Annotated in this window: 107 protein-coding genes (1 of these 107 running past the window's edge); 57 read left to right on the plus strand and 50 right to left on the minus strand. The window is 62.5% G+C overall.

Annotated features, from left to right (window positions below):
* Positions 1-343, minus strand: the 5' end (the start) of a protein-coding gene (locus K349_RS0102180) for an ABC transporter substrate-binding protein (protein WP_245587989.1). The gene continues 650 nt to the left of window position 1, outside the view; only the first 343 of its 993 coding nucleotides appear in the window; it begins with the start codon at positions 341-343; its stop codon lies beyond the left edge, outside the window.
* 629 nt (positions 344-972) lie between these two features.
* Here K349_RS0102180 and K349_RS0102185 point away from each other — a divergent pair.
* From K349_RS0102185 to K349_RS0102295, 22 genes are all read left to right on the plus strand, one after another.
* Positions 973-1,341 (plus strand): hypothetical protein, encoded by a 369-nt coding sequence (locus tag K349_RS0102185; RefSeq protein WP_026368251.1) that lies wholly within the window; start codon positions 973-975, stop codon positions 1,339-1,341.
* 437 nt (positions 1,342-1,778) lie between these two features.
* On the plus strand, positions 1,779-2,126 hold the full coding sequence (locus K349_RS0102190) for a BMC domain-containing protein (protein ID WP_034264519.1): 348 nt from the start codon (positions 1,779-1,781) through the stop codon (positions 2,124-2,126).
* A 57-nt stretch (positions 2,127-2,183) separates the two neighbouring features.
* Positions 2,184-2,624, plus strand: a complete 441-nt coding sequence (locus tag K349_RS0102195) for a EutP/PduV family microcompartment system protein (protein WP_034264169.1) — start codon at positions 2,184-2,186, stop codon at positions 2,622-2,624.
* Complete coding sequence (locus K349_RS0102200; RefSeq protein WP_026368254.1) at positions 2,621-2,899, plus strand: BMC domain-containing protein; 279 nt, start codon at positions 2,621-2,623, stop codon at positions 2,897-2,899. Before K349_RS0102195 ends, K349_RS0102200 begins: the two co-directional genes overlap by 4 nt.
* 18 nt (positions 2,900-2,917) lie before the next feature.
* Entirely contained in the window at positions 2,918-3,709 is a 792-nt protein-coding gene (pduB, locus tag K349_RS0102205) for a propanediol utilization microcompartment protein PduB (RefSeq protein ID WP_026368255.1), read from the plus strand.
* A gap of 33 nt (positions 3,710-3,742) precedes the next feature.
* A complete protein-coding gene (locus K349_RS0102210) occupies positions 3,743-5,416 on the plus strand; it encodes a propanediol/glycerol family dehydratase large subunit (protein ID WP_026368256.1) in 1,674 nt (557 codons plus the stop codon).
* Between the two features lie 21 nt (positions 5,417-5,437).
* A complete protein-coding gene (locus K349_RS0102215; RefSeq protein WP_026368257.1) occupies positions 5,438-6,091 on the plus strand; it encodes a propanediol/glycerol family dehydratase medium subunit in 654 nt (217 codons plus the stop codon).
* Between the two features lie 11 nt (positions 6,092-6,102).
* On the plus strand, positions 6,103-6,621 hold the full coding sequence (locus K349_RS0102220; protein WP_026368258.1) for a diol dehydratase small subunit: 519 nt from the start codon (positions 6,103-6,105) through the stop codon (positions 6,619-6,621).
* Between the two features lie 23 nt (positions 6,622-6,644).
* Positions 6,645-8,471 (plus strand): diol dehydratase reactivase subunit alpha, encoded by a 1,827-nt coding sequence (locus tag K349_RS0102225; protein WP_026368259.1) that lies wholly within the window; start codon positions 6,645-6,647, stop codon positions 8,469-8,471.
* 4 nt (positions 8,472-8,475) lie between these two features.
* Positions 8,476-9,093, plus strand: coding sequence for a glycerol dehydratase reactivase beta/small subunit family protein (locus K349_RS17690; RefSeq protein ID WP_026368260.1), 618 nt, complete (start codon positions 8,476-8,478; stop codon positions 9,091-9,093).
* Between the two features lie 43 nt (positions 9,094-9,136).
* A complete protein-coding gene (locus K349_RS19825) occupies positions 9,137-9,847 on the plus strand; it encodes a BMC domain-containing protein (protein ID WP_026368261.1) in 711 nt (236 codons plus the stop codon).
* Between the two features lie 129 nt (positions 9,848-9,976).
* On the plus strand, positions 9,977-10,291 hold the full coding sequence (locus K349_RS0102240; RefSeq protein WP_026368262.1) for a BMC domain-containing protein: 315 nt from the start codon (positions 9,977-9,979) through the stop codon (positions 10,289-10,291).
* 9 nt (positions 10,292-10,300) lie between these two features.
* On the plus strand, positions 10,301-10,969 hold the full coding sequence (locus K349_RS0102245) for a PduL/EutD family phosphate acyltransferase (protein ID WP_084460137.1): 669 nt from the start codon (positions 10,301-10,303) through the stop codon (positions 10,967-10,969).
* The gene (gene eutJ / locus K349_RS16125) at positions 10,960-12,066 is read left to right on the plus strand and encodes an ethanolamine utilization protein EutJ (protein WP_026368264.1); all 1,107 of its coding nucleotides are present in this window, start codon (positions 10,960-10,962) and stop codon (positions 12,064-12,066) included. The genes K349_RS0102245 and eutJ overlap by 10 nt, the downstream gene beginning before the upstream one ends.
* The gene (locus K349_RS0102255; RefSeq protein ID WP_026368265.1) at positions 12,056-12,793 is read left to right on the plus strand and encodes a hypothetical protein; all 738 of its coding nucleotides are present in this window, start codon (positions 12,056-12,058) and stop codon (positions 12,791-12,793) included. Before eutJ ends, K349_RS0102255 begins: the two co-directional genes overlap by 11 nt.
* Before the next feature lie 4 nt (positions 12,794-12,797).
* The gene (locus K349_RS0102260; protein WP_026368266.1) at positions 12,798-13,118 is read left to right on the plus strand and encodes a microcompartment protein; all 321 of its coding nucleotides are present in this window, start codon (positions 12,798-12,800) and stop codon (positions 13,116-13,118) included.
* The gene (locus K349_RS0102265) at positions 13,115-13,414 is read left to right on the plus strand and encodes a EutN/CcmL family microcompartment protein (RefSeq protein ID WP_026368267.1); all 300 of its coding nucleotides are present in this window, start codon (positions 13,115-13,117) and stop codon (positions 13,412-13,414) included. The genes K349_RS0102260 and K349_RS0102265 overlap by 4 nt, the downstream gene beginning before the upstream one ends.
* Position 13,415: 1 nt before the next feature.
* Complete coding sequence (locus K349_RS0102270; protein ID WP_026368268.1) at positions 13,416-14,372, plus strand: cob(I)yrinic acid a,c-diamide adenosyltransferase; 957 nt, start codon at positions 13,416-13,418, stop codon at positions 14,370-14,372.
* Positions 14,373-14,400: 28 nt separating this feature from the next.
* On the plus strand, positions 14,401-15,807 hold the full coding sequence (locus K349_RS0102275; RefSeq protein WP_338022288.1) for an aldehyde dehydrogenase family protein: 1,407 nt from the start codon (positions 14,401-14,403) through the stop codon (positions 15,805-15,807).
* 15 nt (positions 15,808-15,822) lie between these two features.
* Positions 15,823-17,151 (plus strand): 4Fe-4S dicluster domain-containing protein, encoded by a 1,329-nt coding sequence (locus K349_RS0102280; RefSeq protein ID WP_026368270.1) that lies wholly within the window; start codon positions 15,823-15,825, stop codon positions 17,149-17,151.
* A gap of 98 nt (positions 17,152-17,249) precedes the next feature.
* Complete coding sequence (locus K349_RS0102285; protein WP_026368271.1) at positions 17,250-17,798, plus strand: BMC domain-containing protein; 549 nt, start codon at positions 17,250-17,252, stop codon at positions 17,796-17,798.
* Between the two features lie 157 nt (positions 17,799-17,955).
* Complete coding sequence (locus tag K349_RS0102295) at positions 17,956-19,071, plus strand: glycerol dehydrogenase (RefSeq protein WP_026368272.1); 1,116 nt, start codon at positions 17,956-17,958, stop codon at positions 19,069-19,071.
* Between the two features lie 151 nt (positions 19,072-19,222).
* Here the strand turns inward: K349_RS0102295 and K349_RS0102300 are convergent, their stop codons facing one another.
* A complete protein-coding gene (locus K349_RS0102300; RefSeq protein ID WP_026368273.1) occupies positions 19,223-20,131 on the minus strand; it encodes a LysR family transcriptional regulator in 909 nt (302 codons plus the stop codon).
* 246 nt (positions 20,132-20,377) lie between these two features.
* Complete coding sequence (locus K349_RS0102305; RefSeq protein ID WP_420834450.1) at positions 20,378-21,538, minus strand: IS256 family transposase; 1,161 nt, start codon at positions 21,536-21,538, stop codon at positions 20,378-20,380.
* Between the two features lie 177 nt (positions 21,539-21,715).
* Here K349_RS0102305 and K349_RS0102310 point away from each other — a divergent pair, with 177 nt between their 5' ends.
* Both K349_RS0102310 and K349_RS0102315 read left to right on the plus strand, forming a co-directional pair.
* Positions 21,716-23,077 carry a YfcC family protein gene (locus K349_RS0102310; protein ID WP_034264173.1) on the plus strand — a complete coding sequence of 454 codons (1,362 nt, stop codon included), beginning with the start codon at positions 21,716-21,718 and terminating at the stop codon, positions 23,075-23,077.
* 207 nt (positions 23,078-23,284) lie between these two features.
* Complete coding sequence (locus tag K349_RS0102315; RefSeq protein WP_211240314.1) at positions 23,285-24,466, plus strand: amidohydrolase; 1,182 nt, start codon at positions 23,285-23,287, stop codon at positions 24,464-24,466.
* Between the two features lie 231 nt (positions 24,467-24,697).
* Here the strand turns inward: K349_RS0102315 and K349_RS19275 are convergent, their stop codons facing one another.
* Complete coding sequence (locus tag K349_RS19275; RefSeq protein WP_026368276.1) at positions 24,698-24,949, minus strand: (2Fe-2S)-binding protein; 252 nt, start codon at positions 24,947-24,949, stop codon at positions 24,698-24,700.
* Between the two features lie 139 nt (positions 24,950-25,088).
* On the minus strand, positions 25,089-25,370 hold the full coding sequence (locus tag K349_RS19280; protein WP_026368277.1) for a hypothetical protein: 282 nt from the start codon (positions 25,368-25,370) through the stop codon (positions 25,089-25,091).
* A gap of 666 nt (positions 25,371-26,036) precedes the next feature.
* On the opposite strand from K349_RS19280, the gene K349_RS0102345 reads away from it, so the two are divergent.
* The gene (locus K349_RS0102345) at positions 26,037-26,249 is read left to right on the plus strand and encodes a hypothetical protein (RefSeq protein ID WP_026368279.1); all 213 of its coding nucleotides are present in this window, start codon (positions 26,037-26,039) and stop codon (positions 26,247-26,249) included.
* Positions 26,250-26,386: 137 nt separating this feature from the next.
* Here the strand turns inward: K349_RS0102345 and K349_RS0102350 are convergent, their stop codons facing one another.
* From K349_RS0102350 to K349_RS17700, 4 genes are all read right to left on the minus strand, one after another.
* Positions 26,387-27,550 (minus strand): permease, encoded by a 1,164-nt coding sequence (locus K349_RS0102350; RefSeq protein ID WP_026368280.1) that lies wholly within the window; start codon positions 27,548-27,550, stop codon positions 26,387-26,389.
* Positions 27,551-27,757: 207 nt separating this feature from the next.
* On the minus strand, positions 27,758-27,997 hold the full coding sequence (locus K349_RS0102360; protein WP_026368282.1) for a thioredoxin family protein: 240 nt from the start codon (positions 27,995-27,997) through the stop codon (positions 27,758-27,760).
* Positions 27,998-28,610: 613 nt separating this feature from the next.
* The gene (locus tag K349_RS0102370) at positions 28,611-28,862 is read right to left on the minus strand and encodes a hypothetical protein (RefSeq protein WP_026368284.1); all 252 of its coding nucleotides are present in this window, start codon (positions 28,860-28,862) and stop codon (positions 28,611-28,613) included.
* Between the two features lie 131 nt (positions 28,863-28,993).
* Positions 28,994-31,825 (minus strand): EAL domain-containing protein, encoded by a 2,832-nt coding sequence (locus K349_RS17700; protein ID WP_169731288.1) that lies wholly within the window; start codon positions 31,823-31,825, stop codon positions 28,994-28,996.
* 539 nt (positions 31,826-32,364) lie between these two features.
* Here K349_RS17700 and K349_RS17705 point away from each other — a divergent pair.
* The 6 genes from K349_RS17705 (at position 32,365) to K349_RS0102405 (ending at position 38,656) form a co-directional block, all read left to right on the plus strand.
* On the plus strand, positions 32,365-34,422 hold the full coding sequence (locus K349_RS17705) for a methyl-accepting chemotaxis protein (RefSeq protein WP_169731289.1): 2,058 nt from the start codon (positions 32,365-32,367) through the stop codon (positions 34,420-34,422).
* Positions 34,423-34,692: 270 nt separating this feature from the next.
* Positions 34,693-35,550 carry a DUF4198 domain-containing protein gene (locus tag K349_RS0102385; RefSeq protein WP_026368287.1) on the plus strand — a complete coding sequence of 286 codons (858 nt, stop codon included), beginning with the start codon at positions 34,693-34,695 and terminating at the stop codon, positions 35,548-35,550.
* A gap of 66 nt (positions 35,551-35,616) precedes the next feature.
* Entirely contained in the window at positions 35,617-36,207 is a 591-nt protein-coding gene (gene cbiM, locus K349_RS0102390; protein WP_026368288.1) for a cobalt transporter CbiM, read from the plus strand.
* A gap of 39 nt (positions 36,208-36,246) precedes the next feature.
* Entirely contained in the window at positions 36,247-37,029 is a 783-nt protein-coding gene (locus tag K349_RS19285; protein WP_169731290.1) for a hypothetical protein, read from the plus strand.
* A 98-nt stretch (positions 37,030-37,127) separates the two neighbouring features.
* A complete protein-coding gene (cbiQ, locus tag K349_RS19290) occupies positions 37,128-37,904 on the plus strand; it encodes a cobalt ECF transporter T component CbiQ (protein ID WP_169731291.1) in 777 nt (258 codons plus the stop codon).
* Complete coding sequence (locus K349_RS0102405) at positions 37,901-38,656, plus strand: energy-coupling factor ABC transporter ATP-binding protein (protein ID WP_026368291.1); 756 nt, start codon at positions 37,901-37,903, stop codon at positions 38,654-38,656. Before cbiQ ends, K349_RS0102405 begins: the two co-directional genes overlap by 4 nt.
* 292 nt (positions 38,657-38,948) lie before the next feature.
* On the opposite strand, the gene K349_RS18465 is transcribed toward K349_RS0102405, so the two are convergent.
* Positions 38,949-39,131, minus strand: a complete 183-nt coding sequence (locus tag K349_RS18465) for a diguanylate cyclase (protein ID WP_157367251.1) — start codon at positions 39,129-39,131, stop codon at positions 38,949-38,951.
* 200 nt (positions 39,132-39,331) lie between these two features.
* On the opposite strand from K349_RS18465, the gene K349_RS0102415 reads away from it, so the two are divergent.
* Positions 39,332-41,827: a heavy metal translocating P-type ATPase gene (locus tag K349_RS0102415; RefSeq protein WP_026368292.1), complete on the plus strand. Its 2,496-nt coding sequence runs from the start codon at positions 39,332-39,334 to the stop codon at positions 41,825-41,827.
* Positions 41,828-42,098: 271 nt separating this feature from the next.
* Entirely contained in the window at positions 42,099-43,931 is a 1,833-nt protein-coding gene (locus K349_RS0102420; RefSeq protein WP_169731292.1) for an urease accessory protein UreH domain-containing protein, read from the plus strand.
* Positions 43,932-44,257: 326 nt separating this feature from the next.
* Here K349_RS0102420 and K349_RS0102430 read toward each other — a convergent pair whose 3' ends face one another.
* The 4 genes from K349_RS0102430 to K349_RS0102450 all read right to left on the minus strand — a co-directional run bounded on the left by K349_RS0102430 (position 44,258) and on the right by K349_RS0102450 (position 50,635).
* Positions 44,258-45,244 (minus strand): formimidoylglutamase, encoded by a 987-nt coding sequence (locus K349_RS0102430; RefSeq protein WP_026368295.1) that lies wholly within the window; start codon positions 45,242-45,244, stop codon positions 44,258-44,260.
* Positions 45,245-45,329: 85 nt separating this feature from the next.
* On the minus strand, positions 45,330-47,363 hold the full coding sequence (locus K349_RS0102435) for a urocanate hydratase (RefSeq protein ID WP_026368296.1): 2,034 nt from the start codon (positions 47,361-47,363) through the stop codon (positions 45,330-45,332).
* 214 nt (positions 47,364-47,577) lie between these two features.
* Complete coding sequence (locus K349_RS0102445; protein WP_157367252.1) at positions 47,578-48,342, minus strand: IclR family transcriptional regulator; 765 nt, start codon at positions 48,340-48,342, stop codon at positions 47,578-47,580.
* A 325-nt stretch (positions 48,343-48,667) separates the two neighbouring features.
* Positions 48,668-50,635, minus strand: a complete 1,968-nt coding sequence (locus tag K349_RS0102450; protein ID WP_034264549.1) for a bifunctional metallophosphatase/5'-nucleotidase — start codon at positions 50,633-50,635, stop codon at positions 48,668-48,670.
* 268 nt (positions 50,636-50,903) lie between these two features.
* Here K349_RS0102450 and K349_RS0102455 point away from each other — a divergent pair, with 268 nt between their 5' ends.
* From K349_RS0102455 to K349_RS0102465, 3 genes are all read left to right on the plus strand, one after another.
* A complete protein-coding gene (locus K349_RS0102455) occupies positions 50,904-52,049 on the plus strand; it encodes an aldo/keto reductase (protein ID WP_026368300.1) in 1,146 nt (381 codons plus the stop codon).
* Positions 52,050-52,411: 362 nt separating this feature from the next.
* Entirely contained in the window at positions 52,412-52,678 is a 267-nt protein-coding gene (locus K349_RS16145) for an AbrB/MazE/SpoVT family DNA-binding domain-containing protein (RefSeq protein ID WP_026368301.1), read from the plus strand.
* Positions 52,679-52,684: 6 nt separating this feature from the next.
* Positions 52,685-53,041, plus strand: a complete 357-nt coding sequence (locus tag K349_RS0102465; RefSeq protein ID WP_211240316.1) for a type II toxin-antitoxin system PemK/MazF family toxin — start codon at positions 52,685-52,687, stop codon at positions 53,039-53,041.
* A 52-nt stretch (positions 53,042-53,093) separates the two neighbouring features.
* Here the strand turns inward: K349_RS0102465 and K349_RS0102470 are convergent, their stop codons facing one another.
* The 7 genes from K349_RS0102470 to K349_RS16155 all read right to left on the minus strand — a co-directional run bounded on the left by K349_RS0102470 (position 53,094) and on the right by K349_RS16155 (position 60,068).
* Entirely contained in the window at positions 53,094-54,704 is a 1,611-nt protein-coding gene (locus K349_RS0102470) for a peptide chain release factor 3 (RefSeq protein ID WP_026368303.1), read from the minus strand.
* A gap of 1,072 nt (positions 54,705-55,776) precedes the next feature.
* Positions 55,777-55,944, minus strand: coding sequence for a hypothetical protein (locus K349_RS19015; RefSeq protein WP_157367254.1), 168 nt, complete (start codon positions 55,942-55,944; stop codon positions 55,777-55,779).
* Between the two features lie 13 nt (positions 55,945-55,957).
* Entirely contained in the window at positions 55,958-56,554 is a 597-nt protein-coding gene (locus tag K349_RS0102490; protein ID WP_211240317.1) for a peroxidase-related enzyme, read from the minus strand.
* Between the two features lie 136 nt (positions 56,555-56,690).
* Entirely contained in the window at positions 56,691-57,287 is a 597-nt protein-coding gene (locus K349_RS0102495) for a cyclase family protein (protein WP_026368307.1), read from the minus strand.
* A gap of 356 nt (positions 57,288-57,643) precedes the next feature.
* Positions 57,644-58,516 carry an XdhC family protein gene (locus tag K349_RS0102505; RefSeq protein WP_026368308.1) on the minus strand — a complete coding sequence of 291 codons (873 nt, stop codon included), beginning with the start codon at positions 58,514-58,516 and terminating at the stop codon, positions 57,644-57,646.
* A 237-nt stretch (positions 58,517-58,753) separates the two neighbouring features.
* Positions 58,754-59,569: a formate dehydrogenase accessory sulfurtransferase FdhD gene (fdhD, locus tag K349_RS17715; RefSeq protein WP_026368309.1), complete on the minus strand. Its 816-nt coding sequence runs from the start codon at positions 59,567-59,569 to the stop codon at positions 58,754-58,756.
* Positions 59,562-60,068 carry an RrF2 family transcriptional regulator gene (locus K349_RS16155; RefSeq protein ID WP_169731293.1) on the minus strand — a complete coding sequence of 169 codons (507 nt, stop codon included), beginning with the start codon at positions 60,066-60,068 and terminating at the stop codon, positions 59,562-59,564. Before K349_RS16155 ends, fdhD begins: the two co-directional genes overlap by 8 nt.
* 393 nt (positions 60,069-60,461) lie before the next feature.
* Between K349_RS16155 and larE the strand changes: the two genes are divergently transcribed.
* The 3 genes from larE to K349_RS0102530 all read left to right on the plus strand — a co-directional run bounded on the left by larE (position 60,462) and on the right by K349_RS0102530 (position 63,512).
* On the plus strand, positions 60,462-61,352 hold the full coding sequence (gene larE, locus K349_RS0102520) for an ATP-dependent sacrificial sulfur transferase LarE (protein WP_026368311.1): 891 nt from the start codon (positions 60,462-60,464) through the stop codon (positions 61,350-61,352).
* Between the two features lie 140 nt (positions 61,353-61,492).
* Positions 61,493-62,332, plus strand: a complete 840-nt coding sequence (locus K349_RS0102525) for a HesA/MoeB/ThiF family protein (protein ID WP_034264179.1) — start codon at positions 61,493-61,495, stop codon at positions 62,330-62,332.
* Positions 62,333-62,351: 19 nt separating this feature from the next.
* Positions 62,352-63,512, plus strand: a complete 1,161-nt coding sequence (locus tag K349_RS0102530) for an NAD(P)/FAD-dependent oxidoreductase (protein ID WP_026368313.1) — start codon at positions 62,352-62,354, stop codon at positions 63,510-63,512.
* A 73-nt stretch (positions 63,513-63,585) separates the two neighbouring features.
* Here K349_RS0102530 and K349_RS17720 read toward each other — a convergent pair whose 3' ends face one another.
* The 3 genes from K349_RS17720 to K349_RS0102550 form a co-directional block, all read right to left on the minus strand.
* Positions 63,586-64,806: an HD-GYP domain-containing protein gene (locus K349_RS17720; RefSeq protein ID WP_157367256.1), complete on the minus strand. Its 1,221-nt coding sequence runs from the start codon at positions 64,804-64,806 to the stop codon at positions 63,586-63,588.
* Between the two features lie 435 nt (positions 64,807-65,241).
* Positions 65,242-65,970, minus strand: coding sequence for a response regulator (locus tag K349_RS0102545; RefSeq protein WP_026368315.1), 729 nt, complete (start codon positions 65,968-65,970; stop codon positions 65,242-65,244).
* The gene (locus K349_RS0102550) at positions 65,967-67,532 is read right to left on the minus strand and encodes a DUF4118 domain-containing protein (RefSeq protein WP_157367257.1); all 1,566 of its coding nucleotides are present in this window, start codon (positions 67,530-67,532) and stop codon (positions 65,967-65,969) included. The genes K349_RS0102545 and K349_RS0102550 overlap by 4 nt, the downstream gene beginning before the upstream one ends.
* Before the next feature lie 104 nt (positions 67,533-67,636).
* Here K349_RS0102550 and K349_RS0102555 point away from each other — a divergent pair, with 104 nt between their 5' ends.
* The 3 genes from K349_RS0102555 (at position 67,637) to K349_RS0102565 (ending at position 69,374) form a co-directional block, all read left to right on the plus strand.
* Entirely contained in the window at positions 67,637-68,071 is a 435-nt protein-coding gene (locus tag K349_RS0102555) for a hypothetical protein (RefSeq protein WP_026368317.1), read from the plus strand.
* Positions 68,071-68,301, plus strand: a complete 231-nt coding sequence (locus tag K349_RS0102560) for a protein-tyrosine phosphatase family protein (protein ID WP_157367258.1) — start codon at positions 68,071-68,073, stop codon at positions 68,299-68,301. Before K349_RS0102555 ends, K349_RS0102560 begins: the two co-directional genes overlap by 1 nt.
* A 149-nt stretch (positions 68,302-68,450) precedes the next feature.
* Positions 68,451-69,374, plus strand: coding sequence for a sensor domain-containing diguanylate cyclase (locus K349_RS0102565; RefSeq protein ID WP_051464174.1), 924 nt, complete (start codon positions 68,451-68,453; stop codon positions 69,372-69,374).
* A gap of 22 nt (positions 69,375-69,396) precedes the next feature.
* Here the strand turns inward: K349_RS0102565 and K349_RS16165 are convergent, their stop codons facing one another.
* The 3 genes from K349_RS16165 to K349_RS0102580 are packed head-to-tail and all read right to left on the minus strand — an operon-like array spanning position 69,397 to position 72,703.
* A complete protein-coding gene (locus tag K349_RS16165) occupies positions 69,397-71,295 on the minus strand; it encodes a SpoIIE family protein phosphatase (RefSeq protein WP_051464175.1) in 1,899 nt (632 codons plus the stop codon).
* Positions 71,285-72,346, minus strand: a complete 1,062-nt coding sequence (locus K349_RS0102575) for an ABC transporter substrate-binding protein (protein WP_026368320.1) — start codon at positions 72,344-72,346, stop codon at positions 71,285-71,287. The genes K349_RS16165 and K349_RS0102575 overlap by 11 nt, the downstream gene beginning before the upstream one ends.
* A gap of 18 nt (positions 72,347-72,364) precedes the next feature.
* Positions 72,365-72,703: an STAS domain-containing protein gene (locus tag K349_RS0102580; RefSeq protein WP_026368321.1), complete on the minus strand. Its 339-nt coding sequence runs from the start codon at positions 72,701-72,703 to the stop codon at positions 72,365-72,367.
* Between the two features lie 519 nt (positions 72,704-73,222).
* On the opposite strand from K349_RS0102580, the gene K349_RS0102585 reads away from it, so the two are divergent.
* From K349_RS0102585 to K349_RS0102595, 3 genes are all read left to right on the plus strand, one after another.
* On the plus strand, positions 73,223-74,296 hold the full coding sequence (locus K349_RS0102585; protein WP_026368322.1) for a DctP family TRAP transporter solute-binding subunit: 1,074 nt from the start codon (positions 73,223-73,225) through the stop codon (positions 74,294-74,296).
* Between the two features lie 176 nt (positions 74,297-74,472).
* Positions 74,473-74,943 (plus strand): TRAP transporter small permease, encoded by a 471-nt coding sequence (locus K349_RS0102590; protein WP_026368323.1) that lies wholly within the window; start codon positions 74,473-74,475, stop codon positions 74,941-74,943.
* A gap of 15 nt (positions 74,944-74,958) precedes the next feature.
* Positions 74,959-76,266: a TRAP transporter large permease gene (locus tag K349_RS0102595; RefSeq protein ID WP_026368324.1), complete on the plus strand. Its 1,308-nt coding sequence runs from the start codon at positions 74,959-74,961 to the stop codon at positions 76,264-76,266.
* A 131-nt stretch (positions 76,267-76,397) separates the two neighbouring features.
* Here the strand turns inward: K349_RS0102595 and K349_RS0102600 are convergent, their stop codons facing one another.
* Complete coding sequence (locus K349_RS0102600; RefSeq protein WP_026368325.1) at positions 76,398-76,718, minus strand: YerC/YecD family TrpR-related protein; 321 nt, start codon at positions 76,716-76,718, stop codon at positions 76,398-76,400.
* 456 nt (positions 76,719-77,174) lie between these two features.
* A complete protein-coding gene (locus K349_RS0102610; protein ID WP_026368326.1) occupies positions 77,175-79,256 on the minus strand; it encodes a methyl-accepting chemotaxis protein in 2,082 nt (693 codons plus the stop codon).
* 398 nt (positions 79,257-79,654) lie between these two features.
* On the opposite strand from K349_RS0102610, the gene K349_RS17725 reads away from it, so the two are divergent.
* Entirely contained in the window at positions 79,655-81,946 is a 2,292-nt protein-coding gene (locus tag K349_RS17725; protein WP_169731294.1) for a histidine kinase dimerization/phosphoacceptor domain -containing protein, read from the plus strand.
* Between the two features lie 7 nt (positions 81,947-81,953).
* On the opposite strand, the gene K349_RS0102620 is transcribed toward K349_RS17725, so the two are convergent.
* Positions 81,954-83,126, minus strand: a complete 1,173-nt coding sequence (locus K349_RS0102620) for a cation:proton antiporter (protein WP_026368328.1) — start codon at positions 83,124-83,126, stop codon at positions 81,954-81,956.
* 710 nt (positions 83,127-83,836) lie between these two features.
* On the opposite strand from K349_RS0102620, the gene K349_RS0102630 reads away from it, so the two are divergent.
* From K349_RS0102630 to mdoH, 3 genes are read left to right on the plus strand one after another with little or no spacing between them, the layout of a single operon-like run.
* Positions 83,837-85,354 carry an OpgD/OpgG family glucan biosynthesis protein gene (locus K349_RS0102630; protein WP_034264587.1) on the plus strand — a complete coding sequence of 506 codons (1,518 nt, stop codon included), beginning with the start codon at positions 83,837-83,839 and terminating at the stop codon, positions 85,352-85,354.
* Positions 85,355-85,371: 17 nt separating this feature from the next.
* Positions 85,372-85,890: a hypothetical protein gene (locus K349_RS0102635; protein ID WP_026368331.1), complete on the plus strand. Its 519-nt coding sequence runs from the start codon at positions 85,372-85,374 to the stop codon at positions 85,888-85,890.
* Positions 85,877-88,000, plus strand: coding sequence for a glucans biosynthesis glucosyltransferase MdoH (mdoH, locus tag K349_RS0102640; protein WP_026368332.1), 2,124 nt, complete (start codon positions 85,877-85,879; stop codon positions 87,998-88,000). The genes K349_RS0102635 and mdoH overlap by 14 nt, the downstream gene beginning before the upstream one ends.
* On the opposite strand, the gene K349_RS0102645 is transcribed toward mdoH, so the two are convergent.
* The 4 genes from K349_RS0102645 to K349_RS0102665 form a co-directional block, all read right to left on the minus strand.
* Complete coding sequence (locus tag K349_RS0102645) at positions 87,978-88,358, minus strand: RidA family protein (RefSeq protein ID WP_026368333.1); 381 nt, start codon at positions 88,356-88,358, stop codon at positions 87,978-87,980. The two genes, mdoH and K349_RS0102645, sit on opposite strands and share 23 nt — an antisense overlap.
* A gap of 218 nt (positions 88,359-88,576) precedes the next feature.
* Positions 88,577-89,851, minus strand: a complete 1,275-nt coding sequence (gene larAH6, locus K349_RS0102650; protein ID WP_026368334.1) for a nickel-dependent malate racemase, LarAH6 family — start codon at positions 89,849-89,851, stop codon at positions 88,577-88,579.
* 63 nt (positions 89,852-89,914) lie between these two features.
* On the minus strand, positions 89,915-90,508 hold the full coding sequence (locus tag K349_RS0102660; protein ID WP_026368335.1) for a manganese efflux pump MntP: 594 nt from the start codon (positions 90,506-90,508) through the stop codon (positions 89,915-89,917).
* Positions 90,509-90,512: 4 nt separating this feature from the next.
* Positions 90,513-91,634, minus strand: coding sequence for a sodium ion-translocating decarboxylase subunit beta (locus K349_RS0102665; RefSeq protein WP_026368336.1), 1,122 nt, complete (start codon positions 91,632-91,634; stop codon positions 90,513-90,515).
* 599 nt (positions 91,635-92,233) lie between these two features.
* Between K349_RS0102665 and K349_RS0102670 the strand changes: the two genes are divergently transcribed.
* From K349_RS0102670 to K349_RS0102685, 3 genes are all read left to right on the plus strand, one after another.
* Positions 92,234-92,629 (plus strand): ATP-binding protein, encoded by a 396-nt coding sequence (locus K349_RS0102670; RefSeq protein WP_026368337.1) that lies wholly within the window; start codon positions 92,234-92,236, stop codon positions 92,627-92,629.
* Between the two features lie 156 nt (positions 92,630-92,785).
* Complete coding sequence (locus K349_RS0102675) at positions 92,786-93,817, plus strand: homoserine dehydrogenase (RefSeq protein ID WP_026368338.1); 1,032 nt, start codon at positions 92,786-92,788, stop codon at positions 93,815-93,817.
* A gap of 276 nt (positions 93,818-94,093) precedes the next feature.
* Positions 94,094-94,489, plus strand: a complete 396-nt coding sequence (locus tag K349_RS0102685; RefSeq protein ID WP_026368339.1) for a class II SORL domain-containing protein — start codon at positions 94,094-94,096, stop codon at positions 94,487-94,489.
* A 122-nt stretch (positions 94,490-94,611) separates the two neighbouring features.
* Here the strand turns inward: K349_RS0102685 and K349_RS0102690 are convergent, their stop codons facing one another.
* On the minus strand, positions 94,612-95,667 hold the full coding sequence (locus tag K349_RS0102690) for a potassium channel family protein (RefSeq protein WP_026368340.1): 1,056 nt from the start codon (positions 95,665-95,667) through the stop codon (positions 94,612-94,614).
* Positions 95,668-95,760: 93 nt separating this feature from the next.
* Between K349_RS0102690 and K349_RS19945 the strand changes: the two genes are divergently transcribed.
* Genes K349_RS19945 through K349_RS0102700 form a run of 3 tightly spaced genes read left to right on the plus strand, consistent with a single transcriptional unit; the run spans position 95,761 to position 97,441 of the window.
* Positions 95,761-96,066, plus strand: coding sequence for an endonuclease/exonuclease/phosphatase family protein (locus tag K349_RS19945; RefSeq protein WP_338022289.1), 306 nt, complete (start codon positions 95,761-95,763; stop codon positions 96,064-96,066).
* Entirely contained in the window at positions 96,063-96,581 is a 519-nt protein-coding gene (locus K349_RS19950) for an exodeoxyribonuclease III (protein WP_338022290.1), read from the plus strand. The genes K349_RS19945 and K349_RS19950 overlap by 4 nt, the downstream gene beginning before the upstream one ends.
* Positions 96,578-97,441, plus strand: a complete 864-nt coding sequence (locus tag K349_RS0102700) for a GHMP family kinase ATP-binding protein (protein ID WP_026368341.1) — start codon at positions 96,578-96,580, stop codon at positions 97,439-97,441. Before K349_RS19950 ends, K349_RS0102700 begins: the two co-directional genes overlap by 4 nt.
* Positions 97,442-97,456: 15 nt before the next feature.
* On the opposite strand, the gene K349_RS0102705 is transcribed toward K349_RS0102700, so the two are convergent.
* Positions 97,457-97,912: an arsenate reductase ArsC gene (locus K349_RS0102705; RefSeq protein ID WP_026368342.1), complete on the minus strand. Its 456-nt coding sequence runs from the start codon at positions 97,910-97,912 to the stop codon at positions 97,457-97,459.
* A 42-nt stretch (positions 97,913-97,954) separates the two neighbouring features.
* Here K349_RS0102705 and K349_RS19020 point away from each other — a divergent pair, with 42 nt between their 5' ends.
* A complete protein-coding gene (locus tag K349_RS19020; protein ID WP_157367259.1) occupies positions 97,955-98,287 on the plus strand; it encodes a hypothetical protein in 333 nt (110 codons plus the stop codon).
* A 159-nt stretch (positions 98,288-98,446) separates the two neighbouring features.
* On the opposite strand, the gene K349_RS0102710 is transcribed toward K349_RS19020, so the two are convergent.
* The 6 genes from K349_RS0102710 to K349_RS16185 form a co-directional block, all read right to left on the minus strand.
* Positions 98,447-99,163: a transglycosylase SLT domain-containing protein gene (locus tag K349_RS0102710; RefSeq protein ID WP_245588011.1), complete on the minus strand. Its 717-nt coding sequence runs from the start codon at positions 99,161-99,163 to the stop codon at positions 98,447-98,449.
* Positions 99,164-99,507: 344 nt separating this feature from the next.
* Positions 99,508-99,927 carry a response regulator gene (locus K349_RS0102720; RefSeq protein ID WP_026368344.1) on the minus strand — a complete coding sequence of 140 codons (420 nt, stop codon included), beginning with the start codon at positions 99,925-99,927 and terminating at the stop codon, positions 99,508-99,510.
* Positions 99,924-101,444 (minus strand): sensor histidine kinase, encoded by a 1,521-nt coding sequence (locus K349_RS0102725; RefSeq protein ID WP_169731295.1) that lies wholly within the window; start codon positions 101,442-101,444, stop codon positions 99,924-99,926. Before K349_RS0102725 ends, K349_RS0102720 begins: the two co-directional genes overlap by 4 nt.
* Before the next feature lie 22 nt (positions 101,445-101,466).
* Positions 101,467-101,868 carry a response regulator gene (locus K349_RS0102730; RefSeq protein ID WP_026368346.1) on the minus strand — a complete coding sequence of 134 codons (402 nt, stop codon included), beginning with the start codon at positions 101,866-101,868 and terminating at the stop codon, positions 101,467-101,469.
* Positions 101,865-103,100 (minus strand): PAS domain-containing sensor histidine kinase, encoded by a 1,236-nt coding sequence (locus K349_RS16180; RefSeq protein WP_051464176.1) that lies wholly within the window; start codon positions 103,098-103,100, stop codon positions 101,865-101,867. Before K349_RS16180 ends, K349_RS0102730 begins: the two co-directional genes overlap by 4 nt.
* Before the next feature lie 50 nt (positions 103,101-103,150).
* A complete protein-coding gene (locus tag K349_RS16185) occupies positions 103,151-103,915 on the minus strand; it encodes a transporter substrate-binding domain-containing protein (protein ID WP_169731296.1) in 765 nt (254 codons plus the stop codon).
* Between the two features lie 592 nt (positions 103,916-104,507).
* Between K349_RS16185 and K349_RS0102745 the strand changes: the two genes are divergently transcribed.
* Complete coding sequence (locus tag K349_RS0102745) at positions 104,508-105,947, plus strand: pyridoxal phosphate-dependent decarboxylase family protein (RefSeq protein ID WP_026368347.1); 1,440 nt, start codon at positions 104,508-104,510, stop codon at positions 105,945-105,947.
* Positions 105,948-106,097: 150 nt separating this feature from the next.
* Here the strand turns inward: K349_RS0102745 and thiC are convergent, their stop codons facing one another.
* From thiC to K349_RS0102790, 8 genes are all read right to left on the minus strand, one after another.
* The gene (gene thiC, locus K349_RS0102750) at positions 106,098-107,414 is read right to left on the minus strand and encodes a phosphomethylpyrimidine synthase ThiC (RefSeq protein WP_211240318.1); all 1,317 of its coding nucleotides are present in this window, start codon (positions 107,412-107,414) and stop codon (positions 106,098-106,100) included.
* Positions 107,415-107,745: 331 nt separating this feature from the next.
* Positions 107,746-109,530: a HAMP domain-containing histidine kinase gene (locus K349_RS19025; RefSeq protein ID WP_026368349.1), complete on the minus strand. Its 1,785-nt coding sequence runs from the start codon at positions 109,528-109,530 to the stop codon at positions 107,746-107,748.
* On the minus strand, positions 109,527-110,234 hold the full coding sequence (locus K349_RS0102760) for a response regulator transcription factor (RefSeq protein WP_026368350.1): 708 nt from the start codon (positions 110,232-110,234) through the stop codon (positions 109,527-109,529). The genes K349_RS19025 and K349_RS0102760 overlap by 4 nt, the downstream gene beginning before the upstream one ends.
* 3 nt (positions 110,235-110,237) lie before the next feature.
* Entirely contained in the window at positions 110,238-110,930 is a 693-nt protein-coding gene (gene phoU, locus K349_RS0102765) for a phosphate signaling complex protein PhoU (RefSeq protein ID WP_026368351.1), read from the minus strand.
* A gap of 74 nt (positions 110,931-111,004) precedes the next feature.
* A complete protein-coding gene (pstB, locus tag K349_RS0102770) occupies positions 111,005-111,769 on the minus strand; it encodes a phosphate ABC transporter ATP-binding protein PstB (RefSeq protein WP_034264600.1) in 765 nt (254 codons plus the stop codon).
* A gap of 23 nt (positions 111,770-111,792) precedes the next feature.
* Complete coding sequence (gene pstA / locus K349_RS0102775) at positions 111,793-112,725, minus strand: phosphate ABC transporter permease PstA (protein WP_026368353.1); 933 nt, start codon at positions 112,723-112,725, stop codon at positions 111,793-111,795.
* The gene (gene pstC / locus K349_RS0102780) at positions 112,713-113,600 is read right to left on the minus strand and encodes a phosphate ABC transporter permease subunit PstC (RefSeq protein WP_034264188.1); all 888 of its coding nucleotides are present in this window, start codon (positions 113,598-113,600) and stop codon (positions 112,713-112,715) included. The genes pstA and pstC overlap by 13 nt, the downstream gene beginning before the upstream one ends.
* Before the next feature lie 251 nt (positions 113,601-113,851).
* Complete coding sequence (locus tag K349_RS0102790; protein ID WP_026368355.1) at positions 113,852-114,664, minus strand: PstS family phosphate ABC transporter substrate-binding protein; 813 nt, start codon at positions 114,662-114,664, stop codon at positions 113,852-113,854.
* Between the last annotated feature and the right edge of the window lie 79 nt (positions 114,665-114,743).

Here is a 114,743-nt window from a genome sequence, read left to right on the forward strand (position 1 = left end):
TCGGTACGTACCACCCCTGGGGAGCATCCGGAAAAGTGGACCCCAGATCCACCACAGTCTTTCTGGTCTGAGCCTTTTCCCACCATTCCACCACGTTGTCCACCCATCCTTCCATGGAGAGATGGGCGTCTCCGCGCTCGATGGCCATCAGCCCCGGCATGGACTCGGCAAAGACGTATTCCGGCGCGTAGCCGAATCCATGTTCCAGGATGAAACCGGCGATGCGGTTGTGCACCTGCACACTGTCCCAGCTGAAATCGACGAAAATCACCGATTCCGCCGCAGCGACGGGAGCGACGGCCAAAACCGCCGCAAAGAGAAACCACAGCACTGTCTTCTTCACGCACGTCACACTCCTTTTCCTGGTGCGAATACCGTCCTCCGAGGAGACGCGACACGTCTCCGGAGGCGGAAACTGCCCGGATGGGGAACGGCTCGTGTTTTTTCCGAAAAATAGGGGTCTTTTTTCCTTTCGCGAAGGCGATCGGGCCACATATGTCCGCAAAAAAACCGACGATACCGGAACGAGGCGAACGGCCTGGAGACAGCGACGTTGTGCTGTTTTTTAAGAACAGCTCCAGAGGAAATGAAACAAAAATCCAAAATGAGGCACAGAACGATTATGACGTGTACAAAGTCTCGCTTCTTCAGATATTAAGAATAGACGATGAAGAACTGTTCTGTCAAGATCAATGCATACAATTAAAGCGTCTCCACTTCTTCATTCACCCTTTCCAACTCCCTTCAACACCTCGCAACACCCGTGTTGCAAACACCTCCGCAACAGGGACAAACACGACGGAGGCCGCCGCCGCATCGACCCTTCCGGAGGCGAATCCGGTTCTCGGAACGCGAGATCACTCTCGGGGTCCATCTCGTCATTTTTCCGAAAATGCGTCGCGAACAGATCGCGTTCGGCCCGAAAAAAGCGTGGTATCATTGTCGCCGACATACGGTCGGGAGGGAGACGGCATGGCCTGGATCAAACGCGGCTCCATCATGGTGGACGTACAGAACGTGGAACGCCTCGACAAGGTGCTCAAGGACGGCAGCGTCGTTGCCCGCATCGTGGGGTGGATCAACGAGGGGGTCGTTCAGATTCCTCTCCTCAACACCTTCTGGTTCTATGATTTTCTGCGGAGAGTGAACAAGGAGTGGCTCCTCAAGCGCCACCCCGACATGGTGATCTTCGAGGGAACACCCGAGGAGGCGGACCTTCTCTACGACCGCCTCCGGCATTGGCTTTCCGCCCCCTCCTACCAGATCTTCGACGTGGATTACGAGATCGGCCTCCACGTAACCAGGGAGATTCCGAACATCGTCTCCGTGCGCAACGGCTGAGGCGACTCCACACACCGCCGAGAAAGACCGCCTCCCCGGCGGATGGCGCAAGAGCCCCACGAACAGGACGTGCCGCAAAAAAACGAAAATACTTCCCCCCTTCGGAGCGCGACGACGGCATGCGCTCCATCTTTGTCGTTTCCGTTTTTCCGGTTTCCGAACACCACGACGACGCGCCCCGGAATGCGTTGTTCCACACCCGCGGACACGTCCCACTTCCCCCCTTCGGAGCAAAAAAACGAAATCCGCCAATCATGACTCACTCTTTTCACTTTTGCTTCGTCTTTTCGCATCGGCAATCCGCTCAAAAAGACCGACCATGAGGTGGATGCGCCTTCCCCCTCGATTGGATAGAAAAGAGAGGCACCAGTATCCGGAGGGAACTCCGGAACGACTCGCAATCTTCAGCGGTGGAGAGCGCGAAGGGTGAGGGGGACATGTCCGTGACGGAGACGAAGCAGCGCATCGTCCAGGAGTACGTGCCCGGAAAACAGATCACGCTGGCCCACATCATCCGGAATCCAAGACGGGATTTCTGCGAGCGCCTTGGCGTGGATCAGCCCGGTGCGGTGGGCATCATGACCATTACGCCGGGAGAGGGCGCCATCATCGCCGGCGATGCCGCCACAAAAGCCGCCAACATTCATGTGGAGTTCGTGGATCGTTTCACCGGATGTCTCATGTTCACCGGAGAAGTGACCGCGGTGGAGACCGCTCTCAAGGGAGCCGTTATGACGCTGGAATCGGTGCTTGGATTCGTCCCCGCGCCGATCACCAGAACATAACGGCTTTTTTCGTGCGCCGTGTCCCAGGGAGAAAAACGCGGAGAACCGCGGCGCATCATGGTCGTCGGCCCCAGCGGCGCGGGAAAGACGACGCTTTTGACCGCTCTCGGCCTGATGGAACAGAAGCACGGCGGCAAGACCGAGATGGTCTCCTACACGTCCCGGTCCATTGATACGCCCGGGGAGATGCTCGAGAATCCGCGCTATTATTCCGTCCTTCTGATGAATGCCCCCAAGGCGGCGTTGGTGCTTTTCGTAGCGGACCCGACGGGAAACGTGCGGTTTCCTTCCAGGATGGCCCAGGCGTTCCGGGCTCCGGTCCTGGGAGTGGTGACGAAAGTGGACGTGAGCACTCCCGAGGAACGGGAGAGAGCGAAGGAACGCCTGCGAAGCGCGGGAGCGAGGGAGGTGGTCGACTGCTCGCCAGTGACCGGAGAGGGAATGGATCGCCTGAAGTCTTCCATTGAACGCATGTCTAGGGAGGTGTTCCGTGCATGAACGGAGAAGCGCTGGGATTGATTGAAACACGAGGACTTGTGGGAGCCATCGAGGCCGCCGACGCCATGGTGAAGGCCGCCAATGTGCACCTCATCGGCTACGAGAAGATCGGATCGGGCTACGTGACCGTTATGGTTCGGGGCGATGTGGGCGCCGTCAAGGCCGCAGTGGATGCGGGCGCGGCGGCGGCCAAGCGCGTGGGTGAGATCGTTTCCATTCACGTCATCCCCAGGCCGCATGCGGACACGGAAAAGATCCTGCCCAAAATCGGGTAGCCCGAGGAGGTGTAGACAATGGCAGAACAGGACGTCATGAAGAAGGTCATGGACGAAGTCATGAAGCGCCTCGCTCCCGAGATCCCCAAGGAGGCGCCTGCGAACGACGCCGTCTGCGTGCCCGCCGCGGTCACCGAGTTCATCGGGACCGGCATGGGGCACACCCTCGGGCTCGTCATCGCCAACGTGGAGCCCCGCCTCCACGAAAAGATGGGCATCGACAAGAAGTATCGCTCCATCGGGATCATCTCCGACCGCGTCGGTGCAGGCCCCCAGCTCATGGCCGCCGACGAGGCCGTGAAGGCCACCAACACGGAGATCGTCTCCGTGGAACTGCCCCGTGACACCGAGGGCGGCTGCGGCCACGGCTGCCTCATCGTCTTCGGCGCCGAGGATGTCTCCGACGCCCGTCGCGCCGTCGAAGTGACCCTGGGCAACCTGGACACCTATTTCGGCGACGTGTGGGCCAACGACGTGGGATACCTGGAACTGCAGTACACCGCCCGGGCGAGCTACTGCCTCAACAAGGCCCTGGGTGCTCCTCTGGGCAAGGCCTTCGGGCTCATCCTCGGCGCTCCCGCCGGTATCGGCGTGGTCATCTCCGACACCGCCCTGAAGGCAGCCGAGATCGATCCCTTCGCCTACTGTTCCCCCAGCAAGGGCACGAGCCTCACGAACGAAGCGTTCATCATGGTCACGGGTGATTCCGGTGCGGTGCGGCAGTCCATCATCTCCGCCCGCGAAGTGGGAGTCAAGCTCCTTCACTCCCTCGGAACCAAGCCCAAGTCCCTCACCGTTCCGTACATCTAGGCTGAGGACGAATCCAACGAGGGGGTGACGCGGGTGGCTCAGCAGAAAAGAAGTAAACGTTTCGAAGTGCTTGAGAATCGTCCCGTCCACAAGGACGGATTCATCGGCGAATGGATCGATGTGGGACTCATCGCAATGGGGAGCCCCAACGATCCCAAGCCGTCCATCAAGGTCCAGAACGGCAAGGTCGTCGAGATGGACGGAAAGACCCGGGCGAACTTCGACATGATCGAACAGTTCGTCGCGGATTACGCCATTGATGCGTCCGTGGCCGAGGAGGCCATGTCCAAGAGCTGCCTCGAACTGGCAAGAATGCTCGTGGACATCAACGTGCCGCGCGACGAGGTGCGCCGGCTCTTCGGCGCCCTGACCCCGGCGAAGCTCGCGGGCGTCATGGCGGAGATGAACATCGTGGAGATCATGATGGCCATGCAGAAGATGCGCTGCCGTCAGACTCCCGCCAACCAGGCTCACGTGACGAGTGCGAAGGACCATCCCGTGCTTCTCGCCGCGGACGCCGCGGAAGCCGCTCTTCGGGGCTTCGTCGAGATCGAGACCACCGTCGGCGTGGTTCGCTACGCGCCCTTCAACGCACTGGCACTCCTCATCGGAGGCCAGGTGGGACGCCCCGGAACCCTTTCTCAGGACGCCCTGGAAGAGGCTTTCGAGCTTCAGATCGGTATGCGGGGTCTCACCGCCTATGCGGAAACCGTGTCGGTCTACGGAACGGAGAGCGTCTTCGTGGACGGAGACGACACACCCTGGTCCAAGTCCTTCCTCGCCTCCGCCTACGCGAGCCGCGGCTTGAAGATGCGGTTCACCAGCGGTACGGGAAGCGAAGTGCAGATGGGCGCCGCCGAGGGGCGGAGCATGCTCTATCTCGAAGCGCGGTGCGTCATGATCACCAAGGGCGCCGGCGTCCAGGGACTCCAGAACGGCTCCATCTCCTGCATCGGCGTTCCCGGCGCAGTTCCCTCGGGCATCCGGGCCATCGCCGCGGAAAACCTCATCACCATGGCGCTCGACCTGGAAGTCGCCTCCGGCAACGACCAGACCTTCTCCCACTCCGATCTGCGCCGTGTGGCTCGTACCATTCCCCAGTTCTTCCCGGGCACGGACCTCATCTTCTCCGGCTACTCCGCCGTGCCCAACTACGACAACATGTTCGCAGGCTCCAACTGGGACATCGAGGACGTGGACGATTACCTCGCCCTGCAGCGCGACTTCCGCGTGGACGGCGGCCTGAAGCCCGTCTCGGAGGATGAGGTCATCGCCGCCCGCAACAAGGCCGCCCGGGCCATGCAGGCCGTCTTCGAGGAATTCGGCTTCCCGCCCATCACCGACGAGGAAGTCGAACTCGCCACCTACGCCAACGGCAGCAAGGACGTGGGAACCCGCAACGTTCCTGAGGATCTGAAGGCCGCCGAACGCCTCATGAAGGAAGGGATCACCGGCATCGACGTCGCCAAGGCCCTCGCCAAGAGAGGTTTCCGGGACATCGCCGCCTCTCTCGTCATGATGATGAAACAGCGTGTCTCCGGCGACTACCTCCAGACTTCCGCATGGATCGCCTCGGACGGCACCGTCTACAGCGCCGTAAACGATCCGAACACCTACCAGGGCCCCGGCACGGGATACCAAATGTCCGAGGAACGCTGGAACGAGATCAAGGCCATTCCTTGGGCCGTCAATCCCGAGGACATCTAGGGAGAAGGGGGGAACTCATCCATGCAGCTCAGCCAGGAACTGATCCAGAAGGTCATCGCTGAAGTGCTCGCCGAGGTCATGAACGGCGCCCCTGCTCCGTCCTCCGCTCCCGAGGCCGAAGTTTCCGGAATCGTGTTCGCCGAGAAGGGCAAGGCCGCACGGGGAACCGATCCGAGAGAAGTCGTCGTAGCCGTGACACCCGCCTTCGGAACGACGTTCACGAAGACCATCGTCGACGTACCGCACGCGGAAGTCCTCCGCCAGATCTTTGCGGGCATCGAGGAAGAGGGACTTCGGGTGCGGGTCATCCGCGTCTACCACACCGTCGACGTGGCCTTCATGGCGCACCAGGCGGCGAAGCTCTCCGGTTCGGGCATCGGCATCGGCGTCCTCTCCAGAGGAACGTCGATCATCCACCAGAAAGACCTGAACCCGCTTTCGAACCTGGAACTCTTCCCGCAGTCGCCGCTTCTCGATCCGCTCACCTTCCGAGCCATCGGCAAGAATGCGGCCAAGTACGCCAAGGGTGAACAGCCCACGCCGGTGCCGACGAAGAACGATCCCATGGCGCGTCCGCGCTATCAGGGGCTCGCGGCGCTTCTGCACAACAAGGAGGCCCGCTTCATCGACCGAAACAAGGCCCCCATGGAGCTCTCGGTCACGTTCGAAGGGTAGGAGGTGGCGATATGGCTCAGATGAACGAACAGCTCGTGGCGGAGGTCGTCCGCCAGGTACTGCAGAACATGAACGGCAAGGCCGCGCCGGCCCCGAAGGGCGGCAAACTCACCGCCGCCGACTATCCCCTTTCTTCCAAGCGGCCCGAAATCCTGAAGAGCCCCAAGGGAACGCCTTTCAACGAACTTACCCTTGAGGCCGTGGAGAACGGCAAGGCCACCTTCGAGGATTTCCGCATCACTCCCGAAGCACTGGAAATGCAGGCTCAGATCGCCGAATCCGCGGGAAGACGCCAGATCGCCCAGAACCTGCGCCGCGCCGCGGAACTGACCAAGGTTCCCGACGAGCGGATTCTGGAGATCTATAACCTTCTCCGGCCGCACCGCTCCACGAAGGAAGAACTCGAGGGCATCGCGGAGGAACTGGAGACCAAGTACGGCGCCAAGGTTTGCGCCGCCTTCGTCCGGGAATCCGCGGAAGTCTACGCCCGCCGCAAGCTCCTCCGGGGCGATCTGCCCTCCTCCGACTGACAACAGGGAAGGGGCTCGCTTCCGTGCCGCTCATTGCCGGTATCGACATCGGAAACGCCACAACGGAAGTCGCCCTTGCCAGGGTGGAAGGAAGGGATGTCTCCTTCCTTTCCTCCGCCCTGGCGCCCACTTCGGGCATCAAGGGAACGCTGCAGAACGTGGCCGGATTGCGGCGAGCCCTCGGTCTCGCGTTGGAGCGTGCGGGATTCGCACGGGACGACTTTCGCAAGGTCGACCGAATCCGTCTCAACAAGGCCGCACCCGTCATCGGGGACGTGGCCATGGAGACCGTGACGGAGACGATCATCACCGAATCCACCATGATCGGCCACAACCCCTCCACGCCGGGCGGTGTCGGCGTGGGCGTGGGGGTCACCACCGCCTTTGAACGCCTCAAAGAGGTTCATTCCGGTGACGTGGTGGTCCCCGTCATTCCCGCTTCGGTGGATTACGAACACGCCGCCGCAGGAGTAGCGGACGCCATGAACCGCGGCGTCAACGTGGCCGCCATCATTTGCCAGGCCGACGACGGCGTTCTCATCGCCAACCGGCTTCCCCGTCCCGTTCCCATCGTGGACGAGGTAAGTTCGGTGGACCGCGTGCCTCTGGGCATGCGCTGCTGCGTCGAGGTGGCTCCTCCGGGACGAGTGGTGGAACTGCTCGCCAACCCCTACGACATCGCCACGATTTTCGACCTCTCCCCGGAGGAGACGCGCCAGATCGTTCCCGTGGCCCGCGCCCTCGTGGGAAACCGCTCCGCCGTGGTGATCAGAACCCCCCTCGGAGAAGTGAGGGAGCGCCGCATTCCCGCGGGGGAACTCTACATTATCGGTCCCTCGGGGAAACGCATCGTCAACGTCGAGGAGGGCGCCGAGGCCATCATGAACATGGTGAAGGCCTGCCAGCCCGTGGAAAACATCTTCGGTCAGCCCGGAACAAACGTGGGAGGCATGATGGAACGGGTCCGCAAGACCATGTCCAATCTCACGGACATTCCCCTGAGCGACATCTACATCCGGGATCTTCTCGCCGTGGACACCCTCGTTCCCCAGAAGGTCGTGGGGGGCGTGGCGGGAGAATTCTCCCTGGAATCCGGCGTCGCCCTGGCGGTGATGGTGAAGACCGAGGAACTGCCCATGCAGAAACTCGCCAAGGCCATTGAGGCCGATCTCGGCGTCACCGTGGAGATCGGCGGCGTCGAGGCCGATATGGCCATCCGGGGTGCCCTCACCACGCCGGGGACAAAATGTCCCGTGGCGATTCTCGATCTCGGCGCGGGAAGCAGCGACGCATCCTTCATGCGTCAGGACGGGACGGTGGAACTCATCCATCTCGCCGGAGCCGGGAACATGGTGAACACCATCATCATGAGCGAACTGGGCATCGACGACTTCGACCTGGCGGAATCCATCAAGCGCTATCCCCTCTGCAAGGTGGAGAGCGTCTTTCACATCCGCCAGGAGGACGGAACGGTGCGTTTCTTCGACAAACCGCTGGATCCCGAGGTGTTCGGCCGGGTGGCGCTCATCCACGAGAACGACATGCTCCAGCCCATTCGTCTGAACGTCACGCTCGAACAGGTCCGCAACATCCGCCGTAAGGCGAAACAGGAAGTCTTCGTCACCAACGCGGTGCGCGCCCTGGAACAGGTGGCGCCCGCCCACAACGTGCGGCTCATCGACTACGTGGTTCTCGTCGGCGGCTCCGCCGTGGACTTCGAGGTCCCCACCATGATCACCGAACGGCTCTCTCGGTGGGGCGTCGTGGCGGGAAAGGGCAACATCCGCGGCAAGGAAGGCCCGAGAAACGCCGTGGCCACGGGGCTCGTGCTCTCCGCGACGGGGGCATAGAATCATGGCATCCTGGTGCGGACACATCGGCGAAAGCCCTAGTGAACGCCCCGCGGTGGTGCTTCTCTTCTCCCCTTCGCTCGACCCCGACATTGCCATCATGGTCGGAGCGGGCAGCGAAGAGGAGGGCGTTCCTCTCGTGTGGGATACCATGAAAGGAACAGCGGAGGTTATTTCCAGACAAGCCGCTCTCCGCTCCCGCCTCGAAGTCGGGGTGGGCATCACCTCCGACGCATGCGCGATCACGCTGGTGAAACACACACAAGGACCGTACATCCTCCGGCAGGGTCCGGGCTCCTTCGGCGCTTCGGAGAAAAAGGCCTTGAAAAAAACACTCCGCTGGCTGGGAGGCGCGGCGGCTTGCCTCGCGAAAGGGCAGCCTCTTCCGGACGAACGAAAGGAAGAGAGCCTTCCACATTCCGCGGAGACAGAGACCCGAAAAACGACAGCGACAATCGAACGGGAAAAACCGCCCCAGGGCAATCCTTTTCCACAGGACCTCCTCCGCCGGAATGCTGCCGGCGACGACGCCGGACAACGGGAAACATCCGCTCCCTCCGAGGACGAGATGGTCCGGCGCTTGGTCGCACTGGTGCTCGAGACCCTGAACAAGGCACCCTAGAGGTCTTCGTCCGCAGGAGGCAGGAGAGGAGGAGTGAGCAGGCATGAGTGAACTGCACATACGAACAGCCCTCGGCTTCATTGAGGTCGTCGGTCTCGCTGCCGCGGTGGCGGCTGCCGACGCGGCTCTCAAGGCGGCGAACGTAAGTCTTGTGGGGCGCGAGATCTCCAAAGGATACGGCTATGTGACGGTGAAGATCGCCGGCGACGTGGGCGCCGTGAAAGCCGCTCTCGCCGCGGCGAAGGCCGTGTCGGAAAAGGTGAGCAAGGTCTGGTCCGTGGACGTGATCCCTCGTCCCGCCTCCGCCATCGGTCCCGTGCTCACCTTCAACAGGGAAACCCAGGGCGCCTCCGAGTGGGTTGCGGCACACGGCCCCCGGGAGACGTTCTCCACCGCGCCGGAGAAAGAAGAAAAAAAAAGCCCTTTCGTTCCCCCGTCTCCGTCCGAAGAACGGCCCTCCGTCGCAGAGACCGAAGAGGCCGTTCCGGCTCCACAGGGAGACGGGAAAGGACTTCCGGAACGGACGTCGATCGTGGAGCCGGAACAGCAACCTTCCGCCCCTTCGGAGACGCCGGAGGAAGGCGCGGGTGGGGACGGACAGGACGACGCGCGCGAGGAACCGGACTCTTCCGCTCTCCCACATGGGGAAGACACGGTTGAGATTTCCGAGGCACCGGTAAAATCCCCCCAGCCCGAGAGCACGCGGGAGACGGCGCGGCGGAGCAAGAAACGAGAGAGCAAACGCAACCGATAGAAATTGCCCTCTTCAGGGCACTCCTTTCTCGTGAACAATGCGCAGCAAGAAAGACAGGGACATCCATCGGCCTCTTCGAAGTGCGTCGGAAGAGGCGACAACGCGGTAAACACCTAAGGAGGCGCGAAAATGACCCAGGAAGCGCTCGGAATGATCGAAACACGCGGACTGGTGGGCTCCGTGGAGGCAGCGGACGCCATGGTCAAGGCGGCCAACGTGACCCTCGTGGGACAGCGGCTCACCGGTGGCGGACTGGTCACCGTCATGGTCCGCGGTGATGTGGGCGCCGTGAAGGCCGCCGTGGACGCCGGGACCGCCGCGGCATCCCGCGTCGGCGAAGTGGTCTCCACCCACGTGATCGCCCGTCCCCACGGGGAGATCGAGGGAATTCTCCCCTCCCCCGAGGGAACGCAGACCGAACAGATCGAAATCTGCAAGGATTAGGACGCCATCATGGAGCTGGAACGATCCCTCGTCGAACGCGTGACCCGGAAGGTCATCGAAGCCCTTGACGGGAATCCGGCAACGTCCCTTGAGACGGCGTCCTCCTGTCCGGGGTATGTCGTGGCGGGCGTGAGCAATCGTCATGTCCACCTCTCGCCGGAGCACGTGGAGATTCTTTTCGGAAAGGGATACCGGCTCACCGTTCTGCGGGACCTCCGCCAACCAGGACAGTACGCCTGCAAGGAGACGCTCCACGTGGTCACCTGGGGAGGCGTTCTCGAAAACGTACGCATTCTCGGCCCCGAGAGGAAGAGCAGTCAATTCGAACTCTCCCTCTCGGATGCCAGAAAACTCCGCATCGACCCGCCTCTCGCCAAAAGCGGGAGCAAGGCCGCGTGTCCTTCGGTTCTGCTCGTCGGCCCCAGGGGAAGCGTGGTACTCGACTCGGGCATCGGTCTCGCCTGGAGACATGTCCATCTTTCCCTGCCGGAAGCACAGGTCTTGGGTCTGAAGGACGGCGATGAAACAGACGTGGAAGTAGAAGGCGAACGGGGCATCGTGTTCCGAAAGGTTTGGGTTCGGGTGCACGAGAGCTTCCTGAGCGAGTTTCACGTGGACGTGGACGAGGCCAATGCCTGCGGCCTCAAGACAGGGGATCTGGTGCGGCTATGTCTGTGAACCGATCCGTCGGCGGCTTCATCTCTTCTTCCGTCATCGCCCGCCCCGGCGAGGATCTCGAGCGAATGCTCCCCTCCTTCGGAGACGGCAGGCGCGTCGCCCCCTCTCCGGAACCGGCAGGAAGGGGTCTGATTTTTTGCGGCCGCTCCGGCGGAAACGAAAATCCTTCCGCCGCAACAGGCAGCGCACAGGTCGCCGAGGCGGAGGCGGTGTTTGGAACCTGCCCGGAGACTGTACCCCTCCCCTACGACGAACAGTTTGTGAAACACCTGCTGGCACCCCTCGACGAGGCACTGTTCCGGGAAGAACCCCTGACATCCTGGAACAAACTGTATCTCGGCTTCGATCTGGGCACGACAAACCTGGTCCTTGTGGCCCTCAACGAGGAGGGACAGCCCGTCTCGGCGGTCCTCGAATCCTCCCGCTCGTCCATCCGCGACGGCGTGGTGGTGGATTACATGGCGGCCATGACGGGCATGCGCTCCTGCCTCGAACGTCTTCAGCACCGACTTGGCAGGGCCGTCACCGGCATCGGTGCCGCGGCCTATCCTCCGGGAATCTCGGAGCGGACCGCGAAGGTCTGCGCCAACATCGTGGAATCCCTCGGCTTCGACTGCAAGGGGCTTTACGAGGAGCCCACCGCCGCGGCTGCCGCGTTGGGGACTTCCGAGGGGGCCATCGTCGATATCGGCGGCGGCACCACGGGCATCTCGGTCCTTCGGGAGGGCAAAGTGGTCTACACCGCAGACGAGCCCACCGGGGGCACGCACATGACGCTGGTCCTGTCCGGCGCGCTGGGGCTCGACTTCGACGCCGCGGAGACGCTCAAGCGGAACAAGACCGAACAGATCCGCCTCGTGCCCATGCTCAAGCCCGTCCTCGAAAAAATGGCCACCATCGTGCGCCATCATCTCGATGTGAGCGGCTTCTACGGAAAGGTACCCGTTCTTCTCGTGGGGGGAGGCGCGGCCTTTCCCGGCGCGGAGGCCATCATGGAGCGCATCATCGAGCAGCCGGTGACGCTGGCACCACATCCGCTGCTGGTGACCCCCGCGGGGATCGCCAGAAACCTCTGGAGGGAACAGCATGGCCGTTGACGTGGACACCCTCGTCGAACTGGTGCTGCAACGACTCCTCCGTCCTCGGGTGGGACTTCTCTGGTGGAACGAAACCCTTCCGTCCGCCCGGATGCCCGAGGAGGAGATCACCTGGATCCACTATCTGGGGACGAAATGCCTTCCCAGAGAGTCGGTCCGTCCCTGCATCACTCTGGCGATGCTCGACGCCCCGGAGGAAGAGGCGAAGACGCTCACGCTCCTCGCCATTCCAAGATGCCGCCCGAGCCTGCTTCAGGAACTGATCACGGGCATTCCCGCGTCACCCGAGGCGCGCCTTGTTGCAGGGTGTCTCGCCCAGGGGATTTCCGTCGTGGCCGACACGAACCACCTCGCCTCGTGGCACTCCTGGAAGGGAGCCTTGGGAGCGCGGCTCCGCAACGCCTTCGACGAACTGGAATCCCTCGGCATGACCCTGATCGGACGGGAGACTCAAGCCGCTTCTCCGGATGACTTCCGTGGAGCACCGGCAAATGCGCTTTCACAAACGGCAGCAACAGCGGTGACGGTGGAAACGAGGGCCTCCGTCGGCCCGGACGACCTTCTCCGGCAGCGAAAGGACGGTCCCTTCTGGATCACCTGGAAAGAACTCGCCGGACACGTGGAAGGCAAAACCTTCCTGACACTTCCTCCGGGAGCGCGACTCACCGCGGAAGCGGCGGATCGCCTGTCGGCCCTTCGTATCGCAGTGTACAGGGAGGAGGCATAATCCCATGGTCATGACCTATCAACTCATCCTCTCCCCTTCCGAGACAACGAAAAAAATGCTTTTGCGCCGCATGGGTTTTCGAGAGGAAGAGGGCAAAGAACTGCTGCGGAACGGCTCTTCCCCTTGGGGTGCCGTCCTCCTGGTTCAGGGAGGAGTGGCGGAAATATTTGCCGCCGTCGATCTGGGCACGAAAGCGGCCCCGGTGACGGCGCGGGAAGTCTGGGGAAACTGTCCGCAGCACATCAACACAGTGGCTTTCATCGGAGCGGTGGCGGACATCCGCACCTGTCTCCAGGCTTTGCAGAGCGGGGGGTTGGTGAAATGAAACTCGGGAAGATCGTCGGATCCGTCGTTGCAACCCGCAAGGACGACCGCCTCGTGGGGCACAAGCTCCTCGTGGTACAGCTTCTCATGCCCGGAAGAGAAGGATACCGCCCCGGCAAGGACGAGGGCGGCTTTTCCGTCGCCGTCGATCTCGTAGGATCCGGAACGGGAGATACGGTGCTTCTCTGCACGGGCAGCTCCGCCCGAACCGCCTCTGGGGATCCCGCGTCCCCCATCGACATGGCCGTCGTGGGCATCGTGGACACGGTGGACGTGGACCATCGAGAGGTGCTCTGACATGGGCCGGGTCACGACACGAACCGGAGACGGCGGCACGACTCGCCTCTGGGACGGAACTCCCGTTCCCAAAGACGACCCGAGAATCCGTTTGAACGGCGCCCTGGACGAGACGACCTCCGCCCTCGGCCTCGCGAGAGGACTGGCTCCACTGTCCCTGAAAGAAGATTTGGAACGCCTCCAGCGTGAAATTTCCGGCCTCATGGCCTATGTGGCGCGGGGCAAAAAGGACGCGGCCGTTCCCGACGCGGCAGGGCTGGAATCGTGGATCGAGCGCCTTCTCGCGGCCTATCCCGTTCCCGACGAATTTCTCTTTCCCGGGGACACTGCCGTGGGTGGAGCGCTCCATCTGGCGCGCGCGCTCTCCAGACGGGCGGAGCGGGATGCCCTTCCTCTCGCCAGAGAGGGCATTCTCGCACCCGATGCCATGCGTTACCTCAACCGGCTTTCGGACATGCTCTTCGTTCTTGCCGTGGCGGCGGACAGGGAGGCAATGGTGGAACGAATCACGAAAAACGTGCTGAAGACGGTTTCCCGGGAAAACGGCTCCCGCAGCTCCCTCTCCCGGGAAAATGCCAAGCGGCTTCTCGCCGCCATGGAACTCGCGGCGGAACAGATGGGAGTCCCCATGGTCCTCGCCGTCTGCGACGGTGCGGGAGACCCCGTGGCCTTTCTCCGCATGGACGGAGCGCTTCCCGTCAGCCTTACCCTGGCTCCGAAAAAAGCTCGCACAGCGGTACGACTCCGCATGACCACCGCCCAGTTGACCTCTCTCGTGCAACCCGGCGCGATGCTCTACGGCCTCACGGGTGATCCGGACATCGTCGCCTTCGGTGGAGGAATCCCACTCCGCCGGGGAGACGAGGTCTGCGGCGGCGTGGGCGTCTCCGGAGGTTCGGTCGAACAGGACATTGCCATCGCCGAGGCGGCTCTTGCCGCCTGGAATGAGAACGAATGACAACGGGGAAGACCCGGAGGTGATTTCCGTGGAAGACAAGGAACGACTCATGCAGGAAGTGATTCGCCAGGTCCTCGCCCGTCTCGGAACGGAAGAAGCGAACGGCGAAGGCGCCTCGCAGTTCGGCTTCGACAGCGTCGATGCCGCCGTGGCAGCCTGTGAGAAGGCCCAAAAGAGTTGGCAGTGGGATTTCTCTCTTGAGCAACGCATTCGCATCGTGAACGGTCTTCGGGAGGACCTTCTCCAGGAGGACTCCCTTGAGGAAGTCTCCCGTCTGGCACTTGAAGAAACCGGCATGGGGCGCCTGGACGACAAAATTCTCAAGAAACGTCTCGCCGTGGAAAAAACCCCGGGACCCGAATACTTCACCACCCGGGCTATCTCCGGCGACCATGGGCTTGTGCTGGAGGAGCTCTCTCCCTTCGGGGTCATCGCCTCCATCACCCCCTCCACGAACCCCGTGGCATCGGTGTACAACAACACCATCTGCATGATCGCCGGCGGCAACGGCGTGGTCTTCGCTCCCCATCCCGGAGCGGTGAAATGCTCGCTCCGGGCGGTTGAACTCGTGACACGGTCCCTGGCGAAGCGAGGAGCCCCGGAGGGTCTCGTGGTCACACTCACCCAGCCCAGCATGGAGAACCTCAAAGCCCTCATGACGCACCGGACCGTGCGCCTCGTCGCCGCCACGGGCGGCCCCGGCGTGGTGAAGGCCGCTCTTTCGTCGGGCAAACCCGCCATCGGCGCCGGCCCGGGGAACCCCCCCGTTGTGGTGGACGAGACGGCGGACATCCGCAAGGCCGCGCGAGATGTCATCCTCGGGTGCTCCTTCGACAACAATCTTCCCTGCATCGCCGAAAAGGAACTCTTCGTGGTGAACTGCGTCGCGGACGAACTCAAAAAACACATGCTTGACCAGGGCGCCTTCGAAGTCAAGGAGCCGGACCTCGTGAAGCGGCTTCAGGAACTCGTTCTCAATCCGGATCACTCGGTGAACCGTTCCATGGTGGGCAAATCAGCCCCCTACTATCTCGAGAAACTGGGCATCAAGGTGGGTGCGAACGTGCGCGTCGTTCTCGTGGAGACCACCGAGGACCACCCCTTCGTGCAGGAGGAACTGCTCATGCCGATTCTTCCTCTGGTCCGGGTGGCGGACTTCGACGAAGCCCTCTGCGCCTCCCTCCGGGCGGAGCATGGATTCCGTCACTCCGCGGCGATCCACAGCACCAACATCACCCATATGAGCCGCATGGCCCGGGCCATGGAAACCACCATCTTCACGAAAAACGCTCCCTCCTTCGCCTCCATCGGCGTCGGCGGTGACTGCCCCACGGCGTTCACCATCGCCACCACCACCGGCCAGGGTCCCACGACGCCGCTCTCCTTCTGCCGGACCCGGCGTTGTGTCCTCGCCGGAGCATTCCGCATCATCTAGGAGGCGACATTCATCATGGAAGCGGAGCGGCTCGTGCAGCAGGTCTACGAGGCGGGGGTCGTCGGCGCCGGTGGCGCCGGTTTTCCCACCCACGTGAAACTCAAGGCGAAGGGCATCGACACCTACCTCATCAACGGCGCCGAATGCGAACCGCTGCTCACGGTGGACCAGCATCTCATGTGTGAAGAGGCACCCCGCCTCGTCGCGGCGGGGCTTGCCGTGGCGGCGGCCCTCGGAGGAGCACGGCTCGTCTTCGGCCTGAAGAAGAAGTACGCTCCCCAGATCGCGGCCCTTCGGGCCTGCGGTGCCGAGGTCGTCGAAGTGGGCAACTCCTATCCGGCTGGAGACGAGGTCATCCTGATCCACGAGATCCTGGGACGGCACGTCCCCGAGGCGGGACTCCCTCTCCAGGTGGGGGTTGTGGTGAACAATCCGGAGACGCTCTACAACATCGCCGGAGCCATGGACGGCCTTCCCGTGACCCATACCTTCGTCACCGTAGGCGGTGCCGTGCCGCGTCCCGGCGTGTGGCGGGTACCGATCGGCGCTCCCGCATCGCTTCTTCTCGACGCCGCGGGAGGCTCCATCGTGAAGGATCCGGTCTTCATCGAGGGCGGCCCCATGACGGGGAAGTACCGTTTCGACACGAATTTCAACGTCACGAAGACCACCAAGGGCCTTCTCGTGGTACCCCGCACCTCCGCCCTCGTCCATTACGAGACAATGCCCGTGGAGCAGATGCTCAAACAGGCGAAGGTGGCCTGCTGCAGCTGTGTCCAGTGTACTGTCACCTGCTCCCGGAACCTCGTCGGGCACGGTCTCGAACCCCATCGGATCATGCGGGCCATCGCCTTCGCGTCCCAGGCACTTCCGGAGATCGTGAAACAGGCGTTCCTCTGTTCGGAGTGCAACCTCTGCAGCGGTCTCGTGGCCTGCCCCATGGGGCTTTCGCCTCGGCGGGTCAACCAGGTTCTCAAAGGAAGCCTCCGGGCCCAGGGCATCAAACCGGACTTTCCGAAACGGGACATCACGCCTCATCCCCAGCGGGCATTCCGACTCGTTCCCAGCAAGCGGCTGGTACAGCGCCTGGGACTGGCCTCCTACGACAGGGAAACTCCCTACATGGGGGATCTTCCTGTGGGGAACACACCCCTTGCCATCCCCACCAAGCAGCACACGGGCGTTCCAGCCGTACCCTGCGTTACTCCGGGAGAGGCCGTTCAAGAGGGACAGATCCTCGGCGCGCCTCCCGAGGGAGCTCTCGGCGCGACCATCCACGCCTCGCTTTCCGGAACGGTCCTTGCGGTGTCGCCCGAGGCCGTGACGATTCAGCCTGAGCGCTGACCTCGGCACGAGCGGCATTCCCTTCGCTGCAACGCAGCTCGGAAAGGGCAAAGCGCAAGACACCCTGACAAGCTTCTCGGGAAAGGACGGAAGAGACCATGGAAAAAGCCGTTGCCATCGTAGAACTGCTCAGCGTGGCCCGGGGCGTGGCGACCGCGGATGCCATGCTCAAGGGAGGTGACATCTCCCTCTATTCGGCGTGCAGCATCTGCCCGGGCAAATATCTCATCGTCGTGGGAGGCCAGGTGGGCGCCGTCAAGACCGCCCTGGCCCGCGGGCTCGAAGCGGGAGGCGAAGCGGTGAGCGACAGCATGCTCCTGCCCAACGCCCATCCGGACATTTTTCCCGCGCTGTCGAGCGCCACGGAGGTGAAGGAGATCGCCTCCCTGGGAGTCGTGGAGACCATGAGCGCCCCCGTTGCGGTCGAGGCCGCCGATGCCGCGGCAAAGGCCGCCCAGGTGAAACTCCTGGAGATCCGCCTGGGACGCGGTATGGGCGCCAAGGCGTTCTTCAGCTTCACCGGAGACGTCTCGGAGGTGCGTACCTCCGCAAAGGCCGCGGAGCGGGTCGCCGCCGAAAAGGGACTCCTTGTGGACGTGGTGGTCATCGCCAAGCCCCACAGGGACCTGCCACCCTTCGTCGTGTAGGAAACAGGCGAGAAACGGAGGCAGACTGCCTCTTTGGTACAACGATCAGGAGCATCGAGTGCGGAAGTGACTGTGGCTTTCCGTTCCGGGAAGGAAATCCGAACGGACGGGAACCTTGGGGAAATCACCGGGTACGAAACAGAAGGAGTGTGAAAACATGTCCAGCAAAATGAAGATCATGATCGCACCGGGCAGATACGTTCAGGGATCGGGCGCCGTGAAGAGCGCCGGAGAGCACGTGAAGCTCCTCGGCAAAAAGGCCCTCATTTTGGGTGGCAAAAGAGGCATGGGCGCCGTGAAGGCGGACCTCGAGGCGAGCCTCAAGGCCAACGGCATCGCCTTCGTCGAGGAAGCCTTCGGCGGCGAGTGCTCCCGCCAGGAAATCGAGCGCATGAAGGGCATCGCCAAGGAACAGAAGGCCGACGTCATCATCGGCACCGGCGGAGGCAAGACACTCGACACGGCCAAGGCCGTGGCCTACGAGCTGCACCTCCCCGTGGCCATCATTCCCACCATCGCCGCCACGGACGCCCCCTGCAGCGCTCTCTCGGTGATCTACACCCCCGAAGGGGTCTTCGAGAGCTATCTCGTTCTGCCCCAAAACCCCAACCTCGTCGTCATGGACACGGACGTGGTTGCCCACGCCCCGGCGCGCCTCCTCGTCTCCGGCATGGGTGACGCTCTCGCCACCTGGTTCGAGGCGAAGAGCTGCTACGTCACCAAGGCGGGCAACATGCCCGGCGGGGCCGCCACCGAGGCGGCGATGAAACTCGCCCGACTCTGCTACGACCTTCTCATCGAGTACGGCCTGGAGGCGAAGATCGCCTGCGACGCGCACGCGGTCACGCCCGCTCTGGAGCGTATCGTGGAGGCCAACACCCTTCTTTCCGGACTCGGCTTCGAGAGCGGCGGCCTTGCCGCGTCCCACGCCATCCACAACGGCCTTACCGTTCTCGAGGAAACTCACCACTACTACCACGGCGAGAAAGTCGCCTTCGGAACCCTGACGCAGCTCGTCCTCGAGGACGCGGATCGGGAACAGCTCCAGGAAGTTCTCGATTTCTGCTGCGACGTGGGACTTCCCATCACACTGGGTCAGCTCGGCGTGAAGGAGGTCACTGCCGCAAAACTTCGCCCCGTGGCGGAAGCGGCCTGCGCCCCCGGAGAAACCATCCACAACACGCCATTCAAGGTAGATGCCGACCTGGTTCTCCAGGCCATTCTGGGAGCCGACGCCCTCGGGCGGGCCTATCTGGGGGGAAGCGCCGAGTAACCGACCCGGAAAAGGCCGGGTCGCGACAACATCTCTGGAGAAGAGCTCCGACACCTCTTCTCCCTCCTCTCTCCGCAGCACGAAGGGGGCTCTTTCAAAGCGCCCCCTTCGTGCTGCGGCCCAATCCCCGAGGAGACTGCTCCACTACACATCACATTCCTTTTCGAATGATGTCGATGGCATCTCCCACAAAACTCGGCATGTACCTCTCTTCCTTGTGGATCGCCACAAACTCTATCGTGAAGGGAGTTTCTCCCACCAGAAAATAACAGGGTTCCGGCGCAAAGGAGAAATGTCTCGCGTAGGTGTCCTTGACAAAAGAGACGCCAATGCCGAGCGCCGACATCCGGGTGGAGGTCTCGATATTTTGAATCTCGATGATCCGAGACGGAGTGATCTTCATGCTGCGCAGCAGCCAATCGCTGAATATCCGTTGACTTTGCCATGGACCTTGCAAGATGAACGTCTCATCACCGAACCGCCGTAGATCGATCCAGTTCCGGCCGTACACGGGAAGCCATTTTCCACTGCCTGCAAGAGCGTGGTTCGGGGAGACCGCCAACAGAAGAAACTCCTCCGTGATTTTGATGCACGTGAAACCCGGCAGTTCCCGGATTTTGTCGCACAACACCAAATCCAGTTCATCCTCGTGGAGCATTTTCTCCAGCTTTTCCATCACACCCTCGGCGAAAGAGATCTCCACCTCGGGATATTTTTCGCCGAATTCCTTATAAAACTCAGGGATGATGTAGGGCGACCTACGCATCTGCATACCGATGCGCAAGCGCCCGCGACGGTCGTTCTTCAGGCCGGAAAGGTTCTCGTCGAACTCCGACTTGAGGAAAAACATTCTTCTCGCCGCACGGAGATAGAGTTCCCCTGCGTAGGTAGGCATCAATCCCTTCGAAGACCTCTCGAACAATTTCACCCCGAGCGCTTCTTCCACACTACGCACAAACGAACTGAGAGCCGGTTGTGAAACATGAAGCTTTTCAGCCGCCCTGGTGATGCTTTTACATTCCGCAACGGTGAGGATATACATCTGCTCCTTCAGGTTCATGACGTTCTCCCCGAGCCATAGGTTTATCCTATGCGTTCCATCGTTTTTTAGTATTTTACAGCATTTTATGCACCTCGTATCCTTACGGCGTCCGCAGAACATTCCGTAGGAACAGCGGCACATTTCATCGAGGAGGAGTCATTCATGTCAGATATGGAAGCAGCGGCAGCAAAAAAGTTCAAAGTAGTTGTGTGCGTCAAGTTGTGCAAAAAGGTTTTCATGGTGTTTGGCGGCCGTCTGCGGCGATTAGCCACACTTTTCCAAAAGTGCCTTTTTGTGTTCAATCAACAGGTCCATGTTGAGGTAGCGACTGGACTCCAGCCACGCCTCGTGGGTTTCGACGCACAGTGCCCGTATCAGGCGCTGACATGCATCGGTGTTTGGGAAGATACGGACGACCCGGGTCCTTCTCTTGATCTCTTCGTTGAGCCGTTCCAGCATGTTGGTTGACTTCAGATGCTTGTGATGTGCTCTGGGAAGCCGGTAGAAGGTCAGCGTCTCCTCTATGTTTTCCTCGACCCAGTCAACAAGCTTCGGATATTTCCTCTGCCATTTGGTGATCCAGGACGTCAGATCCCGGTGGGCCTCCATAATGTCCCGGCGGTCGTAGATCCAGCGGAGTTCCTGGAGACAATCGTCATCGGCCTTACGGGGCAGATGATCCAGAGCATTCCGCAGAAAATGGACGTAGCAACGCTGCCAAGATGCCTCGAGCAGGGTCTCTCCGATGGCCGAACGAAGTCCTGCGTGGTCGTCGGATACCACGAATTCGACACCGCGCAAACCCCGTAGCTTGAGCCCGAGAAGAAACTCTTTCCAACTGCTTGCCGTTTCACGGGGAGCCAATTCCACCGCCAAGATCTGCCGCTGCCCCTCCCGGTTGATTCCGATGGCGATCTGTACCGCCTGGGAACGGATAACTCCGTTCTCGCGAACTTTCTCGTAGCGAGCATCCAGAATCAAATACGGGTACTCTTCGTCAAGGGGACGGTTCGCAAAACGAGACAGGGCTTCATCGAGACCTTTGTTGATGGCGCTGATGCTGCTCGCGGAAAAACGATGTCCGCACAATTCCTCGGTGATCGCCGTCACTTTGCGCGTGGACACGCCCTGCACATACATTTCCGCCAGAGCCGCCACCAATGCCTTCTCACTGCGCTGATAACGCTCGAACAGTGCCGTGGAGAATTCTCCGTTGCGGTCTCTGGGAATCCGCAGTTCCAGCTTGCCGATTCGCGTGACCAGACTTCGGGTATAGTAGCCTGACCGATAACCCGTACGTTCTGTGTTGCGCTCATGTCGTTCGGCTCCAAGGAGTTCCGTCATTTCCCCGTCAAGGATTTCTTGCAGCACTTCCTTCATCAGGGTCTTCAGGGCATCCGTTTCGTTCCCGAAAAGGGCTTTCATTCCAGCGAAACGACTGCTATGCTTCTTTCCGGTCATGGTGTATCGCCTCCTAAGGGCTCGGGTTGCTTGTGCGCTGCAGACAACCTACATACACCATGACCTTCTTTTTTTGAATCCCCCTCCGCAAGCACTTTTTGCACACTCTTTAGAGCATAATCGTTCAAAGTCCCGCATACACTGGTTATCATCATCCTGTTCATTCTTTTCGCGGTATTTCTCACGTGGGTGATTCCGGCAGGCGAATTCGACAGAGTCACCAATGCGGCGGGAATCAAAGTCATCGATCCCGCAAGTTTCCGAATAATTCAAAGCAAGCCGGTGAGCCTTTTTCGCATACCAGACTTTATCGTGGACGGTTTCGCAAAGAGTGCCAGCCTGTTTTTTCTGCTGCTCTTCACTGGCGGCGCCTTCGACGTGGTCGTCAGCAGCGGCGCCCTCCAATCCTGCGTCGCCAAGGTGGCGAAAAGATATGCTTCCAAAGAAAGCATCTTCATTCCGATCCTGACACTGCTCTTCGCACTCATCGCAACCACCCAGGGCGTGAACACCTTCATCGGCTTCGCACCCGTCACGGTCCTCATCGCAAGAGCGATGGGTTTCGATTCCATCGTCGGCGCCGCAGTCATTCTCCTCGGCGGAGCCGTGGGGTTTTCCACGGGCACCCTGAATCCGAGCACCACCATCGTCGCTCAGGAAATAGTCGGTCTTCCGCTCTATTCGGGAATCGGGTATCGTTGGATCTGTTTCTTCGTGTTCCTTCTCGTCACAAACCTCTACCTGATCCGGTATGCGAAAAAGATCCGGCTCCATCCCGAACTGAGTCCCATGTACGATCTCGACGTGGCCGACACCTCGGTTTTGGACAATGATCTCGATTCCTTCGGCGATGTGACACTCCGAAAAAACCTCGTGCTGGCGAGCCTTGTGGCAGCTCTCGGAGTCATCGTGTACGGCGGAGTCAAGCTCAGTTGGGGACTCAATGAAAGCAGCGCCGCCTTCATCTGGTTGGGGATCATCGCCGGAGTATGCGCCGGATTCTCCCCCAGCAAGATCGCTTCGTGTTTCGTCGCCGGAGCGAAACGCATGGTCGCCGCCGCACTCATCATCGGTCTGGCACGCGCCGTCTCCGGGGTGCTCTCCGCCGGACTCGTTCTCGACACGGTCGTCAACGGCCTTGGGCGCGCCCTGCTGGTGGTTCCCACATTCCTTCAGGCCATAAGCATGTACATCGCAAACCTCGTGGTGAATATCTTCATCACTTCCGGCAGCGGCCAGGCGGCGGTCATCATGCCCATCTTCGCTCCAATCGCCGACATGGTGGGCATCACCAGGCAAACGGCGATTCTGACGTTCAACTTCGGTGACGGCTTCTGCAACTACATTCTGCCGACCTCGACGGCGCTCATGGGCATTCTCGGTGCGACGAACATCCCCTACGACAGGTGGATGCGTTTCATGTGGCGACTCTTTCTCATCTGGGTCCTTCTGGGCTCCGTACTCTCCCTGATCGCTCAGATCATCAACCTTGGGCCGGCATGATCACCACCGACGGAGACGCAACGGCAAGGACACGCCGAGGCTTTTCACCGCCACAGCCGTCACAGTCGTTTGGATTCTCACTTTTGCAAGGTATCAATCCTGTTTCCGGCACACCTCGCTCTTCAGAGGTCATGCTTTAGACACGACACCGGACAACACCGCAACGTAAAATATTTTTCAAAAAGCAAGAGAATGGAGTTGTTTTTCGTGCAGAGGAAAGAACGTCTTTTCGCGCTCCTGGATGAGAAAAGGGAAATTCTGACCGCCATGGCCGACTCTCTCTTCGACAATCCGGAGACGGCCTTCGAGGAGCATAAAGCCGTCGATCTGCTCACAAGCTCTCTCGAAAAAAGCGGTTTTGCCGTCGAAAAAGGTGTCGGCTCCCTTCCCACCGCTTTTCGCGCCGTGTATGAAAACGGATCCGGCGGGCCATCCATCGGATTGCTCTGCGAGTACGACGCATTGCCCGGAATGGGACATGGGTGCGCCCATCACATTCAGGGTCCGGCCATCGTCGGCGCCGCGGAGAGCATCAAGGCGGTGATGGGCGACGGTGAACTGCCCTTTCGCCTGGTCGTGTACGGAACCCCCGGCGAAGAAGGAGGGGGCGGAAAGATACACATGCTTGAAAACGGCTGTTTTCGGGATATCGATCTTGCACTGATGACCCACGGCGGTCCCGCCACACAGACGGACGTGAAAAGTCTCGCCCTGGCCACTCTCACGGTGACGTTCCACGGAAAAAGCGCACACGCCGCATTGAAGCCGGAGGAGGGGCGCAGCGCTCTCGACGGACTTCTTCTCTGTTTTCAGGGGGTGGAATTTTTTCGGGAACACGTTCCGGAGGACACGCGGATGCACTACACGATCCTCGACGCGGGCGGCCCTGCCAATGTCGTTCCCGCGCGGGCGCAGGGGGAATTCATCTTTCGGTCGTACAGCTCCGCCCGTCTCGACGCGATTCTGGAACGCTTCGACGACATCGCCAGAGGAGCGGCCCTCATGAGCGGGACCACCGTCACCCTCCAGAGAATGAAACGGCTCGAGAGCAAGATCCCGGTTCTCGCACTCAACGAACTCCTGATGCACAACGCGGAACTCGTCGATGCTCCGACGCGGCGCCCTCCCCGGGAAAAGACCGGCTCCACCGACTTCGGCAACGTCACCTCCGTGCTTCCCGGAGCGGTCATTCGCGTCGCTTTCGTTCCCGAAGGAACGCCGTCTCACTCACAGGAGTTTCTCCGCGCCGGAAAAAGCGAAAAAGCCCACGCAGCCGTTCTTTTCGCCGCGAAGATCCTTGCCGGAACATGCTGTGATCTCCTGGAAAATCCGGAACTGATACAAAAAATCGCCGCTGATTTCACGGCGGCGAAGAAAGAGGCGCACTGACGCTTCGGACAGGCGCCGGCGGCACCTCGTTTCGCCACCGGACTGTGTGTCGGGTTGTACAAAAAATTGTCATGGTGTCCGGCAACCACCAGGAACGGTTATGGCACACACCGTCGGGGAACGAGAGCGCGCAAAGACGAAGGGGGCGCTTTGAAAGCGCCCCCTTCGTGCTCTTCGCGTTGTTTTCCTCCCGGCAAAAAGCGGCGCACCGCCGCCTTTTCAGCAGTTGCCTCAGCCGCAGCCGCTCCGCATGACCCGGAGGGCTGTCAGATACACGTCAAGAATTCCTTGAAGGTTCTCCGCGCAACACTCTCCGCAGGCCCCCGTCGCGGCGGCGACGTCCGCCACCGTCTCGGCGCCCTGAGCGATGGCGCGCACCACGTCACGCTTGGTCGTTCCCGTCGCCGCGCACACCACGGTCTGCTGCGACGCTTTTTCCCAATCCATATGCTCTTCCCCCTCATCGTCTCGATTGTGTTCCATGTGTTTTATTTCCTTGCGCTGCATCCTTTCTGCGTCACACCCCGATGCGAGGCGCCCTTCTTTGTTCACCACCGAAGAAGCGTCACGCCGAAAATATCCCGCAGAGACAGGAACAGCCCGAGCAGCACAAGAACGGTCTCTAAAGAAAATGCATCTTTCCCGCGCCAAGTTTTTGGAAAAAAGCCTGCTCCACCGCCTCTTTGGCGTACTCCTCGAGGAGCGTGCACGAAACGCACCGGGCGGCACCATGGAAGTAAGAGTAGACCATGATGGTCGTTCCTTTCGCGCCCCTTCCGGACGCCTTCACCGTCTCCGTCTTTCCCGCTTCCGTCGTCCCGGACTGCCGCGCTCCTCCGAGCCCCCACCAGGCCAGGCTTGCCGCGAGAAAGAGCACCAAAACTCTCGTGATCCACCGCCGCATTTGTCGTGTTCATGAATGTCGAATTCCTCCGTCGTATTGCGGTAACACTCCAGGCAACCTCTGCATAACGCCACACCGGCCTCGACTCGCGTCGCGCTCTGTGAGGCCTTCGCAAAACCAACGTGGCCTTATGCAAAGGGAATCTCTGAAAAGGCTGCGTCAGCCCCGCAGGGCGCCTCGCAGAGCCTGATGCGACCCGAGTCAAGGGAAAGCGAAAGGCCTTTATTCAGAGCTTCCAAAGGTTTCTTGGGTTTGCGTTTCTCGGAAGTCAGTTTTTTGCCGCCAGAGGTCACCCTGCCTCCAGCAAAAACGGCGCCGGCGTGTTTCATCTTCCGGAGCCATCCTTTCTAGACAATAAGCGGGATTATGTGGTAATCTTAGCACATAAAAAGCACTTCCTCTTTCGGTATTTATGCCGAGAACCCCCGGTGCTTTTCCGTTTTTTCCGACGCTTCGGAGAAATCGACGCCCTTCCTTTTCCGGAAGTGCCCGTCAAAATCCACTTCCGAAACGATCCGAAAGAAACAGCCGTCGCTCCCGGAAACGAAAGGCAGGTGGTCGTCCATGAAACGCCTCCGCATCACCTCCGAGTACTGGCTCGAAAACGTTCAGCGCCACGGAGGAGATTTCCGTCTCGAATGGGAGACCTTCATCTCGGGGTGATGAATGGCCTTCAAAGGCCCGGTGGGCCTTTTCGGAAAACCGGAGAACATCGAGGGATACGAACCTTTCGCCGTGGAAAACACCGAGAAGACGGTCTGCTGGATCTCTGAAAAGGTTCTCGCCGCCTTTGCCGCATCTCCGGAGGAAGAACACCTCTTTTTCGTCGAGGGTACTGGGCGCCTCCGCCTTCGTTTCGTCGAACCGGGCACCCCCTGACGGTGAGGAGCGGCACGCCTCGAAATCGTCCCGAGAGATTCCCCTCTTCGCTGCGCGGAAAGGGGAGCCGCTTTTGTTTGCCTGCACAGGACAGACCATACGGTGCATGGGTACCGCGAGGACTGAACAGCCGGAACTCAGGCGGACAAAACGCCGAAAAGCCACCCGGCGATCGCGGAGAGCACTACCACGATGCTCACGTAGGCGGCGGTCATCTTCGTGCCGATGACGCTCCGGATGACGAGCATGTTCGGCAGAGAGAGCGCTGGTCCCGCGAGGAGCAGCGCCAGAGCGGGCCCCTTGCCCATGCCTGCGCCGAGGAGCCCCTGGAGAATGGGCACTTCCGTAAGCGTGGCAAAGTACATGAACGCTCCGGAGAGAGCGGCGAAGAAGTTCGCGAAAAGACTGTTTCCCCCCACGAGAGCACTCACCCAGGCGCTCGGAATGAGCGCCTCATGTCCTGGGCGCCCGAGGAGGAATCCCGCCACGAGAACACCGCCGAAGAGCAGGGGCATGACCTGGAGCGCATAGCCCCACGTGGAGGCGAACCACTCCTGCCGCTCCTCCGCCTTGAACCAGAAAGCGGAGGCAAGAACGGTGAAAGCCAGCGCCGCCCCCGCTACATGCCACTTGACGGCGTACACGGAAGCCCAGAAACTCTCCGGCACCTTCGGCGCGGCCCAGTTGGCGAAGACGAGAAACGTCACCATGCCCGCCATGTGCAAACTCGTCTTCCAGAGTGGACGCCCCTCTTCCTCGGGGAGCTGTGCAAACCCCTTCTGGCGGCTCTCTTCGGTGTTGCGGAAAAAGAAGGCCATGAGAAGTCCCACCACCACGCTGAAGAGGACGGCCCCAACGGCTCGGGCAATGCCGAGTTCCGCCCCCAGTACCCGGGCCGTGAGGATGATCGCCAGGGCGTTGATGGCCGGACCGGAATAGAGAAACGCCACGGCGGGACCAAGCCCGGCGCCACGCTTGTAGATCCCCGCGAAGAGGGGCAGCACCGTGCAGGAACAGACCGCGAGGATCGTTCCCGACACGGCGGCCACCGAATAGGCGACGGCCTTTTTCGCCTCCGCTCCCAGGTACTTCATCACCGCCTGCTGGCTCACAAAGACCGAGATGGCCCCGGCGATGAAGAACGCCGGAACCAGACAGAGAAGGACATGTTCCCGGGCGTACTCGTGCATCATGGCCAGGGACTCGACCACCGAACCGGCGATGCGTCCGCTCTCGGCGGGGAGGTAATAGAACACCAGGAAGAACCCCAGAATCCAGAGGAATTTCTGTCGATCACTCATCGGTCGTCACCTCGAGCAGGAAACCTCGTCTATGTGGCGAAAATCGCACATAATCTTCCGAAAAAACTCCCCGACATGCGCCGGGGAGTTTTTCTTTCCTTGGCCCCTTGGACTTGATCCGTTCGAAGGGACCTTCGAACGAAAACACGAAGAAGCACTTCCGAAACAGGGCGCGTCGAGCGTCAGCCCGACCTGTCCCCGATCCCGCTAGGTCATCTTTGAAAGGAGTGCCTTGGTCTCCTCGACGGAAAGAACCTTGCCTGCAGCAAGAACCTTGCCGTCCACGGCGAGCCCCGGCGTGGCCATCACGCCGAAGTCCATGATCTTGTCGATCTCCGTCACTTTTTCGATCTCAAAATCCAACCCCAACTGCGTCGCCGCTTCCGAGGCAACTTCTGCGAGTTTTTTACATTTGGGGCAACCGATACCGAGAATCTGGATCCTCATGAGCGCAAATCCTCCCTCATTTTTCGTCCGCTCTTTCCTTCGCAGAATTTCCGCGGAACACTTTCGCGAGCGGTTTCTTCATGCGTCCCCACGAACACAGAGGAGGCATTTCTTCTCTCCAACAGGGGACATGCCGCGTCCTCCGACCCGTTTCCGCCCGCCGGTGCATCCCCGCAGGAAAGAACCGACGTCAGGCAGTACATGCGCATGCGACAGAAGACGTTGAGCCCTTCTCTGCGATCCTCGATGATGTCCAGCATGCGAAGAATGGACAAACGCTTGCTGATGGTGGTCCGCTCGCAGGAAAAGGCGCCGGCGATATCGGAGACGCATCGCTCTCCCCCGAGCGCAACTCCACGATGACGAAACGAACCGGATGAGAGAGTCCCTTGAAGATGCCAGCCTTCTTCCGTCGGCGGGCCATCCGCATGCCCCTTTTTTGTGGTTATATTGCCACTAAAGAACTAACTTGTCAATTCTCCTGCCAGGTCTGAAGAATCAGTTCGAGGTGTTCCCTCGAAATGCACCGTGTCCCCAGCCTGCGAGCAGACCGGGGACACGGTGAAACGAAAGAGCGCTCTCCAGCGGATACATCGGTTCCCGACGGGAACGGTCAGGCGGTCTCGGGCATGCTTTCGAAGGGCGATTTTGAGAAGGCAAGCCGGAAGCGACCCACGGTCTGCACGGTGAAAAGAGAGTCCCCCTCCGGCATGGGACCCATCTTTTTCCAATTTTCCAACACGTCCTTGTGAATGCGGCAGGTCATCCCGCCGTCCCCCTCGATGGCGTACTCCTCGTACCCCTCCCCGCTCTCGGGAAGCCCCAGATAGGCTGCAGCACCCTTATCGACGGAACAGCATCCCATGATGATGTTCCTCCATCCAGTTATGTGCGTCAAGACGAATACGCCGAACCGGCTCCTGAAAAAAGCCGGTTCGGCGATGGGATTTCTTTCGAAAAATCCTCGGAAGGCGACTTTCTTCGAGCGGAAAAGCCTCAGTCTTTTCGGAGAGAATTCAGGAAGGGGCGAATGTCTTCCTCCGGAAGGGGGCGGCTGAACCAGAATCCCTGGATCACATCGCAGGAGGTGGTGGTGAAGCGCACCTGCTCCTCCGTCTCCACTCCCTCGGCGACGATCTGCAGGCCCAGCTCGCGGGCGAGCTGGATGATGGCCCAGACGATGAGTTCATTTTCCTTCTGTTCGTGCAGGTTTTGGATGAAGGAGCGGTCGATTTTCAGCGTATCCAGGGGAAGCGTCCGGAGATAGGTGAGCGAGGAATAGCCCGTTCCGAAATCATCCAGGGCAATCCGCACTCCGTGGGACTTGAGCACCCTGAGATTTTCAAGACTTGTCTCATAGGACGTGAGCAAGGCCGTCTCGGTAATCTCCACCTCGAGCGCCTCCGGAGGCAGTCCCGTCTCCTCAAGGATACGAAGCACTTCCAAGGCGAATCCCTCCTGCTGGATCTGCCGGGTGGAGAGGTTTACCGCCATGTGGTGCACCTCGCCTCCGTCAAGCAGTTCCCTGGCGAAACGACAGGCCCGACGCAGGGCGAACTCACCGAGGGGGAAGATGAGCCCGGAACTCTCCGCCACCGGAACGAACTCGCCGGGAGAGATCCATCCGAGTTCCGGGTCGTTCCACCGGAGCAGTGCCTCGAATCCGACCACACGCCTGGAGACGGCGGAGAAGAGGGGCTGGTAGTGCAGCGAGAGCAGCCCCTGCGAAACCGCGCTGCGGAGACGGCGCTCCAGATCGATCCTCCGGAGGAGATCCTGGCTGAGGCTTTCCTCGTAGAAGACCAGGTCCCCGCGGCATTCCGCCTTGGCCTTGTGCAGGGCCATGTCGGCCTTCTTGAGCAGTTCCCCCGGGTCCGTCCCGTCATCCGGAAAGAGCACCACGCCGGCGGTGAGGGAATAAAAATGCGATGTCCCCTCGTCGGCAAAGGGATCGGCAAAGGTTCCGAGCAGGCGCCGTGCGTAGGACTCGATCTCCTCCCGGGAATCCTCTCCTTCGCGGAGCACCAGGAACTCGTCGCCCCCCATGCGGGTCACCAAATCCTTTTCCGTGGAAACCGCGAGAAAACGCCTTGCCGCATCCTGGAGAACCCGATCTCCGCTGGCATGCCCCAGAGAGTCGTTCACGATACGGAAGTCGTCCACGTCGAGGAAAATCAGGGCACCTCTGGTTTCTCCGCTCCGAGCGCGTCGGAGCACCTCGTCGAGACGTTCCAGCAAAAGGCGTCGGTTCGGCAGATCCGTCAAGGCGTCGTAGTAGGCCATGCGGTGGATCTGTTCGTCCCGAAGCCGTTCTTCCGTGATGTCGAACAGAAAACCCATGACGCTCGTGACGTTTCCTTCCTGTCTGATCGGCGCGAGGATGTTGCGATAATGCCGGATCGTTCCGCTTCCGGGGTCCTTCGCCTGCACTTCGAAGTCCACCACGGTCCCGGCCCTCGCCTGGCGAAGTTTTTCCTCCCAGAGCTCCCCGGAACCCCGATCGCAATTCGCCTCCCCGTCTCTCTTGCCGAAAAGGTTCCCCCGCTTGGCGAGAGAAAGATCGTTCTGGAGGATGATCCGTCCCTCCATGTCATGGACCCAGAATTCGACGGGAAGATTGCGCACCAGCGCCTCCATGAGCGCACGATGCTGCTGGAGCCGCTCCTCCGCGTTGCGCCGATCCGAGATGTCTCTGACGATGCTCTGCATCGTGCCATCGGAAAGGCGCTTCGTCCGCATTTCCACCCAGAAGGACGTTCCATCCCGGCGAAGAAGCTTCCGTTCGTTCGTCACGGTGACGCCTCGTTGCAGCTCTTCCCTTTGCAACGGCTTCCGGCGCAGTTCCTCCGGGGGAAAAAGTTTTTCCACAGGACGTCCGAGCATCTCCTCCCGAGAGAAGCCCGTCCATGCCAGAATCTGGGCGTTCGCTTCCAGGACGCCCAAGTGTTCATCCGCCCGAACAATTCCGTCCACGGCCTCTTCGAAAAAGATCTGAAGCTGTTCCTCCCGCTCCCGGAGACGGCGTGTCGCGCTCCGCATGTCCTCATGCAGGGAGAGGAAACCCGCGAGCAGGCGTTCCGCCTCGGAACCGGGGCGATACTGCGCCACGGGAAGATCCGGCACCTTTTCGGGGTGGTTTCTGAGCTCGTCGATGGCGGCGGTGAGAGCGGCATAGCTCGAGAAGAGCGGCTTCAGCAGGCGCGCCGCCAGGGTGAGTCCTCCGCCGAGAAGGACGAGGGAAAGAAGGAGAACTTTTCCCATGAAAAGACGCAAATCCTTCTCCAGATCGGTCACGTACATACCCGTGCCGATATAGCAGGAAAGTTCCGGAATCCCCACCACATAGGAAATTTTCCGCTGCGGTTCCTCGGAATTCGGCGGTGGATATTCGTAGGAGACATAACCGCCGCCAGCCTTCGCTCTCTCGACGAGGGCCCGGATGATGAACACGCCCCTGGAATCCCGGAGTTCCGCCTGGTTCGTGCCCTCCTTGGCGCGTTCGTAGGGCTGCACGAGCATGGTACCGTCGTAGTCGCTCATGAAGACGTAATTGGGACCGAACACATCGTCGTAGGTCATGCGTCGGATAAGGTCCGTCACCTGACGGAGCGCCTCCTCCTTCGGCAACATACCCTGGTTGTACCGGGCAAGGATCGGCGCGATGGAACGGGAGGCCACCTGGACAATGCGCCGGATCTCGTTCCGACGCTGCTGCTCCAGGTTTTTCAACTGAGCGACGTACAGAAACACGAACAAGGCCGCCAGGGCGACCATCAGCGCGGTCACGGAGAAAATCAGGCGCGTTCTCGTGTCATCGAAGCGTCTCATTGAGAAGAGCATCTCCCGACTTCCTTCCCCTGGAGGACGAAATGATCCGTCGCCCACGATTTTTCGATGGAGTTTCCCGGCTCCATTATGGAACGTTCCCTCGCTTTTGACAATCATTACAACGGTCTAAGAAAGTGAAGCGGCCACACTTCATTTCCAGCCCAATCGAGGTTTCCGCCCCCGAGCACCGCGACTGCGACAGGAAACGTCGCCTGCAACGGGAAACGTTTCTGCACGGTTCTGTCATACTGCTTTATGACCATCTTTGTTTTCTAACAACACAAACAGACATACGCTTGAACGATTGCAGTTCTTCTTCTACACTGAGAGTGGAAACCCGTACATTTCCGGGAGAAACCGAGCCGGAAAAAACCCGCCCGGAAAGAGCCGAAGAGAGAGGGGGAAGAGTCATGCCATCGCTTTCGCGACGTCCACCGGAAACCGCTCGTTCGTTCCCTGTGGGAAAAGGACATTCGCCCCGGCAGGACCCACAGAAACCATCCGCCGAGACGACAGGAAGAGAAATCCGAGGCATCTCGTTGCGCCAGAAGCTCCTGGGAACCACAATTCTGGTAGTTCTGCTCGCCGTGCTTGCCACCACGGGGACCGCAGTCTACATCTTCTCCGCCACCATGGAGAAAGAGGCCGGAGGGGACGCGGAGCTCGCCGTGAACGGACTGGAACAACTTCTCTTCCGGCAGCGGGACAGGACGGAACTGCTCGCCCGGAATCTTGCACGCTTCGGGAACGTGGTCGACGCCGTCCGGGAGGGAGACACGCGAATCGTGCTGGAAAGGTTGACACCGCTGGCGAAGGAACAGGGGCTCGATTTCGTGACCGTCACGAATGCCGAGGGCATCGTGGTGGCCAGGACACACAGTCCGGAACAGAAGGGGGACAGTGTCCTCGGCCAGAGGAACGTCCAAGAGGCTCTGAAAGGACACACCTACGCCGCGGTGGAATCCGGCACGGTGGTCCGGCTCTCCGCCCGGTGCGGCGTTCCTCTTCTGGACGGGGAAGGACGGCTCGTGGGCGTGGTGAGTGCGGGTATCTCCCTGGAAAATCCTTCCCTCGTGGACGAGGGGAAAAGGCTCTACGGCACGGAGATGACAATCTTCATCGGCGACGAACGCCTCACCACCACCATCGAGAGGGACGGCAAACGCCTTGTCGGGACAAAACTCGATCCCTCCATCGCCAAGATCGTTCTCGAGGAAGGCAGGTCCTACTTCGAAAGAGCCGAAATCCTCGGCACCCCCTACATCACCGCGTATAAACCTCTCCTCGGACCCGACGGAAAACCGCTGGGCATCCTCTTCGCGGGAGAAGCGCTGGAGACACTTATCGACACCAGGAATTCCGTGCTCCGTCTGGTGCTCCTTCTCGGGGCGGCCGTCCTCGCCGGAGCCATCGGCGTGTTCACGATTCTCTCGGGACGTATCGTGATTCCCCTCCGCCGGGTTGCGGATCTGGCGAAACGAGCGGGGGAGGGGGATCTCTCCTTCGGCAGGGAGGACTTCGGGGTCTCCAGCCGGGATGAGCTGGGTTTCATGGCGGACGCCCTGGCGACCATGATCTCCCGCCAGAGAGACATGGTCATGGACGTGCAGAGGGAAGCCCGTCGTTTCGCCGCCGCCGCAGAATCGCTTTCGGCCTTCTCGCAACAATCCGTGGCATCCATGGAAGAGGTGAAGAAATCCCTCGAAAAGGCGAACGCCCTTTCGGAGGCGAACGCCGCCGCGCTGGAGGAAACGAATGCCGGCGTGGAGGAGGTCGCCTCCAGTGCGTCCACCACCGCCTCCAGCGCCACCGAGGGAGCCGAGGCCGCTGCAGCGGCGACCCGGATGAGCGACGAGGCGGCTCACCAGGTGGAGGAAACGGTGCGAAAAATCCGAGGCGCCGGAGAGAAATCCCGCGAGACCGCGACGGTCGTCGAGACCGTCGGGCGTTCCGTGGAGTCCATCACGAGCTTCATCGCCACGATCCGCAACATCGCGGACCAGACGAATCTGCTCGCGCTCAATGCCGCCATCGAAGCCGCGCGGGCGGGCGAGGCGGGACGGGGGTTCTCCGTGGTGGCGGAGGAAGTCCGTAAACTGGCGGAAGAGTCGGCCACCGCGGCGAGGGAAGTGGAAACGCTGGTCTCGTCCCTGACGCAACAAACCGACGGAGCGCTTCGCTCGTCGAAGGATGTGGAAATGCTGACAATTCAGGCGGTCTCGGACTCCGAAGAAGCACGGAAACGCCTTGCGACGGCGCTCGCGGAGGTTGCCCGTCTCGACGACGTCATGCAGAACATCGCCGCCGCAGCGCAACAACAGGCCGCGGCAAGTTCGGAGATGGCCCAGAGCGTGGACCAGATCACCAAGGCCACGGCGGAGACGGTGCGCCTCATGGAGGGCATTCGCACTGCCACGGACGAGACGACCCATGCGGCAAGCCGTGTGGCGGAAGAAGCCGAGACGCTTTCCGAGGGAGCGACAACGCTTCGAAGTCTTCTGGAGCGCTTCACCACCGAAGGAACGGATTCCGGAGATCCCGCCGGAGCACTTCCTTTGCCTGAAAAACACCGCCTTCCAACGAAGCCGGAACGGTAACGCGAAATCCTCCGATCCGGCAAACACGCTCCGAAGACTTGCGAAAAACGCACGACAATGCCCCGAGCCCCGGTCGCCTCTCCGGGGCTCGTTCCGTACGCTTTCTCCGCAACCGGATGTTCCGCTTCCCAAAGACACGTTCCTCCGAACATACCAGACGGAACCGCCGCGTTCCGCTTGACAAAGGGAAGGCCAAGGATGACACTATTTTTTAAATCAGTGACACCCCTTTCACCTCGTTCCGAAGTATGCCCGAGGAGGCTGGAAATTATGGTCAAAACGCATGATGTCCGATTCCACTCCGCTCCGTCGTTCCGCAGCACGACCCTTTTCACCCACTCCTTCGGAAAAGCGGGTTGGTGTTCTCTCTTCGTTCTGGCGTTTCTCCTCTCTCTCCTTTGGGCCGCCAGCGCCTTCGCCCATTTTCAGGTGATCCTTCCGGACAGAAACATCATCGCCCAAGGGGAGTCGCGGACGATCACCCTGGACCTCCGTTTCACCCACCCCTTCGAAGGACAGCTCATGAACATGGCCTCACCGCTGCGCTTCGGCGTCGTCGCCCGGGGAGAGACCACGGACCTTCTGGGCACGCTCGCAAAGGTGGAGCACGCCGGTGGGCTTCTTTCCTGGAAGGGTGCCTTCGACGTCACGCGCCCCGGGGACCACATTTTCTTCGTGGAACCCGAGCCCTACTGGGAGCCTGCGGAGGGGAAATACATCGTGCACCTCACGAAAACCGTGGTGAACGCCTTCGGCATGGAGGAAGGATGGGATGAACCGGCGGGCCTCCGGGCGGAGATCCTGCCCCTCACCCGCCCCTACGGCCTCTGGGCGGGCAATTCCTTCACCGGGCAGGTTCTCGTGGAGGGGAAACCGCTCGCGGGAGCGGAGGTCGAAGTGGAGTTCCTCAACGACAAAGGCGCCGTGAAAGCCCCGGCGGATCCCTTCGTTACCCAGGTGGTGAAGACCGACGATCGGGGAATCTTCTCCTACACCATGCCTTGGGGAGGCTGGTGGGGGTTCGCCGCCCTCGCGGAGGCCCCGGAGACGAAAAAGGCCCCCGACGGCACCGACGCACCTATCGAGCTCGGCGCCGTGCTCTGGGTGCGGACCGAAAACCGCCCGTAGACCGGACGCACAAAAAAGAAGCCTGCCTCTGCAGAAATTTTCGAAGGCAGGGAAAGGATCTCATTCATGCACATCGCGGAAGGAGTACTCTCTTTGCCCGTGCTCGTCACGGGAGGCGCCGTGGCTGCCCTGGGCACCGCGGTGGGGCTGCGACATCTTGACGCGGACACCATCCCCCGGGCGGGGGTCGTGTCCGCCGCCCTCTTCGCGGCGTCGCTCATTCACGTGCGCCTCGGCGCATCGAGCCTGCATCTGGTCCTGAACGGCGTGGCGGGGCTCCTGCTGGGGAGCGCGGTCTTCCCGGCCTTTCTCGTCTCGCTCTTCCTGCAGGCCGTGCTCTTCCAGTTCGGCGGCCTGCTCGTGCTGGGGGTGAACACGGCGGTCATGGCCTGTTCGGGCTTCGCCGCGGGAATGGCGGCACGGTTTCTCCTCCGCCGGGGAACCTCCGCCTTCGTCGCGGGCTGCATCGCCGGAGGCGGAGGACTTCTCGGCGCGGCGCTTCTCGCCGCCGCGGCACTTGCCGCGAGCGGCGAAGCCTTCGGCGCCGGCGCCCGGCTGCTTCTGGTGGCGCATCTCCCCCTCGCGGCGGTGGAGGCCGCCGTGGGAGGGGGCGTCTGTACCCTGCTGCTCCGGCGCTTTCCCGATCTGTGGCAATAGGTTCGTGAAGAAAAATCCCCCATGGGAGGCTTTTCCATCGTGAACACATCCGACAACACATTCCCCGCGCTCCTGGAAATATCCCGAAAAAACCGTTCCGCGGCACGGCGGCATTTCCACACCGACATGTCGCTTGGGACCGCGCTCCTTGTTCTCGGCCTGGCCCTGCTCGGCCTCACCCTCGCGCCCCGTGCGGGCGAGGCCCACCGTCTCCTCGTCTTCGCCTACATGGAGGGCGGAACCCTCTCGGGCGAGGCCTACTTCAACGACGGCGCCCCGGTAAAGCAATGCCCCGTGTCCGTCACCGACGACGAGGGGCGGGAAACCGTCTCGGGAACCACCGACGAGGGAGGCCGCTTCGCCCTCGTTCTTCCCGAGGGGTTTCCGGCGAAGACGCTCCTCGTCTCCGTGAACGGCGGCGGCGGCCACAAGGGAACATTCCGCCTCGACATGCCCGATGCCGGCTCTCCCCCGGGAAACGTCGCCCCGGCTGCGGGAACAGCCTCCGGTACCGTCCTGGCGGAGCAAACCCCGCAGCCCTCGCCGCCCGAGGCTCCCTCCAGCGCGCTTCCCTCCCCGGAAGCACTGGAAACGTTTTTCACCGCGACGCTGGAGAAGGCTCTCGACGAAAACGCCGCCCTTCGGCGCGTGGCTCTTCTGGAGGGAAAACTCGCGACTCTCCAGGAAGAGCTTCTCGTCCTTCGCCGGGAACTCGCCGGACCACGCATACCGGAAATCCTCGGCGGAATAGGGTACATCATCGGCATCACCGGAGCCGCGCTCTGGGCGCTTTCGCGCAAAGGCGGGAGCGAAAAGAGATGAGCGGATACATTCCGCCTGCAAAAAGCCCGCACCCGGAATGCCGGAAAGCGGAAGGAGCCGCCGGACGCGCACGGCGCGATCCGGGCGACTTCCGCTCCTTGTCGACCTTTGGATGGGCCGATACCGAAGGGGTTTGCTGCGCCTCCCTTGCCCCGAAGCGGGGAGGCAAAACGGACAGCACCGACAACGTGCCGCTTCTGGAAAAGCTGCCCCCCGCCTCCCGGGTGCTTCTTGCGGTGTGTTTCGCCTGCGCGACCACTCTGGCTACGTCCCTTTCCGCCCAGGCGCTCCTTCTGGTCTACGGAGGCGCGCTGCTCCTCCTCTCCGGAGTCTCTCCGGGCCATGCAGCGCAGCGTCTCCTGCCCCTGTGGGGCATGCTTCTCCTCCTCTGGGTGACCCTTCCCTTCGGTGCGCCCTCCCTCCGGGAAGGGGTCGTTTTCGCCCTTGCGGTGACGCTCAAGGCGACGGGGGCGCTCCTGGCCTTTCTCGCGCTACTGGGAACGCTGCCGCCGGAAGAGCTGTTCCGCACTCTGGGCCGTTTCGGCGTGCCCCCCAAGCTGCTCCTGCTCTTCCACTTCACCCACCGTTACGCCTTCGTCTTCCGGGACGAGGCAGAGCGTGTCCTCAAGGCCATGCGCCTTCGCGGCTTTGCCGCGGGCCTGTCGCGGGAGAGCCTTCGCGGATGGGGATACCTGGTGGGGAGCATTCTGGGGCGAAGCCTGGACCGGGCGGAGCGTGTCGCGGCGGCCATGCGCCTTCGTGGTTTTACGGGAACGCTGCCGGCCATCGAGGAACCGCTTCCCCGGGGCAAGCGCCTCTGGACCGCCGGAGCGGTGGCCGCACCGCTTTTGTGCATCCTTCTCCTGGCGCAATGACCGCTTCTCGTACAGGCTCCGTCTCCTCAGGGCCGCCGCTCCTCGAGGCACGCACGCTCTCCTTCGCCTATCCCCGCCAGAGGGAGATCCTCCGGAACGTCTCCCTCACCCTGCGTGCAGGAGAACGGCGATGTCTCCGAGGGAGCAACGGCTCTGGCAAGACCACGCTTCTGCATCTTTTGGTGGGACTGCTCCGCCCGATGGAAGGGGAGATCCTCTTCGACGGAGCGCCCGTGACGGACAGACAGAACCTCGCCCGTCTCCGCGCCTCCGTGGGGCTGCTCTTCCAGGATCCGGACGACATGCTCTTCTGCCCGTCCCTTCTGGAGGACGTGGCCTTCGGCCCGCTCAACCTCGGCGTTTCCAGGGAAGAAGCCCGCAGGAGATCCCTCGAGGTTCTGGAACGGCTCGGCCTGACGCATCTCGCCTCCCGCCCTCCCTACGCGCTTTCGGGGGGGGAGAAACGCCTCGGCGCCCTGGCGGCGCTCCTCTCCATGGAGCCGAAGATCCTCCTCCTGGACGAACCAACCGGAGGCTTGGATGAAAGGGCCTGGAACGTGCTTGTGGAAGAGCTTTCCCGAAATTCCGCGGCGCTGCTCGTGGCCTCCCACGACGAGGCATTCCTCACCGCCGTCGCCCCCGAGGGGTTTCTGCTCCGGGAGGGAACGCTCGCCTCATTTCCTCCTGAAGAGAGTCTCCGGGAGCATCACCCCGCCACGACGCAGCAGCGCCCCCGCCGCTTCGCTTCGTAGAGACGGCGGTCCGCCAGGGCAATCAGGAGATCTTTCGAGAGCGCACCGCGAAGGCTCTCTTCCTCGACGGAGGACGGAGGCAATCCCGACTCTGAAGGACACACTGAGGGATTCGTTTCCCCGCGGAAAAGGAATGTGGCGCGTGCGGGCCAGCAGACCAACGTACGATATACGGAAGCCCGAAGTCCTCTTCCGGGAAAAAACAGAGGAAGCCCTGAATAAAGACCTTTCGCTTTCCCTTGACTCGGGTCGCATCAGGCTCTGCGAAGCGCCCTGCGGGGCTGACGCAGCCTTATTCAGAGATTTCCAGAATGAATGCTTCGCCCCCGAAACGCCCCACCACATCCTCCGGCCCCAGATGCACCTCGAACAGCTCCACGAGCCCCCGAAGCACCGCGTCACCGGCGGGATGTCCGTAGGTTTCGTTAATCTTCTTAAAATGCTCCAGATCAAGAAAGGTCATGGGGCAAAACAAAAGAGCGCCCCTTCTTTCCTTACATGGGATATCCTCCGGAGAGCATGCTCCGTGAGTCTTTACGATACCGAAAACTACCGATGTAGGGTATCTGCTCTCTCTGATAGACTCTACGCTATATATTTCCTACTATTCTGGTAGAATTAGTCTATCTCTCTTCACGACAACGCTGCAAAAGCCATAACCAAGGAGGAATTTCCGTGACGGAGACGACGAAGAAGGTCACCCTCGACGTGGGAGGCATGCACTGCACCGCCTGCGCCGCTTCGGTGGAAAGGGCCTTGCGGAAACTCGACGGTGTGCGGGAGGCATCGGTGAACTTTCCCCTGCATCTCGCCGTTGTCGAGGCCGATGCGGGCCTCGATCCGACCCTGTTCGTCACAGCGGTGGAAAAACTCGGCTTTACCGCACTGGTGAAGGAGAATCCCCTCTCCGGAGGTGCACGGCGCCTGAGCTTTTCCGTGGAGGGGATGCACTGCGCCGCCTGCGCACGCACGCTGGAGCGGGAGCTGACCAAGGTGACGGGGGTCCGCGCCGCATCGGTGAACTTTCCCCAGAAGCGGGCCTTCGTGGAAGCCGACCCGGAAGGGATCTCCGCCGGGGCGCTCGAAGAGGCGGCGGGCAAGGTCGGCTTTGCGCTGAAACCCCTGGCGAAATCCACCGAGGCGGAGGATCTGGCGGGCAAGGAACTCGCCGAGGCGAAACGTCGCATGATCTTTGCCTGGAGCCTGGGCATTCCCTCGGCGATCCTCATGATCCTCCACGAGATGGGGATCAAGATTCCGCCGGACCTCACCCAGCATCTCCTGCTGGAGCAGCTCCTGAGCGGAGCCATCATCTTCTGGGCGGGCTGGGACACCATCTCCCGGGCGTTCAAGCAGATCCTTCGCCTGCAGACGAGCATGGACACTCTCATCACCCTCGGCACGCTGGCTTCCTTCGCGTCGGGACTCCTGAAGATCGCCGGGCTGCCCGTGGTGAGCTACGCCATGGTGGGTGGCATGATCATGGCCTTCCACCTCACCGGGCGTTACCTGGAGACGGGAGCGCGCACCCGGGCGACGAAGGAGATCGCCAAACTGCTCGAGATGGGCGCCAAACGCGCCACGGTGGAGCGGAACGGTTCCGTCGTCGAGGTGGACGTGGAGGAACTCGTCCCCGGCGACGTGATGCGCGTCCGCCCCGGAGAGAAGATCCCCCAGGACGGCGAGATCGTGGAGGGAACGAGCAGCATCGACGAGTCCATGATCTCCGGCGAGCCGCTGCCGGTGGTCCGCAAGGCCGGAGAGGCCGTCACGGGGGCGACCATCAATCTCGACGGCTTCTTGCGCATCCGGGTCACCCGCATCGGCGCGGAGTCCTTCCTCTCCCAGATCATCTCCCTCGTCCAGGAGGCCCAGGGGACGAAGGTGCCCATCCAGGCCTTCGCGGACCGCATCACCTCGGTGTTCGTGCCCGTCGTCACCGTTCTGTCGGCGCTCTCCTTCGCACTGCTCTTCTTCTTCCCCAACGTGTTCGCACCCTTCATCGCCGCGGCCTCCCGGCTTCTTCCCTGGATTCCGCCGGACATGCCCGTCTTCTCCAGGGCACTCTCGGCGGCCATCGCCACGCTGGTCATCGCCTGCCCCTGCGCGCTCGGGCTCGCCACACCCACGGCGCTCATGGTGGGCACGGGCATGTCCGCCAAACGGGGCGTTCTCTTCCGGAACGGCGAAGCCGTGCAGACCATGAAGGCCGTGGACGTGGTGCTCCTTGACAAGACCGGAACGGTCACCCTCGGGCGCCCCAAGGTCGAGCGCATTGCTCCTGCCCCGGGAATGACCGAGGCGGATCTCCTCCGTCTCGCCCTGGCGCTGGAGACTCCCTCGGAGCATCCCCTGAGCCGGGCCATCGTGGAACACGCCGCAACGGCGGGCATGACCGCCGAGCCGGTGGAGCGCTTTCAGGTGACACCCGGGCGAGGCGTGAGCGGCGTGGTGGACGGAAGGACGGTCTACGCGGGAAATCTCGCGTGGCTCTCCGAGACGAACTCCGACGCGTCCCCCGGAAAAAGCATTCTTTCCGACGAACTCACCCGGGTACTCGAAGAGGGCACCGCCGCCGCCGCCACACCGGTGTTGCTCTGGGACGAGGAGCGCGTGCTCGGCCTCTTCCTTCTCGCCGACGAGATCAAGCCCGAGAGCGTCGCCTCGGTGGAGCGCCTTCGGCACATGGGCAAGAAAGTGGTGCTCGTCACCGGAGACGTGCGGCGCTCCGCGGAACGCATCGGCGCCATGCTCGGCATGGACGAGATCGTGGCGGAAGTTCTCCCCCAGGACAAGATGAGCGTGGTGGAACGCTTCCAGGCCGCGGGACACACCGTGGCCATGGTGGGAGACGGCATCAACGACGCCCCGGCCCTCAAGAAGGCGAACGTCGGAATCGCCATGGGCACGGGAACGGACATCGCCCGGGAGGCCGGGGACGTGGTGCTCGTCCGGGGCAATCTGGAATCCCTCGTGGAGGCCTTCCTCATCGCCGACGCCATGTTCCGGAAGATCCGGCAGAACCTCTTCTGGGCCTTCTTCTACAACGTGGTGGCCATCCCCCTGGCCTTCGTGGGACTTCTCCATCCCCTTCTCGCCGAGGCAGCCATGGCACTGAGTTCCATCAACGTGGTGACCAACTCTCTGCGCCTCCGCAAGCTCCGGCTCTGATTCCGGACCGTGGACCGGGGGCGGAAAAACTCGGCGCGGCGCTGAAAAAACGCGTTGCGCTTCCCGGCGGGGAACGTAGAGACAAAACGCGTCAGACAGGGAATGCATGGTGACATGTGAGCAAGGCACGGAAAAAGAATGCGTCATGACCGCCGAGGATTTCTTTCCTTGATGGATGGCGAAATCCGATGGTCGATGCTGTTCGGGAGAAATCGCGGGCTTCCTTGGGGTAGCAAGAGGAGCCTGCGTTTGAGGAGGGATGGAGACGATCATGGCAGGAAAAGACGAAAAACGAACAGAATCGAAAAGCCCGGAAGAGGCGACGCCTCCGAAGAAGGGCTCGGCAAGGGCACAAGAAACCCCGGATGCCGCAACGGAGGCGAAAACTCCAGCGCCTGCGCCGCGGAAGAACGAGCCGGAGCCCCAGGTGCGTCTCTTCGTCCGGGGCATGCACTGCCCCGCCTGCGAAGCCCTCGTGGCGGAACGGATCGGTGAACTGCCCGGTGTGCGGCATGTGCGCGCCTCCCTGGCGGAGGGAACGGTGACGGTCACCCTCGCGAAGCCGGAGCACTCGGCGGCTTCCGGAACGCACGAAAACGGCGGGGCGGCGCCGCAGGATCCGCCGGAAACGAGAGCATCGCAGGCCCTCTCCCCGGAGAAACTCGGGGAACTCTTCGCCGACCAGGGGTATCTCTTCGCCGAAACCCCCTTTGACGACGCGGGGGGACGTCTCCGGGAGTTCGCCCTCGCCGGAGGTGCGGTCCTCCTCGCGGCGGCGTTCTTTCTTTTTCTGGAGCACAGCGGCATCCTTCATCTCGTCCTCGTGGACACGTCGTCGGCGCTTCCCGCCTTCGTCCTCTTCGGCCTGCTCGCGGGCATTTCGAGCTGTGCCGCTCTCGTGGGAGGGCTGGTGCTCTCCGTCTCCCGCTCCTGGGGGACCGACGGAAACGGGAAATCGTGTCTGTCCTTCAACCTCGGCCGCCTCGTCGCCTACGGCGCGGCGGGGGCACTTCTCGGATCGCTGGGAAGTGCCTTCCGGATCTCCGCTCCCGCCGCGGCGCTTCTGGTCTTCGCCGTCTCCTTCGTCATGGCGGCTCTGGGGCTCCAGATGCTCGGCGTTCCCGGCGCGGAGCGACTCCGCCTCCCCTTTTCGGGAGAGGGAACGTCCCGAAAGGGAAAGGGCACCCGGACACCCTTTCTCCTCGGCGCCTCCACGGTGTTCCTTCCCTGCGGCTTCTCCATCACCGTCCAGGGCGTGGCGCTTTTGTCGGGCGACCCGTTCCGGGGAGCCCTGGTCATGCTCGCCTTCGCCCTCGGAACAGCGCCCTCCCTGCTGGCCATCGGCATCGCCGGAACACGCTTTCTGTCGCATCCGCGCTTCTCCCGACTCGCGGGGCGCATCGCGGGAGCGCTCGTCCTCATGGCGGCGCTCTACAACGTGAACGCCCAGCTCAATGTCCTGAGCATGCCCTCCTTAAGCGATCTGCCCTTCTTCCGCACCGCACCGGAGCAGGCCTCCGCCGTGCCCCTCGCTCCGGAGGCTCCGGCGACATCCCAGGCAACTCCCGCATCGCGTTTCCCGAACGACGCGGGCATCACGGGAAGTACCTGCTGCACCGTGGAGCCCGAAGCTCCTGCGCCATCTCCCCCGAGCGGACGCTTTCCGAGCGATGCGGGGTTCGGCGGCGCCTGCTGTTCCGTCGCGGAACCCGGCGCAGCCTCCCAGGACAGTTCATGCTGCACCGCCGGTGCGGCGCCGGACGGAAGCCCCATCACCGGTCAGCCCGCACCGACGGGTGCGCCACTTCGTTCCGAGACGCCACCACCCCAGGCGGCACAGCGCATCATCATGGCCGCCGGAGCCCGGAGTTACACGCCGAACGTCTTCCAGGTGAAGGCGGGCGTCCCCGTGCGCTGGGAGATCACGGACGGAGGATTCAGCGGCTGCACCAACGCCGTCATGGCCAGGGGGCTCTTCAACGGAACGCTCCCCCTCGTCCGGGGAGGCACGGCGGTGGCGGAGTTCACCCCGGAAAAGCCGGGGCGCTACAAGTTCAGTTGTTGGATGGGCATGGTCTCGGGAATCATCGAGGTTCTTCCATAAAAAAAAGGAAAGGAATCTCTGAATAAGGCTGCGTCAACCCCGCAGGGTGCCTCGCAGAGCCTGATGCGACCCGAGTCAAGGGAAAGCGAAAGGCCTTTATTCAGAGCTTCCGAAACTCTTCCCGAAAACCGCACAATGCGGCGAGAAACGGAACGGACAAAACGGCGGGGCGGAAAAGCAGAGCAGAGATGAAGCGACATTCCTCCCGGGAGAGCAAACCCTTTCCGGATCGACAGAGAACGCCGGAGCCCGAAAAAACGGACTCCGGCGTTCTCGTGACTTCTGTGGTCTCCCGCCGGCGCACCGGGTTCTCCGGCACACCGCCCTCACCGCCGTCCTCTCTCGCTGAACCCCTTGCAGAACCAGAAGAGAATCCCCGCACAGAGGGCGGCTGTTCTGCCGTTCTCGTCCAAGGGAGGACACATCTCCACCAGGTCCAGATACCGGATGCGATCGGTCCGTCCAGCGAGATAGGCGATCTTCTCCAGCTCCGGAGCCTTGAAGCCTCTTGGATTGCTCGCGGAGGCGCCGGGGGCTTCCTGGCTTCGGACGGCATCAATGTCGATGGAGAGAGCCACCACCCGGGTCCCGTCCCCAGCGATGCGGCTTGCCTCGAGAAAATACTCCATCGGGCGGTTTCCGACGGACGTGAGGGTCATGACGGTGGCACCCTGTTCCCTGACCCACCGATAGTAGTGGGGTGAGTTGAAGGGTTCCTGTATGCCGAACTCGACGAAGGAACGCCCCAAAAGCGCCCGTCGCGGCAACCCCTCCAGCGCCCTCCGGAAAGGGGTTCCGCTGGTGATGCCCCGGCTGAGGTCGCGCACATCCAGATGACTGTCCACATTGATGAGCCCCAGTTCTCCCTCGCCGAGCGCCAGCGCTTCAACCATCCCCACTAGGCCGGGAAAGGTCAGGTCGTGTCCGCCGCCGAGGACGATGGGGAAGATGTCCCGCTCCAGAATCCGCCTGATCGTCTGGGTGAGGCGGTCGTGACTTTCCTCGAGGGTCTTGCCGGGAGGCACGTCGCCAAGGTCGGCCATGGGAAGTCCGTAGAAATCGCGACCGAAACCTGGCGTCAGTCTATAGAAGGACCGCCGGATGGCCTCGGGTCCTCCGGCGGCTCCTTTCTTTCCCCCGTTGGCGGCGATACCCCTGTCCTCTGGAAAGCCCACGAGGGCGATGCGGATCTCGCCGGGCATCTTCTCGAGTCCGCCGTCGACCGGCCGAACGAGGTCGCCGAGCCTGGGATCGTTGGGATCGTTTCGTGTGAAAAACAACTCTGGTTTCGGAGGATGCAGATCGAAGGACATTTTTCGCGACTCCTTCAAACAGGTGCCAGCCTGCGGATACTCCGGGTGCCGACACCTGTCCGTGTCGAGTGCAGCTTGCCGGATGTTACTTCTTTTCCGAAGATCCGGCCACGGTGCGGCGCACCAGATCGTCGGCCACCCTGAAGGGCAACGTGATGTGGTAGCTTCCCTCGTACTTGGTGTTCACCTCGCGACTCACCTCTTCCGCATGCTCGCAGCGGGCCCAGGCCCTGCGGGCGACACCGCCCAACACGTCCCACATCATGGCGGAGCGCAGGATCCGGTCGGTTCGTTCCGAGCCGTCAAGGAGCATGCCGAAGCCTCCGTTGATGGCCTTTCCAATGCCCACACCACCCCCATTGTGGAGCGCGCAGAGCGTCATACCCCTGGCGGCGTTGCCGGCGAAGCACTGCACGGCCATATCGGCGCAGATGTTGCTGCCATCCTTGATGTTGGAGGTCTCGCGGTAGGGAGAGTCCGTGCCGGAGACGTCGTGATGGTCCCGCCCCATCATGACGGGACCGATTTCTCCGTTGCGGACCATCTCGTTGAACTTCAGGGCAATCCTCGTCCGCCCCTCCGCATCCTGGTAGAGAATACGGGCCTGGGTTCCCACGACGAGACGGTTCTTCTCGGCATCGCGGATCCACACCCAGTTGTCGTAGTCCTGGGCTCGCCGGTCCGGATCGATGCACTCCATGGCGGCACGGTCGGTCTTGCGGAGATCCTCGGGGCTTCCACTCAGGCAGACCCAGCGGAAGGGGCCGTAGCCGTAGTCAAAGAGAACCGGCCCCATAATGTCCTCCACGTAGGAGGGCCAGATGAATCCCTCGTAGGTGTTCTCGCCGTTCCGGCAGATCTCCTTCACCCCCGCGTCGAAGACAGCCCGCATGAAGGAGTTGCCGTAGTCGAAGAAATAGGTTCCCCGACCGGTGAGCACCTTGATAAGTTCATAATGTCGGCGAAGTGTCTCGTCCACCCGACGTCGAAACTCCTTGGGGTCTTTGTGGAGCATCTCGGTGCGCTCCTCGAAAGAAAGCCCAACAGGGCAGTAGCCGCCGTCGTAGGGGGCGTGGCAGGAGGTCTGGTCGGAGAGAAGCGGAATCGCTATGGAATGGTTCACTGCGTATTGAAGAAGGTCCACAATGTTTCCGTGATAGGCGATGGAGAGAGGCGCACGTTTGGCCAAGGCTTCGTCGGCCAGGGCAAAGGCATCCTCGCAGCTCTCGGCGACCCGGCTGACCCACCCCTGGCTGCGGCGGGTCTCAATGCGGGAGGCGTCCACTTCGGCCACGATGCCCACGCCTCCGGCGATCTCGATGGCCTTGGGCTGGGCGCCGCTCATGCCACCCAAGCCGGAGGAGACAAAGAGAATTCCCGCGAGGTTTTCCTTGGGACCGACGCCGAACCGCTGCCGTGCAGCGTTGAGCAGCGTGTTGTAGGTTCCGTGCACGATGCCCTGAGGGCCAATGTACATCCAGCCACCGGCGGTCATCTGGCCGTAGTTGCTCACGCCGAGCTGCATGGCCCGGTGCCATTCAGCCTGATTGTCGAAGAGCCCGACCAGAAGTCCGTTGGTGAGGATCACCCGGGGCGCCTCGGGGTGGGATTTGAAGAGGCCGAGGGGATGTCCGCTCTCCAGAACAAGGGTTGTGTCCTCGGTGAGCTGTTCCAGATATTTTTTGATGAGACGGTACTGAAGCCAGTTCTGGCAGACCTGCCCAGTCTCGCCGTAGGTGACCAGCTCGTAGGGATAGAGGGCGACCTCGAAATCCAGGTTGTTATCGATCATGACCTGGAACGCCTTGCCCGCCAGGCATTTCCCCTCGTACTCGTCGACGGGTTTGCCACGAAGCCGGCCAGCCGGTCGGTAGCGGTAGGCATAAATGCGTCCTCTGGTGCGGAGTTCCTCGAGAAACTCGGGGGCCAGTGTCTCGTGCAACTCCTCCGGAACGTAGCGGAGGGCATTGCGGAGAGCAAGCTCCGTCTCCTTTTGGTTCAGTGTCCAGCCCCGGTCCGGCGCCCGCCGGATTCCGGGAAGAAATTCGGGGTCGCTGGGCAGCTCGGCGTCGAGCTTGATGCTCATGGCTCGCTCGTTCAATTCGTTCACCTCATGCATCCTGAAGACCTCCTTCGGTACGGAATTGGGGCATCTTTTCAAAAAACACGACCACTATCGCCCCGTCGTTTTCTGTTCCGCGACAGCATGTTTCCCTTTTTTCAGCAACCTCTCCGACAACCGCAACGGCTTCCGGAGGGGCGTTCCGGAGACGCCCACACACGGAAGCACACACGCGCCCCCTCCGGATGGCTTCCAGCCTCCTCGCTTCGCTTTATCCCGAAAAAACGGACTGCAACGCCCCGCTCACCCGGGTCGCTACATCCTTGAGCTTTGCGACAAGCGCCTCCTCCTGCCCCTCGAAGCTGGTCACCAGCCCGGCGAGCCCGAACTGCGCCACGAATTCCCCCCTGCCGTCGAAGAGGGGAACGCTGATGTCCCCGGCGTGCTCCATCCATTCTTCCCTGCTATAGGCGTAACCCCGCCTTCGGATCTCCGCAAGCTCCCTCTGCAGCACAACCTTGTCCACGCCCTCGGGAAGTCCCGAGGCGAAAATGCGCTCCCGGAGGTCTTCGCGGCAGAAGGCGAGCAGCACTTTGCCCGTGGCTCCCACGTGGACGGGAACGCCCATGCCCCTGTGCGCCACGTACTTTACCGCGGTTCCTTTCGGCTCCACGTGGTGAATGCAGAGCCCTGTCATTCCTTCCAGTACACTCATCACTGCGGTCTTGCCCGTCTCGCGGACGAGCCGCTCCATTTCCGGCCCGGCGATCCGGATCAGCTCGCCATGAAACAGGTCACCCCGATGAAGAAGAAAGAAGTGCACCCCCGGACGGAAGCGCTCCGACGAGGCATCCCGGGTGACCCATCCCGCCTTTTCCAGAGAGAGAAGCAGCCGGTGGAGAGTACTCCGGGGAATTCCCACTCGACTCTCGATCTCCCGCAGGCTGAAGGTTCTTCCGGAGAGGCAAAGAAGTTCCATGACGGCGACGATCTTTTCCACGGCACTTTGCCGCTGCTCCATCCTCCCCTGCGTCATTTCTCCCGGAACCCCTCTCAAAAATGGGACACATTGTCCCATATTTTTGTTTTTCAGCCTACCGAACGGAGGGTGATCTGTCAAGAGAGGAACCGCCCTTCGGGTAGCGTCATGTTATCCGAGAATGCGGCAGTGACGGAACAAACGGAACGGGTACGGAGCAGCATGACAGCGGACCAGGCGGCGATGCGCCACGGGGAAAGCCGCTGCAGCGGCTTTCCCCGTGGAATTCCGATGATTTTTCAGAGAGAAACGCGTAGGCGTTTTGTCGCGGAAACCCCGGGCGCGTGTGCGGGTCACCGATGTTGCCGCAAGCACCGCATGGTTACGGAACCAGCGTGACCCTACCGTCCAAAGCGGCGCCTTTCGCAGCGTCGATGCCGCCCTGGGTGCGAATGTCGGCGATGATCTCGTTGCGATAGATCAGCCCCGTGTCGATCTTGGGCAGGGAACCGATGTCGAATCCCGTCACCTCGGCGGCGATGTCGGGGATTTTCTTTCCGTTCCAGCAACTGTCTCCGCCGCCGTTTCCGATATAGCTGTTGAACACCACCGTGAACACCCGATCGAGCTGCTCCTCGATGGGCTTGCCGTGGAGCGTGATGTTCTCCGCAACGGTCTCCCCCGCATCCCGCCCCAGGCGGATCGTGTAGCGGAGCGCTCCGGAGAAATGGAGAAAGCCTCTTCCCACGTAGGTGTTCTTCAGGTCCATGCCCGCCGCCTCGTCGGGTCGGATGATGCGCTTGGCGTTGTTGACCACCATGTCCCGAATCTGGGCTCCTGTCATCTCCCCCACCTGGAGCGTGTCCGCGAAGGGCATCACCGCATACCAGTCACTGTAGGCGAGGGACCCCTTGTCCACTCCGGCGATGACGCCCGAGGCGTTGATCAGCGCCAGGTCCACGGGCTTTTCCGAGAACGTGACCGCACGCCGCACGATGGCCTCGTTCATGAAGTTTGCCAGGGCGCATTCTCCGGTGTAGCGCTCCACGAGAGTTCTGTCCGCATCGAGGCCATCCACGGTCACCGCGCCGAGCGTCTCGCTCATCTTCTCCGACAGCAGCGCGAAAAGGGGATCCACAGTGCTCTTCTCGAACACCTCGTCGTAGTCGCCGTCGTGTTCGAACCGGCCGTAGTCGGGGTTGTCCGCGGCAACGCGGTCGTCGCGCTTTTTCAGAGGAACGAGAAACGCTTCCGCGTTTGCGAGGTGCATCGTATCACCCGAGCGGACCAGATCGAGACGGCTCTTGCCGAGAAACTGCCCGCGCTGGCCGCCCTGCAAAATGGGCACGTCTCCCTCGCGCACCTCCAGCCCCTTTTCGTTCAGCACGGAGTGGCTGTGGGCCCCTACCACCAGCACCGGTTTGGACGTGAGTTCCCGAGCCTTGCGGGCAAGAAAACGGTCGCTCTCGTCACCGTAGATGGCAGGCTCGTCCTCGTATCCCACGTGGGTCAGGAGGATCACCACATCACAGAGGGGCTCCAGGGCGGGCAGGAGATGCTGCAGCGCTTCGAGGGGAGGCGTGATGCGAAAGCCCGGATCCTCGGGTTGTTTCGGAGAGTTCGTGGTGGTAAGCCCGACGATTCCCACCCGATATCCCCGCACCACGCCGAGAAGAGCGCGGTGGATCTGTCCGGGCCGAAGAACGGCCGAGCCGTGCAGATTCGCCGACAGGACGGGAAAACGGACATCCTGGGCGATGCCTTTGGCGAGGATCTCCGTTCCCTTGTCCAGGTCGTGATTGCCGATCACCGCAGCATCCAGATTCGCCGCACTGTAGGCCCGATAGACAGGATCGACTTTGAACTCCGCCCCGTTGCCCCCCAGCAGTTCGTCGAAGGGTGTTCCCGTGTGGTCGTCGCCGGCGGAGAGAAAGAGCACCGCCTCGTCGGCACCCTTCGCCGCCCTGGCCTCGCGTACCTGGCGCACCATCTGCGCGAGAAAGTGCGTATTTCCCCGCGTCTTGTGCGGAACGGTGATGTGGTGGTGCAGGTCATTGAAGTGAAACACCGTGAGAACCAGTCTTTCCCCCTCGCCACGGAAGGAGGCGAGGCCCTCCGGAATCGGCCCCGTCACCCTCTCCGCAGGTGAAAGCGTGTCGCCGTCCACCACGTACACCTCGTCGAACCCCTTTCCGGACGTTCCGGAAAACGGCGAGAGGACCAGCTCGCCGCACCATCCCGCAGCGGCGAGAACAAAGACGAGGAGCGCACCTCCCAGAAACACCGCCGGAGACACCGACGCAGCGACACCGCGCCGGAAACGTCGCCATGCCTTGAACAACCCGTACATCACGATTCCATCGACCTCCCGTAGGATGAAGTTGCCGTTCTTTCGCAAGCGTATCCTCTCCCCGTTACGGAATCATGACCCTTGTGCAACGCTTTCGCGCCCTCTCGCAAGAACATCGAAAACTCCTCACCCCGGGGCATCTCTCTCTGGTCTCGCACCCTCCGATGCGGTATAGTGATACCCGGACACGGTTTCTCTTGCCGCACGACTTTTGCCCGTCTTTGCGCTCCGCTGCAGAAGCTGCAAAAAAAAGGAGGTTGAAGCCACCATGGAAACAAGATCGTTCAAGGGTATCGACAAAGCCGTCTCGCTGCTGGGTTTCGGCCTGATGCGCCTGCCCACCAGATCGTCGGACAAAAAGGACATCGATCTCGAAACGGGACGCCGGATGGTCGACATGGCCATCGCCGCGGGCGTGAATTACTTCGATACTGCCTGGGTGTATCATGAAGGAGCGAGCGAATCCTTCGCCGGAGAAGTTCTGTCCGGATTCCCGCGCGACAGCTATCACCTGGCCACGAAAATGCCCCCGTGGGTGCTCTCGTCCAAGGAGGACCTGGAGCGGATCTTCACGGAACAGCTCAGGAAATGCCGCGTGGAGCACTTCGATTTCTACCTGCTCCACAACATCGGAGGGAAAACCTACAACACTGTTCTCGAATACAACGTCTACGAGTTCCTGCGGAAGAAAAAAGAGGCGGGTTACATCCGTTACCTGGGATTCTCCGTGCACGACACCACCGCCCATGTCGCGAGGATCGTCAACGAATGGGAATGGGATTTCGGACAATTGCAAGTGAACTACGTTGACTGGGAGGACATCGACGCGAAAGGCCAGTACACCCTCCTCGCCGAGCGGGGAATTCCCGTCGTGGTGATGGAGCCCCTCCGGGGCGGCGCGCTGGCGGACCTTCCGGAGGCGGCGGCGAACATGTTGAAACGAGCTGACGCGGAGGCGAGCCAGGCATCGTGGGCGCTGCGCTACGCCGCATCCCTTCCGGGAGTGCTGACGGTCCTGAGCGGCATGAGCACCCTCGGGCAGATGGAGGACAATCTGAGAACGATGACGCGCTTCCGCCCCCTGTCGGAGACGGAACGAGCCCTTCTCGCCGAGGTCGCGACGATCTACCGCTCTTCAGGAACCATCCCCTGCACCGGTTGCCGTTACTGCATGGACTGCCCCACCGGAGTGGACATCCCGAGGGTGTTCTCGCTGTACAACCACTACCGCAAAGTCCACTCGTCAAACCCGGATCTTGCGGAAATCGTGCTCAGCAATACCTACTACCGCGCCTTGAACAAACGAGAGCGGGCGGAAAGCTGCATCGCCTGCGGAAAATGCGTTCCCCTCTGCCCCCAGGGAATCGACATCCCCAAGACCATGAAGGAGATCGTGGACCTCAAAAACGGATAGAGAGCACGGAAGAAAAACACCGGAGGCGCAGGCCCCCCTGCACGAGGACACGAGACACCCTTCTGCGGGGGGCCCTCCCGTGATGGTGACGAGAGCAAGACAGCCTCTATTCCATCCCCGTTTGGCGGGCGTAGGCTTTGAGCCGTTCCTCTGTCTCTGTCCATTCCGTCACCAGTGAAGGCTTTTTATTTTTTGACAAAGACAAAAGGATCGATTATGTTGATAAAGTCAGTGACAACAGGGTTTCACAGGATGCTGCAACTCTACTCTGTATATACGCGGAACGACATGGCAGATGTACACAAGAGCCCGCAGGGAACAAGGGTGTCTTTGTTGTGTCAAAGGAGGGAAATGGCGTGAAGATGACGGGCAGGACGCGGAAAACCGGGACGGAGGTACGCGTCGTAAAATGGGGAAACAGCCTGGCCATCAGAATTCCGCAGTCTCTGGCAAAACAGACGAAACTCGGAGAGGGTTCCCAGGTCGAACTGCTGGCCACCACCGAGGGGTTTCGCGTGAAGAAACGCCCCGAACACCCCACGCTCGAAGAGTTGCTTGCTCGGGTGACCGACGAAAACAGGCACGATTCTGTCGATTGGGGCTTCCCTGTGGGCAACGAAATCTGGTGAGGGCAAATGACGGACATGGGGGCAAATTCATGGATTCCGGATGCCGGAGAGGTGGTGTTCGTGAATTTTAACCCGGTCATCGGCCACGAACAAGCGTCAGAACGCCCGGCGGTCGTTCTGACGCCGACGAGCGCGAACCGCATCCTGAACCTCTGCACGGTCGTTCCGATAACGAAACAGGCGAAAGGCTACCCCTTCGAGGTACTCTTGGACATGATGTCGGGAAGCGTAACGGGGGTTGCTCTCTGCGACCAGCTCAAGACCATCGACTGGAAAAACCGATCGGCCAGGCTAGCCGGAAGAACAACCCCGGAAACACTCGAAGCAATCAGAGCACTCGTCAAGACGCTGCTCGTTCTTTAGTTTTCAGCTTCGTGACACCGCACGATCCGGCCCGAATTCGGCCGAGACAGGATCAGCGCAGTTCCCGCGTGGTGTGAAAGACGATCCGGGGCCACTTCTCCGCCACGAGGCGCAGTTGCCAGTTGCCCTCGGCCAGAAAAGCCAGATTTCCCTCTCCGTCCATGGCCAGATCATTCCGATTGGCCTTCTCGAACTCCTCCAGAATCTTCCTGTCGTCGCAGGTCACCCACCGGGCGGTCATGTAGTTCACCGGCTCGTAGTCCGCCTCCACGCCGTACTCCGCCTTCAGGCGCGCCATGGTCACGTCGAACTGCAACGCTCCCACGGCCCCGAGGATGTAATCGTTCCGCTCCAGAGGGCGAAAAAGCTGCACCGCCCCTTCTTCGGTAAGCTGCTGCAGCCCCTTCTGGAGCTGCTTCGCCTTCAGCGGCGACTGGAGGCGCACCCTTCGGAAGTGCTCCGGCGCAAAGCTCGGAATACCCGTGAACTTGAGGGGTTCTTTTTCGGTGAAGGTATCGCCGATCTTGATGGTGCCGTGGTTGTGGATGCCGATGATGTCGCCGGGCCACGCTTCCTCCGCCAGCTCCCGCTCCTGCGCCATGAAGATGACCGGGTTCGCCACGGTCACGTCCTTGCCGAGACGGTGATGGCGCAGACGCATCCCCCGCTGGAAGCGCCCCGAGCACACCCGCAGAAAAGCCAGACGATCTCTGTGCGAGGGATCCATGTTGGCCTGGATCTTGAAGACGAAACCCGAGAATGCCTCCTCGTCCGGAGCGACGGTGCGCGTGACGGCGGGCCGCGGCAGGGGGGACGGCGCGATCTCCACGAAGGTGTCGAGCAGTTCCTTCACGCCGAAGTTGTTGATGGCGCTGCCGAAGAAGACCGGCGTCTGGTTCGCCTTCAGGTAATGCTCCATCTCGAAGGGGTTCGCCGCCCCCTCCAGCAAAGCGAGATCCTCGCGCAGCTCATCGGCCTGGCGTCCCAGCGCCTCGTCGAGAGCGGGATCGTTCACGTCCCGGATGACCCGCGCCTTCTCCACACGGTCGCTTCCGGGCGTGAAGAGGTTCAGCTCCCTGCCGTAGAGGTTGTAGGTGCCCTTGAAGAGCTTTCCTCGGCCGATGGGCCACGAGAGAGGCGCGCACTCGAGCTGGAGCTTCTCCTCGATATCCCCCAGAATGTCCAGGGGGGCCATGCCCTCGCGGTCGAGCTTGTTGACGAAAGTGATGATGGGGGTGTTGCGCATCCGGCACACCTCCATGAGCTTGCGCGTCTGGCTTTCCACGCCCTTCACGCTGTCGATCACCATGACGACGCTGTCCACGGCGGTCAGCACCCGGTAGGTGTCCTCGGAAAAATCCTCGTGCCCCGGGGTGTCGAGCAGGTTGATCTCGTACCCGCGGTACTCGAACTTCATCACCGAACTGGTCACGGAGATGCCGCGCTCCTGCTCGATCTGCATCCAGTCGCTGACGGCGTGGCGTCCCGCCTTGCGGGCCTTCACCGCTCCCGCCATCGTGATGGCTCCTCCGAAAAGCAGCAGCTTTTCCGTGAGGGTCGTCTTTCCCGCGTCGGGATGGCTGATGATGGCAAAGGTCCGGCGGCGCTCGATCTCCTTCCGGAGAGTTGTTTCCTTGGTGGGGGTTTCGAAGCAGGTTGACATGGTTCGTGCATTTCTCCTTCTTGCCGAGGTTGCGGCACACAAAAGCCGGGGATGCCCCCGGCTCTTTTCTCGGGCTCTATTGTACGCTTTTGTGGGAAAAATCAAAAGAGGGGAATGGAAAACGGCATGGCGGTGACGATGCACGTGCGGAACTGAATCTGCTGGAGGTTCCTCCCTGGCCGAATGGCACCGTTCTCAAATAAAGCCCCAAAAGTATTGGTTGCACCGCAGTGCTCTACCATTTTTCCATGTGCTGGGGTCAGTCGTCAAAGCGGACACCAAAATTTTTACGCCGCCCTTAGTTGAAATATTTCTGCTCGTAGGCAGTAGGTGAGAGATATTCAAGACACCTTGCTTTCGCGCCTTGTCAATCCATTTCGGCATTCATGGAGGACATGCCCAAAAGATCAATATAGATCAGTTTCTCCTCGCTCTTTTTCTTTCGGAAGCTCTGAATAAAGGCCTTTCGCTTTCCCTTGACTCGGGTCGCATCAGGCTCTGCGAGGCGCCCTGCGGGGCTGACGCAGCCTTATTCAGAGATTCCTTTCGTTTTTCCTTCTCCATAGGCACCGCCCTGTCCGGATTTTCCGCGTGCGGGACAAACGGAGGGGCGAAGGAGGATTCTCCTTCGCCCCTCCGGCGTTTCCTCGTCCGTTTCACTCCGATGTTTCCGGAGCCTTTTCCCCCCAAACCGGCCAGGTTTGAGGACACGGTGACGCGGTCCACCCTTGCGAGAACCAGCGACACGTACCTCCGGTTCGAGGGCGGGAGGCGAGGCCCCCAGGGTGAATTGGCCACCGAGAAAGGCACGGTGCTCGAAGAGGGGCACGCGGTGCCCCCGCAGGGCCGCCGCACGGGACAGGGAATCGGCGACGGCGCCTCGGGCCGGATGCCCCGGTGGTCTGCGACGTGGTCTGCCGCCCCGCGTGGAGGAGCTGGGCGAAGGTCCTGCTCCCGTGTCTGTGAATGGCTGCGATCATCCGGAAAAGCCCCTCGATCTGTCATCCTCCCTGATGCCCGCCTCGTTGGCGAGCCTTTCCCGCGGGATCGACCACGAGGGCCTCGGACATGATCAGACCGTAGCCGCTCCGGGCCTTCGCCTCGAAGTAGTCCACGAAGCGATCCGTCGCCCGTCGTCGCAGTAGTTGGTCACCATGGAGGTGCAGACGATCCGGTTCGGAATGGAGACTCCGCCGATCTTTCCCGGCGTAAAGAGCTGTTGCAGCGTCACCTCCGCCATACCGTCCCTCCGGTCACCGGTTGTGCGCGAAATGGCCGTCGTTCGGCTTCGGATCGAGAACACCCACCCACCGATTCGTGTAATTGAAGAAACCCACCACGTAGCTCGCTTCGAGGATCTCGTGATCGTTGAAGCCGACCTCCCGAAGGCGGTCCACCTGCTCGGTGGTGATCTCCCGGGGGTGCACGGTGAGGAAATAGGCGAAGTCACACAGGGCACGCTGCTTGGGAGTCAGTTCCGCGCTGCGGTAGTTGTAGCACAGCTTATCCACCCAGATGGGATCCCCCGTGAGCCCCCGCAGGACGTCGCTGTGGGTGGTGAGGCAGTAGGTGCACCCGTTGGTGGAGGAAACGACGAGACCGATCATTTCCTTGTCGGCGGCGCTCAGGTAGCAGTGCTCCTCATTGAAGAGAGACGCCTTGAAGTCCAGAAATCCCTTGTACTGTCGGGCGTTGAGGGGAAGAACCTTGAAGAGGTTGTTGATGAACCCCCAGTTCTTCATCTGGGCGTCGGTGTAGGAATCGAACACCTCCTGGAGTTCCGGGGGAACATCCTTCTCGTCGGGTTTCTGCAGATAGGACAACTGCTCGGGATACGATTCGCTCATCATGGCCGCCCCCTTATGGTGATGTGCGCTGCTTTACCGCCTGTCGTGCCCATGATAGCACCGAAGCCCGGTCTTCGGACCGGGCTTCGGCAGCGCACACGGCAGGCAGTGCCTTGCGGACGCCCGGGCGGGCGCAGGTTCACGCCACCGGAACCCCCTCGAACAAAATGGCCCTGCAGGGACCAGCTTCGGCGCCACAGATCTTCGACGGCGCCGCCACCAGGTAATACTCGCCGTCCTGGACCTTGCTGAGGTCCAGGGATTCAATGATGGCCACGTGGTTGGAGAGGAAGGGGACATGGATGCTGCCCTCGTCCTCCACGGGGGCGACGGACCAGGCGTCCGTTCCGACGGTGATGACCCCCTGCTCGATGAGGTACTGCCCCGCATCGGGGGCGAGGTAGGACGTGCCGTCCGATTTGAGAAGAAGCCGCTTGACGCCCTTGGGCAGATGCTCCTTGAAGAAATCCGCCCCGACGAGGCAGTTTTTGGGAACGGAGAGCACGTAACAGGTGCCGATGAAGTGATCGAGGGGCATGTCGGCCACATCCGCATCGCCATCGACGAAATGCAGATAGGCGTCGCAGTGGGTTCCCGCGTGCAGGTTCGAGTGGAGCAGACTGAAGTTGTAGGGAGCCCCCCGACTGATGGAGGCCTGTTGTTCCACCTGGGGCAAGGGCGCTCCGGGATAGAGCGGTGCGGAAATCAGTTCGCGGGTGATGTCGTGGTACTTCATGTCTCTCACTCCTCACGCTATGGATGTGCGCTACGCCATCTCCGTGCTCTGGACCGCTCGCACTCCTCGCCCGGGCCAAATCACAGAAATCTGCTTCGGTAAACCTCCGTGTCGCAGGAAAATCTACACGATCGTCACTCCGCGCGCAAGGTGTTGTCGGGAAAGCCGCACCACAATAGACTAGACTCCTTTCCGTGGCGCCTGCCCTGCCGTTTCCCTTCAGACACGACAGGGCTTTTCTTCCGGCCATGCGCCTTCGTACTCCTTCGGCGAACAGGAACACCATGTTCCTGAAGAATCTCGAGTCACTTCTTTTCGTCCGGCAATAACGAGAAGACTGAAGGCCCGACACTTCCCTACGAGGCGCAACCACTGGACGGGGAGACCGCCTCTTCTCGCTCGAGTGCGTCCTCCGGAAGGGGCTCCAGAGCGGCACGAAGCCCCGCGAGATTCGCGCCGCGGCGAACGGCGATGACCTCCGCCAGGACGGACACGGCGATCTCCTCGGGCGTCTCCGCCTTGATGGGCAGTCCCACGGGCTGATAGATCCGGTCGAGATGCTCCCGGGACACGCCGCTTTCGAGCAGGCGTTTCCGCACGAAGGAGATCTTCCGCCGGGAGCCGATCATGCCCACATAGGCCGCAGGTTTGCCGTCCAACAGGCGCACGACCTCGGCGTCGAGGGCGTGTCCCCGGGTGACGATCACCGCGTAGGTCCGCGGAGTGAAGCGAAGCCCCTTTGCCTCCACTTCATCCAACGGACACGCCAAGGTCCGCCCCCAGGGAATGTTGTCGGCGTTGGCGAACTCCTCCCGTTCGTCCCAGACGGTAACCCGAAAACCCGTGAGGGAGGCGAACTGAGCGATGGCTTTTCCCACGTGTCCCGCGCCGAAGATGACCAAATCGTTCTCTCTTCCCACCACCTCGAGATAGACCGCCATGCTGCCTCCGCAGGCAGCGCCGTCGAGAGCTGCCTCCGTGGCGTTCAGGACCTCCCGGTAAAGTTCCCGCTCGCCCCCCTCCCGGAGTAGTGCGAGAGCACGCGTGATGACCCGGTGCTCCGTGATGCCGCCACCGATGGTCCCGAGAATACTTCCGTCGGAGCGCACCCACATTTTGGCACCCATGCTCCGGGGCGTGGAACCGGTCTCCTCCACTACCGTACAGAGCACACCCTCTTCCGCTCCATGAAGCACCTCCGAGAGAATCTGAAAAAGAACGTCATCCATTGCGCAACGCCTCCTTAATTCGTGAATCTTGCCGTACCGTGTTCGGGCGCTCTTTCCGACACCGGCCATGCGGACAATCCGTATCCGAAAAGACGGACTGAGAAATCGGATCTCTTCCTTCGGAAAGAAAAATCATCTCCCCGCCGGAGATGACGTTCCATCGCGCTGTTTCGACGGGGCCTTCCAACCGGGGCATGTGCCGACGGAACCATCCGCCGGGACGGAAGAGCCTCATTTTCAGCAGAGCGACGAGGAAGAAAAGCGCGGAAAATCCTCCGCTTCTCCGGCCTCCGAAGGACCGCCCCGGGGAGTTTCGGCGTTCCATTCGACAAAGCGCTCCGGCATGGCATAGACGTTCATGCGCCCTCCCCGGACGAAACCGCAGAGAGTGATCCCCGCTCGATCCGCCGTGGTGATACCCGCCTCGGTCGCGGCGGAGACGCTCGCCACGAGGGGAATGCGGACCAGTGCCGCCTTGAGCACCATGTCCCGGGGCAACCGCCCGGAGACGGCGAGAAGGGTCTCCTCCAGAGGGTGCGCCTTCTCCACCGCCCATCCCACAACCTTGTCCACCGCGTTGTGCCGCCCTACATCCTCGGCGACGAAGAGCCGTTCACCATCCCGCGAAAAGAGAGCCGCCACGTGCACGCATCCCGTGGAGCGATAGAGCGGTGCCTCGGAAAGCGTCTTCACCGCCGCCACGACGGTCTCCGCCGAAAGGCGCCACGTCACGGACAGAGGCGCAAACGTCACCTTTTCTCGGGGAAGTACGCCGGCAAGCGCTCTGGTTCTCCGGACGGAGAGGATGTTCTCCGAAAGGCGCATCTCCGCCACGTCCTCCCGGCTTTCAATGAGGCCCCGCGTGGCGAGATGCCCCAGAGCCCAGTACTCCTCGTTTCCCTCGGTCAACAGGCCCGACGCCAGCTCCTCGCCGTCGAGGAAAAGCGTCAGCTCCCGCTCGGGAAGCACCGCGTCCCGGAGGGAGCTGAACCCTTGCCCTCGGTCGTAGCGCCAGATCGGGAGCTTCCGCTCCCGCCCACCCTCTTCACTCACGATTTCCTGTCCCTTCCAGGGTGCCCCCGGCGATTTCGGAGACAATCCCCTGCACCCTTTCATCTCCTTGATACATCGCTTCTCGAAGACGCTGTTCTCTTGCAAACTCCGCCAGGGAGACCGCGGCGAACTCCCGCCGCAACGCTTCGGAGATCCGGAAGAAGATCTCCTTGAGAACGCACGCTTCGGGTGAAGCGCGACAAAAGGCAATGTCCTCGCAGGGCGCCACGTCAAGGGGACCGTCGAGGGCTTCGATGATTTCCGAAAGGGAGATTTCCTCCGCCGGACGGGAGAGCGAATACCCCCCCTTTGCCCCACGAATGGACACCACGAGCTTCGCCCGCTTGAGTTGGGCCAGGAGCTGCTCCAGATAGGAAACGGGCAGATTCTGGCGCTCCGCCACGTCCTTCGCCATGGTCACCGCCGTGCCATTCGCCAGGGCCAATTCGAGCATGGCCCGAAGACCATAGCGCGAACGCGTGGACAGTTTCATTCCCATGTTTTCCGCTCCTCCTCCCGAAACCATACCGACGCCTTTCTCCGCATTTCGCGTCGGCACGGCTTTGCTGTATCATGAAACCAACGGGAAAAACATCCCGTCACAGTCGGTGGTACATCGACAGGACCTCGCAAAAAGAAATGTTGTTTTCCGACCGAATTACTGTACTATAGGCAAGGCGTTCCGACCTGTCAATGCATGGAACGACCGGACTCTGTTTTCGGTATCGAGCACCCCCGCATAACCCGGCATCCGAACATTACTTAGGGAATCTCTGAATAAGGCTACGTCAGCCCCGCAGGGCGCCTCGCAGAGCTTGATGCGACCCGAGTCAAGGGAAAGCGAAAGGTCTTTATTCAGGGCTTCCTTGGAGAAAGGAACCCACAGAAAACCATGACGGATCTTCAGCAAAAACGCCTCGACGCACTGACGACCCTGTTGCGCGACCTCGGAAACGTCGTCGTCGCTTTTTCCGGCGGCGTGGACAGCACGCTTCTTGCCGCGGCTGCTCTCCGCACCCTCGGGCCGGATCACATGGCGGCGGTGACCGCCGTTTCCGCCACGCTCGCCGAGGAGGAGCGGCGGGACTGCGCTGCCCTCGCGGCGGCGTTCGGCATGCCCCACTTTTTTCTTCCCCTGTCGGAGCTGGAAGAACCGGCCTTTGTCCGAAACGACGGAGAACGCTGCTACCACTGCAAGCGCTTCCGTTTTCTCCGCCTCGTCGCCTGGGCGGCGGAGCGTGGCTTTACCTGGGTACTGGAGGGCTCGAATGCGGACGATCTCACGGACTACCGCCCGGGACTCCGGGCGGTGAGGGAACTCGCCGCTCCCGCCCCGGGCCGGACTGGTGTCCGTGCTCCCCTTCTGGAACTCGGCTTCACCAAAGAGGACATTCGGTCCATCTCGAAAGCGTGGGAACTGCCCACGTGGAACAAGCCCGCGGCGGCCTGCCTGGCCTCGCGCATTCCCTACGGCGTCCCCCTGACGGAAGAGCGGCTGCGCCGCGTGGGCATCGCGGAGGCGGCGGTGCGACGCTTCTGCTCTTCCGGAACGGACCTCCGGGTGCGGGACATGGACGACACGGCGTGCATCGAGGTCTCTCCGGAGGCGATGCCCCGTCTCGTCACGGCCGAGGCGACGGAAGCGCTCCTTCGGGAGTTTGCCGCTCTTGGGTTCCGCCGCGTCGTCCTCGACCTGGGAGGATATCGCCGGGGGAGTCTGAACGAGGCACTCGACCTCGGTGCGTCGCCTCCGGCGCCGACCGGGGGCGGTACGGACGTGTAGGGCGGAGAGCCTGCTTTTTTGACAGGGCTCGTCCGGGGCCACACGAAAAGAGCGGTCGGCGCCGGCAACATGAAGACCCACGACGCTGCCCCTCGCCAGGCTCCCCTCGGGGTCTGTCGTTCGGAGAGGAGAAGATCGCAATGGCATTGGAAGACGGAATCGAAGAACTCCGGCGCAGCGCGGAACATCGGGATGGCTTCGACATCGTCCCCTGGAAACTGTGCCGGAAGATCGCCCTCCGGGAAGGAGTCGCTCCCGGAGTGGTGGAGCGAGCCGCCCTGGAAAAGGGGCTCGTTCCCTCGCGCTACGAGCGGAGCCTGGGGACGCTGGGCATAGCGGGACAAGCCCGCCTCCTCGCCTCCCGGGCGGCGGTGGTGGGCTGCGGCGGCCTGGGCGGGCTGGTGGTGGAACTCCTTGCCCGGGCAGGGGTGGGACAGCTCGTCCTCATCGACGGGGACACCTTCTCGGACAACAATCTGAACCGGCAGATCCTCTGCACCGAGGCGGACCTGGGGAAAGCCAAGGCCCTGGTGGCGGCGGAGCGGACAAAGGCGGTGAATGGCGCCGTGGAGGTCTCGCCCTTTCCGGGCTTTCTCGACGCGGACAACGCCGCCTCGCTCCTCGACGGATGCGGCGTCGCGGTGGACTGCCTCGACAACCACCGCTCCCGGAGGATTCTCTTCGACGCCTGCGCCCGGCTGGGCATTCCCGCAGTGCACGGCGCCATCGCCGGATTCTGGGGCCAGGTGGGAACCGTTCTGCCCGGCGACCGGACCCTCCTGGATTTCTGGGGAGACCAGGCGCCGGACAAGGGCGTGGAGGTCACAACGGGCAATCCTCCCTTTACCCCGGCGCTCGTCTCCTCCCTTGAGGCGGCGGAGGCCGTGAAGGTCCTTCTCGGCATGGAGGAAATCCTCCGCCACCGGCTGCTCTGGTTCGACCTCCGCATCCAGGAAGCGCAGACCCTGCCCCTGAACTGAGGGAAAGAGAGGGATTTCCGTGGAGGAAGCGGCGTTCCGGGAAGCGGACGTGGTGGTCCTCGGCGGAGGACCGGCGGGAAGCACCTGCGCCTCCGCGCTGGCGGCGTGCGGCTTTTCCGTGATCCTGGCGGAGCGCCGGCTCTCGGGAGGCGACAAACTCTGCGGCGGCTGTCTCTCCGCGAAAACGCTCCGCTTTCTCTCGGAGGAGATGGACCTTTCCTCCGGCGCTCTCGCCTCGGAGGGCATTCTCGAGGCCGCGCCGGCGACCTTCGCCTTCGCCTACGGCCTCGGCGACTCCTTCGAGGAGCGCATCGACCCACCCCTCCACTTCGTCCATCGGGGCCGATACGACGCGTTTCTCCGGGAGCGGAGCCGCCGCCTCGGCGTCGTCGTCACGGAAACGACGGTGCTGCACGCGGACCCCTCCTCGGGTACGGTCCACCTCGCCGGAGGCGGTCTCCTCCGGGGGCGCTTTCTCGTGGGCGCCGACGGCACACACGGCCCCTCGGGCAAGGCCCTCGCAACGGTCTTCCCCGAGGAAAGCCGGCGTCCCTCCGCATTCGCCCTCCAGGTGATCATTCCCCGGACAGCGTGGCCCGAAGGACCGGACCACCCCTGCATCTTCTGGAACGTCCCCTCCGGAGGCTACGGATGGCTCTTCCCGGGGCGGACACGCCTTCTCGCGGGACTCGGCGGCGAAGGCAATTTCTCGTCCTGGAGCCGCTATCCGGCACTCCTCCGGGATCTTCTCCGGCGAGTCGGCGCGCCGCCCCCGGAACCGGGCACCTTCCGGGGTGCCTTCGTCCCCCTCGCCGGAGAACGGCGGAAGGAGTCCCCGAGGATCCCTTCCGGAAAGGAACGCCTGCTCCTCGTCGGCGACGCGGCGGGATTCGTCCACCCCATCACGGGGGAGGGCGTTTTCTACGCCCACCTCTCGGGGCTCTGCGCCGCCCGGAGCATCGCCGCAGCGCTGACGGAACGGGTGAACCCCCTCGAGCGTTACGAAATGTCCCTGGCGGGCATGCACGCCGAGTTCGCCAGGGCAGCACGGGCGAAATGCTGGCTGCATCTCCCCCTCGGCCCCCTGGGAAAACCCCTGTTCCGCGCCGCCTTCCGGCTCGGCGGTGCGTCCTTCGTCCGGGCCGTGCACTGGGGCACACTGTCCATCCCGGAGAAATGAAAAAGGCGCGGCGTGTCCGGGGGATTCTCCGGCACGCCGCGCAATCCCGATTCCGTTGTGCCTCACTCGTTCCTCAGAGCTGGCGGAAGATCTCTCCATAGGCTTCCAAAGCGGGAGAGTAAACTTTCTTCCGCTCGATCTGAAGACATTCCTTGATATAAATCTTGCTCCCCGACAGATCCAGGGGAACCCGCGCACCCTTTTCGTCGGTCACGCACACCTTGGGCTGGAGCATGTTGCCCTCCGAGGCGGACACCACCGTGGCGATCCGCTCGTCCGAGAGGCGCACCACGCTCCCCGGGGGATAGAAGCCGATACCGGAGATGAAACAGCGGCACACGTCGGGATCGAAATGTTCTCCACTGTAGTAGAGGATGACGTTCAGGGCCTCCTTCACGGAGACGGCGCTCTTGTAGATCCGGTTCGTGGTAAGGGCGTCGAAGGCGTCCGCCACGTGGACGATGCTCGCGAGAAGGGGAATCTGCTTTCCCGACAGGCCGTCGGGGTAGCCCTTGCCGTCGAACTGTTCGTGGTGGCTCCGGATCGCGGCGAGAACGAGGGGATCCGTGATGCCCGCCTTTCGGGCGAGTTCCTCGCTGTGCAGCGAGTGGTGTCGCACCAGGGAGAATTCCTCGGGGGTGAGCTTCCGGGGGGAACCGAGGACATCCTTCGGGATCAGAAGTTTTCCCAGGTCGAAGCAGAGGCCCGCCACGATGGCGGCCCGAACGAACCCCTCGGGAAAGGGAGCGGAGGCTGCGTCCAGGGACTGGACGCGCCTCGCCAGGTAACCCGCGAGAAGGGACACGTTGAAGGAGTGCACATGGAGATATTCCTCATGGTTCCTGGGCTCATTGAGGGACATGAGCACCTGGGACGTCCGGGCGAGTTCCGCCTCGATCATGTCCGCCACGGCGAAGAGCCCCTCCCCCGAAAAGGGCTTTCCCTCCTCGGGCGGGGCGTCGAAGGTGCCGGCGAGCCCTCGCAAAATGCGCTCGTTAGTCTCGAAGTCCACCATATGCACGGTGGCATCCAGGGACTGCATGATCGCGGTGATTTCCTCGGTATCCATCTCCTCCGCGCCGAACTTGAGGTTTACTTCGCGGATTCCCGCATTCTCCAGCTTGCGGAGGATGCTCTGGCGCTGTTTTTCCGTGGCGCCGATCTCCTCCACGCGAGTTCCCCAGGAGAGCAGCACAGCCCCTGCAACAACAAGATCACTGGCCAGGGTTGCCTCGGGATGGTCGAAGATCTGCTCGACAGGTACGGTACGAATGTAGGCTCTCGGTTTCTTCATGACCGTCGTCGCATGAAAACGACACGCTCCCCCTTCCTCGGACTCTTCCCCTCGCTCCTCGGGCGGAGCCACGACCGCCGCCCTGCCCCTTCCGATCCGATTCTCCTCCTGTTTTTTGGAGATGCCGGATACGCCTTCGTCATCACATTTTTTGGGAATCTCTGAATAAGACTACGTCAGTCCCGCAGGGCGCCTCGCAGAGCCTGACGCGACCCGAGTCAAGGAAAAGCGAAAGGCCTTTCTTCAGAGCTTCCTTTGGGAAACCCTGATCAAGTAGGAATCGCCCTCTCTCGATTTTCGATTGCATCGCGTTTTTCCGAGATCGGCACGGCATTTTTCAGAGGCTCCTTTGATTTTACACTGTTTGAAAAAAAGCGTACAACTCCGGCGGCATGATTCGGCATGATTTCGAGGAACATCCGGAAAGGAAACGAATCACCATCCCCCGGAGTTCTCGGAGCGGTTCTCTCCGTCGCACAGACGGTACCCCACGCCCGGTTCGGTGAGAATGTATCTGGGAAAACGCGGATCCGGCTCGATCTTGCGCCGAAGATTGCTCATGTTCACCCGGAGCAGGTGCCGCCCCTCCTCGTATCCCTCGCCCCAGACGAGACGCAGGATCTGGGTGTGGGTGAGGATCCGTCCCCGGTGGGTCACGAGAACGCGGAGCATCTCGTATTCCGTGGGAGTGAGGGGAATTTCCAGGTCATCCAGGGTGACGCGCCTCCGTGCAAGGTCCACCGAAAGCCGGCCGATGCGGTGTAACGGTTCCTCTTCGGCGGGGGCTGTCCTCCGGAGAACCGCCCGCATGCGCGCCAGAAGCTCGCCCACGGAAAAGGGCTTCGTGAGGTAATCATCGGCCCCCGCGTCAAGGGCGGCGATCTTGTCCGTCTCTCTCTCCCGGACGGAGAGAACGATCACGTGAACAGCGGACCATTCCCGGAGGTGACGCAGAAAGGCCGTGCCGTCCATGTCGGGAAGCCCCAGGTCGAGCACGATCAGATCGGGATGTCGGATCGCCGCCAGGGAAAGCCCTTCGTCGCCCCGCTCCGCCTCGGAAACATCGTACCCCTTGGCCTGGAGGGAAATGTGCAGAAATCGCCGGATGGCCTTTTCGTCGTCCACGACCAGCACGCGGGTCGCCTCGCTTCTCTCGGTGGTCATGTCCTTCGGCGCTCCTCCTCCTGCGGCTCTTTTTTCTCTTCAGGACGTTCCTCGTCCACGGGAAGACGAATCACCACTTCCGTTCCTCCTCCGGAGCGGCAACGCGCCTGGATCGTTCCGCCATGGGCTTCCACGATCCCTCTGCTGATGGAAAGCCCGAGCCCGGTGCCTCCAGGCCCTCCGGGAAAGGCGAGGCGGTGGAATTTTTCGAAGACGCGCTCCAACTCCGCCTCGGGGATCCCCCGTCCGCGGTCGGCCACGACGATCTCCAGCTCCTCCTCCCGCAGGGAGACGCGCACCTCCGGAGGCGAGGCATCGCCGCCGTACTTCACCGCATTGTCCAGCACGTTTCCCAGCGCCTGGGCGAGCAGGACGAAATCCGCCCGCAGGGGCGGCAGGTCCTCGGGAAGCTCCATGCGGACCCGTCCCTCCGCAAAGCGGTCCTCGGTGCGGCGCAGCACCTCGCCCAACAATTCCTCCACGTCGATGAATTCCCTCCGGAGCGAAAGAGCCCCCGCCTCCAGGCGCGTCATGCCGAGGAGATTCTCCACGAGCTGATTCATGCGCCGCGCCTCGGACCAGGCGGTCTCCACCAACTCACTCCGGGCGGCCTCGTCGAGGCGGAAGAGTTCCTTTCCCCCGCCCACTCCCTCTCTGAGCGTGCTCAGCACTCCCTCGATGGAGGAGAGGGGTGTGCGCAGCTCATGGGAGATGGAGCTGAGCAGGGCACTCTGCATCTTCTCCCTCGCCCGCAGCAGTTCCAGATCCCTGGCGTCGCCGGAGAGGCGAATCCGCTCCAGGGCCATGTCCGCCTGAATGGCGAACGCCTCAAGCAGGCGACGTCTGGCCGGGTCGAAGGGGTGCTCCGGATCCTGGCACACCGCGAGAATTCCCCGCAAGGTCCCCGGCTCGCCGAGAGGAACGGAGAGAATCGTCCCGCCCTCCGCCCTTTCCTGCGGCGCGGCTCCGGTCGTTTCGGCATTCCCTCCGGGCGAAGGCGATGCGCCGTTCCCGAAGGAGAGCACCGCAGACACGCCGAAAACGGCCCGGACATGAGCCAGAACGGCCCTTTCCGCAGCCGCCGCGTCCCCCGCGGCGGAGAGATCGCGGCTCAGCTCGAAGAGTGCCTGGGCCTGCCGTTCCCGGGCCAGGGCCGCCCTCGCCTGTTCCCGAACCCGGGAGGTGAGGCTGCTGATCACCAGACCCACCGAGAGCAGTCCCGCGAAGGTGATGATGTATTCCGAGTCGTTCACAACGAAGGTATAGAAGGGAGGAACCATGAAGAAATCGAAGGCGAGCACGCTGAGCACCGACGCGAGGACGGACGGCCCCCTTCCGAGAAAAAGTGCCGACCACACCACCACCGCCAGATAGAGCATGACCAGGTTCGTGGGGGCGATGAACCAGCGGACGGGAATTCCCAGGAGCGTGACCGCCACCACCAGCAGGAGACTCGTCCCGTAGGCGCGCCGTTTTGCGGCGGCATCGGCGGAACGGGAGCCTCCCTCGGAGAACGCCGCCATCCAGCCCTGGAGCGCTCGGGGGATCTTTACGTCTTCCACGGCGCACGCACCTCTCTTTCGGAAAGGACGTTCTCCGCACAGGGTGCCAGAAATGCCCCTCTTTGTCCAGACGCCTCCTCCGATCAAGAGGAGGGCAAGGAATCGTGAAATGCCATCAAGATTTCGTCAAGAACGAGGTCGGATCCATTGCGGCGGACCCGCTCCTTCTTCATACTGATGCTGGATTCATTCCCCCGAATATGCGTATCGTGCGGACGAAGGGGGGAAGATCTTCCGAAAAGGAGGCGGAGCACATGACCTCCCTTGTGTCGCTCGCTTTCGATCGTTTCCGGGAGGCGGTGGAGGAAGCCCGCCGACTCGCCCGCGAGGGAGAGACCGTCAACATCCTCCGAAGTCATGCCACGGGACAGTACATCCTCTGCCTTCCCGGGAACATGGCGGGCAAACTCCAGAACTTCGACGTGGTTCTTCGGGTCGTTTCTGTGGATGCTACGGAGAGAAAAGGCGATCCACTCTTCCGCGAATCCGGAGACCGGTACGCCTCCGGAAAGGACGGCGAGAAAAGATGCTCTCCCTGATGGCTTTCGGAAAAAAACGCGGAGCTTCCCTCGGAATTCCCTCTCCGGAGGCGCTGTCCCGTCTTGCTGACGGAAAGCAGATCGAGATCCTCGAAAAAAACCCGCTTCTCCTGCACTGCCGAAGCTGCGGCGCTCTCTGGTCCGTGGAGCGCCTTTCCGACGGAACGCTGCCGGCGGACTGGTGGCAGTGCCCCGACAAGTGCAATCACAGGTGCGGCATCGACATATAGCCGAGCCGCATGCGTGCTCCCACCCTTCCATTCCGGATTCCAATACGCTATGATGATGCCGAGACAAAGAACGATTCCGAACCTCTCGCATCGTTCCGGCCCGTCGGAACGAGAATCCCGGCGAACGATCCGGAAGGGAGGGATGGTGTGTGGAGAGCGAACTGCACCGGACCACCGATCTCTACAAGAAGACCCTTGACTGCCTCTACGACGGCGTCTACGTGACGGACACCCGGCGGATCGTCATCTACTGGAACCATGCGGCGGAACGGCTCACGGGCTACACTGCGGCGGAGGTCACGGGACACCGCTGCGCGGACAACATCCTCGTCCACGTGGACGACCAGGGGACATGCCTCTGCGAGAATTCATGCCCGCTGGCGGAGACACTCCTGGACGGGAAGATGCGCGAGGCGGATGTCTTTCTCCATCACAAGGAGGGGCATCGGGTTCCCGTGTCCATCCGCGTCTCGCCCATCACCGACGCACGGGGCGTCGTGGTGGGAGCCGTGGAGGTGTTCAGCGACAACAGCGAGAAGCTCGTCGCTCTGGAAATGGCGGGGATTTTCCAAGAGATGTCTTTCGCAGACGACCTCACCTGCGCGGGCAACCGGCGCTTTTCGGAGATCTCCCTTCTGGCGAAGATCGATGAGATGCAGGAGAAGGGGTGGCTCTTCGGCGCATGTCTTCTGGGCGTGGACAACCTGGGGGCAATCAACGAAAAATACGGCCCGGAAACGGGAGACCGGGCGCTCCAGGTGGTGGCCCGGACGGTGAAGGGAAGTCTCCGCGCCTTCGATTTCATCGGGCGCTGGGGGGGCGGGAATTTTCTGCTGCTCTTCGCCAACGTGCGCGCCGAGGAAGATCTGGTCCGCCTCGCGGAGCGCTGCCGCGTCCTCGTCCAGGCCTCCCACTTCCTCTCGCCGGGAGGCGAGTGGGTCTATCCCACGGCCTGCCTCGGCGCCACCCTCTCCCTTCCCGGAGACACGATGGAGCGTCTCACGGAGCGCCTCTTCAAGGCCCTCGCGGCAACAAAAAAGACTGCGGGACGGAACTCCGTGGTCCTGCTCTAACGGAACTCGAAGACCAGGATGGTCACGTCGTCCGCCTGCTCCGCCCCGGCGGCGAAGCGGTCCACCGTGGTGCGGATCTCCGTGGCGAGCGAACGGACGTTCGCAAACCGGTCGTCTGCGGCCGCACACCGGGCAAGCTCCGCTTCGAGACGCGCCTCCGAATAGAACGCCCCGCTTCGTTCATGGCCTCGGAGACGCCGTCCGTGTAGAGAAACAGACGATCTCCCCGGCCGAGGCGAAGGTGTCCTTCCTCGAAATGCCGTCCCTCCATGGCTCCCAACAGACACCCCGCGAGACGGGGAAGACGCTCCGGCGCCATTCCCCTCCGGAGCAGAAGAGGAAGGTTGTGCCCCCCGTTCGCGAAGGCGCACTCCCCCGTGGACAGATCCGCCACGGCGCAGAAGAGTGTGACGAACATGCACGACTCGTTCTGCTCCGCCAGGGCGTCGTTCAGTCGGGCCAGGATTTCCCCTGGGGCGGAGGCGTTTTTCGCGATGGCCTTCATGAAGGTGCGCGTCACCGCCATGAAGAGCGCCGCGGGAATTCCCTTGCCGGACACGTCCCCCACGACGAAGCAGAAGTGCGTCTCATCGAGAAAGAAGAAGTCGTAGAAATCGCCCCCCACCTCCCGGGCGGGGTCGAGCAGGGCGAAGATGTCGAACTCCTTCCGGTCGGGAAAGGGAGGAAAGGTCTTGGGAACCAGTTCCATCTGGATGGTGTGGGCGATGCGGAGTTCGCTCTCGATGCGCTCCTTCGCGGCGGTGGTGGCGGCCAGCTTCGCCAGATAGCTCCGGAGATCCGCCTGCATGCGGGCGAAACTTTCCGCCAGGGAGGCCACCTCGTCTCCGCCGGAGAGATCGGGAACGGGAACATCCAGGTCGCCCCGGGCGATCTTTCCCGCGATGCCCTCCAGACGCTTGAGGGGGTCCGTGATGGTCCGGGCCACGAAGAGCACCAGTCCGAGCATGAGCAGAAATCCCGCGCCGCCGAGGCCGAGCTGGATGCTGCTCAGGGCTGCCACGGGAGCCAGCACGTCCTCCTTTCCCAGGACGATGCCCAGACTCCACCCGGTGGAGGGGACGGGAAGAAAGGCCAGCCAGTGGGACGGTGTTGCGTCCCTGTCCTTTTTCGAGAAATCCCTGAAGGGAACGAAACCGGATCCGCCCCGGACCATGTGTTTCCCCAGCTCGCGGAGCGAAGGTTCCCCAAGGGTCTCGGCGATGCTGAAGACCGTCTCGTTCATGATGAAGTCCCGGACGGGATGGCTGATGAAGGTGCCGTTGCGGGAGAGAAGAAAGGCATAGCCGCTGCCGAGCGGAAGGGTGCCCAAAAGCTCCGTGAGCCACTCCAGGGAGATGTCCCCCGTGACGATCCCCGCAAAGGCAAGCTCCTTCACCAGGGGAACGGAATAGGTGGCCATGACGGCGTTGCCGCCGCCCTCGTCGAAGTAGGGCTCGCTCCAGACGGAACGGAGCAGTTCCCTGGGAATGGTGTACCAGTCCATGATCTGCATGGGGTAGGCGCCGCTCGCCAGATCCGTCCGGACGAGCCCCCCGGGTCCCCGGTACACGTAGGGCACCGCTCCGGGGATCGCCGTGCTCCCAAGGCTCGCGGCCATGCCGAAAAGCTCGCCGTGAAGGCGGAGCTTGTCCTCCAGAAGCATCGCCTTTTCCTCGGCGGTGAGAGAAAAGCGGTCCATCAGGAGCACCGTCTCCCGCACCACCTTCTCCACCCCGGAGGTCACGGCGTCGATACGGGCCACTGTGGCGGCGGCGACGGCGAGAATGCGCTCCTTCGTCTCCGCCTCGAGAAGATCCCGGGAGGCGCGCCAGCCGTACCCTACCACGGCGGCGAGAATGCACCCGACCCCGATTCCGAGGAGGAGCACGAGACGCCCGGCAATGCTCCGCCTAGGGAACACGGGGCGACGCTCCTTCCGTAAACTCTTCGTAAGAAACGTTCCTTCGGATAACCTTCTCCTGGAGCAGTACGTCCCGGGTCCGCTCGAAATCCTCTCGAGAGAGAACCCCCGGACGCCAGGGAACCTCCGCGCCCTCGGAAGGCACGATGTCCGGAAGAATGTTGCGGAACATCCACGCCATGTGGGCCCGGTTGGTGGGTACGTGGGCCTCCCGGACATAGCGCATCACCACGTCCAGCGCCTCCTCGGGATGCGCCGCCGCATAACGCCATCCTTCGAGGGTGGCCTCGACGAGATCCCGGCAGACCCGGGGGTTCGCCTCCCGGTAGGAGGCGAGACAGTACAGGCCGTCCTCGGGAAAGCCGAAACCGTAGTCGCCCAGGCGGAACAGAGAGAGATCGCCCGGCTCCATGCCCGCCTGGAGGAGCATGTGGTATTCGTTGTAGTCCATGGCGGCACAGGCATCCACGACACCCCGGAGAAAGAGGTTCACCGACCAGTTCTGCAGAACCTCCCGAACCGTCACCCCGAGGGAGCGGAAAAAGGCCAGATAGGCTCCGTGAAAGGCGTCGCCCCAGAAAGAGACCCGAAGTCCCCTCAGATCCTCGGGAGTCCGGATGCCCCGGTTCGCCCGTCCGACCAAAAGCAGGGAGGAGCCGTTCACGATCTGGGCCGTGTGCACGAGCGGCGTGCCCTTGTCCAGCGCCTCCAGCGCCGCGGTGAGGAACATGGTACCGAACTCCGCCTCACCCCGGCGGAGCGCCTCGGGCACGCTCTTTCCGGGCCCGCCTCCGAGAATCCGCACGTCCAGCCCCCGACGGAGGTAGAATCCCTTTTCGAAGGCCATGTAGATCCCCGCGAACTGAGCCTGGTGGCTCCACTGGAGCAGGAGTCGCACGGACAGCGCATCCGGTCCCGGTGCGCGGGGGTCCGGCTCCTGCGGAGAGCCCGCTTCGCAGGCGCTCAGGAAAATTCCCGCCAGGAGCGACAGCGAGAGCAGAAGAAACGGGAGGAGAATCGCCCTACCCGAAAAAAACCGTCCCGCCGCCATCGCGGAGGAAAACGCTCCTCACGCGCCCGCCACGAGCGCTGCGGCGGCCTCGTTCTCCGCGACGGGAAGCAGCGAATCGAAGCCGGAAATGGCGAAAACCTCCTTCACCACCCCGGAAAGGCCGAAGAGCACCACCGAGCCGCCGACACTCTTCGCCTTCTTGAGCACCACGAGGACGCTCCGCAGCCCCGCGCTGCTCACGTACTCCAGGGACGAGAAATCCATCACGAGGCGAATGTGCCCGGCCAGGAGCCACTCGACGCCGCGGGTCTCGAACTCCGGTGCCGTCAGCGCGTCGAGCCTTCCGCCCACGGCAACCACCGCGTAGCCTTTTTCCTCGCGAATCGATATCTGCACCAGCGATCCCTCCAGACATGGGGAGGGCGGTTCGCCTCCCGGGCTTTTCCACTCCTTTGTACCACATTTCCCCGGCGGCGGCACGATGCCTCTTTTTTCTCCGCAAAACCAGTCCGGCGGTTCCGAGCTTTCGGTTTTGAAAAGCGCCGGAGGTAGACAAAGGGTTTGGAGCGCGGCGTTTCACGGACCGCTTTTCTTCCGAGGCGCTCGCGAGGGCTCTTCTGCGTTCTTCGCCGGAAAGGGCGGGCTGCTCGCGAGGATTCTTTCTTGTTGACAGGAGGAGGAGCGTCCTCTACCCTGTCCCAATGACACGGAGGTGCCTTGCTTCTTCAATTCGACGATTTCGCGCTTCTGTCTCATGCAGGCGCGTTGTGGCATTCGGGAGGTGATGCGGGGAAATTCGCATCGGGAGAGCGGGAATTCGAGGCGAAAGACGCGGCATCGGAGGAGGCGACGCTTTTCGAAAAGCAGGAGAAACGCGTCGTTTCGGAGACGAGAGATTCGAGGAGGCGGAAACGCATGCGTAAAGGAATGGCACTGCTCCTGACGGCATTGCTCCTGGCGGCACTGGTCGTCCCCGCGACGGCGGCCTACAAGGACGAGTACAAGCTGGACGTCGTTCCCGGTCCCACCACCGCGTGGGGCCTGGGTGCCCAGTACTTCGCGGACATCGTGAAGGACAAGACCGAGGGACGCATCGTCATCAAGCCCTACTTCGGCTCCCAGCTTTCGGCGGGAAAACAGACCTCGGCCTTTCTCCTCCTCCGGAACGGGGCCATCGACTTCGCCCTCCAGTCCACCATCAACTGGTCGCCCCAGGTGAAGGAACTCAATCTCCCCGCGCTTCCCTTCTTTCTCGCCGGCTCCGGAAAGGACCGCTTCAAGGCCATGGACGCCGTCAAGGCGGGCAAGGCGGGCAAGATGATGATCGACGCGGTGGAGAACAAGGGCGTGAAATTCCTCGGCTGGGGAGAGAACGGTTTCCGGGAGCTCACCAACAGCAAGAAGCCCGTGGCGGCCCCCTCGGATATGGACGGACTCAAGATCCGCGTCGTGGGCAGCCCCATCTACATCGACACGTTCAAGGCCCTCGGGGCCAATCCGGTGAACATGAACTGGGCCGAGGCGACCACGGCATTCCAGCAGGGCGTGGTGGACGGGCAGGAGAACCCCATGGGCATCCTCATTCCCTCCAAGATCTACGACTACCACAAGTACATCACGGAGTGGCACTACGTGATCGATCCGCTCCTCTTCGCGGTGAATCCCGACGTGTGGAAGAGCTTCTCCCCCGAGGACCAGGCCATCCTGATGGAGTGCATCGGCCTCGCCTCCAGATACCAGACCGCCCTCGCCCGGGTCGGGTTGGACGACGGCAGCGCCCTCGCGGTTCTCCAGGAGATGGGCATGGTTCCGGAAATCGTGGATCCCTACAAGGCGCTCACCGAGAAGGGCATGGAAGTGACGTTCCTCTCGGAGGAGCAGATGGCGGCGTTCCGCGAGAAGACGCAGCCGGTCTTCGAGAAGTGGGCCAAGGAAATCGGCGAGGAGCTGGTGAAGGCCGCCCAGGAGGACATCGCCTCCGTGCAGTGAGGTCATGTACCAGCCACTCTCCGGCGGATCCCTCTTCGGCGGAGAGTGCTTGTTTTCTCGAAAGAGACGCCGATGAAGGAAAAGCGCAGAAGGAGCCGCTCCTCTTTCCGGGAACACGCCCCAGACGGAGCGGCACTCCGCCTGCTTTCGAAACTCCACGAAAGGACCGTTTCTCCATGATCCGCACGCTCTGGACGCATTTCGAGGAAATCGCGGGCTCCATCATTCTCGCCGTCATGACCACCGTGGCCTTTCTCAACGTGGTCACGCGGTATTTCATCAAATACTCCTTCTCCTTCACCGAGGAGATCGAGGTGAATCTCTTCGTCTGGCTCGTGCTCCTCGGCACCTCTCTGGCCTTCCGCAAGGGAGCGCACCTGAGCATGAACTTCTTCTACGACCGCTTTCCCCCCGCGGTCCGAAAGATCTTCTTTCTCGCCACCACCGGAATCTGCGTGGCGTTTTTCGCCGTTTTGGCCCATCTGGGGCGGCTCGAGGTGCTGGACGAACTGGCCCTGTCGGTGACCACCGAATCCCTGGGCATTCCCGTGGTGGTCTACACTGCGGCGGTGCCCGTCCTGTCGCTCCTCGTCATCGTGCGCATTCTCCAGCAGAGCGCCGCCGCCCTCCGGGCAGGCGACATCTAGGAAGAGGTGCATCCCATGGACAAACTTCTCGCCGATCCGGCCTTCTGGATGCTCCTTCTCTTCCTCGCGCCGCTCCTCCTGCGCGTTCCCGTGGCGGTGAGCCTGGGCGGCGCGGCCCTCGCGGTGTGCGTGCACTGGAACCTGGGGTATCAGATGGTGTCCTACAACTTCTTCGCCGGGATCGCCAAGTTTCCCCTCCTGGCCATTCCCTTCTTCATCCTCGCCGGGGTCATCATGGAGAAGGCGGGCATCGCGGAACGCATCATCGACCTCATCGACGAGCTCGTGGGCTCCGCCACGGGAGGACTCGCCCTCGCCACGGTGGGGGTGGCCACCTTCTGGGGCGCCGTGAGCGGGTCCGGCCCCGCCACAGTGGCGGCCCTGGGGCTCATCCTCATTCCCGGCATGGCCGCGGCGGGATACGACAAACCCTTCGCCACGGCGGTGGTCTCCGTGGCCTCGGGCCTGGCCATCGTCATTCCTCCGAGCATCGCCTTCATCGTCTACGGAGACATCATGCAGCAGTCCGTGGGGGCGCTCTTCGCGGCGGGCGTGCTGCCGGGCATCGTGGTGGCCCTCTTCCTCATGGGAGCGGTCTATCTCATCTCGCGGCGCCGAAACTACCGGGGCAAACCCAGGACCTCCACCGCCGCCCTGTGGCGGGCCTTCGTCCGTTCCCTCTGGGGGCTCTTCACTCCGGTCATCATCCTCGGCGGGATCTACGGGGGGATCTTCACCCCCACCGAGGCCGCCTCGGTGGCCGTCTTCTACGGGCTTTTCGTGGGGGTCTTCATCTATCGGACCATCACGTTCCGGACGCTCTACGAGATCCTGAGCGCCACGGTGCTCTCCACCGCGGTGGTCATGCTCGTGGTGACCTGCGCGGGACTCTTCTCCTGGGTGGGTTCCGCCGTGGGACTCATCGACAAGGCGGCGAATCTTCTGCTGGGGGTTTCCTCCTCGCCGCTGGTGGTTCTCCTGATGATCAACCTCATTCTTCTCTTCGCGGGAATGCTTCTGGACGCCATCTCCATCTTCTACGTCTTTCTTCCCATCCTCATGCCCATCATCGCCCACTTCGGCTGGGATCCCGTGTGGTTCGGCGTGGTCATGACCATCAACCTCGCCATCGGACAGGTGACACCCCCCGTGGCGGTGAACCTCTACGTGGGAGCCAACATCAGCGGCCTCACCATGGAGGAACTCACGCCTCCGGCCCTTCCGCTCATCGCGGCCTCCGCCCTGGCCCTGGCGGTGGTGTCCCTGATCCCCTCCTTGAGCACCTGGCTTCCCTCAGTACTGGGGCTCCATGGGTCGCCCTGATCCGTCCCGCAACAGCCGGACGCTCGAACGCAACGTGGGGAGGAGCGCGCTCGTGCGCGTTCCTCCCCACGTCTTTCCGCAAAAAGAACAGAAGATCCTGCGGGGATTCTTTCGGAAAGTCTTCTCCGCGTCTACGCCTGCTCGACCTCCCGGGCGTCTTCCTTTCGGGCTTTCAGCCTTTCCAGCACGCGGAGCAGGCCATCCGTCCCGTAGTCGAGAGCCTTTTTGGTCCTGCTGATGGTCACCGAGCTGGCGCCGGACATCCGGGAGATCTCCCCGTAGTTGAGCCCCTCGTGAAGGAGGCGGGCCACCTCGAGCCGCTGGGCCAACGCCTTCAACTCGCCGATGGTGCCCACATCCTCGAGAAAGCGGTACATTTCGTCCTGCGTCTTGAGGCAGAGAATCGCCTCGCAGAGACGATCCGTGGAGCTGTCCTTCCATTTCACCGACATGCCTTTTCCTCCTTTTATACCCACTGCCATTACATTCCGGAGTACCACACCCGTTGCGGCATCCTCCAGGCAGTTGCGTTCATCCATCCGACAAAACCATCTTCCGTCCGACCTCCGCGCATCGCGGAGCACGACCGGAAAAACCGCCCCGGCTTCCCGTCGGAGCATCGGCGGGCCGGATTCCGACACTTGTGCAGTCCTCCATCGAGCATGGGGCCCTCCTCCGCGTTCCCTCAAGAGGTTTCCTCTTTTCAGGGGCACACTTCCTCTCGGGCTGACTTTCCGGAAGAAAATCTCCCCTTTCCCCACTCCATCAGGATACCATGAAACGGAAGAAAAGCACAGATGACGTTGACGTTCTTTTGATAACGAAAAAATGCCGCCATGCCCGTCAAGGAATTCTTCGGGCAACAAGAAAACCTGATAGGGAATCCTGTTCAAAACAGGAAAAGCGTCTCAGCGTCCCGAAGGCAGGGCCTCGAGGGGAGCAGCGCCGGCATTCCTTTCCCCGCAACGGCGGATCACGTCTTCGAGCTTGCGCGTCAGCGCCTCGCTGATGGTACGCGCCTTCCTGTGCAGCTCCTCCAGCTGTTCCGTCTTTCCGCTCCGTCCGGCGTCCCGCACGGCATGCCCCAGATGGTGCAGTTCGTCGTGAAGCCGGCGAATCTCTCCCCATTCCGCGGCCACTGCGGGAGGCGTGTCCGTCACGGCGAGAAAGATGCCGAAGCGGCAGCGCGTCGGATCGGTCTCGAGGTTCCAGAGCCCGCCCCGGATGTAGTCATCGAGGCGCTGCATCCACGCCGCGTGGCCGTCGATGGCGATGCGGCAGATCTCTGTAAACTCCTCGCAGGTGGTGATGGAGAAATGCGACAGAACATCGAGGACGGAACGCCCCGTCTCGGCGCCGTCGGCGATCTGTTTCCGGAGCAGGACCACCGAATCGCCGAGACGGAGAACGCTCTTCTCCACGCTCCCGATGACGGCACCGAGCTCCAGTGCGAACTGGGAAACCGACTCCGCTCCCGAGGCCATTTCCTGGGAGGAGGCACTCAGTTCCTCCGCTCCGGCGGCAACGCTCTGGGAGGCCTCGTTCACACCGGCCATGCGGCGGAGAATGGCGGAGATGGAGTGCACCACGCCGGAAATCTGCGCACCGACCCGCTCCATTTCCCGGGCCATGCCCTGAATATCCCCGGACGTTCCGGCAACACCTTTCATGAGCGTGGACAGGTTTTCGCCAATCCGTGCCGCCGCCTTCCTGCTCTCTTCCGCAAGGGTGCGTACTTCCTCCGCGACGACGGCGAAGCCCCGCCCCGCGTCACCAGCCCTGGCGGCTTCGATGGCCGCGTTGAGAGCGAGGAGGTTTGTCTGTTCCGCAATACCCGTGATGGCCTGCACCACCGAATTGATGACCTTTGCCTGTTCCGCAAGGGAGACAGCGCGTTCCGAGACGCCCGAGACGTTCTCCCGAATGCTGGTGATGGTGGCGATGGTGGCGCCCAGGGCCGCCTCGCCCCCCTCCGCATCCCGGGCCACCTCGGAAACGGCGCCGTTCAGTTCCTCGGCGATACGCGCCAGGGACTGGGCCGTGGAGGCGATCTCCTCGGAGCTGGCATACTGCTGCTGTACCGCCCCGGTGATTTTCTGCACCGCTCCGGCGCCCACGACCGTACGCTCCCTCACCTCGCCGAATTCCTCGCTGAAGGCATCGAGGGAGCTGTTGACGCTGTAGAAGATGGCGAGGAACTGCTGCACCCCCTTGGAGAAACGCCAGAAGGAACTGCGGAGAAACTCCACGAAGACGTTGAAGGCGCCTCCGAGGCGGCCAATTTCGTCGTTGGTCCGCACGGGAAGGCGTCGGGTGAGATCGCCTCCCGAACTGGCGAAGCTCTCCATGAGTCGGAGCATGCTTCGCGTTGGCGCCAAAATAGCCCGCAGATAAAAGAACACGCAGAGCAGGGCCACCGCGACGGCGATGACGAGCGCCAGCTCCTGGGACCGTTCGAGAAGAACGACCTTCGTCTCTGCCTCCGCCTGGAAAACCGACACGGCACCGTCCATGGCCCTCAAAATTTCCGGTTCCGCCCTGCGGATAGCCTCAAGGGTGTCTTTTCCGGAACCGGACGAAGCCGCATTCCGAAGGGAACCGAGAATGTCCCTGAAAGGGTTCCAGAGGGAACGCACCGCTCCCAGCGCCGCCGCCGCCTTCGGCGAGGGAACGGGAAGCGCAACCAGGAGCGTGCCCTTCAGATCCAGCGGCGCGTCCCCTCCCTCGGCGAGTGCCTTCAGGGTCCTGTCGAAGGCGGTGGCGGACCGGTCCAGCTCTGCGAGAACCGACGCATCTGAGGTGAGCAGATACAGGTAGGCATCCTTGGCCATCTTCTGAGAGAGCATGCGCTGACGTCCCGCCAGATTGATCACGACGCCGTCCCGTGCCTGCCCGGAGGTGACGAAAAACGTCACCGACAGGGACGCGACGAAAAGCACCACGAGGATTCCCAGTGGAAGGAGGAGCTTTGCCAGCAGACTTCTTTTCATGAATACCGCACCCTTTCTCTCGTCCGTCTTTGTATGGTGGTTTCGCGAAAAGAACAACGCAACATAGAATCATTCCATTTGAGATGATACGAGGTTTCGTCACACCTGACAATGTTCGTTCTGTCGTACTTTTCTCTTCCTCTCCGCCTCCGCTTTTCCGTGATGGCATCGCCCGCATTCCTTCCGCGATCACCACGCCCCGGCCCGGAGGAGAACTCCTTTTCCCGGCGACATTGTTCGGACGCACCTCTTGCTCTTTTTTTGTACCTCTTTCATAATGGGGCAACGCGCTGTCCACCCATCGACACCGCCGACGCGACCGCAGCCGGACCGGATTCCGCCACGCCTTCGGGAGCACCGGGGAAAATCGGAAACGGCCGGAGAGAATGGAGAAAACCATGAGCACAGAACAAGCCCGTTCCCTGCCACGGACCGTGTTTCCCCTCGCAGGCCTTGTTGTTCTTGCCTTCCTGGGAAACGCCTTCGGCCTGAATCTGCTTCCCGGTGTCGATTTTCTCTTCGGCAGCATCTTCGTTCTTCTCGCGGCGTGGCGCTTCGGCCCTCTTGCCGGTGCTCTCGCGGCACTTGTCTCCTCGGCCTACACCGTTGTGCTCTGGGGACATCCCTGGGCTATCATCAACTACATGACGGAAGCTCTCGCGGTGGGGTTCGGAAGACGGTACCTGAACAACCTCTTCCTGCTGGATTTCCTCTATTGGATCACCTTCGGCAACATGCAGCTTCTCCTGCTCTGGAAGGGACTCTACGGCATGGACTGGGAAGGGGTGTTCTTCCTGGTTCTCAAATGCGACGTGAACAGCCTCTTCAACGCCCTCACGGCTTTCCTCGTCGTCACGATTCTTCCGTTCCGGACTTTTCCGGGGCCGAAACATGCTCCCGACCGCCCGCCTCTGGAGCACCTTCTTCTCTGCGGCATGCTCTTCCTTGCCATCGTGCCCCTTCTCGCCGTCATGCTTCACGGCACGCTTCACCTCGATGACGACATCGAGTCCGCCACCGAGCGCAGGCGCTCCGAGGCCCTGCGGCTGGTGCAGCGACGGATGGCGCAATGGAAGACTCCTTTGGTCCAGGCACTCCCCTTCATCGCCCACGTGACTTCGGAGGGACACCTTTCCGCACAGGAAAATCCCTTCGTCGGCACAAGCATCCTCGAGATCTACCTCGTCAGCCGGAACGGCACGACGGCCAGATCCTTCCTCGACGACACCGAAGTTCCCCCGGAGAGGCTTCTTCCCTCGCCCGTACTGGAGCACCTCCAGCGTTCCCGGACCGGAGCCGCCCCGGAGGATGTCTCCTTTCTCCTCTGCCCCCTGGGAAAAGAAACCTACCGGGTCTTCGTGGTGGCGGAAACGGGAAACTCTTTCGTCGTCCTCGCCACCGACCCGACGCCCGTCTTCGACGATCTGGCGGAACAGCTCCGAACGCTCGGCGTCCAGGCGCTTCTCGTGGACGACAACACCGGTGCCGTGCGCCCTCTGTCGCTCTTTCCCGAACACCTGCTCTCCCGCCTCGACGAGTTCCGCGACAGTGCCGGGCCCTTTCCCCTGCGGATCAAGCCCCGTTCGGACAGAAGAGGGAGCATCCCGCTGGTGTACCTCTGGATGCGTACCATCCTCGTGGACCGCGTGGTCTACGAGGAAATGCCCGGCTGGACCATGCTCGTCGCCTCCCCCCTGGACGCTTCCGGCGGCGCTCTCTTCGGAAACTACATCCGTACCATGTTCCTCATGATCTCCATGGCCTTCGCCTCGATCATCGTCTCCTTTGTCCTGAGCCGACTTCTCGTCCGTCCGGTTCTCAGGCTGGCAACACTCACGGAGAAGCTCTCTCCCGAACATTCCGTCGAGGACTGGCCCAGAGGTATCTCCGCCGAGACGGAGCACCTCGCCACAAACGTGCGCCGTATGCACACCTCCCTCGCGACACAGTTCGCGCAACTTCGGGAACTGAACCAAAACCTGGACGGCGCCGTGCGAGAGCGCACTGCGGAGCTGGAAGAGACGAACCGCGCGCTGGAGGAGGAGATCGCCGAGCGGACACGGGTGGAGGAACTGCTGCGGATCTCCCTGCAGGACAAGGAAGTGCTGCTCCGGGAAGTGCACCATCGGGTGAAGAACAACCTTCAGGTCATCTCCAGCCTTCTGAGCCTCCAGGCCCAGCGCGCCGCACTCCCCGAACTGGCGGAGCAGCTTCGGAAGGGGCAGAGTCGGGTCCGGACCATGGCACTGGTGCACGACCTCCTTTACCGCACGTCGGAGTTCTCCACGGTGGACATGAAAATCTATCTGGAGCAGCTCGTGCGTTATTTCGGAGAAGTGTCCCTTCCCCGCGATGCGGAGGTGACCATCGTCACCTCCGTGGACGCCACGGCCCTTCCCGTGGACAAGGCAATCCCCTGCGGTCTCGTGGTGGGAGAACTCCTCATGAACGCATGCAAACACGGATTTTCCGACACGAAAAAAGGCACCATCACCGTTTCTCTCCGGAGTGCGAAGGCGGAGGCGACGCTTTCCGTCTCGAACGACGGCGCACCGCTGCGGGAAGAGTACGCCACCGGCGCCACGGGACTCGGCATGACCATCGTGGAGGCCCTGGTGCGGCAGCTCGACGGCACACTCCGGGTCCGCACGGCAAACCCCGTGGTCTTCGAGATCCGCTTCCCCCTGTAACGGCGCGTCACGTCGGCCGCCGGGGGGCCAGAAGACGGCGCGTCACCACGGGAGAGATCATGGTGGTGACGATGCTCAGAACCACGATGGCCACGAAGAACGCCTCGTTGAGCAGGCCCAGCTCTCGTCCCACCGCCGCGGCGGCGAGGGTGGCCGAGAGCTGAGGGATGGTGGCGAACCCCATGCCGAGGCTCTCCCGGAAGGGCATGCCGAGCAGCGTCCCCGCGAGAGCCCCGCTTCCCGCCTTGGTGCAGATCAGCCCCAGGACCACCGTGATGGTGATGAAAAGGTTCTCTCTCGCCTGGAACAGCACTCCCAGGTTGGTCTCCATGCCCATGACGAGAAAGAAGATGGGAATGAAGAAGGAATAGCCCAGGGTGGTGAGCTTCTCTTCGCAATCCTTGCAGGCGTGGACATCGAAGGTCTCCGACAGGGCCACCCCGGCGAGAAAGGCTCCCACGATGGCGTGTACGTGCAACACCTCCGCCAGAAACGTGACGAGAAGGAGAACGAAGAGGATAAAGCGTACCTCCGTCTCGAAATGGACCAGCGTGCCGTGGTCGAGACGGAAGAAGCGGTGTCCGATCTTGGGCACGAGATAGAGCACCGCCGCGAGAAAAAGCACCGCGGAGAGAATGAAGAGCCAGATGCCCCCGGCCCCTCCCGCCTGGATGCGCACCACCACCGAGAGGACGAGGAGGGAGAGGATGTCCATGATCACCACGGCGCTGATGACCAGGTCGCCCATGCGTTGAACTCTCTCGCCGGAACCCCGTATCTCCCGGAAGACGGGAATGATGATTCCCACCGAGGAGGAGGTGAAGATGGACCCGAGGAGCACCGCCTCGAGCCACCCCAGCCCGAAGAAGCGCCCCACGAGCAGCCCCCCGAGAAAGGGAATCCCCCCGTTGCAGCACGTGAGCAGGACCGTGCGGTTCCGGTTTCCCCGGAAGACCTGGGGGTCCATCTCCATGCCCGCCAGGAACATGAGAAAGACGAGCCCGAGCTGGGCGATGGCCTTGAGTGCCGAATTGGGCTCGATAAGCCCGAATCCGTAGGGGCCGACGAGAATGCCCGCGGCGATCTCCGCCGTGACGTTCGGAATGCCCAGGCGGTTGAGAAGCCGCGGAAAGAGCAGCAGCACAAACATGACCACCGTGAAGAGCAGGAGCGTATTCATTTCGGAGGATCACCTCCCTTTCCGTTCTTTCCTAAGGAAGCTCTGAATAAAGGCCTTTCGCTTTCCCTTGACTCGGGTCGCATCAGGCTCTGCGAGGCGCCCTGCGGGGCTGACGCAGCCTTATTCAGAGATTCCCTAAAGAAATTTACGCTTGGAGTGTCAACGCAAACGCGACAGAGGTGGAACCGGCCCCCGGTGAACCTCCGCCGCCCCTCCGGAACGGACAGAAAAGACGCCGCCGGTGCTGCGTTCCGGCGAACTCCTTCAGAAGCACCCGAATACGCCCCGATGCGAGCGATCATGAACAGAGACAACGTCTTGCCGGAGAAATTCGAGCACATTCTTGGGTTCTTCCGTGCGTTGGATTGTATCATAGGAACGCTTTTCCCTGAAAACGAACATGTACCGAATTTTCCGACGAAACAGCCGGACTCGGCGGAATGGCTCTTTGCGGCGGCGTTCGACGGGTTTAGAATGTTTTCCGCTCAGTTCGCTTTGCCACGTTTCGGAAAAACCAGGGAGGGTTCGGTGTGATCGGGACATGTCGAAGAAAATATGGAGAAATTGCCCGGGGGCGGCTCCGCCGAAGGGACCAAAGTATTGCGGACAGGGAACTCCGAACAGAAAGAAGACCGCTCCGAGGAGGGCTCCTGTTTCTGTGTCTTCTGTTCGCCCTGTGCCTGTCGCCGGGGGAGAACGCTCCGCGGGCCATGGCGGCACAGAGCACGGGGGGATTCGGCCTGCGAGCCGTGGCGGAGCGCGCCCGGGAATTGGCGTCCCGCCCCTATGAAAACTCCGAGGGAGAGGTTCCGGAGTTTCTGCTCAAGCTCAGCTACGACCAGTGGCGGGACATCCGCTTCCGCAAGGAGCACGCGCTCTGGCGGGACAGAGGACTTCCCTTCGAAGTGCAGTTCTTCCATCCAGGCATGTTCTACAACCGCCTGGTGAAAATCAACGTGGTGAACGCCGAGGGACCGAGTCCCGTCCCCTATTCTCGGGACTTTTTCGACTACGGAGACAACGAGTTCAAGGAGCCCTTTCCGGAGGATCTGAGCTTCGCGGGGTTCCGGATCCACTTTCCGATCAACAGACCGGACTACAAGGACGAGGTAGCGGTCTTCCTCGGGGCGAGCTACTTCCGCGGCGTCGCCAAGGGACTCCAGTACGGTCTGTCCGCCCGGGGGCTTGCCATCGACACGGCGCTCCCTTCGGGGGAGGAATTTCCCTGCTTCCGGGAGTTCTGGCTTCTGGAACCCGCCTCGGGGGACACCTCATTCACACTCTACGCCCTGCTGGACAGCCCGAGCATCACCGGGGCCTACAAGTTCATCATCACTCCCGGGGAGGAGACGGTCATGGACGTGGATGCCCGCCTCTTCCGCCGGGCCGACGTGGCGAAACTCGGCATCGCGCCCCTCACGAGCATGTTCCTCTTCGGCGAGGCCGAGAACGGCCGCCCCGGCGACTACCGCCCGGAGGTGCACGACTCGGACGTGCTCCTTCTGCACACCAGCGAGGGGGAATGGTTCTGGCGCCCCCTGCAAAACAGCAAGCGCCTGGGAATTTCTTCCTGGAAGGCGGGAAACCTCGCCGGATTCGGCCTGCTCCAGCAGGACCGCCTCTTCGACCACTATCAGGACCTGGAGGCGCGCTACGAACTGCGCCCGAGCCTCTGGGTGGAGACGAAGGGCAAATGGGGTCCCGGCAGGGTGGAGCTCATCGAGATCCCCTCGGAGGAGGAGATCAACGACAACATGGTCGCCTTCTGGGTCCCCGAACCTTCCGCTCCGGAGGAGGGCACCACGGATGTGGAGGAGGAAAACGACCCCCTCGCCTTCTCCTACCGCCTGCGCTGGTGCGCTCTGCCGAAGGATCTGTTCTCCCTCGGCGTTCCCGCCTCCACCCGTACCGCCAAAAGCGCTCCGGACATCACGAAGTTCGTCCTCGACTTCGAGGGGGGAGAGCTGGAAACCCTCTCCGCCGATGCGGGACTTTCAAGCGTCATCACTGTCGGCGAAGGAGGCCAGCTCCTGGAAAAGCAACTTCACAAAAACGATGTCACCGGCGGCTGGCGCCTTGTCTTTCAGGTCCGCACCGTCCCCGAGGGAAAATTCAAGGCGGTCTTTCCGGCCCATCGCCCGCCCATCCGTCTTTCGGCGCTGCTGAAAAAGGGGGAGAACCTTCCGGACCCCCTCACCGTGACCTGGACCTACGACCTGCTGCAATGACGGAGGAGGAACCTGTCGTGCGAGACACGAAAATGCCGGAGACCGGAGTCCCCTTCGATACGGCGGGCACGGAAAAAACGGCGGCAGAGGAAGCGGAAGCGCTCCGGAGGGACTCCGCTACCGAGGGATGGCAGATCGCCCGGGACCGGGTGGTGCTCTACGTGACCGCCCTGGATCTTCCGCCCTTCAAGGGATTGGAGCTCGCCCTGGAGTCCCTGAAACGTTCGGGCCCCACGGATGTGACGAAGGCCATGCGGACTCTGCGGGAGCTGCTGGCGGAACACGGCCTCGACCGGGGAATCCGCACTTCCGAAGGAGCGCATCTCTCCTCCCAGCCGCCTCTGAACCGGGGCACCATGGTGGCGAAGGAGCTGGACCGCCTTCCCTGGCTCTCGGGGCTGAAGCGCTTTCTCACGCGCTGGATGCGGGACCTCTTGGGGCAGACCGACCGGGAGCGGCATGCAGCCTTGTCCGCCGGAGAGGCCTCCGCTCCGGAACAGATGAAAAGGAAGAGCGACCACAATGGCGACCTCTAGCGCCCGTCCGCCGCACTTCGCCTGGGTGCGGGCCGCGAGCTGGCGACGTCTGCTCCTCGTGGCTCTTATCGTCCTGCCCACCGTCACGGCCACGCGCACCATGGCGGCGGTGCTCCCCCACAAGGGCGGCACACCGCTGGAGCTTGCCCTGACCGCGGTCTTCGCCGTGCTCTTCGGCTGGATTTCCATCGGCTTCTGGACGGCGAGCATCGGCGCCCTCCGCCTCTGCCTCGGCCGGGACGCCTTCGCGGTCTCCCTTGCGGGAGAGGAGGACGATCCCCGGGAAATCGACCGGGAGGCCCGCACAGCCATCCTGGTTCCGGTCTTCAACGAGGACCCGGAGCGCGTCTTCGCGGGAGTGCGTACCGTCTACGACTCCCTGGAGCGCACGGGCCGGTCCGACCTCTTCGACATCTTCATCCTCAGCGACACTCCCGATCCGGACGGCTGGGTGGAGGAGGAGGCGGCGTGGTTCGCCTTCTGCCGCGAGAAGAACGCCTTCGGCAGAATTTTCTATCGGCGGCGCCGGAGCAACGCCAAGAGAAAGAGCGGCAACGTGGCGGATTTCTGCCGCCGCTGGGGAAAGAACTACCGCTACATGATCGTCTTCGACGCGGACAGCGTCATGGCCGGGGAGACCATGCTCCGCATGGTGGGCATCATGGAACGAAGACCCGACGTGGGCATCCTCCAGACACCCCCCGCCGCGGTGAACCGGGAAAGCCTTCTCGCCCGGGTGCAACAGTTCGCCAACCACGTCTACGGCCCCATGTTCGCTGCGGGGCTCCATTTCTGGCAGCTCGGCGACGCCCAGTACTGGGGGCACAACGCCATCATCCGGGTTCGCCCCTTCATGGAGCATTGCCAGCTGCCGCGTCTTCCGGGAAAGGGACCTCTGGGAGGGGACATCCTGAGCCACGATTTCGTCGAGGCGGCCCTCATGCGCCGCGCCGGGTTCAGTGTGTGGCTCGCCTACGACCTGCGGGGCAGCTACGAGGAAACGCCCCCGACACTGCTGGACGAGCTGAAACGGGACCGCCGGTGGTGCCAGGGGAATTTGCAGCACCTGCGGCTGCTCTTCACCCGGGGGCTCTTTCCCGCCCACCGGGCGCTGTTCCTGAACGGCATCATGTCCTACGGTTCGGCGCTTCTCTGGTTCGTCTTCCTGCTCCTCAGCAGCGTCGAAGCGATTCTGGAGGCGATTCTAGAGCCCAAATACTTTTCGGGCCCCGCACTCTTTCCCGACTGGCCCGTGTGGTATCCCCACTGGGCCATCACGCTCCTCGCCTCCACGGCGGTGGTGCTCTTTCTCCCCAAGCTCTTCGCGGTGCTCCTCATCGTCCTCAAGAATCGGGAGGCCCATCTCTACGGAGGCGCGGGAAAACTTGCGGCGAGCGTCTTCCTGGAGGTGGCGGTGTCCACCCTGCTTGCGCCGGTCCGCATGTTCTTCCACACCACCTTCGTGGTCACGACCCTGCTGGGACGACGCGTCACCTGGGGAAGTCAGATCCGGAGCGACCGGGAGACCTCCTGGGGGGATGCCTTCCGGGCGCATTGGCTGAGCATGGTCGCCGCCTTGCTCTGGGGCGGTCTGGTCTATCTGGCGAACCCCACCTTCTTCTGGTGGATTTCGCCGGTGCTCGTCCCCCTCGTCCTGGGAGCGTTCCTCTCGGTATTCACCAGCGGAGCGTCCCTGGGGCGCCTGCTCCGCAAGTGGAAGCTCCTCCTCATTCCGGAGGAGTCGAATCCGCCCCGGGAGCTGCGCGACCTGGAAGCGAATTTGAACCGCCCCCGTCCCTACTCGCCCCTGCCGATTCCCCCCGGCGAGGGGTTCGTCAGGGCCGTGGCGGACCCGGTGGTGCACCAGCTCCACACCTCCCTGCTCCTGCGCCGCCGCCGCGCCGCCCCCGCCGTGGAGCACCGCCGCCGGGAGATCGAGGAAAAGGCTCTCTCCCTGGGTCCGGGAAGTCTCTCGGCGAGGGAGAAGATGGAGCTTCTTCTGGATCCCTTCCGCCTCGCCGAGCTGCACCGTCGCGTATGGGAGCTTCCCGGACGGGAGAACGCCGCCCGGTGGGGACTCGCTTTCTTTATGCCTTCTTCACGGCGATGACATCGATCTCCACGAGAATGTCGTCGAGCAGGGCGCTTCCCACGGTGGTGCGCACCGGATAGGGCTCGGAAAAGAACTCCCGGTACACCGCGTTGAAGGCCGCGAAATCCTCCAGGTTCGCCAGGTGCACCGTGGACTTGACCACCTCGTCCATGGACGCTCCCGCCGCCTCGAGAATCGAGCGGATGTTCGTGAGCACCTGCCGGGTCTGTTCAGTGATGGTGTCGCCCACGGTCGCCCCCGTCTTCGGATCCAGGGGCCCCTGTCCGGCCACGAAGACCAGATTGCCCACGAGAAGCCCCGGCGTATAGGGGCCGAGGGGTTTGGGCGCGCTTTCGGGATGTACGGGCTGTTTCATGCGATGGACCCTCCTCGTTTTTTCAGATGGTTGAGCCTGCGCCGTCATTGTAGCATTGCCCGGTCTCTGGACCGAAAGAAGGAGGAGGCACGGCGCTGGACACCCTGCGCTTCGAGAGGGCCCCTCCGACACGTCCGCGCGCTTCGAAGCGCGCCCAAGGCACCTTACACATCGGATCGGACCGGAAAAGCACCCGCTTCGGCGTTTCCGGCGTCGCGTCACCGTCCCTCCGGGGCAAACACGGGAACAGTGAGGCTCCCCTGGGGCATGACGATGCAGCGAAACGCCGCTCCTCTCTCCGCCTCGATGCGGCCCAGGGCCTCCTCCACGGAGGCGGCCTTTTCGGCGAAGAGCTTCCGTACCATCTCCCCGCTCATGGAGGTCACCAGGTAGATTTTCTTCGCCGCCGCAACCTTGGCGATGCCGAAGGCCTTGTGCCCTCCCATTCTGAACTCCCTCCGGATCCGCGCCACGATGTCCTCCGGGCGGGAGGCTGCGTTCAGCCACTCCTCGAAGACCCTCTCTCCGTAGCCACCGGGACAGTCTGCCACGAGGACGATGGCGCCTCCCGCTTTCGTGGCCTTGTCCGCGTGGTCCAGGGCTTTCTGGGCCTGATAGACGTTGATGTCCCGGGGATGGCCGCAGGCAGAGACGATGGCCACGTCGGCGCGTTCCACGACGGGCACCTCGTAGAGGGCGGACGAGACGGCCACCGCCTCCTTCCAGGCTTGTTCCACGTCCCCCGCGACGACCTTCACGACCTCTCCGTTCTCGTTCGTCACCACGTTGAGGATGCAATCCACCCCCACCCTCCGGGCCGCCTCGAGCATCTCCAGGTGCAGGGGATTGGCGTCCAGGTCGGGAAGATCGTCCATGAGGGCCACCATGCGCACATGGTTGCGCTCCACCGACTCCTTTCCGGCCACGCCGGGGAGAATGGATTTCCGCCCCCCGGAATATCCGGCGAAATAATGGGGCATGACGACCCCCAGAGTGAGCAGAAAATCCGCCTCGGCCACCAGCCGGTTGACGAAAAGCTCCGATCCGGTGGCAAGCGTTCCCAAAGAGACGAGGGAATCCGGATCGTCCGCCGCGTGGGAGACGATTCGGAAGCGCCGGACCAACTCCTCCCCGTAAACCTGGAGATTCTGCTCCGGCGTGTGGGGATCGTGGATGCCCGTGGCCACCACCAGGGTCACTTTTTCGTCCGGAATGCCCGCCTCGGCGAAACGCCGCAGCACCGGAGGCAGCAGCAGCGCGTAGGGAGTGGGGCGAGTGATGTCGTTCACCACCACCACGACCCTTTCGGGTTTTCTCGCCTGAAGCTGCTCCAGAAGCGGCGGCGTTCCCACGGGATGGTCCAGCGCGGCCTCCACATCGGCGGCGGTACAGGGCACCGCCTTCACTTCAGGAGGAAGGAGCACCTGGGAGATCCTGGCCTCGTCGAGCCGGAACTCATGCGTGCCTCTACCGTAGGGAAAGCTGAAGTTCATGGAAGATCACGCTCCTTTCCACCGGAGAAGGTCCTTTCGGAACATCGACAAAAAAAAGACTCTTCAGCAGAAGAGTCCCTGAAGAAGAATCTTCGCGCCGAGAAGCACAAGAATAACGCCCCCCAGGATCTCGCAGCGTCCGTCGCCTATGTTGCGGCTGAGACGTCCCGCGCCGAGCACGCCGAAGAGGGAGAGGGCGAAGGTGATGCCTCCGATCACCGCGGCGGTACCGTAGACGTGCAGCTCCAGTCCCACGAAGGAGACTCCCACGGCCAGGGCATCGATGCTGGTCCCCAAAGCGAGAAGAAAGAGCAGGCTCCCCCGGGTGGGGTCCCCGGAGAGCTTCCGCCGCATTGCCTTGCGGGCCGCCTCGGTGGCGCGCAGGGCGGAGATCCCCTCGAAGCTCATGTGTCCCCCCACGAAGGCGAGGAGGAAGAAGGCCACCCAGTGGTCCACGGGCTCGATGACATCGAGGAAGTTCCCCGCCAGCCAGAAGCCCAGAAGGGGCATGACGGTCTGGAAGAGGCCAAAGGCACCGGCGGCCCGAAGCGCTCCGGCGAGCCCCACCCCGGGCGCATAGAGCGGAATGGCGCAGGAGACGGCGAAGGCGTCGAGCGCCAGGCTGAAACCCAGCGCTCCCGCGACGGCCCAGTTCACGACCTCACCCGAGGTAGGCGAGGAGCAGCCCTCCCGCGAGGACCGACCCGATCTGCCCCGCCACGTTGGCACCCACGGCGTGCATGAGAAGGAAGTTCGACGGATCCTCCTGCTGCCCCATGCGCTGGATCACCCGGGCGGACATGGGAAAGGCGGAGATGCCCGCGGCACCCACCATGGGGTTGATCTTCTCCGACCGGAAGAGGTTGAGCACCTTCGCGGCGAGCACCCCCGCAGCAGTGTCCAGAATGAAGGCCACGAGTCCCATGGCGATGATGAGGAGCGTGGAGGTCTGGACGAAGCGCTCCCCCGTCATGGTGGCGGCGATGGTGAAGCCCAGAAGGAGGGTCACCAGGTTCGCCAGCTCGTTCTGCGCCGCCTTGGAGAGGCGCTCCAGGACACCGCACTCCCGGACGAGGTTGCCGAACATGAGAAAGCCGATGAGCGACACCGACGCGGGGGCCACCACGCCCGCCACAAGGGTGACGGCGATGGGGAAGAGGATCTTCGTCCGCCGGGAGACGGCGCGCTTCGCGTAGGCCATCTTGATGCGTCGCTCGGATTTCGTGGTGAGAAGGCGGATCACCGGAGGCTGGATCAGGGGCACGATGGCCATGTAGGTGTAGGCCGCCACGGAGATCGGTCCCAGCAGGTGCGGCGCGAACCGGGCGGACACGTAGATGGAGGTGGGGCCGTCCGCGGCGCCGATGATGCCGATGGATGCCGCCTCGTGCAGGGAAAAACCGAAGAGCAGGGCGAGCCCCATGGTGAGAAAGATGCCCGCCTGGGCGGCGAAACCGAAGAGGAACATGACCGGATTGGAGAGCAGCGGCGAAAAGTCGATCATGGCCCCCACGGCGATGAAGATGAGCAGAGGAAAGAGTTCCGTGGCGATCCCCAGATCGAAGAGAACCGAGAGGGCTCCCTTGTGGAGCGTGCCGTCCACCATCTGCGAGATGGCCGAGGAAAGAGGAATGTTCACCAGAATCGTGCCGAACCCCATGGGAAGAAGCAGGTTCGGTTCGTACTCCTTCTCGATGGCCAGCCAGATGAGCCCCGCCCCCACGAGCATCATGATGAGCTGCTTGTAGGTGAATGCTCCCAACACCGCCAGTATCTGTTCCATGTGCGCTCCCTCCGTCGTTCCGCCGCGGGCGCCCTCCGGCGCCTCTTCCTTTTTCCGATCCCCCGCGCGATCCTCCGCCCGTTTCGGAAAAAACCCGCCGCCCCGCCGGGGCCGTTTTCGTGGAAGACACAAAAACGAGACCCTCAGCATGGCAACATCCCACGCTAAAAGTCTCGCTCATTGGCTTTCGGCCAACGACGGAGCCAGGCGCAGCGCGCCGGGTTTGTTGACTCCGTCTGATCAGCTACTCCCTTTTAGTTTCGTTCACGCTACCACATTCTTTTCCGGAAGACAAGAGCATCCCCCGGATGGTGCACCTTCCGCCCGTTAAAGAGTTGTGCTTCTGTTCTCCCCTCATGGTACACTAAACCACAACGCACTGACAAAAACCGATTTTTTTTCACTCCGCGACGCCTGGGACGGCGCGGAATCGAAGGCAACTCCGACACAAAGAATTTCTGATGCTCTTACAGCGACGTTTCATCTCTCTAAAACGAGATTTCCAAGGAGACCTCGGAGCGATGCTAAGGAATTCCCTCGAACACCTTGCCTGACACGGCGTTTTTGAATCCAGTCACCGACGAGAAAGGTGGAAAACGATGGAACGAACCTGGCTAGCCACGATGGACGTTCTTGAAGAGGTCCAACAGTTCGTTCTTGAGAACGCCAAAGGATTGCCTCCGAAACGGATGGCGCACCTAGAACTCGCCATCGAGGAGATTATAGTCAACATTTGTACCTACGCCTATGAGACACCGCCGGGAGCGTTCACCGTGCGCGTCACCGACGACGCTGCGGGCCTCACGGTGGAGTTTGAGGACAAGGGAATCCCTTTCAACCCCCTCTCCCTAGAGGAGCCCGACGTAAACCGCCCCCTACAAGAGCGGGAAAAGGGGGGCTTAGGCATTCTCCTTGTGCGGCGCATCATGGACGAAGTGTACTACAAGAGGGACAACGGGCTGAACCGACTCGGCGTCGTGGTGAAAAAGGAATGATGAGGCGGTGAAAAACCTTGACGGAAAAAGTCCGATCAAGTAGAGTTCACCGAAACGAAAGTGCGCCCCCTCTCGGACAATCCCTCTCCTGTGGAGCGGTATGTTCCGTAAAGAACGAGGACAAGGGGCAGCCTTACCGAAGGCGGTGAAAGAAACATGTGGACACTTGGATTCGTTGGCTTCGGAAACGTAGGGCAGGGACTCGCCCGAATCCTCCTGGAGAAGAAGGAGACACTCCGGCGGCGCTTCGGCTTCGATTGTTCCGTTGTCTTCGCGGCTACGAGGCCGGACGAGGTGGTCTGTGATCCCGCAGGGCTGGACCTCGCGACCCTCCTGGACGAAATGGCCCGAAAGGGGCATCTCCGGGAGCATCCGAGGCGCTCGGAAAAGAGCGTCATCGAATGTCTCCGAACCTGCGGCACCGACATCGTGGCGGAGATCACCCCCACGAACCTCGAGACCGGCGAGCCCGGGCTCACCCATATCCGGGAGGCCCTGATGGCGGGAAGCCACGTGGTGACCACCAACAAGGGCCCCCTCTCGGTGGCTTTGAAAGAGCTGGAGACCCTCGCCGCCGAAAAAGGCGTGCGTTTCCGCTACGAGGGAACCGTCCTGAGCGGCACGCCGGTGATCAATCTGGCCCGGGAAGCCCTTGCGGGATGCGATGTTCTGGGTGTTGCCGGTATCGTGAACGGCACCACGAATTTCATCCTCACCCGCATGGAGGAAGGCATGGACTACGGCGAGGCTCTCGCGGAGGCGCAGAAGCTCGGCTACGCCGAGGCGGATCCCACGGCGGACGTGGAGGGATGGGACGCGGCGGTGAAGATCTCCCTGCTGGCATCGCTCCTGATGGAAACACCCCTTCCCGTGACCGAAGTGGAACGCCGGGGCATCTCCGACGTCACCGCCGACCAGGTGAAAAAGGCCCTCGCCGCGGGAAGGCGAATCAAGCTTCTGGGCGAACTCACCCGGGATGGAGGCGTTCTCAAAGGACGCGTTTCTCCAAGGGAGCTGCCGGGAAACCATCCTCTGGCGGGCGTTGCCGGCGCCACCAACGCCCTGACGCTCACCACGGACAACATGGGGGACGTGACCATCGTCGGCCCCGGAGCGGGACGGACGGAGACGGGGCAGGCCCTGCTGACGGACATCCTCGCCATCGCCCGGGAATCGGTCCGTTCCTGAAGCCCGGCGACATCCGACACATGGGCGGACCGGCGGAGCGCCCCTTTCGGGCGCGCCTCCGACACGAATCCGTTCACGGATTCGCCCGGGAAAAAGCCTCCCGCAGGATTCCGGATGGATGAAACGGCCCGGCCCGCTCACGTACCCGCCGCGCGAAAGAGACGTCCGAGGAAAACTCCGGGATGCGGGACACTGGCAGGGGTTTGACAATCTCCGTGTCAGCGCGATAATAGGGGGGCAATACCTAAATCTGTTTCAAAAAGGAGGGACCCACCCGTGAAGTTCGCCGATGTGATGCAGAGCGGAGATTGGAAGGGTGAAAAGCATGTTCCCGTCATCGAGGCCCCTGAAAAGGTCAAGGCGGGAGAAGCCATGACCGTCACGGTGAGCGTGGGCAAGGAGATTCCCCATCCCCACACGACGGAACACCACATTCGCTGGATTCGCCTTGCCTTCAAGCCCGAGGGAGGCAAGTTCGTCTACGATCTTGGCCTCGTGGAGTTCAACGCCCATGGGGAATCTCCGGAGGGGGCGAACCAGGGCCCGGCCTATACGGATCCCGTGGCAAGCTTCCGGATCAAGCTGAAGAAGTCCGGAATGCTCCTCGCCGCATCGTACTGCAACATCCACGGCATGTGGGAAAGTTCCGTTCCCGTCGCCGTGGAGGAATAGGTTTCCAAAAGACCGAGACGGCGCTCGAAAGAGCGGAACGCGGAGGGGCCGCCCGAAAAGGGCGGCCTTTTTGTCGTCTCCCGGAGAGATTCGCCGCCGGAGAGTGCCGTCCTCCCCTTCGTCTATTTCCTGGACATGGGGAGCGGAGGAGCTTCCTTGGCGAGGACGGGAGTACACAGTTCCTTGCGGAACGAGGCGATCTTCTCCCGTTCGCCGAGGAGAACCAGTTCGTCCCCGGAAGCGAGCACCGTCGTTCCGGGGGGATTGTAGAGCACTTCGCCACCGTGGGCCTTTACGGCCACCACCAGCAGGTTGTACCTGGATTTGAGGGGCGACTCCTGGAGAGAGGTTCCCACGAGAGGATTGTCTGCCGCGAGACGCACCGCGTCGAATTCGAGCTGAAGCTGCTTGGAGATGCTCGCCATTTCGAGAAAATCCGCCACGGCGGGCTTGAGCGCCGCCCGGGCCATCGCTGCAGCGCCGGCAAGAAGGGGGTTGAGCACTTTGTCCGCTCCGGCCCGGTAGAGAACGTTCACGGACTGGGTGTCCTGTGCCCTTGCGATGATGCGGAGATTCTTGTTGAGGGAACGGGCCGTGAGGAGCACGTACACGTTGTCCGCGTCGCTGTCGAGGGCCACGATGAGCCCCGCGGCGCGTGTGATCCCCGCCGCTTCGAGAATTTCCTCCTCCCGGGCGTCACCCACGAGGACCATCCACCCCTGGCGACGTGCCGCCTCCGCCAGAGCTTCATTCCGGTCGATCCCGACGAAGGGCGCCTCCTCCCGGAAGACGATCTCCGCCACGTTCCGCCCAACCCTGCCCAGTCCGCAGATGATCCAGTGTTCCCGCATCGCCTCCACGCGCTTGTCCCTCCGTTTCCCAAGGGCAGTGAGAAGCCCCGACACGACCACATTCTGGGAGAAGAACGCCACGGCGTACCCAGCAATGCCGATCCCCACCACAAGGAGGAGCACCGTGAAGAGCTTCCCCTCCTCCGAGAGGTTCGGTGGTGCCTCGAATCCCACGGTAGTGAGCGTGGTGAAGGTGTAAAAGAGCGCATCCACCCAGGAAAGATCCGCAAGGTATCTGAATCCGACGATGCCCGCGACGACGACGCAACCGAAGAGAAAAAGAAGGATGCGTCCCGTGCGGAACGTTGTTCCTTCCCAAGAAGCCACAGCAAAAAGTCCCCCTTTGCCCAAGAGGTTCGAAACGCCTACAATGTTCCTGCAACGTCCAAAGGGATCCAAGGTCCCCGATCTTCAGGAAGGATGGTGGTATTGGTGTCCCTTCTCCGCGTGGCCACCTTCAATGTGAATTCCATCAGGTCTCGTCTTCCCGTGCTGGAACGGTGGCTTCATGATACCAGTGTGGATGTGCTCTGTCTCCAGGAAACGAAAGTCGTGGACGGAGACTTTCCCCGGGCTTTCTTCGAGGACCTTGGCTACGGCGTGGCCTTCCGGGGACAGAAGGCTTACAGTGGCGTCGCCGTCGCCTCCAGGCTGCCCATCGAGGAAGCCGAGGCCGGCTTCGGCGACGGAGGCCCGAGGGGGACGAACACCGAATCCTCCGGGTGACGCTGGGTGTCCCCGGAAGCGTCGCCCGCCCGCGTCTCCGCGTTGTGAACACCTACGTTCCCCAGGGAAAGGCCATCGACCATCCCGACTACCCCTACAAGCTGGCTTTCCTCGAACGCCTGGCCCGCCTCTTCGACGCCGCGGGCGTTCCCGAAGGGCACCTCCTCTGGGTGGGAGACCTCAACGTGGCCCCCACGGACCGGGACGTGACGCATCCGGAGAACAAGCGGGACCACGTGTGTTTCCACGAGACACTGCGAAACCTCTTCGCGGACATCGCCGCCCCCCGCTTCGTGGACGTCTTCCGCAAGCACCGTCCCGGCGACGGGGAGTTCTCTTTCTGGGACTACCGCGTCAAGAACGCTCTGGAGCGGAACATCGGCTGGCGCATCGACCATATCCTGGCCACGCCGGAACTGGCGGCGCTCTCCAGCGACTGCTACGCCGTCCGGGAGCTGCGCGCCTGGGAAAAGCCCTCGGATCACACCGCCGTGGTGGGAGTCTTCGACCTATGAGCCGGGAGAGCCGTATCGCCCTTCCGGCGACACTGGGGGAATGGATTCAGGGGTGGATTCTGGAGGACGGCGAAGCGCTGGTGAGCCACTGCGTGGACTGGTGGGGATGCGTGTCCGTCCGCTCCGGAGCCAGCGGTGACGAAAAGGCCCTGCCTCCAAAAGCGCGGCGCGCCCTGGCCCTGGCGGCGGAGCGCTTCGCCCTGGACCGTCCCGTCGCAGCGACCCTGGAGAACCCCCTTCCCGCCTCTCTGGGGCTGGGCTCCTCCACGGTGGACGTGGCGGGGATCCTCGGCGCCTGCGCGCTTCTGGCGGAAAAAGACCTCTCCGAGGAAGAGCACTTCGCCCTCTGTTGCGCCGTCGAACCCTCGGACGGTATCGTCTTTCGGGGGCTCGCCCTGGTGGACCATCTCCGGGGACGCCTCGTGGAACGCCTGCCCGCAGCACCGCCCCTCTGGACGGCGGCGCTGCTTCCCCGTCGGACTCTCGACACGGAGGACTACCGGAAGGATCCGGCCCGCATGCGGGCCGTCCGGAACCGCGCCGACCGGCACCGCCGGGCCTACGCCATCCTCCGGGACGGACTCCGCGCGGGGGACGTGCGGAAAATCTGCGCCGCCGCAACCCTCTCGGCCCTGCTCCAACAGGCGGTCATGCCCCGGGAGGAGTGGCCCCTTCTTCTGGCCGCCACGCGGGAATGCCGCGGCTTCGGCGTGGTGGTGGCCCACTCGGGCACTGCCGGAGGGGTGCTCTTCGGGGATCCCGACGAGGCGGCCCGGTGCGCGGAGTGGATGCGGGCGCGTTGGGACGGAGGCGACGTGCGAACCCTCGCCTCCACGTCCGGCGGCCTGCGCCGCCGGTGACGTCGCGCCGGAACGTCAGCGCGACGACCCGGACTGTGCCGCCTTCACCTCGGCGATGAGGGCCTCGACAGCCTCCCGGATCTGATCCCGCACCCTTCTCGTGGCGGCGACGCGCTCCTCCCAGCTCCCCTCGAAAGAGGCGGGGTCGTCGAAAGGCCAGTGTCTCCGCTCGCAGATCCCCGGGAAAACGGGGCAGCGCTGTGCCTTCGCGGCGTCGCAGACGGAGATGACATAGTGGTAGGTCCTCCCCGCCACGAAGAGATCGAAGACCTTGGTGACCTCGTTGTTCGAGATGTCCAGGCCGATCTCCTTCATGACCTCCACCGCGAGGGGATTGATGCCGGGGCCTGCCTCGAGGCCAGCGCTCTCCACCTCGAAGGCATCTCCTCCGAGTTCTTTCAGAATTGCTTCCGCCATCTGGCTTCGTGCGGTGTTCTGCCCACACACGAAAAGCACCTTCGTCTTCCTCACGCGAATCAGTCCTTTCATCCTCCGGCTCTTGTGACACCCCCCATGAAAAAACCGCAAGGGGCGCTCTTCGACATGCATTCCGGGGCAGAGCCATGCGGCATTCAATTCCTCCGGGCTTTCCCGCCGCGCCGCCGATGTCACTCCGGCGGCGTTCTTCAGTCATGTGCGTCACGCCTGCGCAAAAAGATGATCGCGGCCTTCGGTGGTCATACGGCGCTTCTTTTATCTTCCAAAACCACCGTAAAATCCAGTTTCGATTTTGTAACGAACGAGGCCCTCTCAGGCGGCCTCGACGCACTCGTCTTCCCGGAAACCATCACCGGAGCCCGCCCCGCGACCGCGGCGAGACAAAAAACGGTGCAGAAGTCGCCCTGAAAGGGCCTTCCGCACCGCTCTCGTTCTTCTGCTGCCGTTTTGTCCGTCTTTCCGACCCCTGCGCTGGCAATGGAACGCACTCCGAGAACACGGTCACCTCAATCGCAACAGGGGTGGAGCCAGCTCCCGGCAGATCTCCGCCGAAAACATGTCTCTGGGCTAGAGTCCCAGGGTCACCGCGTGCTCCCGGATCTTGAAGAGATTCCGGGTGATCTTGTTCCAGTAGGTGTCGATGGAGCCGCCGGAATAGCGCAGAAGCGCCTTTCGCGTGTTGTCCGACACCCGCATGTACCGGGAAAGCAGGAGACATCCCGCGGCGACGCCCCGATCCGGATCGTGAAGATCCTCCGGTGCGGCGATGCCGTTCGCCTGGAGAAGATGGCTGTGAATGTCCCACACGACCTGCATGACTCCCATGGCTCCGTAATTGCTGCGGGAGGAGGGGTTGAAGTGGCTCTCCGCGTTACCCACCGCCACGGCGAGATCCAGCGGAACGCCGTACTTGTCGCTGTAGTGGACGAAGGCCGCCGCCTCGATCCAAGCGGTGCGGGCGTCGATGGCGCGGTTCTGCTTGCGGATGTACCGGGCGACGGCCGCCACGGAACGCTGCGTGTCCGGATGCATATCCCAGATATGGCGCAACGCCGCCAGAGGGAAATCCCGGTGCCATTCCCGGAGATGGCGCTCCGTAACCTCCATGGCGGAAAGACTCCGGAGAACGAGGGGGTCGAGGACACTCTGTTCCGACGGAAGGAGGAATCCTCTCCAGTCGTCGCCGTAGTCCTCGGGAAACCATGTTCCCAAAGGCCCCACGGCGGTGACGATAAGCAGCAGGACGAGGGCGGCGATACCGCTCTTCATGACGCGGATCTTCATGTTCACGAGATCTCCTCCTTTGCGCAAACGCTCCTCAGGAAGAGGGAGGGGGTTTTATTATAGTGCATGGGGATATTCTGGCAAGAAATGTGTCCTTTATTTTATAAAAATGTCACGCATGTCTCCTTCCATCGGTGAAGAGAGAGCTCTCCGGAGAGGGTGACGGCACTGCTTTTTCCGTTGTCTCGCTTTTTTGTTCGGGCGAAAAAGAGGAAAGCCTTTCCGGGAAAATCCTTGGGAAGTCCGCAGGGATAACGAAAACTTCTCTAAAAAGTGCTGGAGGAGGCTTCTGGCGTTCCGGAGGCGAAAAGAAAAAGCGGAGGAAACAGTATTGCCTTAAAAAGTCAAGAAGACCTTCGTTGTTTCTCGAAAAGTTCATAGGCCATTTCGATGGTGGAGCGCAGCACGAAATCTCCGGTGCTCTTGATCACATACCCGAACCGCGTGATGCCCTGCACTTTCTCCACCATGGCCCGTTCCGAATGGGAGGTGAGAAAGATGACGGGGAGATTCCGCACGTCGAGAATGCGCTGGGCCGCCTCGGCTCCATCCATGCCACTCCCGAGGTCGATGTCCATCAGAACAAGGCTGATGGCATCGTTTTCCATGACCAGTTCCACCGCCTCCTCTCCGGAGAGGGCGGTGACGACGCGGTAGCCGAAACTTTCCAGCATCTGCGCCTCCACCATGGCGATGATGGCTTCGTCCTCCACCAACAGAAGTGTCTTTTCCGCGTCGTGTTCCTCGTGATGATCTGCATTCATTGCGTTTCCCTCCGGATCGCGAACTCGATGCGAAAACGCGTGCCGACTTTCCGTTCCACCAGAATCGTGCCCCTCATCTGCCGCACCAGCATGCGCACGAGGTGGAATCCAAAGCCCGGGGAGTTGTCGAGGGTCACACCCTCGGGCAATCCCACGCCATCGTCCTCGCAGACGAGGACGATGTTCTTCCCCTCCAGCCCCGCGGAGATCCGGACGGTCCCCCGCTCTCTTTCGGGAAAGGCATGTTTCATCGCGTTGGTGATCAACTCCGTGACGAGGATACCCAGGGGAAAAACGAGATTCGCCTCCAGGACCACGTCCTCGACGGCGGTCTCGACAGTCACGTCCGTTCTTCCGGGAAAACCGGGCGACATGTCGTCGATCAGCGCAAGCAGATATTCCTTGAGGGAAATGTCCCGGATCGACTCGCTCCGGTAGAGCTTGTCGTAAAGCACCACCATGCTCCGAACCCGATTCGCCGCTTCCTCCAGCGCCCTGGCCACCGCGGAATCGGGCTCCGCCTGGGCCTGGAGCCGGAGCAGGCCGGTGATGGAACTCATGTTGTTCTTGATGCGGTGGTGCACCTCCCGCAGGAGGGTCTCCTTCTCCCGGAGGAGATCGCATATTCTCTCCTCCGCCCGTTTCCGCGCCGTGATGTCGTGGAAGATGCCCATGAGGCACGTCTGCCCCTCAAGATCCACCACACTGGCGTGCACGTCCGCGAAGAACACGCCTCCGTCCCTGCGCCGGACGGGAATATCCTCGGCGAGAAAGAGTTCCCGCCGGACAAGCCGGTCGAAGCCATCGAGAATCAAGGGGAGCTCCTCCGGGGGGTGAATGTCCTCCACCGTACGCTCCCGCAGCTCCTCCAGGGAATAGCCGAGCATGTCGCACATGGCGGCGTTGGCGTCCCGAAAACGCCGGGAGACCGCGTCCGCAAGGAGAATTCCGTCCCGGGCCGAATCGAAGATGGTCCGGAGAATGCGATTCGCCCTTTCGAGATCCCGCTCGCTCGCGTCGAGCCGTTTCACCGTGTCCTCGAGCTGGGCCACTTTCTCCTCGAGTTTGCGCACCAGCACCTGATTGTACTCCCGCATCACCGTCTCTTCGGGCTCCTGGATCTGCCGCACCTGAACCTTTTCGGCAGCCTCATACTCCGCGAGAAGAGAGCGGATCTGCTCCATGAAGACCTCCGGCTCCGTGGGCTTGATGAGGAAACGGTCCGCACCCATGTCGAGCGCCAGTTTCTCGTCCCGGGGGTCCGTGTAGGTGGCGGTGTAGAACACGAAGGGAATCGTCCGGAGATCCGGATCCTTTTTCCACTCCCGGCAGAGGGCGAACCCGTCCATGCCGGGCATGAGAATGTCGCTGACGATCAGATCGGGCCGCGAGGACCGGGCAGCCCGGAGGGCCTCCCCTCCCTCGTTTGCGCAGGTGACGGAAAAGCCGTTTCCGGTGAGCAGCGCCCGGAGCAGATAGAGATTCTCCGGTTTGTCATCCACGATCAGTACGTTCACGGAACTCATCCTTCCGCGTTCCTCATTCGGAGATGCCGCTTCCGCGGCCCCTGCGGCCCGTCAGATGGCCGCGTATCCGGTCCACGAAGCTTTCCGGGTCGATGGGTTTCTCGATGTAGTCCGTCGCCCCCGCGGCAAGGCATTTTCCCCGGTCGTCGGGCATGGCGTAGGAGGTGACGGCCACGATGGGCAGGTCGCGCAGCGCGTCGTGCCGGCGAAGTTCCCGGGCCACGGCGTATCCGTCCATGAGGGGAAGCTGAATGTCCAGGAGAATCATGTCCGGAACGTCCCGCAGGGCCGCTTCGATGCCCCTGGGGCCGTCCACGGCCTCGGACACGACGAACCCGTGCTGTTCCAGAAGAAACCGCATCAGATAGAGATTCTGTTCGTTATCCTCGATGACGAGAACGTGCGCGCCCTTCATGCGCCTCCCTCCTCCCGTATGGGCATGCGGAACGTGAAGGTGCTGCCCGAACCAGGGGTACTCTCCACCGAGATGGAACCTCCCATGAGTTCCCCGAGGCGCTTGCTGATGTGCAGCCCGAGCCCCGTGCCGTCGTACTCGCGGGTCTTTCCCGAATCGACCTGCTGGAAAGGGCGGAACAACTTCTGCAGATTCTCCGCACTGATGCCGATGCCCGTGTCCTTCACACTCATGATCGCAGAAGAATCCTCCCGTGTACAGGTGACCGTCACGCTTCCCCGGGCGGTGAACTTGACGGCGTTGCCGAGCAGATTCATGAGAACCTGCTCCACCCGTCGCCGGTCTCCGACGATTTGTCCCACACCCTCCCCGATCTCGCAGACGAGCTGCAGGCCCTTCTCTTTCGCCGCGGGCGCCACGCTCTGCACCACCCGCTCCACCGCGGCCCGGAGATCGAAGGGCTCCTCCGCGAGTTCGATCCTTCCCGCCTCGATCTTGGAGATGTCCAGCACGTCGTTGATCAGGGCGAGCAGGTGCCGCGCACTGCCCTGGACCATGCGGAGCTGTTTCGCCTGCTCTTCGTTCAGCGGACCCGCGAGCCCCTGGAGCAGAATCCCCGTGAAGCCGATGATCGAGTTGAGAGGTGTGCGCAGCTCGTGGGACATCGTTGCCAGAAAGGCCGATTTCAGGTGATCCGCGGATTCGGCGGCGAGCTTCGCCTGAAGCAGGTCCGCGTTGGCCGCCTCGAGTTCCTCCGTTCGCCGCCGAACGAGATCCTCCAGCCCGCGGCGGTAGTGATCCAGCTCCTCCTCGGTCCTCCGTTTCTCCGTCACGTCGCTGACGACATGCATGTATCCCTTCGTGGTCCCTTCCTCGTCGAAGACGGGATGGACACTCACCTGGAGCCAGCGGCCATCCACGGTGTGCACGGTGGCGCTTCTGCTCTGGCGTTTCGCGGCGGCGTCCTTCAGGGGGCACTCGGAGATCGCCTCGTCGGTCTCGTGCGCGACCTCCCAGCACGTCCGCCCCGTCACGTCCTCGGGAGCCTTTCCGAAGATACGGGTCGTGGCCTGGTTCGCGTGGGCGATGCGCCCTTCGCAATCGAGCACCCACATCGCATCCTCCACGGAATCGAAGGTGGCCTTCCACTCTCGGTCCGCCTGTTTCAGGGCCTCCACGAAAATCCGCAGTTCTTTCGTGCGCTTGTTGACGAGGCGCCGCAGCAGCCACATACCCACCATCCCAACCAGCGATACCGCGGCGAGGACTCCCCCCGCGACCTTCAACCAGTGGGGAAGGGAATCGCGCCGGGAAGTTCCTCGGAGGTCCAGCGGCGAAGGGCATCGTAATAGGCCGATCCGGGATCTCTCTTCATGCGTGCGAGATGACGGTCGATGGCCTCCAGCAGGGCGGCGTCCCCCGACTTCGGCGCGGCAAAATAGACGCGGGTCGGGCTGAAGACCACCGCCGTGTCCTCGAGGCCGTATTCCTTCATGAGCAGAGGACCGTTGAAGCGGTTGGCGATCACCGCGTCCGCACTCCCCTCCTGCACCGCCCGAAAGGCCTCGGCAAAAAGGGAAAAGGGGACGAGCTGGACATCCAGGTCGAAGGCCGTGGCATGCTGGGTGAAGGCATCCTGCTGAATGGACCCGGCGAGCACCGCGACGCGCTTTCCCCGGAGATCGACGATGGAGTGAATGCCGCTGCCTTTGCGGGCAAAAAGCTGGAACCAGTCCGAGACGACCGGTTCGCCGTGGAAGGCGAAGAGGTGCTCCCGTTCGCTCGTATAGGCCACGTCGGGCATAAGGTCGATATCCCCCCAGGCCAATCGGCCAAGTCCCTCCTGCCACGTCCCCGGCACGTAGTCGAGGATCCATTTCTCCTCTCGGGCAATGCTCTCGAGAATGTCCACGAAGAGTCCCGACGGCACACCCGGGGACGAGGTGAACACCTTTGGTTCGTTCTCGTAGATGCCGACCCGCACGGTTCGATCGGCCCGCGCGGCGGAGGAGAACAAGGAAAAAAGAAGCACCAGCGCCGACAGCACCGCAAAAAATCGCTTCCCCCGATTTTTTCTTCCACAGGGCCTTTCTCCGTGAACGAAAATCATGGATGCGCCCCTTTCCTCGCCGTCTCTCTCCGTCACGCGTCTTTCCGGCAACATCTCGCGCATCGGTACTCTTCTTCGTTCTGCCAGTATTATAACGCGGCTTTTCGACAATTTGCTTATGCTTCGCGCAAAAACGAAAGAAACTCAAAGAAGAGCGACGCGGAGAAACGTCTTCCGGTCGCTGCACCTTCACTGTGCAGCGGAAGCTGCCGTCGCAAACCCTACGAAAGCCGTCTCATTCCCGATCCACGCGGGGAAAGCGCAGAGTCCCGGCATCAGGCCACCGCACACCCGGCGAAGGCACGCCTGTTCCTGAAAAGACCTGCTCCTCTCACTTTTGCGGGGATCCCGCACTTCATCCCCGTGAACATTTCCTCCGGCGGAGTTCCCGCAATCGCCGGGAGGGATGTCACCGACCGGAACTCTTTCATCTCTCCTTCCCGTCAGTTTGCTGCCTTGCTGCTCCTTGGTTCACGTGCTAGACTGCCTTCGACTCTAGTTCGTATCCACTGCGGGGGAGGCCCGGAACATGCGCGACATCCAGAACAGACTGTTCGAGGAAATCAGGGACCGAAGCATCTTCGACCTTTCCGAGCACTACGGTCTGGAATACCTTGCCACCGTCTTCGACCGCAACGTCTTTCCCGACGGAGAAGCCCTGTCGAACCTCGCCCTCTTCGACGAAAAGCTCCCCCTGGAGTTCACCCCGTCGAAGGAGATCCTCGCAAAACTGCATCACTGCGGCTCTCCCGCCACGGTGGCCCAGGTAGGGGGACGGTACTTCGGCTTCGTGAACGGCAGTGTGGTTCCCGCCGGTCTCGCCGCAAGACTCCTGGGGGATTTCTGGGACCAGAACACGGCCATGCAGGTGATCTCGCCCATCGCCGCCAAGCTGGAGTGCATCGTCGAGGAATGGCTCCGCGAACTCTTCGGGCTTCCCGATGAGACCGTCGCCGGATTCGTCAGCGGCACCTCCATGGCCACCTTCTCCGGTCTGGCCGCCGCCCGGTACAGGGTGCTGCAGCGCAAGGGCTGGGACGTCGGCGAAAAGGGACTCTTCGGCGCGCCGAAGGTGCGCGTCGTCGCGGGAACACACGCGCACTCCACGGTCCACAAGGCCATCGCCCTCCTCGGTTTCGGCCGGGAGAACGTGGAGTGGGTGGAGTCGGACGATCAGGGCAGAATCGTTCCGGAGAAGGTTCCCCCTCTGGACGACGGCACGATCCTCATTCTTCAGGCGGGCAACGTGAACTCCGGATCCTTCGACAATTTCGACATCCTCTGCGATAAGGCCCGGGCTGCGAACGCCTGGGTGCACATCGACGGCGCCTTCGGCCTCTGGGCCGGCGCCGTGGAGGCGCTGAAACATCTCACCCGAGGCATGGAAAAGGCCGATTCCTGGAGCGTGGACGCCCACAAGACGCTCAACACTCCCTACGACAACGGGATCGTTCTCTGCCGGGACAGAGAGGCGCTGGTCTCGGCGCTGCACATGTCCGGAGCCTACATTGTGCTGGGAAAAGACCGGGACGGCATGTTCACCACGCCGGAGATGTCCCGCCGGGCGCGGATCGTCGAATTGTGGGCGACCCTGAAATGCCTGGGCAGAAGAGGTCTGGGAGAAATGGTCCTGGGCATGCACGAGCGGGCGGCACAGTTTGCGGCGGAGCTGCGGGCCCGGAATTTCGAGGTGTGCAACGAGGTGTGCTTCAACCAGGTGCTGGTGCATTATGAAAACAGCGATCTCACCCGGGAGATTCTCCGGAAGGTGCAGGACCTCCGGGTCTGCTGGTGCGGCAGCTCGAAATGGGATGGCCGGGACGTGATCCGCATCAGCGTCTGCTCCTGGGCCACCACCCCGGAGGATGTCCGGCTCTCCGTGGACTCCTTCGTCAAGGCTCGGGAACTCGCTCTCGGGGAGGCGGAAGACAAGCGGACCGGCCGCACCGAACTGCTTTCGAAGGACTGAAACGCCCCCGCAGAGTAAAGGGCGACGGGACGGCGGTACCGCCGTCCCGTCGCCTTGTGTCCTGTCTCATTCGTCTTGCTTCGTCCCGCCCGGATGATCTCCGGGAGCAAGCGCCTTCCCTCCTGCGGGCCTTCGCCCTCCCGGGAAGCGTCAACCCTCGCTCCCGGAGGCGGCGTGCGCCGCAAGCGCCCGGGAGACGATCTTCATGGCGCACAGGGGACCGCACATGGCGCACCCCTCACCGTCCTTGAGGAAAGCGCGCCGGGCTCTCACCGCCGACGGATCCAGCGCCGCCCTTTCCTGTCTCTCCCAGTCGAGGGCCTTGCGCGCCCGGGACATCTCCAGATCCCATTCCGCCGCCCCGGCGAGCCCTTTCTCCACATCTCCCACGTGGGCGGCGATGCGCGACGCCGTCACGCCCGCCCGGACATCCTCCACGTCGGGAAAATCCAGGTGCTCCGAGGGTGTCACGTAGCAGAGAAAATCCGCTCCCGCCGCCGCCGCGACGGCCCCTCCGATGGCTCCAACGATGTGGTCGTAGCCGGGAGCAACGTCGGTCACCAGAGGCCCCAGCACGTAGAAGGGGGCACCTTCGCAGAGGCGCTTCTGCAACTGCACGTTGGTCCCGATCTGCCCGAGCGGCACGTGCCCCGGCCCCTCCACCATGACCTGTACTCCCGCCTCGCGGCACCGCCGCACCTGGGCACCGAGTTCAAGAAGTTCCGCCACCTGCGCCCGATCCGTGGCGTCCGCCCCGGCGCCAGGGCGGAGTCCGTCCCCGAGGCTCAGGGTCACCTCGTGGGTGCGGGCGATGGAGAGCAGTCGGTCGAAATGCTCCGCCAGGGGATTTTCCCTGTCGTGCTGAAGCATCCAGGCCACGAGAATGGAACCGCCCCGGCTCACCACGTCCGCAACCCGTCCCTGCTCCATAAGATGAGAGAGGGCGCGGCGGGTCAGTCCCGTGTGAACCGTCATGAAATCCACGCCCTCCGCGGCCTGTCGCTCGATGACCTCGAACAGGTCCTCCACGGTCATGCGCACCACCGCATCATGGCGGCTCCGGGCCACCTGGGCCGCCTCGTAGAGCGGCACCGTCCCCAGAGGGAGCGGCGACAGACGGAGCAGCTCCGCCCTCAGGGCAGGCAGGTCGCCCCCGGTGCTCAGATCCATCACCGCGTCGGCGCCGCTCTCCACCGCCGCAACCAGTTTTCTCCGCTCCAGGTCGACCGCCGCGTGTCCTTCGGAGGTGCCGATGTTGGCGTTCACCTTGGTGCGCAAACCTTGACCGATGCCGCAGGGCACCAGGCCCCGATGGGCCGGATTGGCGGGCACCACCGCCGTGCCCGCCGCCACTCCGGCGAGCAGAACCTCCGGAGAAAGGCTCTCCCTTTCCGCCGCCTCTTTCAGAGCACCCTCTCCGTCTCCGCGGCGGGCACGCTCCATCAAGGTCATTCCGCTCTTTTCCATGATCATCCTCCCCTTTCTTCCGCCCCACCGAGGGCGGACGTTCCACTCTGCCGATTCCGGCGGGGAGACGGGGCGGCGGGAGAAAACGAAACAAGCCGCCCCCCTTCAAAGGAGAGCGGCCTGCAAAACGCACCGTTTCTTTTTCCGGATGGACCTCCCTGCGCCGGTATGACCCGGTGCCGCCTTCGGGCGACAGCGCACGTGTGCGCTCAGGTTCAAAGGGTCTGCGGGTCCTCCCGCACTCTCAGCCCCGGATCGGGGGCCCCCCCGTTCGCTTGACAAGATTCTCCGTCAGGCATCCTTTCGAGCAGTATAGCAGCTCCGCGCCATTTCAGCCACGTTCCGGAGTCTCTTCGCGCTGTGACGCGCCGGAAGGGGGATCGGGAAGGACGATGGTGAAGGCGGCGCCCTCGTCCGACTCCTCCAGGAGAACACTGCCACCATGCAGCTCCGCCATGCGCTTCACGATGGCGAGACCGAGGCCGTAGCCGCCCTTGGCCTTGCCGTTCCGCACCCGGCTTGCGTCACCCCTGCGGAAGCGCTCGAAGATGCAATGTCGCATCGTCTCGGGAATGCCGATGCCGTTGTCGGCGACGACAATACGCCAGGCCTGGAGCAGGTCGTCCCGGACCATGCGGAGGGAGATCTTTCCGCCGGGGTTCGCCTCGAACCGCCCGGCGGTGTACTTCACGGCGTTGTCCAGGAGATTGGTGACGCAGCGCAGCAGCCCCTCGCTCCATCCCGTGAAGGGGGCGGATTCGGGGAGATCCACCTCCCATTCCAGGTGTTCCGCCAGGGGGTGGAGCGCCGCCTCCTCCCGGGCGACACGGCAGAGCTCGGCCAGGTCCACCTCCTCGGTGAGATCCAGGGGAACCGCCGTTCCCGAATCAAGGCGGGAAAGGAGAAGGAGGTCGTCCATGAGGGCGCTGATGCGCTCCTGCTGTTCGAGGATGCGCTCCAGATAGGAACGCTGGTTTTCCGAGCTTCCCTCCTCCAGAAGCAGTTCCGCCGCGGCACGGATGATGGTGAGGGGGGTCTGGAGCTCGTGCCCCGCGTCGGCCACGAAGGCCTTTCGGGACTCCTCCAGGAGGTGGCGTTCCGTCATGTCCTGGAGGACCGCGATGGCGCCTCCCGCCACGGAGACCGCCTGGGCAAGGAGAAAGCGCTGCTCCTCCCGAAGGACCACGTTGCAGGTTCCGTCCCGCCCCCGAAGGGCATCCTCCAGAAGCTCCACGAGCTCGGGGCTTCGCAGGACACCCTGGAAAGGATGTCCTTTCTGGGAGGGCATGCGGAGCAGCTTTCCCAGAGGAGGATTTTCGTAGCGGATCTTTCCCTCCCGGTTCACCACGAGGACTCCCACGGGGAGGGAGGCGAGAATGCGCTCCAGATAGGTCCGCTCCTCCTGAAGCTGCTGGAGAATCTGTTCATTGCGCTCGGCCATGTTCTTCAACGCCAGGGCGAGTTCCTGCACCTCCGCGCTGGGACGCACGGGAAGGGGCGGCAGGGAGATGGGACCGCCCTTGTTGACGGCCTTTACCAGGGCCTGGATGGGCTGCACGAGCTGCCTCAGGAAAAGGGTGCCCAGAAAAAGCGATGCAGCCGCAGCCAAAAGCAGTGCCGCACCGAGGGAGAGCCGCCCCGCGGAAAGCACGTCCCGAAGCAGCGCGAGGGGAAAGGCGGTGCGCACCACCAGAGCTTCCCCATGCACGGGAACGAAGCGGGCCACGTAGAGCATGTTCTTCTTCACCGACTGGCTGTACCGGGTGTCCGAGCCGTGTCCTTCCGCAAGGGCGACCTGTACCTCCGGACGGTTCCGGTGGTTCTCCAGAGTCGCCGCATCGGCCTCGGAATCGACGAGGACTTTGCCGTCGGGAGCGATGACGGTGATCCGGCACCGCAGGGCCTTGCCGAGTTCCTCCAGGACGGTGCGCCATTCCGAGGAATCGCTCCGTTCAAGGGCGAGGAGCGACGCCTCCAGACGCCCGTCGAGTTCGCGGGCGGCGTAGTCACTCAGGCGATCCCGAAGAACCACGGACTGGAAGAGCCACCCGAGGGCGAAGCACAAGAGAAGGGAGACCGCGAGAAGAAAAAAGAGTCGGGTCCGGAGGTGTCTCACGCGTCGTCTCCTTGTTCCCAGCGCAGCCGGTATCCCCGCCCGCGCACGGTGTGCACCAGCCGGGGATGCTCCGGATCGGGATCCACCTTCTTGCGGAGCCGCGACACGTGAACGTCCACCGTGCGGGTGTCGCCGCCGTAATAGCCCCAGACCTTGGCGAGGAGTTCCTCCCGGGAGATCACCTGACCTTTGCGGCGGATGAGCGTCTCCAGCAGGCGGTACTCCGTGGGGCTCAGGTCCAGCACGCCCTGGTCGAGGTAGAACATCTGGGCCGTGGCATCCAGGGTCAGGGGACCTTCGGCGATGACCGCCTCGGTGGAAACCTTCCGCGACGCCCGGCGCAGAATGGCTTTGACCCGGGCGGCCAACTCGGACATGGAGAAAGGTTTCCGCACGTAGTCGTCCGCCCCCAGTTCGAGCCCCGCCACCACGTCCTTCTCGTCCCGCCGGGCGGTGAGCATGAGAACGGGAATGTCCCGCGTGGCCGGAGCGGAGCGGAGACGGCGGCAAACCTCCCAGCCGTCCATCTTCGGCAGCATGAGATCCAAAAGGATCAGGTCCGGCAAAACCGTCTCGGCCATATCCAGGGCGGTGTCGCCGTCGGAGGCGCGCTCCACGGAGAAACCGTGCCTGCGGAGACCCTCGGCCACAAGATCTCCCAGGGCCTCCTCATCCTCGACGATGAGAATGCGTTGCCCCGTCATGGATCATTCCTCCTCCTTGGGACGCCGGATGGCGGAGGACTTCTCCACCTTCCCCGTCACCATGTAGATGGTCCGCTCGGCGAGGTTCGTGGCGTGGTCTCCCGCCCGCTCCAGCGTGCGCGCCACGAAGAGGAGCCGCGTGGCCTGTTCGATGGTCCTCGGGTTCTCCATCATGATGAGAAGGAGTTCCCGAAAGATCTGCTCCTGGATGTCGTCCATCTGGTCGTCCATGAGACAGACCTTGCGCGCCTCCTCGGCGCTCCGGTCCAGAAAGGCCCCCAGGGCCGTATCGATCATCTCCTTGAGAATCTGGGCCATGCGGGGGATATCCAGCAGAGGCTTGATGAGGCGCTCTCTGGAGAGTGCCTTGGCCGCCTTTGCGAGGCTCACGCCGTAGTCGCCGATGCGCTCCAGATCCACCGCCATGTGGAGGATCGCCGAGAGAGTGCGCAGATCGAGCGCCACGGGCTGGAAACGGGCGATGATCTGGAGACACTGGGCATCGATGTTTCCCGTGAGGCTATCGAGGACATCGTCGCCTCTGAGGACCTCCTCGGCGAGGCGCACATCCTGTTCCTTCAGTGCCCACACGCCCTTCATGACTGCATCCTGGGCCAGATTCCCCAGCTTGAGAAGATCCGTCTCAAGGCGTTTCAGTTCCGTATCGAAAGCTTTTCGCATGTTCATGGAATCCATGGAATTCTCTCCTTTCCGCCGTGCGCCGTCCGGAATCGCCGCGGACGGCGCTCCGGCATGGCCGCGACCCGGGTCTAACCGAAACGCCCCGTGATGTAGTCCTCGGTTCTGCGATCCTGGGGAGACGTGAAGATCTCCTGGGTGGGCCCCATCTCGATGGTCTCTCCCATGAGGAAGAAACAGGTCATGTCGGAGATGCGGGCGGCTTGCTGCATGTTGTGCGTCACAATGACGACAGTATAACGTTCCTTGAGTTCTCTGACGAGTTCTTCGATACGGGCCGTTCCAAGAGGATCGAGGGCGGAGGTGGGCTCGTCCATGAGAAGAACCTCCGGCTCCACCGCGATGGCCCTGGCGATGCAGAGGCGCTGCTGCTGCCCTCCCGAAAGAGCCAGGGCCGGAGTGTGGAGCTTGTCCTGCACTTCCTCCCAAAGCGCCGCGCCCTTCAGGCTCGACTCGACGATCTCCTGAAGGACATCCTTGTTCCGGACGCCGTGGAGCTTTGGACCGTAGGCCACGTTCTCCCAGATGGACGAAGGAAATGGATTCGGTCGCTGGAAGACCATGCCCACCTTTCGCCGCAGGGCGATCACGTCCGTGGAGGCGGCATAGATGTCCATGCCGTCAAGTTTGATCTCCCCCTCGACGCGGCACCCCAGGATGAAGTCGTTCATCCTGTTCAGGCAGCGGAGAAAGGTGCTCTTGCCGCATCCCGAGGGGCCGATGAAGGCCGTCACCGACTTGGGGGCGATGTCCATCTCCACATTCTTCAGGGCATGATGTTCCCCGTAGTGGAGGTTGAGGGCGCGTACGAGAAATTTCGGCGTCGCCGCAGGCATGAATGCGTACCACCTTTCGGAAGTCACCGCACATTCTTCAGGCGGAGCCGTGCCCGCCAGAGAATGCCGATGAGCGTCGTTCCAAGAACGATGATGAGGAGAACCAGCACCGTCCCGTACTGGATGGGCCGGGTCATCTCGATGTTGGTCCCCGCCGTGGCCAGCACGAGAATGTGGTACGGCAGGGCCATGACCTCCTGGAAGAGGCTCTTCGCCACGTGAGGGGCGTAGAAGGCCGCTCCGGTGAAGATGATGGGCGCCGTCTCCCCCGCCACACGCCCGACGCTGAGGATTCCTCCCGTGAGAATCGAGGGAAACGCCGCGGGAAGAACCACCTTGTAGATGGTCTGCCACCGGGTGGCTCCCATGGCGTAGGAGGCATCCCGATAGTCCTGGGGGACGGATCGCAGAGCCGATTCGGCGGCGCCCACCATGATGGGCAGGGCGAGACATCCCAGGGTGAGCCCCGCGGAGAGAAGACAGGGGCCGAACCCGAGGAAGACCGCAAAGAAAGAGAGCCCGAAAAGGCCGAACACCACCGACGGAACGCCCGCAAGGCTCCGGATGGCCAGGCGCACCGTGCGGGTGAAGAAATCGTCCCGGGCGTACTCCACGAGATACACCGCCGTGGCCACACCCATGGGAAAGGCGAAGGCCATGGAGACGAGAATGAGCTGGAAGGTCCCCACGATGGCGGGGTAGACCCCGCCCTGGGTCATGGCCTCCCGCGGGGGCTCCAGGAAGAAATCCCAGGAGAGCACTCCCGCGCCCCGGGCGGAGAGGAAGATCAGAATGCCTCCCAGCAGGAGGACAATCCCTCCCATGGTACACCAGAGAAGGACCGTGACGAGCTTGTCCTTCACAACCCGGCCGGCGCGCACCTCCGGCAGGGTTCCCGCGCCCTGGCCGGCATAGGCGCTTCCGTTCGACCTTCGTGCGGTCTTCATCCCCGCCACCGCAATCCTCTCCGCTCCACCCACATGGCGGCCACGTTGATGCCCAGGGTGATGACCAAAAGCAGAATCCCCGCGAAGAAGAGCGCAAAGTAGTGGTCGGAACCAACCGGGGTCTCCCCCATCTCCGCGGCGATGGTGGATGTGAGGGGACGGACCGGATCGAGCACCGACCGGGGGATCAAGGCGGCGCCTCCCGAGGCCATGAGGACCACCATGGTCTCCCCCACGGCGCGCATGACACCCAGCAGGCACGCCTGAAGAATGCCCGGAAGCGCCGAGGGGATCACGACCCGGGAGATGGTCTCCCACCGGGTGGAACCCAGGGCGTAGGCGGCGTCCCGGAGATCCTTGGGCACCGCGGCCATGGCATCCTCCGCGAGAGAGGCCACCACGGGCACGATCATGATTCCCATGAGGATCGAGGCGTTCATCAGATTGAGCCCCGTGAGAATGGAAAAGCGTTCCTGGAGCCAGGGAGCGATGACCACCATGCCGATGAATCCAAGCACCACCGAGGGAAAAAATCCCAACACCTCCAGAATGGGTTTGAAGATCTCCCGGAGCGATCTGGGACAGACCTCGGAGATGAAGGCTGCAAGGCCGAGGCTTACCGGCACGGCGAGGAGCGACGCCAGAGCCGTCACCGCCAGAGAGCCCACGACGAGGGGAAACATGCCGAACTCGGGAGGATCGTAGGTGGGATACCAGTAGGAACCGAGGAGCAGCTCCCCCAGCGAGGCGTGCCGCAGCACCGGCAGCCCCTCGCGGAGCAGGAAATAGAGAATGAAGAGCATGATCGCCATGCCCGTGGACGCAAGCACGGTTATGACCCTTTTTGGTATGCGATCACCGCGCAGGGTATCGGAATCTTTCATGTTCCGGACCTTCCCTTCTGGACGACTCAACCGAGCCTCTCCGGTTCGTGGTCCCCCCCTGGTCTCTTCCGTCTTCCGGGAAGAACGGTCCGAAACCCGTTCCTCCCTTCGGCCCGAAGAGGCGGCTTTCTCTTTCCCCGAAGAAGGACGAGACGAACTCCGAAGGTGAGAAGCGTCACGCGGAAAACTCGCCCCCCGGGGACGGCGTGGGGGGCGAGGGTGGAAAGGGGAAGAGGAAGCGCTCTGGTTTTCTAGTTGAGGGGGATGTAGCCCACCTGCTCGACGATCTTCTGCCCCTCGGGGCTCAGCAGGTAGTCCACGAAGGCCTTCGCGTCGCCCTGAGGTTCGCCGTTCGTGTAGAGGAAGAGGAAGCGGCTGAGGGGATAGGCGCCACTCTTGGCGTTCGCCGCGTTGGCTTCCACGCCGCCCACCTTCAGAGCCTTCACGGAGTCGTTGATGTAGGCGATACCGTCATAGCCGATGGCGAGGGGATTCTTCGCGACGGTCTGGAGCAGCGCACCGGCGGAAGCGGTGACGAGCGCCTTGGGAGTGACCTTCTCGCCGTGCATGACCATTTCCTCCCAGGTGCCGAAGGTTCCGGAGCTGGTGTCGCGTCCCACCACGGCGATGGCCTTCTCTTCGCCGCCAACGGCCTTCCAGTTCTCGATCTTGCCCATGTAGATTTCCTTGAGCTGCTCCAGAGAGAGATCGTTCACGGGGTTGGAGGGGTGCACCATGGCACAGAGAGCGTCGATGGCCACCTTGATCTCGAAGGGCTTCACACCCTTGGCCTCGGCATCGCTCTTCTCCTTGTCCTTCATCGGGCGGGATGCCATGGCGATGTCCGTGGTGCCGTCGATAAGGGCCTTGATGCCGTTACCGCTGCCACCGCCGGAGACAGTGATCTTCACGTCGCTGTTGGAGGCCATGAATTTCTCCGCCGCAGCCTGGCCGATGGGAAGAACCGTGGTGGAACCGTTCATCTTCAGGTCGCCCGCAAACGCCGCTCCCGCCAGGAGCACACCACAAAGAACCGCCGCCGTGCCGATCAGATACCGCTTCATTTCAAGACTCCTCCTCGTGTTGTCGATCTTGTTGTCGTTTTCCGGTGCCGTCCAAACCTCTTCCTTGCAGGGACAAGTC

Source organism: Aminiphilus circumscriptus DSM 16581 (genome assembly GCF_000526375.1).
In the GTDB taxonomy this organism is placed as follows: domain Bacteria; phylum Synergistota; class Synergistia; order Synergistales; family Aminiphilaceae; genus Aminiphilus; species Aminiphilus circumscriptus.

Bases quoted from the DNA above. Each gene is read 5' to 3' on its own strand.
- K349_RS0102185 (WP_026368251.1), top strand. From the start codon at position 973: ATGGCCTGGATCAAACGCGGCTCCATCATGGTGGACGTACAGAACGTG.
- K349_RS0102190 (WP_034264519.1), top strand. From the start codon at position 1,779: ATGTCCGTGACGGAGACGAAGCAGCGCATCGTCCAGGAGTACGTGCCC.
- K349_RS0102195 (WP_034264169.1), top strand. From the start codon at position 2,184: ATGGTCGTCGGCCCCAGCGGCGCGGGAAAGACGACGCTTTTGACCGCT.
- K349_RS0102200 (WP_026368254.1), top strand. From the start codon at position 2,621: ATGAACGGAGAAGCGCTGGGATTGATTGAAACACGAGGACTTGTGGGA.
- pduB (WP_026368255.1), top strand. From the start codon at position 2,918: ATGGCAGAACAGGACGTCATGAAGAAGGTCATGGACGAAGTCATGAAG.
- K349_RS0102215 (WP_026368257.1), top strand. From the start codon at position 5,438: ATGCAGCTCAGCCAGGAACTGATCCAGAAGGTCATCGCTGAAGTGCTC.
- K349_RS0102220 (WP_026368258.1), top strand. From the start codon at position 6,103: ATGGCTCAGATGAACGAACAGCTCGTGGCGGAGGTCGTCCGCCAGGTA.
- K349_RS17690 (WP_026368260.1), top strand. From the start codon at position 8,476: ATGGCATCCTGGTGCGGACACATCGGCGAAAGCCCTAGTGAACGCCCC.
- K349_RS19825 (WP_026368261.1), top strand. From the start codon at position 9,137: ATGAGTGAACTGCACATACGAACAGCCCTCGGCTTCATTGAGGTCGTC.
- K349_RS0102240 (WP_026368262.1), top strand. From the start codon at position 9,977: ATGACCCAGGAAGCGCTCGGAATGATCGAAACACGCGGACTGGTGGGC.
- K349_RS0102245 (WP_084460137.1), top strand. From the start codon at position 10,301: ATGGAGCTGGAACGATCCCTCGTCGAACGCGTGACCCGGAAGGTCATC.
- eutJ (WP_026368264.1), top strand. From the start codon at position 10,960: ATGTCTGTGAACCGATCCGTCGGCGGCTTCATCTCTTCTTCCGTCATC.
- K349_RS0102255 (WP_026368265.1), top strand. From the start codon at position 12,056: ATGGCCGTTGACGTGGACACCCTCGTCGAACTGGTGCTGCAACGACTC.
- K349_RS0102260 (WP_026368266.1), top strand. From the start codon at position 12,798: ATGGTCATGACCTATCAACTCATCCTCTCCCCTTCCGAGACAACGAAA.
- K349_RS0102265 (WP_026368267.1), top strand. From the start codon at position 13,115: ATGAAACTCGGGAAGATCGTCGGATCCGTCGTTGCAACCCGCAAGGAC.
- K349_RS0102270 (WP_026368268.1), top strand. From the start codon at position 13,416: ATGGGCCGGGTCACGACACGAACCGGAGACGGCGGCACGACTCGCCTC.
- K349_RS0102280 (WP_026368270.1), top strand. From the start codon at position 15,823: ATGGAAGCGGAGCGGCTCGTGCAGCAGGTCTACGAGGCGGGGGTCGTC.
- K349_RS0102285 (WP_026368271.1), top strand. From the start codon at position 17,250: ATGGAAAAAGCCGTTGCCATCGTAGAACTGCTCAGCGTGGCCCGGGGC.
- K349_RS0102295 (WP_026368272.1), top strand. From the start codon at position 17,956: ATGTCCAGCAAAATGAAGATCATGATCGCACCGGGCAGATACGTTCAG.
- K349_RS0102300 (WP_026368273.1), bottom strand. From the start codon at position 20,131: ATGAACCTGAAGGAGCAGATGTATATCCTCACCGTTGCGGAATGTAAA.
- K349_RS0102305 (WP_420834450.1), bottom strand. From the start codon at position 21,538: ATGAAAGCCCTTTTCGGGAACGAAACGGATGCCCTGAAGACCCTGATG.
- K349_RS19275 (WP_026368276.1), bottom strand. From the start codon at position 24,949: ATGGAACACAATCGAGACGATGAGGGGGAAGAGCATATGGATTGGGAA.
- K349_RS19280 (WP_026368277.1), bottom strand. From the start codon at position 25,370: ATGCGGCGGTGGATCACGAGAGTTTTGGTGCTCTTTCTCGCGGCAAGC.
- K349_RS0102345 (WP_026368279.1), top strand. From the start codon at position 26,037: ATGGCCTTCAAAGGCCCGGTGGGCCTTTTCGGAAAACCGGAGAACATC.
- K349_RS0102350 (WP_026368280.1), bottom strand. From the start codon at position 27,550: ATGAGTGATCGACAGAAATTCCTCTGGATTCTGGGGTTCTTCCTGGTG.
- K349_RS0102360 (WP_026368282.1), bottom strand. From the start codon at position 27,997: ATGAGGATCCAGATTCTCGGTATCGGTTGCCCCAAATGTAAAAAACTC.
- K349_RS0102370 (WP_026368284.1), bottom strand. From the start codon at position 28,862: ATGGGATGCTGTTCCGTCGATAAGGGTGCTGCAGCCTATCTGGGGCTT.
- K349_RS17700 (WP_169731288.1), bottom strand. From the start codon at position 31,825: ATGAGACGCTTCGATGACACGAGAACGCGCCTGATTTTCTCCGTGACC.
- K349_RS0102385 (WP_026368287.1), top strand. From the start codon at position 34,693: ATGGTCAAAACGCATGATGTCCGATTCCACTCCGCTCCGTCGTTCCGC.
- cbiM (WP_026368288.1), top strand. From the start codon at position 35,617: ATGCACATCGCGGAAGGAGTACTCTCTTTGCCCGTGCTCGTCACGGGA.
- K349_RS0102405 (WP_026368291.1), top strand. From the start codon at position 37,901: ATGACCGCTTCTCGTACAGGCTCCGTCTCCTCAGGGCCGCCGCTCCTC.
- K349_RS0102420 (WP_169731292.1), top strand. From the start codon at position 42,099: ATGGCAGGAAAAGACGAAAAACGAACAGAATCGAAAAGCCCGGAAGAG.
- K349_RS0102430 (WP_026368295.1), bottom strand. From the start codon at position 45,244: ATGTCCTTCGATCTGCATCCTCCGAAACCAGAGTTGTTTTTCACACGA.
- K349_RS0102435 (WP_026368296.1), bottom strand. From the start codon at position 47,363: ATGCATGAGGTGAACGAATTGAACGAGCGAGCCATGAGCATCAAGCTC.
- K349_RS0102445 (WP_157367252.1), bottom strand. From the start codon at position 48,342: ATGACGCAGGGGAGGATGGAGCAGCGGCAAAGTGCCGTGGAAAAGATC.
- K349_RS0102450 (WP_034264549.1), bottom strand. From the start codon at position 50,635: ATGTACGGGTTGTTCAAGGCATGGCGACGTTTCCGGCGCGGTGTCGCT.
- K349_RS0102455 (WP_026368300.1), top strand. From the start codon at position 50,904: ATGGAAACAAGATCGTTCAAGGGTATCGACAAAGCCGTCTCGCTGCTG.
- K349_RS16145 (WP_026368301.1), top strand. From the start codon at position 52,412: ATGACGGGCAGGACGCGGAAAACCGGGACGGAGGTACGCGTCGTAAAA.
- K349_RS0102465 (WP_211240316.1), top strand. From the start codon at position 52,685: ATGACGGACATGGGGGCAAATTCATGGATTCCGGATGCCGGAGAGGTG.
- K349_RS0102470 (WP_026368303.1), bottom strand. From the start codon at position 54,704: ATGTCAACCTGCTTCGAAACCCCCACCAAGGAAACAACTCTCCGGAAG.
- K349_RS19015 (WP_157367254.1), bottom strand. From the start codon at position 55,944: ATGGCGGAGGTGACGCTGCAACAGCTCTTTACGCCGGGAAAGATCGGC.
- K349_RS0102490 (WP_211240317.1), bottom strand. From the start codon at position 56,554: ATGATGAGCGAATCGTATCCCGAGCAGTTGTCCTATCTGCAGAAACCC.
- K349_RS0102495 (WP_026368307.1), bottom strand. From the start codon at position 57,287: ATGAAGTACCACGACATCACCCGCGAACTGATTTCCGCACCGCTCTAT.
- K349_RS0102505 (WP_026368308.1), bottom strand. From the start codon at position 58,516: ATGGATGACGTTCTTTTTCAGATTCTCTCGGAGGTGCTTCATGGAGCG.
- K349_RS16155 (WP_169731293.1), bottom strand. From the start codon at position 60,068: ATGGGAATGAAACTGTCCACGCGTTCGCGCTATGGTCTTCGGGCCATG.
- larE (WP_026368311.1), top strand. From the start codon at position 60,462: ATGACGGATCTTCAGCAAAAACGCCTCGACGCACTGACGACCCTGTTG.
- K349_RS0102525 (WP_034264179.1), top strand. From the start codon at position 61,493: ATGGCATTGGAAGACGGAATCGAAGAACTCCGGCGCAGCGCGGAACAT.
- K349_RS17720 (WP_157367256.1), bottom strand. From the start codon at position 64,806: ATGAAGAAACCGAGAGCCTACATTCGTACCGTACCTGTCGAGCAGATC.
- K349_RS0102545 (WP_026368315.1), bottom strand. From the start codon at position 65,970: ATGACCACCGAGAGAAGCGAGGCGACCCGCGTGCTGGTCGTGGACGAC.
- K349_RS0102560 (WP_157367258.1), top strand. From the start codon at position 68,071: ATGGCTTTCGGAAAAAAACGCGGAGCTTCCCTCGGAATTCCCTCTCCG.
- K349_RS0102575 (WP_026368320.1), bottom strand. From the start codon at position 72,346: ATGGCGGCGGGACGGTTTTTTTCGGGTAGGGCGATTCTCCTCCCGTTT.
- K349_RS0102585 (WP_026368322.1), top strand. From the start codon at position 73,223: ATGCGTAAAGGAATGGCACTGCTCCTGACGGCATTGCTCCTGGCGGCA.
- K349_RS0102590 (WP_026368323.1), top strand. From the start codon at position 74,473: ATGATCCGCACGCTCTGGACGCATTTCGAGGAAATCGCGGGCTCCATC.
- K349_RS0102595 (WP_026368324.1), top strand. From the start codon at position 74,959: ATGGACAAACTTCTCGCCGATCCGGCCTTCTGGATGCTCCTTCTCTTC.
- K349_RS0102600 (WP_026368325.1), bottom strand. From the start codon at position 76,718: ATGTCGGTGAAATGGAAGGACAGCTCCACGGATCGTCTCTGCGAGGCG.
- K349_RS0102610 (WP_026368326.1), bottom strand. From the start codon at position 79,256: ATGAAAAGAAGTCTGCTGGCAAAGCTCCTCCTTCCACTGGGAATCCTC.
- K349_RS17725 (WP_169731294.1), top strand. From the start codon at position 79,655: ATGAGCACAGAACAAGCCCGTTCCCTGCCACGGACCGTGTTTCCCCTC.
- K349_RS0102620 (WP_026368328.1), bottom strand. From the start codon at position 83,126: ATGAATACGCTCCTGCTCTTCACGGTGGTCATGTTTGTGCTGCTGCTC.
- K349_RS0102630 (WP_034264587.1), top strand. From the start codon at position 83,837: ATGGCGGCACAGAGCACGGGGGGATTCGGCCTGCGAGCCGTGGCGGAG.
- mdoH (WP_026368332.1), top strand. From the start codon at position 85,877: ATGGCGACCTCTAGCGCCCGTCCGCCGCACTTCGCCTGGGTGCGGGCC.
- K349_RS0102645 (WP_026368333.1), bottom strand. From the start codon at position 88,358: ATGAAACAGCCCGTACATCCCGAAAGCGCGCCCAAACCCCTCGGCCCC.
- larAH6 (WP_026368334.1), bottom strand. From the start codon at position 89,851: ATGAACTTCAGCTTTCCCTACGGTAGAGGCACGCATGAGTTCCGGCTC.
- K349_RS0102665 (WP_026368336.1), bottom strand. From the start codon at position 91,634: ATGGAACAGATACTGGCGGTGTTGGGAGCATTCACCTACAAGCAGCTC.
- K349_RS0102670 (WP_026368337.1), top strand. From the start codon at position 92,234: ATGGAACGAACCTGGCTAGCCACGATGGACGTTCTTGAAGAGGTCCAA.
- K349_RS0102675 (WP_026368338.1), top strand. From the start codon at position 92,786: ATGTGGACACTTGGATTCGTTGGCTTCGGAAACGTAGGGCAGGGACTC.
- K349_RS19945 (WP_338022289.1), top strand. From the start codon at position 95,761: ATGGTGGTATTGGTGTCCCTTCTCCGCGTGGCCACCTTCAATGTGAAT.
- K349_RS0102700 (WP_026368341.1), top strand. From the start codon at position 96,578: ATGAGCCGGGAGAGCCGTATCGCCCTTCCGGCGACACTGGGGGAATGG.
- K349_RS19020 (WP_157367259.1), top strand. From the start codon at position 97,955: ATGAAAAAACCGCAAGGGGCGCTCTTCGACATGCATTCCGGGGCAGAG.
- K349_RS0102710 (WP_245588011.1), bottom strand. From the start codon at position 99,163: ATGAAGATCCGCGTCATGAAGAGCGGTATCGCCGCCCTCGTCCTGCTG.
- K349_RS0102720 (WP_026368344.1), bottom strand. From the start codon at position 99,927: ATGAATGCAGATCATCACGAGGAACACGACGCGGAAAAGACACTTCTG.
- K349_RS0102730 (WP_026368346.1), bottom strand. From the start codon at position 101,868: ATGAAGGGCGCGCACGTTCTCGTCATCGAGGATAACGAACAGAATCTC.
- K349_RS16180 (WP_051464176.1), bottom strand. From the start codon at position 103,100: ATGTGGCTGCTGCGGCGCCTCGTCAACAAGCGCACGAAAGAACTGCGG.
- K349_RS0102745 (WP_026368347.1), top strand. From the start codon at position 104,508: ATGCGCGACATCCAGAACAGACTGTTCGAGGAAATCAGGGACCGAAGC.
- thiC (WP_211240318.1), bottom strand. From the start codon at position 107,414: ATGGAAAAGAGCGGAATGACCTTGATGGAGCGTGCCCGCCGCGGAGAC.
- K349_RS0102760 (WP_026368350.1), bottom strand. From the start codon at position 110,234: ATGACGGGGCAACGCATTCTCATCGTCGAGGATGAGGAGGCCCTGGGA.
- phoU (WP_026368351.1), bottom strand. From the start codon at position 110,930: ATGGATTCCATGAACATGCGAAAAGCTTTCGATACGGAACTGAAACGC.
- pstB (WP_034264600.1), bottom strand. From the start codon at position 111,769: ATGCCTGCGGCGACGCCGAAATTTCTCGTACGCGCCCTCAACCTCCAC.
- pstC (WP_034264188.1), bottom strand. From the start codon at position 113,600: ATGAAAGATTCCGATACCCTGCGCGGTGATCGCATACCAAAAAGGGTC.
- K349_RS0102790 (WP_026368355.1), bottom strand. From the start codon at position 114,664: ATGAAGCGGTATCTGATCGGCACGGCGGCGGTTCTTTGTGGTGTGCTC.